At 38.0% G+C, this 115,343-nt stretch carries 117 protein-coding genes, 3 pseudogenes and 2 riboswitches; of the genes and pseudogenes, 89 read left to right on the top strand and 31 right to left on the bottom strand.

The window, feature by feature from the left end; all coding sequences use genetic code 11:
* Nucleotides 1–85 precede the first annotated feature (85 nt).
* Nucleotides 86–1,027, bottom strand: a complete 942-nt coding sequence (locus ACQKN4_RS06500) for a DMT family transporter (RefSeq protein WP_079559859.1) — start codon at nt 1,025–1,027, stop codon at nt 86–88.
* An 84-nt stretch (nt 1,028–1,111) separates the two neighbouring features.
* Here ACQKN4_RS06500 and ACQKN4_RS06495 point away from each other — a divergent pair, with 84 nt between their 5' ends.
* Nucleotides 1,112–1,684, top strand: a complete 573-nt coding sequence (locus tag ACQKN4_RS06495) for a helix-turn-helix domain-containing protein (protein ID WP_079559860.1) — start codon at nt 1,112–1,114, stop codon at nt 1,682–1,684.
* Nucleotides 1,685–1,831: 147 nt separating this feature from the next.
* On the opposite strand, the gene ACQKN4_RS06490 is transcribed toward ACQKN4_RS06495, so the two are convergent.
* From ACQKN4_RS06490 to ACQKN4_RS06470, 5 genes are all read right to left on the bottom strand, one after another.
* Nucleotides 1,832–3,493: a methyl-accepting chemotaxis protein gene (locus ACQKN4_RS06490; protein WP_427482913.1), complete on the bottom strand. Its 1,662-nt coding sequence runs from the start codon at nt 3,491–3,493 to the stop codon at nt 1,832–1,834.
* Nucleotides 3,490–4,479 (bottom strand): BMP family lipoprotein, encoded by a 990-nt coding sequence (locus ACQKN4_RS06485; RefSeq protein ID WP_079559862.1) that lies wholly within the window; start codon nt 4,477–4,479, stop codon nt 3,490–3,492. Before ACQKN4_RS06485 ends, ACQKN4_RS06490 begins: the two co-directional genes overlap by 4 nt.
* A 324-nt stretch (nt 4,480–4,803) precedes the next feature.
* Nucleotides 4,804–6,072, bottom strand: coding sequence for a PTS ascorbate transporter subunit IIC (locus tag ACQKN4_RS06480; RefSeq protein ID WP_079559863.1), 1,269 nt, complete (start codon nt 6,070–6,072; stop codon nt 4,804–4,806).
* A gap of 55 nt (nt 6,073–6,127) precedes the next feature.
* Entirely contained in the window at nt 6,128–6,391 is a 264-nt protein-coding gene (locus ACQKN4_RS06475) for a PTS sugar transporter subunit IIB (RefSeq protein ID WP_079559864.1), read from the bottom strand.
* Complete coding sequence (locus ACQKN4_RS06470; protein ID WP_079559865.1) at nt 6,391–6,846, bottom strand: PTS sugar transporter subunit IIA; 456 nt, start codon at nt 6,844–6,846, stop codon at nt 6,391–6,393. Before ACQKN4_RS06470 ends, ACQKN4_RS06475 begins: the two co-directional genes overlap by 1 nt.
* 402 nt (nt 6,847–7,248) lie before the next feature.
* Here ACQKN4_RS06470 and ACQKN4_RS06465 point away from each other — a divergent pair, with 402 nt between their 5' ends.
* From ACQKN4_RS06465 to ACQKN4_RS06455, 3 genes are all read left to right on the top strand, one after another.
* Complete coding sequence (locus ACQKN4_RS06465; RefSeq protein WP_079560349.1) at nt 7,249–8,574, top strand: M48 family metallopeptidase; 1,326 nt, start codon at nt 7,249–7,251, stop codon at nt 8,572–8,574.
* Between the two features lie 95 nt (nt 8,575–8,669).
* Complete coding sequence (locus ACQKN4_RS06460; RefSeq protein WP_427482909.1) at nt 8,670–9,485, top strand: YitT family protein; 816 nt, start codon at nt 8,670–8,672, stop codon at nt 9,483–9,485.
* Nucleotides 9,486–9,616: 131 nt separating this feature from the next.
* On the top strand, nt 9,617–9,985 hold the full coding sequence (locus ACQKN4_RS06455; RefSeq protein ID WP_427482907.1) for an MmcQ/YjbR family DNA-binding protein: 369 nt from the start codon (nt 9,617–9,619) through the stop codon (nt 9,983–9,985).
* 224 nt (nt 9,986–10,209) lie between these two features.
* On the opposite strand, the gene ACQKN4_RS06450 is transcribed toward ACQKN4_RS06455, so the two are convergent.
* The 6 genes from ACQKN4_RS06450 to ACQKN4_RS06425 all read right to left on the bottom strand — a co-directional run bounded on the left by ACQKN4_RS06450 (nt 10,210) and on the right by ACQKN4_RS06425 (nt 14,105).
* On the bottom strand, nt 10,210–10,551 hold the full coding sequence (locus ACQKN4_RS06450) for a GIY-YIG nuclease family protein (RefSeq protein ID WP_079560350.1): 342 nt from the start codon (nt 10,549–10,551) through the stop codon (nt 10,210–10,212).
* 16 nt (nt 10,552–10,567) lie between these two features.
* Nucleotides 10,568–11,323 carry a DUF2087 domain-containing protein gene (locus ACQKN4_RS06445; RefSeq protein WP_427482905.1) on the bottom strand — a complete coding sequence of 252 codons (756 nt, stop codon included), beginning with the start codon at nt 11,321–11,323 and terminating at the stop codon, nt 10,568–10,570.
* Between the two features lie 124 nt (nt 11,324–11,447).
* On the bottom strand, nt 11,448–12,323 hold the full coding sequence (locus ACQKN4_RS06440) for an ABC transporter permease (protein WP_427482903.1): 876 nt from the start codon (nt 12,321–12,323) through the stop codon (nt 11,448–11,450).
* Nucleotides 12,323–13,243: an ATP-binding cassette domain-containing protein gene (locus ACQKN4_RS06435; protein WP_427482901.1), complete on the bottom strand. Its 921-nt coding sequence runs from the start codon at nt 13,241–13,243 to the stop codon at nt 12,323–12,325. The genes ACQKN4_RS06440 and ACQKN4_RS06435 overlap by 1 nt, the downstream gene beginning before the upstream one ends.
* Before the next feature lie 6 nt (nt 13,244–13,249).
* On the bottom strand, nt 13,250–13,654 hold the full coding sequence (locus tag ACQKN4_RS06430) for a DUF3021 domain-containing protein (RefSeq protein WP_427482899.1): 405 nt from the start codon (nt 13,652–13,654) through the stop codon (nt 13,250–13,252).
* Between the two features lies 1 nt (nt 13,655).
* A complete protein-coding gene (locus tag ACQKN4_RS06425) occupies nt 13,656–14,105 on the bottom strand; it encodes a LytTR family DNA-binding domain-containing protein (protein WP_079559872.1) in 450 nt (149 codons plus the stop codon).
* A gap of 223 nt (nt 14,106–14,328) precedes the next feature.
* On the opposite strand from ACQKN4_RS06425, the gene ACQKN4_RS06420 reads away from it, so the two are divergent.
* On the top strand, nt 14,329–15,357 hold the full coding sequence (locus ACQKN4_RS06420) for an AbrB family transcriptional regulator (protein WP_427482897.1): 1,029 nt from the start codon (nt 14,329–14,331) through the stop codon (nt 15,355–15,357).
* Nucleotides 15,358–15,698: 341 nt separating this feature from the next.
* On the opposite strand, the gene ACQKN4_RS06415 is transcribed toward ACQKN4_RS06420, so the two are convergent.
* Nucleotides 15,699–15,971: a hypothetical protein gene (locus tag ACQKN4_RS06415; protein ID WP_079559875.1), complete on the bottom strand. Its 273-nt coding sequence runs from the start codon at nt 15,969–15,971 to the stop codon at nt 15,699–15,701.
* A gap of 264 nt (nt 15,972–16,235) precedes the next feature.
* The gene (locus ACQKN4_RS06410) at nt 16,236–16,529 is read right to left on the bottom strand and encodes a hypothetical protein (protein ID WP_427482894.1); all 294 of its coding nucleotides are present in this window, start codon (nt 16,527–16,529) and stop codon (nt 16,236–16,238) included.
* Between the two features lie 259 nt (nt 16,530–16,788).
* On the opposite strand from ACQKN4_RS06410, the gene ACQKN4_RS06405 reads away from it, so the two are divergent.
* The 4 genes from ACQKN4_RS06405 to ACQKN4_RS06390 all read left to right on the top strand — a co-directional run bounded on the left by ACQKN4_RS06405 (nt 16,789) and on the right by ACQKN4_RS06390 (nt 20,694).
* Nucleotides 16,789–16,929 carry an RAxF-45 family protein gene (locus ACQKN4_RS06405; RefSeq protein WP_166672191.1) on the top strand — a complete coding sequence of 47 codons (141 nt, stop codon included), beginning with the start codon at nt 16,789–16,791 and terminating at the stop codon, nt 16,927–16,929.
* A gap of 103 nt (nt 16,930–17,032) precedes the next feature.
* Nucleotides 17,033–18,835, top strand: a complete 1,803-nt coding sequence (gene abc-f, locus ACQKN4_RS06400) for a ribosomal protection-like ABC-F family protein (protein WP_427482892.1) — start codon at nt 17,033–17,035, stop codon at nt 18,833–18,835.
* Entirely contained in the window at nt 18,828–19,619 is a 792-nt protein-coding gene (locus tag ACQKN4_RS06395; protein WP_427482890.1) for a GNAT family N-acetyltransferase, read from the top strand. Before abc-f ends, ACQKN4_RS06395 begins: the two co-directional genes overlap by 8 nt.
* Before the next feature lie 340 nt (nt 19,620–19,959).
* Nucleotides 19,960–20,694: a hypothetical protein gene (locus ACQKN4_RS06390; protein ID WP_349661158.1), complete on the top strand. Its 735-nt coding sequence runs from the start codon at nt 19,960–19,962 to the stop codon at nt 20,692–20,694.
* Nucleotides 20,695–21,155: 461 nt separating this feature from the next.
* Here ACQKN4_RS06390 and ACQKN4_RS06385 read toward each other — a convergent pair whose 3' ends face one another.
* Nucleotides 21,156–22,073 (bottom strand): beta-propeller fold lactonase family protein, encoded by a 918-nt coding sequence (locus tag ACQKN4_RS06385; protein WP_427482887.1) that lies wholly within the window; start codon nt 22,071–22,073, stop codon nt 21,156–21,158.
* 494 nt (nt 22,074–22,567) lie between these two features.
* On the opposite strand from ACQKN4_RS06385, the gene ACQKN4_RS06380 reads away from it, so the two are divergent.
* Both ACQKN4_RS06380 and ACQKN4_RS06375 read left to right on the top strand, forming a co-directional pair.
* The gene (locus tag ACQKN4_RS06380; protein ID WP_079559881.1) at nt 22,568–23,098 is read left to right on the top strand and encodes a hypothetical protein; all 531 of its coding nucleotides are present in this window, start codon (nt 22,568–22,570) and stop codon (nt 23,096–23,098) included.
* A 15-nt stretch (nt 23,099–23,113) separates the two neighbouring features.
* Nucleotides 23,114–24,679, top strand: a complete 1,566-nt coding sequence (locus tag ACQKN4_RS06375) for a flotillin family protein (protein WP_079559882.1) — start codon at nt 23,114–23,116, stop codon at nt 24,677–24,679.
* 52 nt (nt 24,680–24,731) lie between these two features.
* On the opposite strand, the gene ACQKN4_RS06370 is transcribed toward ACQKN4_RS06375, so the two are convergent.
* Both ACQKN4_RS06370 and ACQKN4_RS06365 read right to left on the bottom strand, forming a co-directional pair.
* A complete protein-coding gene (locus ACQKN4_RS06370) occupies nt 24,732–25,283 on the bottom strand; it encodes a GNAT family N-acetyltransferase (RefSeq protein ID WP_427482885.1) in 552 nt (183 codons plus the stop codon).
* 17 nt (nt 25,284–25,300) lie between these two features.
* Nucleotides 25,301–26,125, bottom strand: coding sequence for a methyl-accepting chemotaxis protein (locus ACQKN4_RS06365; RefSeq protein WP_079559884.1), 825 nt, complete (start codon nt 26,123–26,125; stop codon nt 25,301–25,303).
* 286 nt (nt 26,126–26,411) lie between these two features.
* On the opposite strand from ACQKN4_RS06365, the gene ACQKN4_RS06360 reads away from it, so the two are divergent.
* On the top strand, nt 26,412–27,617 hold the full coding sequence (locus ACQKN4_RS06360; protein WP_079559885.1) for an MFS transporter: 1,206 nt from the start codon (nt 26,412–26,414) through the stop codon (nt 27,615–27,617).
* Between the two features lie 130 nt (nt 27,618–27,747).
* Nucleotides 27,748–28,389: a peptidylprolyl isomerase gene (locus ACQKN4_RS06355; RefSeq protein WP_427482882.1), complete on the top strand. Its 642-nt coding sequence runs from the start codon at nt 27,748–27,750 to the stop codon at nt 28,387–28,389.
* Between the two features lie 67 nt (nt 28,390–28,456).
* Here the strand turns inward: ACQKN4_RS06355 and ACQKN4_RS06350 are convergent, their stop codons facing one another.
* Nucleotides 28,457–29,239, bottom strand: coding sequence for an enoyl-ACP reductase FabI (locus ACQKN4_RS06350; protein ID WP_079559887.1), 783 nt, complete (start codon nt 29,237–29,239; stop codon nt 28,457–28,459).
* Between the two features lie 635 nt (nt 29,240–29,874).
* Nucleotides 29,875–30,123: a ferredoxin gene (locus ACQKN4_RS06345; RefSeq protein WP_053584054.1), complete on the bottom strand. Its 249-nt coding sequence runs from the start codon at nt 30,121–30,123 to the stop codon at nt 29,875–29,877.
* Between the two features lie 108 nt (nt 30,124–30,231).
* Between ACQKN4_RS06345 and ACQKN4_RS06340 the strand changes: the two genes are divergently transcribed.
* From ACQKN4_RS06340 to ACQKN4_RS06310, 7 genes are all read left to right on the top strand, one after another.
* A complete protein-coding gene (locus tag ACQKN4_RS06340) occupies nt 30,232–31,260 on the top strand; it encodes a helix-turn-helix domain-containing protein (RefSeq protein WP_079559888.1) in 1,029 nt (342 codons plus the stop codon).
* Nucleotides 31,261–32,703, top strand: coding sequence for a RecQ family ATP-dependent DNA helicase (locus tag ACQKN4_RS06335; protein ID WP_079559889.1), 1,443 nt, complete (start codon nt 31,261–31,263; stop codon nt 32,701–32,703).
* Nucleotides 32,704–32,993: 290 nt separating this feature from the next.
* Nucleotides 32,994–33,752, top strand: a complete 759-nt coding sequence (locus ACQKN4_RS06330; protein ID WP_079559890.1) for a LysM peptidoglycan-binding domain-containing protein — start codon at nt 32,994–32,996, stop codon at nt 33,750–33,752.
* 160 nt (nt 33,753–33,912) lie between these two features.
* Nucleotides 33,913–34,668 (top strand): metallophosphoesterase, encoded by a 756-nt coding sequence (locus ACQKN4_RS06325; RefSeq protein WP_079559891.1) that lies wholly within the window; start codon nt 33,913–33,915, stop codon nt 34,666–34,668.
* 510 nt (nt 34,669–35,178) lie between these two features.
* Nucleotides 35,179–36,144 (top strand): YpdA family putative bacillithiol disulfide reductase, encoded by a 966-nt coding sequence (locus ACQKN4_RS06320; RefSeq protein WP_427482878.1) that lies wholly within the window; start codon nt 35,179–35,181, stop codon nt 36,142–36,144.
* 200 nt (nt 36,145–36,344) lie between these two features.
* A complete protein-coding gene (locus tag ACQKN4_RS06315) occupies nt 36,345–36,569 on the top strand; it encodes a glycerol-3-phosphate acyltransferase (RefSeq protein ID WP_427482876.1) in 225 nt (74 codons plus the stop codon).
* Nucleotides 36,570–36,789: 220 nt separating this feature from the next.
* Entirely contained in the window at nt 36,790–37,002 is a 213-nt protein-coding gene (locus tag ACQKN4_RS06310; protein WP_427482874.1) for a hypothetical protein, read from the top strand.
* A gap of 65 nt (nt 37,003–37,067) precedes the next feature.
* Here ACQKN4_RS06310 and ACQKN4_RS06305 read toward each other — a convergent pair whose 3' ends face one another.
* Nucleotides 37,068–38,036, bottom strand: a complete 969-nt coding sequence (locus ACQKN4_RS06305) for an asparaginase (protein ID WP_427482872.1) — start codon at nt 38,034–38,036, stop codon at nt 37,068–37,070.
* Between the two features lie 338 nt (nt 38,037–38,374).
* Here ACQKN4_RS06305 and prsW point away from each other — a divergent pair, with 338 nt between their 5' ends.
* The 39 genes from prsW (at nt 38,375) to ACQKN4_RS06110 (ending at nt 75,275) form a co-directional block, all read left to right on the top strand.
* The gene (gene prsW / locus ACQKN4_RS06300; protein ID WP_079559895.1) at nt 38,375–39,049 is read left to right on the top strand and encodes a glutamic-type intramembrane protease PrsW; all 675 of its coding nucleotides are present in this window, start codon (nt 38,375–38,377) and stop codon (nt 39,047–39,049) included.
* Nucleotides 39,050–39,146: 97 nt separating this feature from the next.
* On the top strand, nt 39,147–39,968 hold the full coding sequence (gene sleB, locus ACQKN4_RS06295; protein ID WP_079559896.1) for a spore cortex-lytic enzyme: 822 nt from the start codon (nt 39,147–39,149) through the stop codon (nt 39,966–39,968).
* Nucleotides 39,969–39,983: 15 nt separating this feature from the next.
* A complete protein-coding gene (locus ACQKN4_RS06290) occupies nt 39,984–41,267 on the top strand; it encodes a PepSY1/2 domain-containing protein (protein ID WP_079559897.1) in 1,284 nt (427 codons plus the stop codon).
* A gap of 85 nt (nt 41,268–41,352) precedes the next feature.
* On the top strand, nt 41,353–42,012 hold the full coding sequence (locus ACQKN4_RS06285) for a flagellar brake protein (RefSeq protein WP_427482869.1): 660 nt from the start codon (nt 41,353–41,355) through the stop codon (nt 42,010–42,012).
* 306 nt (nt 42,013–42,318) lie between these two features.
* Nucleotides 42,319–42,993, top strand: coding sequence for a (d)CMP kinase (gene cmk / locus ACQKN4_RS06280; RefSeq protein ID WP_079559899.1), 675 nt, complete (start codon nt 42,319–42,321; stop codon nt 42,991–42,993).
* A gap of 102 nt (nt 42,994–43,095) precedes the next feature.
* Nucleotides 43,096–44,232, top strand: coding sequence for a 30S ribosomal protein S1 (rpsA, locus tag ACQKN4_RS06275; RefSeq protein ID WP_079559900.1), 1,137 nt, complete (start codon nt 43,096–43,098; stop codon nt 44,230–44,232).
* 288 nt (nt 44,233–44,520) lie between these two features.
* Nucleotides 44,521–45,831, top strand: coding sequence for a ribosome biogenesis GTPase Der (der, locus tag ACQKN4_RS06270; protein ID WP_079559901.1), 1,311 nt, complete (start codon nt 44,521–44,523; stop codon nt 45,829–45,831).
* Nucleotides 45,832–45,973: 142 nt separating this feature from the next.
* On the top strand, nt 45,974–46,990 hold the full coding sequence (locus tag ACQKN4_RS06265; protein ID WP_079559902.1) for an NAD(P)H-dependent glycerol-3-phosphate dehydrogenase: 1,017 nt from the start codon (nt 45,974–45,976) through the stop codon (nt 46,988–46,990).
* Nucleotides 46,991–47,522: 532 nt separating this feature from the next.
* Nucleotides 47,523–47,735 carry a DUF2768 domain-containing protein gene (locus tag ACQKN4_RS06260; protein ID WP_079559903.1) on the top strand — a complete coding sequence of 71 codons (213 nt, stop codon included), beginning with the start codon at nt 47,523–47,525 and terminating at the stop codon, nt 47,733–47,735.
* Between the two features lie 21 nt (nt 47,736–47,756).
* Nucleotides 47,757–48,536, top strand: a complete 780-nt coding sequence (locus tag ACQKN4_RS06255; protein ID WP_079559904.1) for a hypothetical protein — start codon at nt 47,757–47,759, stop codon at nt 48,534–48,536.
* Between the two features lie 91 nt (nt 48,537–48,627).
* Nucleotides 48,628–50,106, top strand: coding sequence for a stage IV sporulation protein A (gene spoIVA, locus ACQKN4_RS06250; RefSeq protein ID WP_079559905.1), 1,479 nt, complete (start codon nt 48,628–48,630; stop codon nt 50,104–50,106).
* Nucleotides 50,107–50,305: 199 nt separating this feature from the next.
* Nucleotides 50,306–50,578 carry an HU family DNA-binding protein gene (locus ACQKN4_RS06245; RefSeq protein WP_004232618.1) on the top strand — a complete coding sequence of 91 codons (273 nt, stop codon included), beginning with the start codon at nt 50,306–50,308 and terminating at the stop codon, nt 50,576–50,578.
* Nucleotides 50,579–51,138: 560 nt separating this feature from the next.
* Nucleotides 51,139–51,708 (top strand): GTP cyclohydrolase I FolE, encoded by a 570-nt coding sequence (gene folE / locus ACQKN4_RS06240; protein ID WP_079559906.1) that lies wholly within the window; start codon nt 51,139–51,141, stop codon nt 51,706–51,708.
* A 63-nt stretch (nt 51,709–51,771) separates the two neighbouring features.
* A complete protein-coding gene (mtrB, locus tag ACQKN4_RS06235; RefSeq protein WP_079559907.1) occupies nt 51,772–51,990 on the top strand; it encodes a trp RNA-binding attenuation protein MtrB in 219 nt (72 codons plus the stop codon).
* A gap of 82 nt (nt 51,991–52,072) precedes the next feature.
* Nucleotides 52,073–52,261 carry a hypothetical protein gene (locus ACQKN4_RS06230; RefSeq protein WP_427482864.1) on the top strand — a complete coding sequence of 63 codons (189 nt, stop codon included), beginning with the start codon at nt 52,073–52,075 and terminating at the stop codon, nt 52,259–52,261.
* 276 nt (nt 52,262–52,537) lie between these two features.
* Nucleotides 52,538–53,305 carry a heptaprenyl diphosphate synthase component 1 gene (locus ACQKN4_RS06225; protein ID WP_427482862.1) on the top strand — a complete coding sequence of 256 codons (768 nt, stop codon included), beginning with the start codon at nt 52,538–52,540 and terminating at the stop codon, nt 53,303–53,305.
* 15 nt (nt 53,306–53,320) lie between these two features.
* Nucleotides 53,321–54,025: a demethylmenaquinone methyltransferase gene (locus ACQKN4_RS06220; protein WP_079559910.1), complete on the top strand. Its 705-nt coding sequence runs from the start codon at nt 53,321–53,323 to the stop codon at nt 54,023–54,025.
* 19 nt (nt 54,026–54,044) lie between these two features.
* A complete protein-coding gene (hepT, locus tag ACQKN4_RS06215; RefSeq protein WP_427482860.1) occupies nt 54,045–55,019 on the top strand; it encodes a heptaprenyl diphosphate synthase component II in 975 nt (324 codons plus the stop codon).
* Nucleotides 55,020–55,105: 86 nt separating this feature from the next.
* Nucleotides 55,106–55,522 carry a nucleoside-diphosphate kinase gene (ndk, locus tag ACQKN4_RS06210; protein ID WP_079559912.1) on the top strand — a complete coding sequence of 139 codons (417 nt, stop codon included), beginning with the start codon at nt 55,106–55,108 and terminating at the stop codon, nt 55,520–55,522.
* Nucleotides 55,523–55,885: 363 nt separating this feature from the next.
* A complete protein-coding gene (locus ACQKN4_RS06205) occupies nt 55,886–57,034 on the top strand; it encodes a thiolase family protein (protein ID WP_079559913.1) in 1,149 nt (382 codons plus the stop codon).
* Nucleotides 57,035–57,049: 15 nt separating this feature from the next.
* The gene (locus ACQKN4_RS06200; protein ID WP_427482857.1) at nt 57,050–57,811 is read left to right on the top strand and encodes a 3-hydroxyacyl-CoA dehydrogenase; all 762 of its coding nucleotides are present in this window, start codon (nt 57,050–57,052) and stop codon (nt 57,809–57,811) included.
* 500 nt (nt 57,812–58,311) lie between these two features.
* Nucleotides 58,312–59,937: a long-chain fatty acid--CoA ligase gene (locus ACQKN4_RS06195; protein WP_427482855.1), complete on the top strand. Its 1,626-nt coding sequence runs from the start codon at nt 58,312–58,314 to the stop codon at nt 59,935–59,937.
* A 112-nt stretch (nt 59,938–60,049) separates the two neighbouring features.
* Nucleotides 60,050–60,292, top strand: coding sequence for a hypothetical protein (locus ACQKN4_RS06190; RefSeq protein WP_427482853.1), 243 nt, complete (start codon nt 60,050–60,052; stop codon nt 60,290–60,292).
* Nucleotides 60,293–60,738: 446 nt separating this feature from the next.
* Nucleotides 60,739–60,969: a hypothetical protein gene (locus ACQKN4_RS06185; RefSeq protein WP_079559916.1), complete on the top strand. Its 231-nt coding sequence runs from the start codon at nt 60,739–60,741 to the stop codon at nt 60,967–60,969.
* 84 nt (nt 60,970–61,053) lie between these two features.
* Entirely contained in the window at nt 61,054–61,824 is a 771-nt protein-coding gene (locus ACQKN4_RS06180; RefSeq protein ID WP_079559917.1) for a CheR family methyltransferase, read from the top strand.
* A gap of 357 nt (nt 61,825–62,181) precedes the next feature.
* Nucleotides 62,182–63,363, top strand: coding sequence for a chorismate synthase (gene aroC, locus ACQKN4_RS06175; protein WP_427482851.1), 1,182 nt, complete (start codon nt 62,182–62,184; stop codon nt 63,361–63,363).
* 3 nt (nt 63,364–63,366) lie between these two features.
* Nucleotides 63,367–64,458: a 3-dehydroquinate synthase gene (gene aroB, locus ACQKN4_RS06170; RefSeq protein WP_079559919.1), complete on the top strand. Its 1,092-nt coding sequence runs from the start codon at nt 63,367–63,369 to the stop codon at nt 64,456–64,458.
* Entirely contained in the window at nt 64,455–64,823 is a 369-nt protein-coding gene (gene aroH, locus ACQKN4_RS06165) for a chorismate mutase (RefSeq protein WP_079559920.1), read from the top strand. The genes aroB and aroH overlap by 4 nt, the downstream gene beginning before the upstream one ends.
* A gap of 18 nt (nt 64,824–64,841) precedes the next feature.
* Nucleotides 64,842–65,942: a histidinol-phosphate transaminase gene (gene hisC / locus ACQKN4_RS06160; protein ID WP_427482848.1), complete on the top strand. Its 1,101-nt coding sequence runs from the start codon at nt 64,842–64,844 to the stop codon at nt 65,940–65,942.
* On the top strand, nt 65,939–67,039 hold the full coding sequence (locus ACQKN4_RS06155) for a prephenate dehydrogenase (protein ID WP_079559922.1): 1,101 nt from the start codon (nt 65,939–65,941) through the stop codon (nt 67,037–67,039). Before hisC ends, ACQKN4_RS06155 begins: the two co-directional genes overlap by 4 nt.
* A 92-nt stretch (nt 67,040–67,131) precedes the next feature.
* Nucleotides 67,132–68,418, top strand: a complete 1,287-nt coding sequence (gene aroA / locus ACQKN4_RS06150; RefSeq protein WP_427482846.1) for a 3-phosphoshikimate 1-carboxyvinyltransferase — start codon at nt 67,132–67,134, stop codon at nt 68,416–68,418.
* 317 nt (nt 68,419–68,735) lie between these two features.
* The gene (locus tag ACQKN4_RS06145; RefSeq protein ID WP_427482844.1) at nt 68,736–70,004 is read left to right on the top strand and encodes a tetratricopeptide repeat protein; all 1,269 of its coding nucleotides are present in this window, start codon (nt 68,736–68,738) and stop codon (nt 70,002–70,004) included.
* A gap of 14 nt (nt 70,005–70,018) precedes the next feature.
* Nucleotides 70,019–70,576 (top strand): ReoY family proteolytic degradation factor, encoded by a 558-nt coding sequence (locus ACQKN4_RS06140; protein WP_079559925.1) that lies wholly within the window; start codon nt 70,019–70,021, stop codon nt 70,574–70,576.
* 164 nt (nt 70,577–70,740) lie between these two features.
* The gene (locus ACQKN4_RS06135; RefSeq protein ID WP_079559926.1) at nt 70,741–71,190 is read left to right on the top strand and encodes a DUF2487 family protein; all 450 of its coding nucleotides are present in this window, start codon (nt 70,741–70,743) and stop codon (nt 71,188–71,190) included.
* A 154-nt stretch (nt 71,191–71,344) separates the two neighbouring features.
* The gene (locus tag ACQKN4_RS06130; RefSeq protein WP_079559927.1) at nt 71,345–71,851 is read left to right on the top strand and encodes a ubiquinol-cytochrome c reductase iron-sulfur subunit; all 507 of its coding nucleotides are present in this window, start codon (nt 71,345–71,347) and stop codon (nt 71,849–71,851) included.
* 14 nt (nt 71,852–71,865) lie between these two features.
* A complete protein-coding gene (gene qcrB / locus ACQKN4_RS06125) occupies nt 71,866–72,540 on the top strand; it encodes a menaquinol-cytochrome c reductase cytochrome b subunit (protein WP_049666761.1) in 675 nt (224 codons plus the stop codon).
* Between the two features lie 42 nt (nt 72,541–72,582).
* Nucleotides 72,583–73,377 (top strand): menaquinol-cytochrome c reductase cytochrome b/c subunit, encoded by a 795-nt coding sequence (locus tag ACQKN4_RS06120; RefSeq protein ID WP_079559928.1) that lies wholly within the window; start codon nt 72,583–72,585, stop codon nt 73,375–73,377.
* A gap of 566 nt (nt 73,378–73,943) precedes the next feature.
* Nucleotides 73,944–74,540: a DUF1405 domain-containing protein gene (locus ACQKN4_RS06115; RefSeq protein WP_427482841.1), complete on the top strand. Its 597-nt coding sequence runs from the start codon at nt 73,944–73,946 to the stop codon at nt 74,538–74,540.
* Nucleotides 74,541–74,600: 60 nt separating this feature from the next.
* A complete protein-coding gene (locus ACQKN4_RS06110) occupies nt 74,601–75,275 on the top strand; it encodes a zinc metallopeptidase (RefSeq protein WP_079560351.1) in 675 nt (224 codons plus the stop codon).
* Between the two features lie 123 nt (nt 75,276–75,398).
* Here ACQKN4_RS06110 and ACQKN4_RS06105 read toward each other — a convergent pair whose 3' ends face one another.
* Nucleotides 75,399–76,268 (bottom strand): YitT family protein, encoded by an 870-nt coding sequence (locus ACQKN4_RS06105; protein ID WP_079559930.1) that lies wholly within the window; start codon nt 76,266–76,268, stop codon nt 75,399–75,401.
* Between the two features lie 115 nt (nt 76,269–76,383).
* Here ACQKN4_RS06105 and ACQKN4_RS06100 point away from each other — a divergent pair, with 115 nt between their 5' ends.
* The 6 genes from ACQKN4_RS06100 (at nt 76,384) to ACQKN4_RS06075 (ending at nt 81,609) form a co-directional block, all read left to right on the top strand.
* Entirely contained in the window at nt 76,384–76,719 is a 336-nt protein-coding gene (locus tag ACQKN4_RS06100; protein ID WP_079559931.1) for a nucleotide pyrophosphohydrolase, read from the top strand.
* Nucleotides 76,719–77,516 (top strand): 4-hydroxy-tetrahydrodipicolinate reductase, encoded by a 798-nt coding sequence (dapB, locus tag ACQKN4_RS06095; RefSeq protein WP_079559932.1) that lies wholly within the window; start codon nt 76,719–76,721, stop codon nt 77,514–77,516. The genes ACQKN4_RS06100 and dapB overlap by 1 nt, the downstream gene beginning before the upstream one ends.
* A gap of 19 nt (nt 77,517–77,535) precedes the next feature.
* Entirely contained in the window at nt 77,536–77,940 is a 405-nt protein-coding gene (gene mgsA, locus ACQKN4_RS06090) for a methylglyoxal synthase (protein ID WP_079559933.1), read from the top strand.
* A gap of 33 nt (nt 77,941–77,973) precedes the next feature.
* The gene (bshA, locus tag ACQKN4_RS06085; protein ID WP_079559934.1) at nt 77,974–79,119 is read left to right on the top strand and encodes an N-acetyl-alpha-D-glucosaminyl L-malate synthase BshA; all 1,146 of its coding nucleotides are present in this window, start codon (nt 77,974–77,976) and stop codon (nt 79,117–79,119) included.
* Nucleotides 79,091–80,284, top strand: coding sequence for a CCA tRNA nucleotidyltransferase (locus tag ACQKN4_RS06080; RefSeq protein WP_427482837.1), 1,194 nt, complete (start codon nt 79,091–79,093; stop codon nt 80,282–80,284). The genes bshA and ACQKN4_RS06080 overlap by 29 nt, the downstream gene beginning before the upstream one ends.
* Before the next feature lie 341 nt (nt 80,285–80,625).
* Complete coding sequence (locus ACQKN4_RS06075) at nt 80,626–81,609, top strand: biotin--[acetyl-CoA-carboxylase] ligase (protein ID WP_079559936.1); 984 nt, start codon at nt 80,626–80,628, stop codon at nt 81,607–81,609.
* 306 nt (nt 81,610–81,915) lie between these two features.
* Here the strand turns inward: ACQKN4_RS06075 and ACQKN4_RS06070 are convergent, their stop codons facing one another.
* Together ACQKN4_RS06070 and ACQKN4_RS06065 are read right to left on the bottom strand one after the other, a co-directional pair.
* Entirely contained in the window at nt 81,916–82,440 is a 525-nt protein-coding gene (locus tag ACQKN4_RS06070; protein ID WP_079559938.1) for a GNAT family N-acetyltransferase, read from the bottom strand.
* A 305-nt stretch (nt 82,441–82,745) separates the two neighbouring features.
* The gene (locus tag ACQKN4_RS06065) at nt 82,746–83,375 is read right to left on the bottom strand and encodes a hypothetical protein (protein WP_427482835.1); all 630 of its coding nucleotides are present in this window, start codon (nt 83,373–83,375) and stop codon (nt 82,746–82,748) included.
* 459 nt (nt 83,376–83,834) lie between these two features.
* Here ACQKN4_RS06065 and ACQKN4_RS06060 point away from each other — a divergent pair, with 459 nt between their 5' ends.
* A complete protein-coding gene (locus tag ACQKN4_RS06060) occupies nt 83,835–84,032 on the top strand; it encodes a hypothetical protein (RefSeq protein ID WP_427482833.1) in 198 nt (65 codons plus the stop codon).
* Nucleotides 84,033–84,141: 109 nt separating this feature from the next.
* On the opposite strand, the gene ACQKN4_RS06055 is transcribed toward ACQKN4_RS06060, so the two are convergent.
* From ACQKN4_RS06055 to ACQKN4_RS06045, 3 genes are read right to left on the bottom strand one after another with little or no spacing between them, the layout of a single operon-like run.
* Nucleotides 84,142–84,975: a DUF4097 family beta strand repeat-containing protein gene (locus tag ACQKN4_RS06055; protein ID WP_427482831.1), complete on the bottom strand. Its 834-nt coding sequence runs from the start codon at nt 84,973–84,975 to the stop codon at nt 84,142–84,144.
* The gene (locus ACQKN4_RS06050; protein WP_427482829.1) at nt 84,975–85,577 is read right to left on the bottom strand and encodes a DUF1700 domain-containing protein; all 603 of its coding nucleotides are present in this window, start codon (nt 85,575–85,577) and stop codon (nt 84,975–84,977) included. The genes ACQKN4_RS06055 and ACQKN4_RS06050 overlap by 1 nt, the downstream gene beginning before the upstream one ends.
* Nucleotides 85,567–85,887, bottom strand: coding sequence for a PadR family transcriptional regulator (locus tag ACQKN4_RS06045; RefSeq protein ID WP_427482827.1), 321 nt, complete (start codon nt 85,885–85,887; stop codon nt 85,567–85,569). The genes ACQKN4_RS06050 and ACQKN4_RS06045 overlap by 11 nt, the downstream gene beginning before the upstream one ends.
* Nucleotides 85,888–86,055: 168 nt before the next feature.
* On the opposite strand from ACQKN4_RS06045, the gene ACQKN4_RS06040 reads away from it, so the two are divergent.
* The 7 genes and pseudogenes from ACQKN4_RS06040 (at nt 86,056) to ACQKN4_RS06010 (ending at nt 93,523) form a co-directional block, all read left to right on the top strand.
* Complete coding sequence (locus ACQKN4_RS06040) at nt 86,056–86,727, top strand: TetR/AcrR family transcriptional regulator (protein WP_427482825.1); 672 nt, start codon at nt 86,056–86,058, stop codon at nt 86,725–86,727.
* A 2-nt stretch (nt 86,728–86,729) separates the two neighbouring features.
* Nucleotides 86,730–87,492: pseudogene (locus ACQKN4_RS06035) on the top strand (CPBP family intramembrane glutamic endopeptidase).
* A gap of 377 nt (nt 87,493–87,869) precedes the next feature.
* On the top strand, nt 87,870–88,706 hold the full coding sequence (gene panB / locus ACQKN4_RS06030; RefSeq protein WP_427483020.1) for a 3-methyl-2-oxobutanoate hydroxymethyltransferase: 837 nt from the start codon (nt 87,870–87,872) through the stop codon (nt 88,704–88,706).
* Nucleotides 88,706–89,560, top strand: coding sequence for a pantoate--beta-alanine ligase (gene panC / locus ACQKN4_RS06025; RefSeq protein ID WP_427482823.1), 855 nt, complete (start codon nt 88,706–88,708; stop codon nt 89,558–89,560). The genes panB and panC overlap by 1 nt, the downstream gene beginning before the upstream one ends.
* A 1-nt stretch (nt 89,561) precedes the next feature.
* The gene (gene panD, locus ACQKN4_RS06020; protein ID WP_079559947.1) at nt 89,562–89,945 is read left to right on the top strand and encodes an aspartate 1-decarboxylase; all 384 of its coding nucleotides are present in this window, start codon (nt 89,562–89,564) and stop codon (nt 89,943–89,945) included.
* Between the two features lie 681 nt (nt 89,946–90,626).
* Nucleotides 90,627–93,398, top strand: a complete 2,772-nt coding sequence (gene dinG / locus ACQKN4_RS06015; RefSeq protein WP_079559948.1) for an ATP-dependent DNA helicase DinG — start codon at nt 90,627–90,629, stop codon at nt 93,396–93,398.
* Nucleotides 93,386–93,523, top strand: coding sequence for a hypothetical protein (locus ACQKN4_RS06010; RefSeq protein WP_427482822.1), 138 nt, complete (start codon nt 93,386–93,388; stop codon nt 93,521–93,523). The genes dinG and ACQKN4_RS06010 overlap by 13 nt, the downstream gene beginning before the upstream one ends.
* 698 nt (nt 93,524–94,221) lie before the next feature.
* Here ACQKN4_RS06010 and ACQKN4_RS06005 read toward each other — a convergent pair.
* Nucleotides 94,222–95,391: a PucR family transcriptional regulator gene (locus ACQKN4_RS06005; RefSeq protein WP_427482821.1), complete on the bottom strand. Its 1,170-nt coding sequence runs from the start codon at nt 95,389–95,391 to the stop codon at nt 94,222–94,224.
* 138 nt (nt 95,392–95,529) lie between these two features.
* Here ACQKN4_RS06005 and ACQKN4_RS06000 point away from each other — a divergent pair, with 138 nt between their 5' ends.
* From ACQKN4_RS06000 to ACQKN4_RS05965, 8 genes are all read left to right on the top strand, one after another.
* The gene (locus ACQKN4_RS06000; protein WP_427482820.1) at nt 95,530–96,774 is read left to right on the top strand and encodes a Zn-dependent hydrolase; all 1,245 of its coding nucleotides are present in this window, start codon (nt 95,530–95,532) and stop codon (nt 96,772–96,774) included.
* 59 nt (nt 96,775–96,833) lie between these two features.
* Nucleotides 96,834–98,237 (top strand): dihydropyrimidinase, encoded by a 1,404-nt coding sequence (gene hydA, locus ACQKN4_RS05995; protein WP_427482819.1) that lies wholly within the window; start codon nt 96,834–96,836, stop codon nt 98,235–98,237.
* A gap of 152 nt (nt 98,238–98,389) precedes the next feature.
* A complete protein-coding gene (locus tag ACQKN4_RS05990; RefSeq protein WP_427482818.1) occupies nt 98,390–99,757 on the top strand; it encodes an NAD(P)-dependent oxidoreductase in 1,368 nt (455 codons plus the stop codon).
* Nucleotides 99,758–99,770: 13 nt separating this feature from the next.
* Nucleotides 99,771–101,033, top strand: a complete 1,263-nt coding sequence (gene preA / locus ACQKN4_RS05985; RefSeq protein WP_079559953.1) for an NAD-dependent dihydropyrimidine dehydrogenase subunit PreA — start codon at nt 99,771–99,773, stop codon at nt 101,031–101,033.
* A gap of 236 nt (nt 101,034–101,269) precedes the next feature.
* The gene (locus ACQKN4_RS05980; RefSeq protein WP_427482816.1) at nt 101,270–102,790 is read left to right on the top strand and encodes an NCS1 family transporter; all 1,521 of its coding nucleotides are present in this window, start codon (nt 101,270–101,272) and stop codon (nt 102,788–102,790) included.
* A 42-nt stretch (nt 102,791–102,832) separates the two neighbouring features.
* Complete coding sequence (locus ACQKN4_RS05975) at nt 102,833–103,042, top strand: hypothetical protein (protein ID WP_079559955.1); 210 nt, start codon at nt 102,833–102,835, stop codon at nt 103,040–103,042.
* 237 nt (nt 103,043–103,279) lie between these two features.
* Nucleotides 103,280–103,642, top strand: a complete 363-nt coding sequence (locus ACQKN4_RS05970) for a hypothetical protein (protein WP_427482814.1) — start codon at nt 103,280–103,282, stop codon at nt 103,640–103,642.
* A 143-nt stretch (nt 103,643–103,785) separates the two neighbouring features.
* Entirely contained in the window at nt 103,786–105,150 is a 1,365-nt protein-coding gene (locus ACQKN4_RS05965) for an amino acid permease (RefSeq protein WP_427482813.1), read from the top strand.
* A gap of 123 nt (nt 105,151–105,273) precedes the next feature.
* On the opposite strand, the gene pgeF is transcribed toward ACQKN4_RS05965, so the two are convergent.
* The gene (pgeF, locus tag ACQKN4_RS05960; RefSeq protein ID WP_427482811.1) at nt 105,274–106,038 is read right to left on the bottom strand and encodes a peptidoglycan editing factor PgeF; all 765 of its coding nucleotides are present in this window, start codon (nt 106,036–106,038) and stop codon (nt 105,274–105,276) included.
* Nucleotides 106,039–106,198: 160 nt separating this feature from the next.
* On the opposite strand from pgeF, the gene ACQKN4_RS05955 reads away from it, so the two are divergent.
* The 4 genes from ACQKN4_RS05955 (at nt 106,199) to ACQKN4_RS05940 (ending at nt 108,774) form a co-directional block, all read left to right on the top strand.
* Entirely contained in the window at nt 106,199–106,840 is a 642-nt protein-coding gene (locus ACQKN4_RS05955) for a hypothetical protein (protein WP_079559959.1), read from the top strand.
* Between the two features lie 98 nt (nt 106,841–106,938).
* Nucleotides 106,939–107,916, top strand: a complete 978-nt coding sequence (locus ACQKN4_RS05950) for a VanW family protein (protein WP_427482809.1) — start codon at nt 106,939–106,941, stop codon at nt 107,914–107,916.
* Nucleotides 107,917–107,997: 81 nt separating this feature from the next.
* A complete protein-coding gene (locus ACQKN4_RS05945; RefSeq protein WP_427482808.1) occupies nt 107,998–108,471 on the top strand; it encodes a hypothetical protein in 474 nt (157 codons plus the stop codon).
* Nucleotides 108,472–108,492: 21 nt separating this feature from the next.
* On the top strand, nt 108,493–108,774 hold the full coding sequence (locus ACQKN4_RS05940) for a hypothetical protein (protein WP_427482807.1): 282 nt from the start codon (nt 108,493–108,495) through the stop codon (nt 108,772–108,774).
* A gap of 72 nt (nt 108,775–108,846) precedes the next feature.
* Here ACQKN4_RS05940 and ACQKN4_RS05935 read toward each other — a convergent pair whose 3' ends face one another.
* From ACQKN4_RS05935 to ACQKN4_RS05925, 3 genes are all read right to left on the bottom strand, one after another.
* Complete coding sequence (locus ACQKN4_RS05935) at nt 108,847–109,464, bottom strand: HAD-IA family hydrolase (protein ID WP_079559961.1); 618 nt, start codon at nt 109,462–109,464, stop codon at nt 108,847–108,849.
* 418 nt (nt 109,465–109,882) lie between these two features.
* Complete coding sequence (locus tag ACQKN4_RS05930) at nt 109,883–110,662, bottom strand: YibE/F family protein (RefSeq protein ID WP_079559962.1); 780 nt, start codon at nt 110,660–110,662, stop codon at nt 109,883–109,885.
* Nucleotides 110,662–111,801 carry a YibE/F family protein gene (locus ACQKN4_RS05925; protein ID WP_427482805.1) on the bottom strand — a complete coding sequence of 380 codons (1,140 nt, stop codon included), beginning with the start codon at nt 111,799–111,801 and terminating at the stop codon, nt 110,662–110,664. Before ACQKN4_RS05925 ends, ACQKN4_RS05930 begins: the two co-directional genes overlap by 1 nt.
* 837 nt (nt 111,802–112,638) lie before the next feature.
* On the opposite strand from ACQKN4_RS05925, the pseudogene ACQKN4_RS05920 reads away from it, so the two are divergent.
* The 4 genes and pseudogenes from ACQKN4_RS05920 to ACQKN4_RS05905 form a co-directional block, all read left to right on the top strand.
* Nucleotides 112,639–112,749: pseudogene (locus tag ACQKN4_RS05920) on the top strand (SDR family oxidoreductase); the annotation flags it as partial.
* A 195-nt stretch (nt 112,750–112,944) separates the two neighbouring features.
* Nucleotides 112,945–113,070: riboswitch (FMN riboswitch) on the top strand.
* A gap of 243 nt (nt 113,071–113,313) precedes the next feature.
* Nucleotides 113,314–113,439, top strand: a riboswitch (FMN riboswitch).
* A gap of 194 nt (nt 113,440–113,633) precedes the next feature.
* Nucleotides 113,634–114,272, top strand: coding sequence for a riboflavin synthase (gene ribE / locus ACQKN4_RS05915; protein ID WP_079560353.1), 639 nt, complete (start codon nt 113,634–113,636; stop codon nt 114,270–114,272).
* A 20-nt stretch (nt 114,273–114,292) separates the two neighbouring features.
* A pseudogene (gene ribB / locus ACQKN4_RS05910) lies at nt 114,293–114,886 on the top strand (3,4-dihydroxy-2-butanone-4-phosphate synthase); the annotation flags it as partial.
* A 273-nt stretch (nt 114,887–115,159) separates the two neighbouring features.
* Nucleotides 115,160–115,343, top strand: a 184-nt coding sequence (locus tag ACQKN4_RS05905; RefSeq protein WP_427482803.1) for a hypothetical protein, incomplete at its 3' end; no start/stop codon positions are given.

The following is a 115,343-nucleotide window of genomic DNA, read 5'->3' as shown; positions in this document are numbered from 1 at the left end:
CTTCACATCCTGTGAAAACGCCTGAGTGACCGACATCGTGTCGGCCCTCACGCAGGCCTAAGCACAGAGCCGATTCTGGACGCAATTATGCCGAGGCATAATTGATAATACTGTTAGCTATCATTCCAATCATGATAATGATCATTCCGATTAAAGATAATCCAATAGGCCAAGAACCGTTTAAAAAAAGGATTTCACCTAGAACAGTAAATATCATTGTTCCAGCTTGTGTTGCCTCTACTGCCCCTAACAAAGAAAGGTTATTTTTCGCTAAGTCCGTAGCGAAGAAAAATGTCATTGTGGCGATAACACCCGAACATAAAGCTAATAAGAATCCTTGCATGATTTGCCCAGATGTTGGTATGCCAGTTGTAGTCCAACCATAAATCGCTAGTATAATACTAATAGGAAGGCTACCTATTGCCATGCCTAACACGCGTTGAAATGTATCTAAGCGACCCGCAACGACTTCCATCATTTTTCGATTACCGAAAGGGTATAAGAATGCAGCGATGACTACAGGGAGGAAGCCAGATAAAAATTGAGAAACAGTAATATCCCCAGCTTCTGTTAATTGCATACAAATGACACCTGACAAAATAAATAAAGAAACGAGTAAGCTTCGCATAGGGATTTTACCGCGAACTTGTTTAACCCCAGACTTCGTCTCCAATGTAATAAAAAATAACGGAGATAATAACAAACCAGCTAAAATAGTTATTTGCCATGTACCTGCTACGAGCCATGCAGGACTAAACACAGCAGCATAGCTTAATAATGAATAAAATCCAACCCCTGCTATTGTGCCATAGCCAATCCAGGCCAAAGGATGTTTACGCATTTCTACCCATAGTGGACGAAGGTTTTTGCGAAATAGGACGATAAAGAATAAAATGGGTAAAGCGAATAAAAATCGGAAGGAAGCAGTCCAAGCCCAGCTTGTTCCTGATACGTTCATAACTCGATTTATAATAAATGTAGCTGAAAAAAACGCAGAAGATAAAATACCTAATAAGATAGCACGCATTTCGTTCGCTCCTTTCTAAATATATATTATAATATAATTATTTAGATGAAAAGTAAATTATAATATACCGAAAGTGGGGTTTGTATGAAAGAACAAGAGGATATGCAAACAAAAGAAGTAATTTTGCAAGTTGGTCAACTGTTACGACAAATAAGGAATGAACAGAAATTAAGTTTAGAAGAGTTAGCGAAAAAAACGGGTGTTAGTAAATTAACATTAGGAAAAATTGAGAGAGGAGAAACGAATCCTACATTAGGCGTCATTTGGAAGATTACAAAAGGATTATCTATTCCGTTATCACGGCTTATGGTTATAGAAGATATAGTAAATGTCGCACGCTGCGGAGAAGGATTTATTATAGAAGAAAATCAAATGTGGCGATTAGAGACTATATTTCGTTACAAAAAAGAAACAGGATTGGAAATGCATCGTGCTTGTTTGCAACCGAATAGCAAATATGAGGCAGAACCTCATCATGAAGGAGCTATCGAATATGTAACAGTAATGAAAGGGGAAATTTCCATTCAAGTTGGACAAGAAATATATGTATTAAACGAGTTTGATTCGATTCAATTTGAAGCAAATAGAAAGCATAGCTATGAAAACACAGGAGATGAAGTTGCAGTTCTCCATTTAACCATGAAATATTTATCTTAAAAGCTGGAAGAGGTAGAATCCATAATCGTAGTTGATGGTAGTAAACTATATAATATTTCAATAAACAAAATCCCGAATATTGAACGTTATTCGGGATTTTGCTTTTCTTATTATATGTCTTTCATTTTCCAAAAGCTGCATTCATCATTATAAAGTGAATTTTTTAAGCTCTACAGACAATGTATTTGTCATGTCTTGAAGTTCTGAAACCTTTTCACTAATTTTCTGGAAGGAGTGTAGCTGCTCTTGGGTAGAAGCAGATATTTCCTCTGTTCCTGCAGCAGTTTCTTCCGTAATAGCTGAAATGTTTTCAATAGCACTGTTCATTTGCTGGCTCATTGCACTTGTTTGTTCCATATCCTCGGTAAGATGCTGTAACTGATCATTAATGTCTAGCACATGAGTTGCAATTGCTTCAAATGACTTCTCTGTATCCGTCATCGATTGTAATTGTTCTTTTGATAGCTGATGTCCCTGCTCTGCCGTAGAAAGAATGAGCGTAATGCCATCTTGTATATGTGTCACCATAGAAGAGATGAAAGCCGTTGCTTTTTCGGTTTCATGAGATAGTTTTTTGACTTCCTCTGCTACAATTGCGAATCCTTTTCCGGCTTCTCCAGCACGTGCAGCTTCGATGGCAGCATTTAATGCTAAGAGATTTGTTTGATCAGCAATAGCATGGACTGCATTAGCGGCACCTTCAATTTCTGTTGTAAATTGAGAGAATTGAGTAACAGCCTCTTTGATGTTAATCGAAGTGGATGAAATATCCTTCGCAATAGAGGATTGCTTTTCTAGTGAACTACGACCATGTTGGACAGCAGTAAGTGCCTGGTTGCCGTTTATGGCTGATTGTTCACTTGTCTGCTGAACAGTAGTAAATTGATCAGCCATCGTATTCATAAGGACAGCCGTTGATTGGATATCTTCTGATATCGTTAGGCTTCCTTTTGCCAATTCGTCTGTTGATACAGCAATTTGTTGATTGCCCTCGTTAACGGTTTCAATATAGCTTGTGACATCCTTTGTGAAGAGACCAACATTTTTTCCTACATGATCAATGGATTGTACGGTGTTTTTTAAGTTAACAATCATTGTGGAAAAGTTCTCAGTTAATTGATCAACTTCATTTCGACTGCCTTTTTTAAAGGATAGGGAAGAGGTGTCAATGGTCAAATTCCCTGCAGCCACCGATTGTGCATAATCTACAATTCGGTTAATCGGATTTGTAATTTTTTTCGTTGCGACATACGAAAAAATGATAGTAGCAATAATTAGAAGGATACTACCAATTATTGCTGTTGTAGTAATGAAAGATATTTTTTGCTTTGCCAAATCATTCGTTTCTTTATACCATTCATTTGTTTCTTTTTTTAGTAGATACATATCATTCAAAATACCAGATATTCTTATTGCTTGTTTTTTTATTTCAGGACGATTGTGAGCAAGGAACCCTTCTTCTGAAGCCTTCGCTAACTCGTCATATTTATTATCGATTTTTTTGATGATAGCCTTATGCTCAGCGACTTTTGAAATCGTTGAGAGTTTTTCTAAATTTACTTTCGTTTCTTTTAAAATGGAAAGAGCTTCATTTTTATTGGCCTCACTATCTAAATAGGTGTAATTATTTAGTGATTGGCTCGCTACAACTAAACTTTGCTCAAGTTCTTTCACTGCTAGTAATAGTTCTGTATCATCTTCTGCAGTTGTTTGTATATCAGATGTTTGAACGATAATAAAGCCAATCATAGCCATTGCGAGGACAATAGGTATAAGTATGTTCATAAATAACTTTTTTCGAAGTGTCACTGGCTGTTCCCCTTTTCTGCAGAAACTTTTATTTTACCCGAAACAATATCTTCTTTTGCTTTTTCAATAGCAGCCTGTTGCTCAGGTGTAAGTTTAATCACACGTATATCCGCTAGGCCCACTCCGTTATCAGATAAACCGAATGAAAACGATTTTTCAGAGATTTTCCCGTCCTCATCTAATGTTTTAGCCATTTTAAAAACAGCTTGGTCGACATTTTTTAGCATCGATGTTACGACCGTTTTTTCGGCTATGTAAAATTGGTCAGTATCAACTCCCGCTGCATATACGCCCATTTGTTCAGCTTTTTTTATGGCGCCAAAGCCTGTGAAGCCCGCTGCATGATAGATAAAATCTACGCCGTTCTTTATGTAACGTTCTGCGATTGCGGCACCTGCCTCGGTATCATCAAATGTGCCAGCATACTCACTAACAATTTCAATATTTGGATTAAAATATCGAGCTCCCTCAATAAAGCCGTTTTCAAAATGATGGATAACTGGAACACTTACACCACCAATAAATCCTATCTTTCCAGTTTTACTCGTCATTGCGGCAACCATTCCAAGTAAAAAGCTACCTTCCTGCTCTTTAAAAGTGATTGAAGTGATATTTGCAACATCTGATTGACCATCAATAAGGATAAATTGCTGATCAGGATATTTTTTCGCAGTCTTTTCTAAAGCTTCCTGTACAGAGAATCCAAGACCGATAATGACGTTATACTTTTCAGCGACCAGTTCTTCTAGCCTCTGTTCGTAATTGCCATCAGGCGCTTCTTTATAATCGAACAAAATACCAAGCTCATCTCGTGCTTTCTCAAGCCCTTTAAAAGCTGAATCATTAAATGATTCGTCTCCGAGCCCTGCATCTGAGAGTAAGATCCCAATTTTATAGTCATCTAGCGCTTTTTCTGACGGAGTTGTTGAACAGCCTGCTACTAGTAACAAAACTATTAAACAAAAGCCAATCATTAATTTTTTCAAAATGAGTACCTCCAATTGTATGTATGATTTATATCGGCAAAAAGTTATTCTAAGTCAGATGTCAGACAATGGTTTTTTTATTTTACCATTAAATACTATCAGATTTTTTGTAATTTACTACAGGGATTTGGGTTTAAATCATTCTCGACATTTTCAATGCACTGAGTATTTAGTTCGCTTTTTGATGAATTTTCTCTATGAGTATAGTGAAAAAGGTAGGGGATGTTGCGAAATATTTATATATTTTGCAAAAATAACCCTTTTCTTTGTCAATCAAAATAGCCTCGCAAACATTTAAAGTGTTTGCAAGGCCAATTGTTTATATTAAACTGCACCAAATAATTTTAATATATTTATAATTATGATTCCCACAATGCCAAAGTCTGAATCGCCAAATGTAGTGCCTTCGTAGCCGATATCACCCATAAAGATCAGTAGAATTGCAGGGATAAAGCTAATAATTAATCCATTGGCAAATGCTCCTGCCATAGACCCGACTCTACCACCAGTTGCATTACCGAATACTCCAGCAGCCGCACCTGTGAAGAAATGTGGTACAAGGCCAGGAACAATCACTTTTAGCCCTATGAGGGGGAGTATAAACATCGATACTAGGCCAGCTACAAAGCTAAACAGAAAGCCGATAATAACAGCATTTGGTGCGAACGGGAAAATCGTAGGGCAGTCTAATGCAGGCTTTGTGTTTGGCACAAGTTTATCTGCAATCCCTTTAAAAGCAGGAATTATTTCGGCAATTAGCATCCTTACGCCAGCCAAAATGATATAGACACCAGCGGCAAAGGTAATAGCTTGAATAATGGCAAAGACGATAAAGTTTGAACCGCCAGATAATTGCCCCTCAATATAGGTTTGACCTGCGAATAGGGCAACGATAATGAAAAATAGACTCATAGTTAAGGAAACAGCGACAGATGTATCTCTTAAAAAACCTAGAGATTTTGGGACTTTTATATCTTCGGTAGATTTTGCTTTGTTTCCAAAGATCTTTCCAATTTTAGCAGATATATAATAACCAATGCTTCCAAAATGACCGACAGCAAAATCATCACTACCTGTTATTTGACGAACAGTTGGTTGTAAAATGGCAGGGAATATGACCATGCAAATACCAAGTAAAATAGAACCAACGATAATAAGAGGTGTGCCGCTCATACCGCCAACAGAAAGTGATGCTGCAATTAAACACGCCATAAATAATGTATGATGACCAGTTAAAAAAATATATTTTAAAGGCGTAAATCGCGCAAATAAAATGTTCATAATCATACCGAAAACCATGATCATGGCGGTAGCTGTTCCGAAATTAGTTTGTGCGGCTGCTACAATCGCTTCATTATTGGGGATGACCCCTTGGACATTAAATGCATGATCAAACATATGACTAAAGTGATTTAAAGAACCAATTAAAACGGTAGCTCCCGCACCAAGAATTACAAAGCCCATAATCGTTTTTAACGTACCAGAAAGAACGGTTGAAGCTGACTTTTTTTGGATTAATAAACCGACAAAAGCGAATAGGCCGACTAATATAGCTGGTGTTCCCAAAATGTCATTCATCATAACATCTAACATATTAACACCTCATCCTATCCAATTTTTCATTCGTTTTTTCAAAAAATTTAATCCCTCATAACAACGGTTTCAGCTTTACTTTAATTTCTGAAATACTCATCATATTAACAATACTAACGATGTGACCTCTCTCTTCGGGCAATTGATTGACAATATCTTCTGCACCAATATAAATATCCGCTTTCTCGGCCTTGGCAGATGCTAAATCTGTATGAGTTACTTCTGCAACTTTTCCAAGCTCGGTTAATGCTTTTTTTACATTCAGCTCCATAATAAAGCTACTGCCTAAGCCATTCCCGCACACTACTAAAATTTTCATCAAGATGACTCCTTTGCCACAATTTGTTGAATTTCTTTAATAATCTCTTCTTTATACTGGCAGGCTATGATGCTTTCGATTTGTTTTGGTTCTCGCAAAATCTTTGTTAAGTCAACTAATGCTTGTAGATGTGAAGCATGACCGGTCGCAGCTAAGACAATAATTAAGAAAACAGGTTTTTTTGGTCCAAACAAGACAGGTTTTTGTAAGCTTAATAGGCTCATGGCTAGCGCGTTAACTCCTTCCGTGGGCCGTGCATGTGGAATCGCTACTTTTGGTGTAATGACTACATAAGGACCGTGTTTTTCAATGGAATGAATCATTGCCTCAATATAGCGTGCTTCGATTTTATTCTGCTTTAATAGTGGACTAGCAGCTAAATGAATAGCTTCCTGCCAAGTATTTACAAAATTTGCGAGTTGTATAGTATCTTTTGTCAGTAACTCAGTTAGCAAGTACAACCCTCCCTTCATAGGGATAAATAATCCCCATTCCATGTTATTATTGTTGATTACGGAATTATTCATAAGAGGATATATTTTTATTTGGCAAAATAATAAATTGTAATTTTTTAAGTGAATATAAATGAGCATCTACTAGGTATTTACATGATGATCATCGTGAGATTTGTAAAAAAAATATAGTCTTAAAAAATTTGCGACATTTTGTGATTAAGGAACAAGCTATGAAGTTATAGCATTTGCATGACTTATCAAAGAAGTGAAGCAAAATATTTCTTGTTGGTGTGAATTATAATAGAAGGTAAATAAAAACAAAGAAAATTTTGTTCTAACTTTTTCAATTTAGCTTACACTTACTATAGGACGAACTTAGTGTTGAACAAGGGAGGAAATGACATAGCGAAAAAAATGGGAATTGTCGCGCTACTTATATTCGGTGTTTATGTGCTGTGTATGTATTGGTATATATTCCATAGCGGTGGTGGTACTATACCACGAGCGATGCAGGGGACAGCCGCAGATCCGGTGATGTTTATGTCTGAAAAAGAATTATATTTAAGTGGTGAATATTCGAAAATACGGAACTTCCTATTCTTTGTTGCTACACCTTTGGAATGGTTAGTCTTTTTCATGATATTAATAATGGGCGTATCACGCTATTTTGAAAAGGTAGCGACGTCACAAACAAAATGGAAGCTGTTACAAAATGCAAGCTACCTATTCTTATTATCATTTTTACTATATGTTGTACTATTCCCACTAAATTATTATCGTTACAATTTAAGCAAAACTTATGGTATTAGTACACAAGCATTTCCCTCATGGATGAGAGATAGTATTCTTGATTTTTGGGTTAACTTTGGCATGAGTTTAATTATCGTGTCTGTCCTTTACTGGCTTATCAAAAAAAGTGCCAAAAGATGGTGGCTCTATGCATGGTTTCTAACGATTCCATTCACAATATTTGTAATGTTTATTCAACCTGTAGTTATTGATCCTTTATATAATGATTTTTATCCGCTCAAAAATAAAGAGCTAGAGGCGAAAATTTTGTCTATTGCTGAACAGGCAAATATACCAGCAGAGCATGTATATGAAGTCAATATGGCAGAAAAAACAAATGCCTTAAATGCTTATGTAACGGGTATTGGCAGTAATTCGAGAATTGTGCTTTGGGATACAACGTTAAATCGTTTAACAGATAACGAAATATTATATATTATGGCTCATGAAATGGGACACTACGTTGAAAAGCATATTTATTTTGGTATTGCGGGATATCTTTTGCTGACATTACTAGGGTTATGGCTATCAGCGAAATGTTTAAGGTGGTTGATTGGACGTTACGGACAGGTATTAAAAATTAAAAAAATCGGTGATATAAGCTCCTATCCATTGTTTTTACTCATAACATCCGTTTTATTATTTGCTTCAAGCCCTCTGTCGAATTATATTTCGAGGTATCAGGAAACGAGAGCTGATCAATATGCGATTGCATTAACGGGTGATCGAGAGTCCGCAGTTACTGCATTCCAAAAGCTAACGATATCTGGTTTAAGTGAAGTAAATCCACAGTTACTCGTAAAGTGGTTCCGTTATACACATCCACCAATGCTTGAACGTATTTCTAAGGTAGCAGAGAGTGTAGAAGAGAATAAAGAGGAGCCTTTAAAAGAAGTGCCGATAAAAGAGGAGCAGAAAAAAGAATATCAGAAGAAATAAATGTCGATTTTTTAATTGCAATACTCCAGGTTTTTTGAACGAATAAGTTGGGTATTCTAAGATTAAAACTGTTCGTTAATGATAGGGGAATTGTTATGCGTAATATTGTCGTTATTACACTTTCATCGATATTAGTCGCCTTTGCCTATAACTTTTTGTTAATCCCACATGAGATTTTAAGTGGGGGATTAAGCGGGATTGCTATCATGCTTGGTATTATTACGCCTTTAAATACAGGGGTAATAAATTTACTATTGAACTTGCCTTTACTTATTTTAGGGGTCTTAAAGCTGGGGAAACAATTCATAGGATATACCATTCTTTCAGTAGTTGTTTTGTCAGCAAGTTTGTATATTATTCCAATCCATAAAGCTACCCAAGACCCAATTCTCGCCTCATTATTCGGTGGTGTTATTGTGGGCTTAGGGATGGGCATGATTTTTCGTGCGGCAGGTTCCTCGGGAGGTTTTGATATTATAGCGATGCTGCTAAGTCGCAAACGGGATTTTCCACTAGGTACATTAATCTCTGCGATGAACGGTATCGTTGTAGCTATCTCCGGATTCGTTTTTAGCTGGGATGCGGCATTACTGACGCTCGTATCGATTTATGCCACAGGGAAGGTTGTCGACACGATTCATACGAGTCATATTAAATTGACACTGATGATTATTACGAGCAAGGGTGAGGATGTCAAGCAGCAACTACTGGAAAAGCTTCATAGAGGTGTAACTATTATGGATGCGAAAGGTGCTTATTCAGGCGAAGGGCGAAAAGTTTTAATTACCGTCATTACGCGCTATCAGCTTGCTGAAGTAAAAGGGTTGATAAAAGAAGCAGATGCCAAATCCTTCGTCAATATATTGCAAACTACCGAGGTCATCGGCATGTTTGATAGGGGTATAAAGTAAAGGGTATTCTGGAAAATACGTTTATCTTACTAGAAGCAAATAAATATGTATTCCATCTACACACGTTGTGAATTATAATTAATATAATCGAACGTGTGTTTTTATATTTTTAAAGGGAGTGGGGTTAAATCATGAACAAAGAAACAATTCACGCATATTGCTTAAAGCTTCACGGAACAACGTATGATTACAAAGAAGAATGGCAGGCGGATCGCTATCATATTGGGGGTAAAATGTATGGGATGATGGGCGGCGATGCTACTGGTAGACCGGTACTTACGTTGAAATGTGAACCGATTCGAGCTGAAGAGTTGAGAGAAGCCTATGAAGGTATTATTCCAGGCTACTATATGAATAAAACACATTGGAATTCAATTTATATGGATGTAGATGATGTACCTATGGATTTAGTTGAAAATTTAATCAAATATTCTTATGAGCTAGTTTTCGGAAAGTTAACAAAAAAAGCTCAACTGGAAATTCAGTTATTGAAGAATTGAAGTGATAAATACCGGTGCGTCAAAGTAATGCCCTAGGCAAAGGAATGGGTGTAGAATCAGCGAAGAAATACTCCGATCCAGCCGATATTTACTCCACCGCCTAAAAGGAATAGGTGAATACCCGTGCGAACCAACACTATATATGAAATAAAAAAAGAATCTGTAAGTTTCTCCAGCTTAACTGCGAAAGAAAGCAGATTCTTTTTTGTAGCTTCCATGCATACTTAGTTATACCCTAGTTCACCAAATGGCTGCAGCTTGTCGAGCCATTTTTGTTCTAGTTTTTCTAGCTCTTTTTTGGCATCGAAATAACCTTCTTCTTTTTTCTTCAAATATTCCACAACTTCAATATCAAAAGCATCGTTGCCGAAAGTGTTGTAATCGGCTTGTAGCTCTTTATTAGTATGTGTATTTGTTTTTAACATAAACTGAAAGCCGTTTAAGCGTTTTAAATTATTGAAGCTACCTACAAACACTTTACCATTTTGTTTATTGGTCATTGTGAAAACACCAGCTTCAATTTTTATTTCTTTATACAGTTCCTTTAATTCTTTTTTATGGTCCATTGGTAACCCTGCTTTCTTATTTTTTGATCCAGTAAGCACTGCCATCCTCTTTTCGATCCATGAAGCCGTATTCGATTAAATAGCGACGTATTTGCACATAGTCCTCATATATTGGTTGAATCATTTCGTTTAATTCTTTTTCTGAATAATGTGTTGTTTCATCGAAAATCTTTGTGATTGCACGGAGGATGACAATTTTGTGCTTTTCACGTTTTGGGAAGCGGACAAGCTCCTTGCCGATGCCGTTTGGAAAGTACTTTTCAAGTAATTGCTGTTCTTCAGAAATTGTAATGTTATAGCGATCGTCGACCATCGTTGCCGTTTTGTGGATAGGTACAAAGCTATCTTCCTTTTCATTTTGTTCTTTTAATAGCTCCATCATTGCAAGAAAGGTTTTCGCTTGACGTTCCTTTTCTTTAAGAGTAAAGCGATGGTGACGTATCGTTGTTGCACTACCAATTTCCAGCTCTTCTTTAATTTCTTGATCGGTTTTTCCTTCATAAAATAAGCGTAAAATATGACTTTGATGATCAGTTAGACCTGTCATTTTTTTATGAAGGCCGTTTAAATAATGAAATACTGATTGATGTGCAGCAGTAATATGATGTTGCATAAATTTTTCTGCTTCGAAGAGAACGCCTTCATGTGGATAAATAATACCCTTTTCAATTTTTTCTCCGCAAAGTAAACAAGTGAAATGTGTTGCTTCATCATGGTAGCCTTTTTTTATGTCATGGATTGAAGCTTGCCAAAATAATTCATTTACATCCATTGGATATTCTCCTAGAAAAACAAACGATTTATAATTTTGTTTGCTTATTTATTATTAAGATAACAAATTGTTTAGGAGAAATCAATAAAAAACACATCGTTTTGTAAACGATGTGCGAAAATGTTTATTTATTTTTCTTTTTAAAAATAATGATAGATAAGATGGCTAGTACAATAATTGTTACGACAATAATGATAATGCTTGTTGAGGTACTTAGTATATTTCCGTGAAGGTCATAGACGATCCCATACATTATTTTATAATCCTCTACCTGTGAAGCAGGCGCACCTTCGAAAACCTTGGAAATTGAGTTGTCCATAAAGGCATTACGTAGTAGTAGCGTTGTATGACTGATAGGGAAATACATAATAAGATTTTGAGCAAAGGATGGAAGTGCACCAACAGGTACATAAACACCACAAAAGAAACCGAGTGCTGTACCGACGATTGTACTAAGAGTTGAAAATGAATGTTGGGTATTAGCAAGTAATACAAGGAACAGGTTAAAAACACTGGCCAGTAACACGGATATAAATAGTAATCCTACTACTTTGATGAAAGCCTCAAAGCTTAATAGCTGACCGCCAGTTGTTGCGATAAAAATTTCACAGCCAATAAGGGCGATAAAGGAAAAGATACAGCCAATGATAAAGGCATTTAATACATAGCTAAATTGAATGGTTGCTCGAGAGATCGGTGCTGTTAAAAAATCAGCTTGCGCTTTTGATTCAAGGTCCTTAACAGCAATTCCATAAGCGGCAAGTGTAGTCGAAACAGCTGTCATCGAGAGTAAACCAGCGACAATCCATTCATTGACCATCGTTATCAATTCGGGAGTAGACTTTGTCACTTGTTCTATTGCATTTACTTGCATTTTTTGAAGAAATACTGCGTAAAGGATAATGACGATAATGACGGAAAGCAGCGAGTAAAAGACTTGTGTTTTATCACGTCTAAAAACCTTGTTATTTCGTTGTACTAAGCTAAATAATGCTGCCATTAAGCTGCGCCTCCCTCGGCCATAATATGAAGAAAGACATCGTCCATCGTACCTTTGATGACTTCAAACGAAGCAATAAGCGACTCGGCTTGTTTTAATAGCGATAAAGCATGGAGTGTCGAGTCGACTCGGATGGAGAAGATACCTAGCTTTTCTGTATAAGAGATTGCATTGTCTTCGAGCCATTGTATTCCTTCCGAACTAGTATGAAAAACAATTGCCATTGAATCATAGGCGTATTTTGTTTTAAGAGTATCTGGTGTTCCTTCTGCAACAATTTCTCCTTCTTTTAAGACGATGACTTGATGAGCGACAGCCGCTTCTTCCATATAATGCGTTGTTAAAAAAACAGTCATGTTTGTTTCGAGCTGAAGCTGCTTAATGGCTTGCCAAACGAATTGACGCGTTTGTGGATCAAGTCCAGTTGTTGGTTCATCTAAAAACAATATTTTTGGTCGATGGATAAGGGCTCGAGCAATATCAGCACGCCTTTTTTGACCACCCGATAAAGTCCCATACTTGCGCTTTTCTATATCAGCTAAATATAAATATGTTGAAACGAATTGATAGTTTTCGGTTAATTGTTTTTTCGATAAGCCATATGTTTTACCGCGGTGAAGTATATTTTCCTGCACTGTTAATCGTTCATCTAGTAAACTTTGTTGGAATACAACACCGATGGATTTTCGAATTTCCGCATTGTCATTGCTTGCATCAAGTGTATAACCATTAATGTTTATAGTACCGCTTGATTTTTTTAGCAATGTACAAAGTATTTCAATAGTCGTTGATTTCCCTGCACCATTTGCACCTAAAAAGGCGAAGAGGGAACCTTGCTCAACCGTAAATGAAATACCTTTTACGGCCTGATGATTGCCATATTGCTTACATAGATTTTCAACTTGTATAGCAAAGGTCATATTGTTTTATTCCTTTCTTTTTTGAATTACTTGATTGATTTTTGCAATATCATTTTTCTGGATTACATAAATAATGCACCAAGCGAAAAAGAAAATAATAGCTTCGCTTATAAAAATAGACGTAATGCTTGAATGTTCAAACCAGCGCCCGAAATAGCCTGCAATCAACACACACAGCGTAACTGCAAGTACATGTAAAATAAACTGAGCAATAAAAGGTAAACGCTCTATATCAAAGATGATGGACAGCAGACCTATTACAGCTCCAAGTATGGCGGCGATTATTATTTGTTCAAGTAATTCCGGCCCTGTGATCACAGCGTTATTAGATATGACACTTAATGTTACTAAGACGTAGGAAGAGCTAAGTGATATGAGTATTCCAATTATCATCATGCGAATAAATTTCATATTATGAGTCCCTCCCAATACCTAAGTGATGTTTTAGTTCTTTTAAATATTTGCGACTAACATGGACGGACACATCGTTTTCTAAAATCAGTTCTGTTGTACCGATTTTACCCATTTGAATAGAGGCAATTTTGTTAATGTTGACAAGTGTTGATTTGCTGACTCTGGCAAAGTCTTTCGCTAATTGCGCTTCTAGCTCATATAATTTACGCTTCGTTTCGAATTCCTGTTCCTCTGTCTGCAAAAAAACTTTTGCACCCTCTGCATAAATGGAGTAAATATCCGAAATTTTTAGCATATGAATTTCCTGTTGAAAGTAGCCATCTAGCATCGTTGTTTGTGAAGTTTGTAGCTGCTTCATCAGTCGTTCAATTTGCTCGGTGTATTCCTTTGCATGTATATGAACCTCAGTTTCTTCTAGCTCACTATTGATTGTTAAATGAATTTTCATTGGAGGCCTCCTTTACATATCTCCGCTTGGAGAAACACTGAATCAGGTAATAATAATGTAGCATAGAAAATTTTGGCTTGGAGAAAATCTTGGATAAGAGGTTAAATTTTGTAGATAACAGGTTCAATTTGAACGTTATATGACCTTGCAAAAAAGTGATGATGTAGAAAAATAGGCAGGTTCACGGCATAATAGAATGATACAATCATGAGGGGTTGCTTCTATGTTTATTTTTGACAAGCACATGTTCATTACATTATGTATAGGGTTAACAGGTGCAGTTTTATTTAATTTATTACATATTCCAATGCCTTGGTTACTTGGAGCTATAGCAGCGGTGCTAATAGTTCAGTTATCAACAAAAGTACAATTGAAATGGCATAAATATTTTCGTAATTTTGGTTTAATCGTTGCGGGCTATTCCATTGGTTTTGCGTTTACGCCAGAAGCGGTGCAGGATATTAAACAATTTATAGGAAGTATAATTGTTTTAAACGTATTATTTATTGTATTGTTTTTTGGTGTTAGTTATTTAGTGGCCAAACGTGCGGATTTAGATTTTTCGACTGCGTTGACTTGCTGTGTCCCTGGTGGCATGTCCCAAGTAGTTGCCTTTGCCGAGGAGCAAGGGGACATGGATATGGTCGTGATTACGTTTTTCCAAATATTAAGGGTTCTTTTAATCGTCGGCTTTGTGCCATTAATGGTGTCAGGGGCTGGGGGAACTGGTGTAGTTGTCAGCGGAGCGTATTCATGGAGCTTAATAGGATTACTTGCTGTCTGTGGAGGAGCAGGTTGGCTAGCGCAAATGGCAAGAATTCCGACAGGCTTTATGCTTGGCCCAGTGTTTTTATTGATGGGTATCAATATAGCAGGGATTGACGTACCGAAATTGCCGTTGTCACTACTTCATATTGCACAGCTGATGCTTGGCATTTACATCGGGCTTTTATTGAAAAAAGAGGATTTACATTTATCGAAGAAGCATGTGTTTTACGCATTTGTATCGGCAGGTATCTTTATTGGTGCAGCTTATGGTTTAACATTTGTTATGAAGAGCTTTTACAGCCTAGATTTTCGAACAGGCTTTTTAAGTATTGTACCAGGCGGACTTGATCAAATGGGGATTATCGCGGCTTCCGTGCATGCAAATGTCACGATCGTCACCGCATTTCAGCTGTTCCGAGTGCTTGTCGTATCCGTTTTCCTCGTACCGTTTGTGAAAACGTTTGTGAAAAAAGTGAAAACGTAGAGTACAGGTGGATATCACCAGTTTATTGTATGGGAAATTTATGAAATATAAACACTGTATGTATATAAGTTGATCTTCGTCCTTAAAAGAAATGGGATGACGAATAAAAAAGATTGCCCATTAGATATTATCCTAATGAACAATCTTTCGAGCCACAAAGCCCTTACCATCTCTCCAGCACGTGCTATGTTGATTGATCAATGAGTGCCAATAAATTGTTTGATCAGCTAGCATGAATACTATCCTGCATAGCTTCCGCGTTTCACTAGCACTATGTTTTTGTGCTTGCGCTACTCGCTAATTCTTGCATATTAGCTGTAATAATCGCTATTCATCCAAACTCATTTAGAAATTTTTTGTTTTACACATCGTTTTATTATAAAACTTACTAAAACACTTATAAAAAGTATTACTAATGGAATGGATTGAATATTTAAAAATCCTTGAATAAAAGCAAGGGACCCTTTACTGGGGTCATCTGTTGTGAAGATGCCAATAAAGAATGAAATTGGAGCAACAGCTACATTAATTACTAAAGCAATACCGATGAAGAAAAATGAGAAACTCTTCTTTCCAACCGATATGATAATTACTACTACAATTAAAAATGCCAATACTAATACGAAAAGTTCTGATATATCTAAACACCTCTTGCCGTTAAAATATGTATATCTGAATTAATAATTCAAAGTATTTTTCATTATATATCATTGATCTATTATTATGTTAAAAAAGTTACTATCATAAGGCAATGCTTATAATTATATTAATACTATCCTTGCATAGCATCTGTATTTTTTACTGGTAATAAGTTTCGTGTGCTTGCGCTACTCACTAATTCTTGCATTGTCGCTGTGAAAATCGCTTTTATTTCAAACTCATTTATAAATAGTTTGGTTGACACCTTTCATTATAAAAGTTACTACAATACATATAAAAAGTATTAGCAATGGAATGGATTGAATAAATAAAAAGCCTAGAATAAAATCAAGTAATCCTGAACTGGGGTTATCTGTTGCCATAATGCCAAAAACTAATGAAATTGGAGCAATAAATGCATTAATTGCTAAACCGATAAAGAGAACTAAATAACCCTTTTTTCTAACCGGTTTGATACATCCTAGTACAATGAAAAAAGATGCCAGTACTCCTGAGAGGATAAAAATTATCAACTAAACACCTCTTTCTTTTAATAATTTAATTCAAAGTATTTTTCATTATATATCATTTATCTATTATTATATAAAAAAGTTACTATCTTTTTTGGTTTCATTGTTATAAAAAAGATAATAATAGCATCCTTATTAAATGATGATTCTTTATCTGCTTTAAAAAAAACGCAATTATCTTAAACTTTGAAATTTTTTCTTTTCCAATTTATCGGAATTATGGTATTATAAAGTTAACTATTATGAACGGAGGTGAAAAGGAATGAATAAAAACGCTACGAAAACATGTGTAAAAGTGGATACAGCTATGTATTTTGCACGTGTGATTACTTTCGATTTTGCGAACAACGGGATAGGTCTGTCCATTTTTAAGCAAAATCAAATATCAAACGTAGCGAATTAACCATTCTTTTTCACAAACTAATGAGGAAAAGACTGCTTGTTAATCGAGCAGTCTTTTTTGTGTCTAAAAATGTTTTTCGCACGTTTCTTTGGAGGAGAAAACGATGCAAATTAAAGCTGAGCAAATACAAAAAATTATTGGTGGAAATGTTTTATTTGAAGGACTTCAATTAGAAGTTAATACTGCGGAGCATGTTGCCATTGTTGGCGTGAATGGCTGTGGAAAAACGACTTTATTACAGTTACTAGCTGGTTCGGATACACCGGATAAGGGTCGAATCATAAAAAGCAAGGAAGCAACAGTTGGGTATTTACATCAAATTCCACATTATCCTACGTACTCAGTAAGAGCAGTACTGGAGGAGGCATTTGCGGAAATATATGCATTGAAGGCACACATGACAAAACTGGAGCAAGAGATGCTGTCAGCGGTAACAGATAAGGTACTCCAGCAATATGGTCATGTGCAGGAACAGTTTATGCTGCAGGGTGGCTATGAGATGGATGCCCAATTAGCCATGATTGCAAATGGCCTAGGTATTACACCATTACTTGAGCAGCGTTTTAGTAGCTTAAGCGGTGGGGAGAAAACAAAGGTGATGCTTGGGCAAATCTTGTTAAGCAATCCTTCTATTTTGCTATTAGATGAACCGACTAACCATTTAGATATGCAGGCAATTGAATGGCTAGAAAATTATGTCCGTAACTTTGTTGAAATTGTTATTGTAGTATCACATGATCGTCAATTTATGAATCAGATGGCTCACAAAATAATTGAGATTGAGGATGGAGAGGCATTTTCGTATGTCGGTAATTACGATGCATTTGTAGCGCAAAAAGAAGCAAAGGTTGAACAGCAGTTTGCTGAATACGAAGAACAGCAAAAGAAAATTAAAAAAATGCAGGAAACAATAAAGCGTTTAAAGCAATGGGCAAATGAAGCGAATCCGCCAAATGCAGGGCTGCATCGACGCGCAAAAAGTATGGAAAAAGCACTAGCCCGTATAGAGCGTGTGAAGAAGCCTACAACGAAAAAGAAAATGAATTTAGCTTTAACAATGGCTGAGCGTAGTGGTAAAGAGGTTGTACAAATGAAGGGCATTAGCCATACATTTGAAAAACCATTATTTAAGGAAAGTGATTTATCGGTTTACTTTGAAGAACGACTGGCGATTGTGGGTGACAATGGCAGTGGAAAATCAACGTTATTAAAAATGATGCTAGGTGAAGTAGAACCAAATGAAGGTGTTTGCCATGTCGGCAGTAGTGTTAAAATTGGCTACTTATCGCAACAGTTTGAGCATAAAAATCCTGCCATTCGTTTAATAGATGCCTTCCGTGAGACCGTCTCTGTGTCAGAGGCTGAAGCACGTCATATTCTTGCTCAGTTTTTATTTTATGGTTATGACGTCTTTAAAAAAGTGAAGGATTTAAGTGGCGGAGAAAAAATGCGCTTACGTCTAGCGCAGTTAATGCATGAGGATATTAATTTATTGATACTGGATGAGCCGACTAACCATTTAGATATTGAAGCAAGAGAGGTATTGGAAGATACACTGGAATCCTTTGAAGGGACTATTATTGGTGTTTCGCATGACCGCTACTTTCTACAAAAGATTTTTACGAAAGTTGCATGGATTGAGCATGAAACGATTCAAGTGTTTGAAGGGGATTATGAATGGGCAAGACAGAAACGTCGCTTAGAAATAGTAAATGAACCAGTTATAAAAGAAGCTCCTGAAAAGATCTACGCGACTAAAAAAGAGATATCCATTGAAGAACAAATTGAAAAGCTTGAAATGAAATTAAAGGAGCCACTACTTGCTAAGGAGCAACGTCAAAAGCTTGAACAGCAGTTAGAGGGTTTATATGAAAGATGGATTGAGGGAGGAACAGAGCATGCATAAAATTGAACATATCATGCAGTTAGATATTGATTATATTAAAAGTTTTAGTGAGATAGAAACATGTAAGGAAGGAGTATTATTTTATAATAAGGAAATGCCAACCTATTACGACGCCAATCATGCACACATTTGGAAGAAGATAACCGAACCAGATATGTTTTTAAAGGAAATCAAGAATTTCTATCAGTCGAAATCTCTTATCCCTAGATTGTATTTATACAACGTGGAGGAAAATCAGTCATGTATAGAGGCATTGGAGCATCATGGCTTTCAATATGAAAGTTTTACAGATGATGTACAGTGTTGGAATGGTGAATACGCGCAATTATCTCATAATCCAGCCATACAAATTGAACGTGTAACAGATGCCAATATGGAGGAAGCATTAGCCGTTGAAATGAGTATTTCTACATTTGGGGAGCCTGCATTAATCAAACAAGCTTTTGAGAAAACCTATCATTCTCCGCATTTTACGTATTATTTATTAAGAGTGGATGGCAAAGCATGCTGTACTGCCAATATTTTCATCTCAGGGAATCAAGGGAGAATTGAGAGTGTAGCGACGGTTGAAAGTTACCGAGGACGAGGATTGATTGGATATATTCTGCAACACATTCAGCGAGAGTCGGTAAAACAGGGGTTAGAATATCTCTGGATCTTGCCAATCAATGAGCAGGTTGCAAAGGTCTATGACAAGGCAAATTTCAAGTCAATAGGTAAATTAAAATCGATTCATGCCTTTACTGAAGGAAAAAGCATTCATCAAATACGACAAGATGCTTAATTAGGATGAAAAATAAAAATGCTAGGTTCTAATTTGGGAGATCAATTAGGAATGTCTATTAGTCGTGCAAGGCGAGAGCCCCTTTTAGGGGGAGACAATTGTGCTTATTTTAGTCGTAGAATATGTTTCAAACCACGTGAGAACAGCTTGTAAAAGATAAAGTGGTAAAATCGCCCGTTTAATAAATATTGCAATCCTGAACAGTAACGACTACTCGGAATTTTCTGATAATTGTTCAAAAGAAGGATTTTTAATCTTTAAAAGTTTTTTACTTGAAAAAATAGCGTATTCGATTTATTGTCTTTAGAGATACTTGTTTAATGGACTTGGAGGATATGGAATGCACGGAATTTATATACGCTATAATGTCTCAGAAGAAACCTCAGCAGCACAATGGCCCAAAAAAATGGATGCATTTGCGTATGTTCAACGAGGAAAGCCACAACAAGATAATGACAACTTGCTGTCGATGGAAGAGCTAAAAAGCCACGCAATTCGCTATATTAAAAGCTTAAAAGACAATGCAAGTGATCATTTAGTAGAGCAACGCAACGGTGAAATTGAACACTTTGATCGACGCTATATAGAATCCTTAAAGTTAAAGGAAAGCATCGATTCACAGCTTATTAATCTAGAAGAAATTCGTCTACTTTTACAGTTAATGAATGTACTAAATTTATCACATGGTTTTGGAGAAAATGCTGGGAAGCTACTACGTCAAATTACCCCATATGCAAAAGAGGTAGAGCATCCAACATTCCAAACAACTCGTGTTGAGCGACATTTTTATTCAGAATTAATAGAACAAATTGAAGCTGTATATGCACGAATTATGCGTCAACACAACCCATCAACGACTGAAATGCAGCAATCAGAAAAGCTATGGACAACAGTTTGTGAGCAAGCTATAGAAAAGGTAGAATCACGAATTGAACGCTTGTCTTCTATCAAATTAAAGCATGAGAAAAATTTGCTAGAGTTTAATCAATTAAAACAGCAAAATATCGATGCAAAGGAACGCCTAGATATTGCTGTCAATGATCTCGATGCTATTTTAAATGTATTAGAATCTTAAAGGCATTGTGAATGTCTATATAATTTGTTTTGAGTGGGGGTAGCTATGAGCTAGCCCCACTTTCCATAGCGAGGTCAAATATGTCAGATTGACTCAGAAGAAATACCTATATATTTAGAAGGTAGTGAACAGCAAGGGACTGATAATCGCTAGGTGAAACACATAACAATATCAAAAAGACATACTTCAATTGCGCAAATGGCAATAGAAAGTATGTCTGCTTTTAAGCAGATGAACTAGGGATGCTTGTTTTAACTTCTTTCAGCAAATGTCTTTGGTAGCGTCAACTACAAATGTCTTTTGTGCCGATAGTGAAGCTCCAGGTAAAGAAGTCTACCGCCTCTATAAGTGGTGAGATGAATGTGGATTTAAGTTACTTTTCAGCGGGTGTTTAAACACCCGCTGAAAGAAGTTAAAGTCGATTCCGGATGCAATTATGCCGAGGTATATTTGATTTAACTCTAGAGCTCCGAAACTAGGCAGATTGTCCCTGTGTCTATGCCAGTTGGACCATTAAACCCTGGAATTGTATCGATTACTGTATTTGTTTCAATGTCTATGACAGAGACAGTATTGTCAAGTTGATTTGTGACATAAGCAAGTGTACCATCCGGCAAGATAGTTACTTGGTCAGGAGATAACCCTACTGGAATTATATCAACCACAATATTTGTTACTGTACTTATGACAGATACAGTATTATTACCTTTATTTACAATGTAAACGAATGTTCCATCAGGTGTAATGGCTGTTCCAACAGGTCCTGTTCCCACAGGGATTGTAGTAAATACCGTATTTGTAGCTGCTACAATTACAGATACGTTGTTACTACTTTCATTTGTAACGTAAGCAAATTGTCCGTTCGGTGTGAAAACGATTGATCTTGGGCGAGTTCCCACAGGGATTGGAGGACCAACCGTGGAATTTGTTGCTGTATTTATAACTGATATTGAATTTGAGTTTTCGTTCGCAACGTAAGCAAACGCACTATCCGGAGTAAAAGCTATGCCCTGAGGTTGGAGCCCTACTGGAATAGTGGCAATTACGGTATTTGTAGCTGTGCTAATGACAGATACAGAGTTAGCTCCAGCTCCATGATTTGATACATAAACAAGTGTTCCATCTGGTGAAACCGCTACACCAAGAGGTTGAAATCCTACTGGAATGGTAGTGACTACAGCGTTTGTTGCAGTATTAAAAACCGTTACATTATCAGAGAAGAGAGCTGGAACATAACCAAATGCTCCATCTGGTGTAATCGCTACTTCTAGTGGAGCCGTTCCTACTGGAATGTCAGCGACTATCGTATTTGTCGCCGTATCAATTACTGATACCCTTTTATCAGGAGTAGCTAACTGACCAGCGTCTGTAACATACACTAAAAAATGACAAGGTGGAGTTGGTGGTGGCTCAGGTATAAATGGTGGCTTACAACGACAAGGGCAACAAAAACCACAACAATGACAACGACAACTTGGGTTTGATCTAAACTTGAACCTGAACGTTTTATTATTTTTATGTTCGTTTTTCACGATACACACCCTTTCTATCATATATTGACACTATATGCAAATAGATTTATGTTGCTTGTGTGTTTTACCTAAACCAAATATTTCTGTGTCGAAAGGTTGGTCATATGAGTTGCCGAGCATTCTTCGAAGGGTTCTTTAACCACATTAATGTACTAGAATATTAGAAAAGTATGTCAGCCGATTGGAGCTTCTAAATAAAGCTAATCAGGGACATGCTTTTTATTTTGTAAAGAACATATTTCGCAACCTATCATTCAAAATTAAGAAAATATAAAAAATTACGAAACCTTTTGTAAGTTGCATCCGTATAGTAGGTAATACAATGAAAAGGGGTGAACAACTTGACGCTATTTGGCTATTCACTCGAGCAGATCTTTTTAGTGGTATTAATTTTCGGGGGTCTTGCAACTCTTTTAATTATGTTTTTTGGTGATGCTGTCGAGGGCATTGGAGAGGGGCTACCGATTTTTAATCCGAGTGTCATTCTATCTTTCATTACGTTGATGTCAGCAACAGGGTTTATTTTAGAAAAATTAGCCTTCTTCCCTAGCGTTTGGAACATTGTTGCTGCTTGTATCATCGGAGCTATTTTAAGTGCACTATTTTATTTATTCGTTCTTGTTCCGCTACGATCGGCCGATGTTTCTTTAGCTTATACGGAAGAATCGCTTGGTGGCCAGTTAGGAAAGGTCATTGTCCCAATCCCGACAGACGGTTTTGGAGAAGTAGTTATTGAAACGACTAGCGGTATGATTTCGAAGCGAGCAACAGGTTTTGACAATGAGGCTATCGATTACGATACGACAGTACTTGTTGTAGAAGTAAAGGAAGGAACACTTTTTGTGAGATCTTATGATAAGAAATTTTTATAAAGGAGCGATATTTATATGTCAATGGAGATTTTAATTGTATTAGGGATTGTAGCCTTTGTTTTAATCGCATTAGTTGCGCTTTATGTGACAAAGTATCGTACAGCGGGTCCTGATGAAGCACTGATTGTGACAGGTAGCTATCTTGGCTCAAAAAATGTACATAAAGATGAGTCAGGAAATCGTATAAAAATTATTCGTGGTGGCGGTACATTTGTATTCCCGATTTTCCAGCAAGCACGGCCATTAAGCCTATTATCTAGTAAACTTGATGTGACTACACCTGAAGTGTATACGGAACAAGGCGTACCGGTTATGGCAGATGGAACAGCAATCATTAAAATTGGTGGTTCTATTTCTGAAATTGCTACGGCAGCAGAACAATTTTTAGGGAAGCAAAAGGATGAGCGTGAAAATGAGGCACGTGAAGTGTTAGAAGGCCATTTACGTTCAATCTTAGGTTCAATGACGGTTGAGGAAATATATAAAAACCGTGATAAATTCTCTCAGGAAGTACAGCGTGTTGCGTCTCAGGACTTGGCGAAAATGGGTCTGACGATCGTTTCGTTTACGATTAAAGATGTTCGCGATAAAAATGGCTACTTAGACTCGCTTGGTAAGCCACGTATTGCACAGGTTAAACGTGATGCGGATATTGCAACTGCAGATGCAGAAAAGGAAACACGTATTAAGCGTGCTGAAGCATCGAAAGAAGCACAAAAGGCAGAGCTTGAACGTGCGACTGAAATTGCAGAAGCGGAAAAAGAAAATCAATTAAAGGTAGCAGAATTCCGTCGTGAGCAAGATATCGCTAAAGCACGTGCTGACCAAGCATATGAACTTGAGACGGCTCGTGCAAAACAGGAAGTAACAGAACAAGAAATGCAAATTCGCATTATTGAACGTCAAAAGCAAATTGAATTAGAGGAAAAAGAGATTTTACGTCGTGAGAAGCAATATGATTCAGAAGTTAAGAAAAAGGCTGACGCTGATCGTTACGCTGTCGAACAAAATGCAGTTGCGGCTAAAATGCGTGAACTAGCACAGGCAGATGCGGAGAAATACCGTATTGAATCATTAGCACAAGCCGAAGCAGAGAAAATTCGTTTGGATGGTCTTGCAAAGGCGGATGCTGAGCGTGCAAAAGGGGAAACAGATGCGGATATTATTCGTCTTCGCGGTCTAGCAGAAGCCGAGGCAAAACGTAAAATTGCGGAAGCCTTCGAATACTATGGTCAAGCAGCTGTTCTTGATATGATTGTACGTATGATGCCAGAATATGCGAAAGAGCTTGCGAGTCCACTTGGCAATATTGATAAGATTACTGTTGTTGATACTGGCGGTGGGGAAGGAAGCGGCGGTGCCAATAAAGTAACTGCCTACGCAACTAATTTAATGTCAACATTACAGGAATCGTTGAAGGAAACTTCAGGGATTGACGTTAAAGAACTAATTGAAAGCTACGCAGGGAAGCATACATTACGTCCTGAATTAGAGCAAATAGCAGTAGGCTTAGGAAAGCAAGCGCAAACTACAGATCATGAAATGCAAGAAGAAGTTAAAGAAACAGTTGAACAAAAATAAAATTTTAGCCGCCTGATATTTGTAATATCGGGCGGCTATTTTTGAGAAGCTTTTATTTTTCTTTCATTTGTTTCCATTCACTAGCGAGCATACCGTAAGCAACATGGTCGACATAATGATCATAAAGCCATTCTGCCGCTCGAATCGTTCCCTCTTTTGTAAAGCCTAGGCGCTCAGGGATGGAACGGCTTTTTTTGTTGCCCACAGCAGCACGGATTTCGACCTTATTGAGCTGTATATCCTCAAAAGCATATTTTAATAATGCCAGTACGGTTTGCGACATAATACCATGCCCTTGAGCTCCTTCACTGAGCCAATAGCCAATAGCAGCGATTTTATTGCTATGATTTATCGTGTTGAAGCCAGCGACGCCAACAATTTCATTTCGAAAAATGATAACAAGAGAGAGGCTACTTTTAGCTTCATGTCCTTTTATGCAGCCCTCTATATATGCTGTTGTATCGGCTATTTCTTTTGTGAAATCTAACCACGGCAACCATTCACGTAAATATGCTCGTGATGCATCTGTTAAGGCAAAAACAGCATTAGCATCTTCTAATTCGATAGTACGTAAAGATAATTCTGGATTAATAATAATTTGCAATGTTATTCCCCCCTTCATTATTTTAAAGCATCATGCATAAAGCCCTTCATTTCACGACTAAGAACTGTTAACTCCTCGATAATTTCACTGAAATCTTGAACGAGTTGAGCCTGTTCGTTTGTAGCGTCATTGATTTGCCCCATATTTTGCTTTAGGTTATCAAGGTTTCTATTTATATTTCTTAGGGATGCTTCAATGTTTTCAGTCGCGCTTGATGTTTCGGAAGATAGCTTTCTAACTTCCTGCGCTACGATGTTAAAGCCAGCGCCATGCTGACCAGCACGAGCCGCCTCAATAGATGCATTTAAGCCGAGTAAATTGGTTTGGCGAGAAATGCTTTTTATTAAATCTGTAACTTCATTTGTTTTCTCTGAATCTTCAAGGGCGTGCTGTGCTTGTTTGTTAATTTCCTCACTTGTTGCTGCCAATTCCTCTGAATGTGAGGCGATCGTATGTACTTTGTCCTGTAGGCTGTTAACGATGCTATCCATTGTTCCCATATAATCCTCGAGTTTAAGTTCATTGTCGATTGGCAGTCCAAACGCTAGAGCTCCTACAACTTTCCCATTTTCACGGATTGGAAAAGAAAACGCATTGATGGCAACTCCGTATACGTCCTCTGGTATAACGACATCAGCATTTTTTCCACTAAAGGCAATGAAAACATTTTGGTCATTAGCATTTACCTTTTGACCATCTAGATAGCCTGAATCTACACGTTTGCCAGCTAAGTATTTTACAACTGTTTCACTTTCCTTCTCAACGACAGCCACGATTGCTTCTTCCTTTAATGCAAGGTGGATATAGGGTACTGAAAGGGCTAAAGCTTCAATAATCTTCATGAAAATTCCTCCAAATCTGTGCAACGAAAATAGTTTAGTCATCGGAGCCTAATTACCAATGATTGCTAGATGATTACTTTCACTGTAACACAATATTTGCCAACTCAAAATAGATAAAAACTAAATTTATATGTAGAAAATGTGACTATAGTCATGGATGGAGTGTCAAATGAAATCGTGCATACAAGAGATGGTTTTGTCTATTTTATGACAAATAATCGTGAGTTTTGAAGATTATTGTATTAGAATAATAGTAGCATTGGAAGTACGTTAAGGAGAGAGAGAAATGGATTACATTCAAAAAGGGACAAAGGCGTTTCATAAAGCAAACTGGGCTTTATTTTTAGCGGGCTTTATTACCTTTGCCAACTTATATGTGACACAGCCATTATTGCCAACATTTGCGAAGGAGTTTCATGTATCACCAGCTATTGCGAGTTTAACACTTTCTGTGACAACCTTTGCGTTATCCATCAGTATGATTATTGTTGGCTCATTATCAGAGGCATGGGGCAGGAAGTCCTTGATGACGGTTTCTATTTTTGCGGCATCTATAATTACGCTTGCCCTTGCCTTTTCTCCAAATTTTGAAACGTTATTAGTGTTACGTGTTATACAGGGTGTTGTTTTTGCAGGGTTGCCAGCAATTGCGATGGCTTATTTAGGGGAGGAAGTGGATCCATCTAGTTTAGGTATAGCAATGGGCTTATACATAAGTGGTAATTCGGTAGGTGGGCTTAGTGGTCGAGTTATTATAGGGACATTAACGGATCTTTACAATTGGCAAGTGGGGATGATTGTACTAGGTGTTATCAGTCTAATGATTAGTGTGTTATTTATCTGGATGCTTCCTAACTCCAAGCATTTTACAGCTCGACCATTACAGATAAAATCATTGGCGACATCTCTTTTACAACATGTAAAGGACCCATCCATGCTTTGTCTTTTTGGTATTGGCTTTGTATTAATGGGGAGCTTTGTGACTCTTTATAACTACATTGGATTTAAATTGATGGCGCCCCCTTATAATTTAAGTGCCACAATAGTTGGTTGGATTTTTGTTATTTACTTAGTAGGTACTTTTAGCTCTGCTTGGTTCGGTAGTCTAGCTGATCGATATGGCCGTCAAAAGATGCTGTTATTGTCTATTTCGATCATGTTTACAGGGGCGATTTTAACATCAAATGGGCTACTTAGTTTAAAAATTTTAGGGATTACAATCTTTACATTTGGCTTCTTTGCAGCACATTCGATTGCTAGTGGCTGGGTAAGTAAACGAGCCACTCATGATAAAGCACAAGCTTCTTCTCTCTATTTATTTTTCTATTATTTCGGTTCAAGTGTTGGAGGAACGGTAGGGGGTGTGTTTTGGATGTACTTCGGCTGGGGAGGCGTTATTAGTATGATTGCGGTATTTTTAGTCATTGCATGCTTACTTTCATTTTTATTAAAGGGGATCATTACTAAACAACGCATTGTAGCAGGGCGCTAGGAACCTTATTTATTTGTGGAGGGTTATTGAGCTTATTTCCTTCATTTGCATGATCTTCATAAAAAATGATTTGTCGTAAACTATCTGATAGTATAATGAGTAGACTGGATATAAAGAGGAGTTGAAAGATATGTGTGCACGTAATAAAGGATTTTCTTTTGTCTTTGCTTTGCTGGCGGTAGTTTTAGTTTTGACAGGTTGTGGAGCCACTAAAGAAAAATCGGAAGACAATGTAGATTATTCATCAAAGGTGAAGGAAAATCCAATTGTGACGATTACGATGGACAATGATGAAAAAATCGTCATCGAATTAGAGCCTTCTACAGCGCCGAATACGGTAGCAAATTTTATTTCCTTAGCTAAAAAAGGCTTTTATGATGGTCTTATTTTCCATCGAGTTGTCCCTGATTTTATGATTCAAGGTGGAGATCCTTCAGGTAATGGTACAGGAGGACCGGATTATTCGATAGAAGGTGAGTTTACATCAAATGATTTTAAAAATGATTTAAAGCATGAACGCGGTGTTATTTCAATGGCTCGTTCAAATGATCCGAATTCTGCGGGATCTCAATTTTTCATTATGGTAAAGGATACTTCGCAACTAGATGGCCAATATGCTGCTTTTGGGAAAGTAATCGAGGGGATGGAAACAGTAGATGCTATCGCTGCTGTTGAACGAGAAGGTGAAAAACCAATCAAAGACCAACAAATGAAAAAGGTCGAAGTAGATACAAAGGGCTTTGATTACCCAGCTCCAAAGGTAATAAAATAACAGATTTATAAATCCGAAACAAAAAAGCATGAGAGATCAATTTTGATCTTCCATGCTTTTTTTGTATTTAACCCATAATATTGTAGCCTGCGTCAATGTAAATCGTTTCGCCTGTTACACCGCGAGATAAGTGAGAAAGCATCACGATTGTCATATCTGCTACTTCATCTTGTTGAACATTACGTTTTAAAGGAGCTGTTTCTTCGATTTTGTGTAAAATTGTATTGAAAGAAGGAACCCCTTTTGCAGCAAGTGTGCGAATCGCTCCAGCTGAGATTGCATTAACGCGAATATTATCTTTACCAATATCTGCAGCAAGATAGCGCATAGATGCCTCTAATGCAGCTTTTGCTACACCCATAACATTGTAACCATCAAGGACACGCTCTGCTCCTAAGTAACTCATTGTTACGATAGAACCACCTTCAGTCATATAAGGATGTGCGGCCTTTGCTGCTGAAATAAGAGAATAGGCGCTAGTGTCTTGCGCAAATGCATAGCCATCACGAGTTGTATTTAAGAAACGATTGTGTAAATCTTCTGCATTAGCAAACGCTACTGAGTGGACAATCCCGTGGATTACGCCTACTTTTGTACCGATTTCTTCGAAAGCGGCTTTTGTGCCCTCGTCGCTGTTAACATCACATTGTACGATCAGTGAATCAGATTGTCCGATTTTCTCTAATTGCATTTGTAATTTTTTTAATGAACGTTCTTGACGGTATGTGAAAATAACATTTGCGCCTACATCAAATAAACGTTTTGCGATACCCCAAGCAATACTTCGATCGTTTGCCACGCCCATTACGACAATATTCTTATCTTTTAATTGTAATAAATTATCCATCATCTAATAAGAACCCCTTTATGTTTATGAAATAATATCTGTTATTAGTACCAACTACTAAAATCTTATCATACATAAAAAATGGTTGCAATAATAAGATGAAAAGAGTGACCAACTTTACGTTGAAAAGTACAAAAAAATTCATCTCTACTATGTTAGAGATGAACCTGAAGGGGGTTATTTACATTTTTGCTGCAAGATTATTTAATTGATTAATCTGGTATAAGCAAGAATCTATACGAATCTATTAATTAAATTATGGATCATCACCAAACAAAACGTGTGGTTGATTTCCGTTCCGACTGGGCGCTTTGTAGCTGCCGCTTTGCTTTCGCTACAGAAAACAATTGTTGTTGCTGCCGCTTTGCTTTCGCACAGATAAAACATTTGCTGCCGCTTCGCTATGCTACAGGGTCTCACGCCAACAGATGTTTTTTTGCGAGAAAGTGTAGTGGCAATATGGCGGCAGCGTCGATGTTGGCCGCGAAGGCGTTATCACAGGATATGATGATTTTAGCCTTCGATCCTCGATTGCTGATCCCAAAGGAGTCGCCCATTCTCCGCTCCAATCAACTAATACATGAGGAGATAAAAATAAAGGCACCCAGTTAAGGGTGCCTTTAAAGATACAATTAAAACTATTCGAATTTTAATGAGTCGCCATCGAAAGTCTCATCTGCTACTTTGATTGAGTCAGTTGGGCAGCCTTCGAAAGCATCTTGCATGTCTTCTAGTAGATCTTCTGGAACTTCAGTTGTTCCCATGTTATCATCTAAAATAACGAAGGCGATACCTTCATCATCATAATCATAAATATCTGGTGCTGCGGCTCCGCAAGCGCCACAAGCGATACATGTATCTTTATCAACAATTGTGTATTTAGCCATATTTTTTTCTCTCCTTTTACATGTTCCTATCAAAGCTTCATACTCATTTTAAAGATGTTTATCTTACATTTCAACATAAATACTATTAAATTGGAGGAATTTGCGTCTATGTTTCATCAAATTTTATTGCAAATCTTTCAAAAACTAAATAACGAACGAACTATTTCTGCTGCTTATCATGTATTAAGAGGAAAGCGCTCAGGTCAGACTATTCAAGACATTGGCCTATTTAAGTTACATAATTATTTTGGGTTATTACCTAAGTTACCTCGGAAGACATTTGATGAAGCTGTATCATTATTTTTGCAGTATAGTTGGTTAACAATACAAGAATCTGGTCACTATTCCATGACAAAGCTAGGTTTACAGCGAGCGGAGCAGACGCCTGACTTTTTATTTGACGGATGGCACTATAGGGGAAATGAGCATATATTTTTTGCAAGGTTCTCGTTAATTGTACAAAGTTTATCTTATCAAAATGCTGGGGTTCGTTCGTTTTCTCCTATTAGTAGGGATACGAATATTCAATCCTGGGTGCGAACTTTTTTAGTCGAGCATCACTATCAAGATGGACATTTACAGCAACAATTATTACAGGAATGTGAACAGGTACTGTCTGTGTTACCCTTGTTAGATGCTAATAAGCAACTCGTTCTCTATCGGTTAAGTGGTCATAGATTACCAGGGTGGACGTGGCAGCAGCTTGCTAGTCAACGACAGGAAACAGTTTTAGATTGTCAACTAGCGTTTATAGAATTGCTACATACGTTATTAAATGAAGTTCATCAGACAAATGATTGTCCCTTGCTCGGTAAAATAACTGAGGGATTAAGAGTAAAAGCATTATTAACTGATTCAGCACAGCAAACAGCACATTTATATGAGCAGGGCTATTCAATTGAACAGATTGTGCGAATAAGGAAATTAAAACAAAGTACAATTGAGGATCATTTGGTAGAATTAGCTATGAATGAACCGAACTTTTCGATTGGTCCTTTCGTCTCTTATGAAGAAGCGGAAAAAGTTTGGCAGGCATCGAAACATTATCAAACTAAAAAATTAAAAACATTGCATGAGGTAGTTGAAGGTATGAGTTATTTTCAGTTAAGGCTTGTCCTTGCGAAAGGAGAAGTATAAATGGAACTTGAACAAACGTTAGCAAAGTATTTTGGCTATACAACATTTCGTCCAGGCCAAAAAGAGGTCATAGAAGCAATTTTAGAAAAAAAAGATGTAATTGCTTTATTACCAACAGGAATGGGGAAATCACTTTGTTACCAGTTGCCAGGATATATTTTGCAGAAGCCGGTTTTAATTGTTTCTCCTTTGCTTTCTCTCATGCAGGATCAAGTAGAGGAGCTAAAACGCTTTGGTGAAAAGAGGGTAGTTGCCTTAAATTCATTTTTAACCGTAAGTGAAAAACGATATGCGTTACATTTCTTAGAGCAGTTTCGTTTTATCTTTACTTCGCCAGAGATGCTTTTACAGCAACAGGTTCAAGATAAGCTTTCACAAATGCAGCTAGGTCTTATCGTAGTGGATGAGGCACACTGTATTTCACAGTGGGGCTTTGATTTTAGACCAGATTATTTACGAATTGGACAATGGTTTTCACAAGTGAATCGGCCACCTGTTTTAGCTTTATCAGCGACTGCGACGAATAAAGTAGTCAATGATATACGAGATACATTGTCGCTGGATACGCCATTTGAGTTTTTGTACAATGTGGATCGGCCTAATATTCATCTTGGGCGTGTTGTATTTGAGGATAGGGCAGATAAAGCACATTGGATTATGCAGCATGTTAAAGAGACTGCAGGACCGGGTATATTATATATGTCCTCGCGGAAGCGTGCTGAACAATATAGTGCGGCGCTTATACAGGCAGGTATAAGAGCGGCAGCGTATCATGCAGGATATATTGCTGAGGACCGTCAGTTTATTCAGCAACAGTTTATTGACGGAGAGCTCGACTGGATTGTGGCTACGAATGCTTTTGGAATGGGTATCAATAAGTCTGATATTCGTCAGGTCATCCATGAAACGATGCCTGCTAATGTAGAAAATTACATGCAGGAAATAGGCCGTGCAGGGCGTGATGGTCAACCAGCGCTCGCTATATTACTATATAGTGATGGCGACGAGGAACTTGCGAAATTTGTTGTAACAGGCGATTTGCCAACAGCTGGTCATGTTGATCGTTATCAGGAACTGCTAAATCAACAAGTACACCCTTCTCAAATGTTGAAAAATGGAGAACTAAGTGAGACCGCTTTTCGTGTGCTTGATTTCTGGCTGCAACAAGAAACGATGGAACAAGTGAAAGTGCGTTTAAATCATTTGGCACTAGAAAAATATCATGCTGTCGATAAAATGCATAAAATGACTCAGACAAAAGACTGTATACGCACTAAGTTAGTCGGGTATTTTGGGCAAAAATTGCTGAAAAAACCGGAAAACTGTTGTGAAAATTGTGGAATCCATTATGATGAAATCAATAAGGTACGCTTGACGGAAGAGAAGAAAATAGAAATGATTCCATGGAAAAGTCGGTTAAAACAACTTTTAATTGGTTTATAGAGGCTTATCACCAAAAGTTGTGGATGATATTTGTTAAACGTATGCATATAAGTTGATCTTTGTTTCTACTGGGCGGCCGCTTGGATAAGCGCCACAGATGTGACACAGGGCAAGTCTTGCGAGAGAAGTGGCTCAGCGGATGTCCTCCGGAAAGTGTCCAGTCGGAACGGATCGACCCCAAGCTATGGTGATAAACCCTTTTTAGACTATAATTTACGGTCATTTACTTTTTTCGCAAAATTCGTCATAATAGAATGATAGAAAGCGTAGTGAGGTTGGAGGAAAGACGAATGAGTAAAGAAGATTATCGCGATAAAATCGAAGAACATCGTCAATCTTTTGAAGAAGAACAAAAAGAACAGGAAGCTTTATCTAGAGTTGCAAGAATGAATAAAAATGGAAGTAATAATAAAAAGCCAAAAAATACAAAACGAAAAACGCCATTAATGACGATTCTTTTTGTGATTTTTATCTTAATTCCATTATCAATATTAGTCTATTTCTTAAAATTCTATGAACCTGGATCAACGATTGAAGAGGCTGAAAAAAATTCTTCAGAGGAAATTGTAGAAATTGACAATTCGGGGAATAAAACTGTACCTGTGTCAACTGACAAAAACAAAGATGGCGATAAAGCAGACAAAGAAAAGGGAACGTCTAAGAAAGACACTGAAAAATTAGCAGCAGAACAGAAGGCAGCAGAGGAAGCGAAAAAAGCCGAAGCAGCCAAGAATGCAGAAGAAGCTAGAAAAGCCGAAGTAGCTAAGAATGCAGAGGAAGCTAGAAAAGCCGATGAAGCTAGAAGAGCACAAGCCGAAGCGGATAGAAAAGCTGAACAAGCACGTAAGGCTGAGGAAGCACGAAAAGCAGAAGAAGCAAAACAATCTGCAAAAGCAAGTACACATACTGTAAAAACAAATGAAAACCTATATCGTATTGCATTGAATCACTACGGTGATGGCAGTGAAGCAACACTAGCGAAAATCCGTGCAGCCAACGGTATGTCTTCTAATAATATATCAGTTGGGCAAGTGATTAAGTTACCATAAAAAAACAGATGTCATTCTTTGGCAATGATGTTTTTCGAGTATAAAATAATGGACAAACGTTAACACCAAATATGGTTAAGGCGTACGTCTTATTTAGTGAAAAGGCGATTCTTTATTTTAAATGAATCGTCTTTTTGTTTTCGTAGGGAGAAGTGGAAGAATGATTTATTTTGGACTATTTGTTTTAGTAGTCATCGCGTTCGGACTTTATATGTTGAAGGTTGCACATGAAAATAATGTTTTACATCATCAATTGCAATTAAAGGGTGAACAGGAAAAGATCCGATTATTTTTTATCTCGGATACCCATTTACGCAAAATTAACCGACAGATGATTGAGCAGTTAGATGGTCCATTTGATGCTGTTATTATTGGTGGAGATTTTGCAGATGGACGTACACCTATTCAACGTATTCATGACAACCTAAATTTATTAACGCCTTTAGGACCAACTTATTTTATATGGGGTAATAATGACAGAGAAGTAGGCGAAGAGCAATTTCGAAGTATTTTACAGGACCATGGTGTTCAGATTATTGCCAATGATGCTGTATTACTCCCTAAAAAAAACCGCTTTTGGCTTAATGCAATTGAAGACACGTCTATAATGAAAAGTAGGTTTGATGAAGCATTTGCAAAGGTTGAAGAGAAAGACTTAGTTGTTTTCATCGCACATAACCCTGGTGTTTTTGCAGAAGTCCGTGCAAAATTTAAAGCAGATTTAATGATGGGCGGGCATTTACACGGTGGTCAAATTAGACTTGGCCCATATGGGGTGCATCCTAAAGGCTCATATCGAGAGCGTGAAGGTGTGATGACGTTAGTAAGCAACGGCTACGGTACTACATTATTACCTTTCCGACTTGGTGCGAGACCGCAGTGTCATATTATTGACATTGAAGTTTCGGATAAATAAACAACCAAAAGTCGTTAGAAGGCGTATAATGGAAGCGATAAGGATTTATTCAGTAAAAGCCCGATTAATCAATTATGCCTCGGCATAATTGCGTCCGGAATCGGCTTTGTGCATAGGACTGCAGATGTTTTTTGTGCAAAAGCGCAGTGCTAACGTAGCGTCAGCAACACGAGGGCCGACACGATGTCGGTCATTTCGGTAATGCCACAGGACGTGGCGTTTTTATCGATGCAGGTCAGTTAGCCGTTATCGCATGGATGCGATGGTTTTAGGCTAACATCCCCTCAGAACTCCTTTCCGATTTCCGTGACATCCGCCGGAGGCTTTAGGCCAACAAATGTTTTCTGTGCGAAAGCGCAGTGCTAACGTAGCGACAGCAACAACATGAAGTTGGTCACTGAGTCATGTGTTGCTGTCGCTTCGCTTTCGCTACAAAAGATATTTGCTGAAAGAAGTTAAAAGTAAAGTATTAGTATATTGCTAATACAAAGTTGATAGGAGTGTCAAGAAATGCAGCAAGTAGATGCAATTATTGTTGGAGGAGGCCCATGTGGTTTAGCAGCAGCAATAGCCTTGCAAAATATTGGTTTAAAGCCAATTGTCATTGAAAAAGGAAATATCGTAAATGCGATTTATAATTACCCTACACATCAAACTTTTTTTAGTACGAGTGAACGACTAGCTATCGGCGATGTCCCTTTTATTATTGAAGGACGTAAACCAAAGCGAAACCAAGCACTTGTTTATTATCGAGAAGTTGTGCGTTTGAAGGATATCCAAGTAAATCGCTTCGAGAAAGTAGATAGCGTTGTGAAAAATGGAGAGATGTTTACAGTAACGACAGATAAAGAAGTTTATACAACAGCTTATGTTGTGATTGCAACAGGCTACTATGACCATCCAAATTATTTAAACATTCCAGGTGAGAAATTACCGAAAGTCTACCATTACTTTAAAGAGGGACATGAATTTTTTGATACTGATGTTCTTGTAATAGGCGGAAAAAATTCGGCAGTAGATGCAGCGCTTGAGTTGAATAAGGCAGGAGCTCGCGTTACTGTTGCCTATCGTGGTAGTGAGTATTCACCTAGCATCAAGCCATGGGTTTTACCAGAATTTGAAGGACTAGTACGAAATGATGAAGTCCAAATGCATTTCAATACAAATATACTGGAAATCCGTGAGCAGGAGGTCGTAGTAGAAATTGATGGCAGCAAGAAAACTATAAAAAATGATTTTGTTTTTGCGATGACAGGCTATCATCCTGATCATTCATTTATTCGAGCAATGGGTGTCTCTATTGATGATGAAACGGGTCGTCCGTTCTTTAATCCAGAAACTATGGAAACAAATGTAGAAGGATTATTCATTGCAGGAGTTATTGCAGCTGGAAATAATGCCAATGAAATTTTTATTGAAAATGGTCGTTTCCATGGCGATTGTATTGCGAAGACAATTGTAGAAAAAGAAAAATAGCAATAGGAGCTGTATAGGCAAGTAAGCTGCTTATACAGCTTTTTTTCGGAAAGAGGAGCCGAAGTGACGGATATAGATAGAGGTGGCTCATCCAACGCTCCCTATGAAAGGCCCACCAGAAACGGAAATCACCCCCACGTTATGATGATGATAAGTAATTTCTCTAATCAAATCGAAGTTGATAAAAAAGGTGTGAAGGAATGATTGAATTATATTGGTTGATAAGTTATTTTGTAGGGAACTTTATGAGGGCCTGTTTTGTTGGAAAAGTATATGGTGTTAATTTACAGGAAGAAAGAAGTAAAAACCTAGGGACTAGAAATGCAGGTAGTGTGATTGGAAAAGGTGCTTTTTGTTGCAGCATTACAAGCCTTTCCAAAAAGATATGGACAGTTAAAGCTTCCGGCGGATGTCACGGAATCTGAAATGAGTTCTTAGGGGATGTTAGCCGTTATCGCATCCATGCGATAACGGCTAACTGACCTGCATCGGTAAAAACGCCACGTCCTGTGGCATTACCGCAATGACCGACATCGTGTCGGCCCTCGTGTTGCTGACGCTACGTTAGCACTGCGCTTTCGCACAAAAAGCATCTGCAGGCCTAAGCACAAAGTCGATTCCGGACGCAATTATGCCGAGGCATAATTGATAACATTGCAGCAGCTATCATTCATGCACTATCACGTTTCAACTATGCTCATCACTTTACAGCTTCCTAAGGATTTAGCAAATCTGCAGAGAGATTTAAATTTAAATGGTTTTTATGTTCATGCGGATAGCCAATACTTACGTCGAAGAAAAATCGTACAGCTGTCAGTTATTCAGCCGGATTTTTATAGCAATCGATCGGTTACATAATATTTTAGGTTATGATAAGCAAATTATAGATGCATAAGCCAACGTGAATATCGAATACATTAGCCTTACATGAAAAATTCTTTTAAATCAATAGGCGCTCCAACTTTATTGAGCCCAATTAATAATTTTAATCGAGCCTTTTGACCATTAATGCCGGTTGCAAATATAGCTCCTAGATCTTCGAGCATTTTGCCACCACCATCATAGCCGTAGACACCTTCTGCGATACCATTAAAACAGCGGGATACGAGTATAACTGGAATACCGCGCTCTATAAGACTTTCAATACCTTTCACTACTGATGGAGGGACGTTGCCTTGTCCAAGGCCTTCTAATACAACGCCATCATATTTACATGCTAATACTACATCAAGTAAATCAGCCTCCATGCCAGCGTACACTTTCAGCATGGCTACTCGTTTTGATAATCCATCAATATCTACATATTGACGGCCGATAGGAGCATGATGAAATAAAATTCTTGATTTTGTAATAAGTCCGATCGGGCCATACTGAGGTGACTGGAAGGTATTTACTGAACTAGTGCTTGTTTTTGTAGTATTAACAGCAAGGTGGACTTCGTCATTCATGGCAACGAGAACACCTTTCTCGCGAGCTTCTTCATCTACAGCTACACGAACGGCTTCTACTAAATTATAAACACCATCTGCACCAAGTTCGTTTGAGGAGCGCATGGCACCTGTTAAAACAATAGGAATTGATAAATCAGTCGTTAACTCTAAAAAGTATGCTGTTTCTTCTAATGTATCAGTACCATGGGTGATGACAACGCCATCAATTTTCTCCTCTGCAACTTTTTCGATAATAAGATTACGTAATTTAAGCATTTCTTTTTGAGTAATATGTGGTGATGGGAGGTTAAATGCCTCCATTTCAATAATTGTTGCGAGCGCATCAAGTTTACTACTTTCCTTCATAAGAGGATTTTCCTTGTTAGGCATAACGGCACCTTCATCGCTCATCGCCATAGATATTGTTCCACCTGTATGAATTAATAAAATTGTTTTTTTCATAAAAAATAATATCTCCTTTTAAAAAGTTTTGTGTCATAACATGGTATAATAATAGCAGTTTATCTTCATGTAACAGATGTTTTTTGTCGGAAAATGTCACAATAGTTTTCCGCCTATGACATACGATATACTTTTTGTCCAATAACCGACAGAATAAATAAACATAGGCTATGAAATTTTACATCCTGCAAAAATGCTAAAGTTAACCAACATTGTGAGGCGGACGCTTCACTTTCGTATAAAAAACATTGTTGGGAAAGTCAGAAGGATGTCACGAATTTTAAAATTTTAACATCATTATGTCAAGGTGAAATTGATTTTTGAAAGGGGCCGGCATCATGATCATCTTATTATCAGCTGCCATTGCTCCCGGTTTAGCGCTTTTTAGTTACTTTTATTTGCGCAATCAGATGGCAACGGAGCCAAGAAGAACCTTACTTCAAACGTTTTTGTATGGCGCATTTTTAACGTTCCCAATCTTGTTCTTACAATATGTACTAACAGAGGAAGGGGTCTTTCGATATCTTTATCTACAAGATGTAGTTTTTTCGAGTGTAGTTGAAGAGTTTTTTAAATGGTTTATTCTGTTAATCGCAATCTACAATCATGTAGAATTCGATGATCCTTATGATGGCATACTGTATGGTGCAAGCATATCTCTTGGTTTTGCCACGATTGAAAATGTGCTTTATTTATTTTCTTTCGGTTTAGATACTGCTTTTATGCGTGCATTATTACCTGTATCGAGTCATGCTTTGTTCGGTGTTGTAATGGGCTATTATTATGGACGTGCCAAGTTTTCAAAGTTTGCAAAGACGAAAGAAATGATTGCTATGGCGCTTTGTGCACCGGTAGTATTACACATTTTATATAATACAATTTTGTCATTTAAAGGCTATTGGGTATATTTAATGATACCTTTTATGCTATTTTTGTGGTGGTTTGGGCTACGAAAAGTCAAGCTTGCTCACTATCACCTAGTACAACATTTGCATATGCATAAAAAAATATAAAGCGTAGAAATCTAAAAAAGATTTCTGCGCTTTTCTATTTTTTAAATGTATAAAAAGTGTCGTTTGTTTCAAGCTATGAAAAAAAGGAGTGATGATAGTGCGTTTAGTAAGCATAATTTTTGCTTTGATGTTGGGGATTAGTATATTCGCTATTCCGCAAAATGACGCCATTGCATTTACCGAGCAACAGATTTCTCGTGGTGCTTATGGAGATGATGTAATTGAGCTACAGGCAAGGCTACAATACTTAGGGTTTTATAAAAGTAAAATTGATGGCAAATTTGGCTATAACACATATTGGGCTTTACGAATTTTCCAAGAGAAATATGGTTTACCAGTAGATGGAATAGCCGGTGCTAAAACTAAAAAAACTTTATCAGGTTATTCAGATTACGATGAAGGATGGGTCAAAGCGCAATTAAATGCAGGAAATCAATTCACCTATTATGGTGGTACGCCACTTGAACAGCAAGTGAAAACAAACACTGGCGGCGGTGGAGGTGGCGGTAAAAGTAGTGGTAGTAGTAATAATAATGGGACTAAAACTCAACTACCTCCAAAGTATACTGACAGAGATGTACAGTTAATGGCGAATGCGGTTTATGGTGAAGCTAGGGGAGAACCTTATGAAGGTCAAGTGGCTGTAGCAGCTGTTATTTTAAATCGTTTGGAAAGTCCTGAATTCCCAAATACTATTTCAGGTATTATTTTCCAACCGCTAGCGTTTACTGCGGTGGCAGATGGACAAATTTGGCTTGAACCAAATGAACGTGCAAAAGAAGCGGTTCTTGATGCTATGAATGGATGGGATCCTTCAGAAAATGCACTTTATTATTTTAATCCGAAAACAGCTACAAGTAAGTGGATTTGGTCACGAGCTCAAATTAAACGAATTGGAGAACACATTTTCTGTTCATAAGAAAGGAGGAAAAAAATGAGAACTATGCTCGTTATACTCACTGCGGCAGTTATTGGCTTAGGGGCATATAGCATTAATATGCACGGAAAAAATGCAAGTTTACAACGTACTGTGCTAGCTCAGTACACGGATAATTTAACGGATGCATCTGAGAAATTATCGCATCTACAAAGAGCTGTTTCACAATCTCTATTGTTTCGAGATGATCAAGCGATTCACAATGAGTTAGATTCTGTTTGGCGACTAAGCTCTGACGTTCGATCTTCTATGTCGAATATTCCTATCGGGCAAGAAATGTCGAACGACTGGCTAAGTTACCTAGGGCGCCTAGGAGATGAGGCTAAGAAAACATCTAAAACAGGTGATTACCAAGCTTGGCGAGAAAAAATGCCACAAGTCTCTACAAATTTACAATCACTTTCAGATGAGTGGTCAGCTGCAACAGTAGATTTTTATAAAAATAACGGTAAAATGGATGTCTGGTTACGACAAGTAGATACGAAGAACCCTAATACAACATTTGATAATGTACAAAAGACATTAAAGGATTACGGCGAAAAAGATTTCCCGCTTACATTAAGTGAATCGGATTGGCAGAAAAAAATAGAGCTTAAAGCATTACAAGACTCAGTCATTACTGAAAAAGAAGCATTGGAAAAAGTAAAACAATTATTCCCTATCATAAAAGATGCAACATTTACTGTTACAAAAAGTAGCGATACTGCACCATATCCGTTTTATCACATCCAATTCCACCAAGGCATTCGTTTAGGATATGTCGATCTAACAGAAAAGGGTGGGCATTTAATTTCCTACTTAGTGGAACGTCCGGTAGATGAAGCTAGGGTATCGCAGGATGAAATTATGAAAAAAGCTGAAGAATATGTAAAGCGACTTGGAATGAATGACGTTGCGTTTGTGGAAACTCGTGAAAATCATCAAGCATGGCATGTGACATTTGCGCGGGTTCACCCTGGTGATAATGCATTGGTTTATGCGGATGGGGTGCAATTAAAACTTGCTAAGGATACAGGCGAGTTACTTGGTGCAAATGCGATGGAATATATTCAGGAAGAGACGATTAAGCAACAAACAGCAAAACCAATTGATTGGAAAACTTTCTTTGATGCCGACGTGAAAGTAGAAGAAGTAAGAAAAATTTATACAGATAATGGTCAATTTGAACAGCGCCTTTGTTATGAGGTAATTGCGGTACGTGATAAAAATACGCAAGAAACGTTCAGAATTGTTATTGACGCAGAAAATCACAATGTTTTGAAAGTGGAATATTTAACGTAACATAAGAAAAAACTACCAGTTTTTATATAGCCAGAATGGGCATCTCATGCGATAATAAAGTATATTTGTGTTCGAGGAGATGCTCATGGAAATAAAAATTGGTACTCAATTAGAACTTGAACCAACTTATACAGAGAGTGTTGAAAAATTTCGCTGTAAAGTTGTAGAACAAACTGAAAATATTATTTACATCGATTATCCAATAAATGTTGCCACAAACAAAACAGCTTTTTTAATAGATGGATCTGAGTTTAGAGCAACTTTTCGCACGGATGATAAGCAATCATTTGCTTTTAGTACTGAAGTGGTTGGGCGTAAAGCTGGTAACATTCCTATGATTATGTTGCATTGTCCAATGGAAGATGACTTTATTAAAATTCAGCGTCGTGAATATGTACGTGTGGAAACGCCTGTAGATATAGCGATACAGTTTCAAGATGCCAAATATCAGCTAGTAACAACGGATATTAGCGCAGGTGGTCTGGCAGTTCTCTTGAAAGGGGCAATTAAATTTCAAGCTGGTGATGATGTTCAGTTAACAATCGTTTTACCATATGCCAACGGAGATGTTAAATACGTGATTACGGATGCGACGGTTGTTCGTATATTCGAAAAAGATGTCCAAAAAATGGCCACTATACAACTATCAGATACTGATGATGTAGACCAACAGCATATTGTTCGTTTCTGCTTTGAACGTCAGTTAGTGAATCGTCGTAAAGAAATAAATCCTTTTGATGATTGATTTTTTCGCTTATTAATTGATCAGTGAGATGAATGCAGATTTAAGTTGCTTTTCAGCGGATGTCCAAAAACCCGCTGAAATAGAGGAACTCGGTCTAAGAACGCCACGTCCTGTGGCATTTTTACCGAACTGACCGATATCAGTCGTCCCTCGTGCAGGACAAATCACAAAGTAATTATGCCGAGGAATAATTGATAGGAAGTTTACACACCTTCAACTCGAGTAGTAATTAGATTTTAGAAAGCCCTCTCCTTGAAGAGGGCTTTTTTATGATACAATATGGTGTGATAGAAAGTAGGGGGAAATATGAAGAAAAACATTCAAATTGCGATTGACGGACCTGCTGGCGCTGGGAAAAGCACAATCGCAAAAATCGTTGCAGAGGCACTTAAATTTACTTATATCGATACAGGTGCTATGTATCGTGCTGTCACGTATAAAGCAATGCAACAAAACATACATTTAGATGATGAAACAAAATTAGCAGAAATGCTTGCATCTAGCACAATTGACTTAAAGCCTTCTTCTCAAGGACAATTAGTCTTTTTAGATGGAAAGAATGTTTCTGCTGAAATTCGATCAAATGAGGTAACTTCATCTGTTTCACAAGTAGCAGCTCATGCTAAAATACGCGAACTATTAGTAAAGCAGCAACAAAAGCTTGCAGCTAATGGCGGTGTAGTGATGGATGGGCGCGATATTGCTACGCATGTATTAAAAAATGCAGAACTAAAAATATTTATGTCTGCAACTGTAGAAGAGAGAGCAAGACGTCGTTTTATTGACAATCAAAAGCGAGGAATTGAATCTACCGTTGAAAAGCTTCAAGAAGAAATTGCCCTGCGCGATAAAATGGATAGCGAGCGTGAAGCATCACCACTAATTCAAGCAGAAGATGCCATATTTTTAGACACGACAGCATTGTCAATTGATGATGCAGCACAGGCCATTTTAAAATTAGCGCAAGAAAAAATGCTGTAAATCCAAAAATTTCAGACATTTTTTGAATTTAAAGGATTTATTTTTGTCTTTGTCTTCAATATCGAATAAAATAGTAAGGGAAGATGCGAAGGAGGGTTACATATGTCTGAAGAAATGAACAATGTAGAACAAACGTTTAACGAAGGTGATATCGTCAAGGGTATTGCTGAGCAGGTTGATGAAAAAGCGGTAACTGTTTCAATCCCGGGTGCACCATTTGACGGTATTGTACCGATAAGTGAGTTATCAAGCTTACACATTGAAAAAGCGTCTGACGCCATCTCTGTCGGAGATGAGTTGGAATTGATGATTACAAAAGTTGAAGAAGAAAACTATGTATTATCAAAACGTAAAGTAGATGCTTTAAAAGCATGGGATACACTCGAGCAAAAATTCAACGCTGAGGAAATTTTCGAAGCGGAAGTAAAAGATATTGTTAAGGGTGGTCTTGTCGTAGATTTAGGAGTACGTGGCTTCGTTCCAGCATCCCTAGTAGAAGACTACTTTGTTGATGATTTTGAAGACTATAAAGGTAAGTCTCTTAACTTTAAAATTGTTGAGCTTGATAAAGAAAAAAATCGCTTGATTTTATCACATCGTGCTGTAGTGGAAGCTGAAAAAGCTTCTCAAAAGAAAGATGTTATTAACCAAATTAAAACTGGCGATGTTTTAGACGGTAAAGTACAGCGTATTGCATCATTTGGTGCCTTTATTGACCTTGGTGGTATTGATGGCCTTGTGCATATTTCACAAGTGTCTCATGAGCATGTGAGTGATGTGAGTGAGGTTTTATCAGAAGGACAAGAGGTGAAGGTGAAAGTCCTTTCTGTAGACCCAGCAAATGAGCGTATTTCGTTATCTATTAAAGAAACGATTCCTGGTCCTTGGTCGAACATTGAAGAGCGTGCAGCTAAAGGTACAGTGTTAGATGGAAAAGTAAAACGTCTTACTTCTTTCGGAGCATTTGTGGAAGTTTTCCCAGGTGTAGAAGGTTTAGTGCATATTTCGCAAATCGCGCATAAGCACATTAATACGCCTCATGAAGCTTTAAAAGAAGGACAAGAGGTACAGGTGAAAGTGCTTGACGTAAATGCTGAAGATGGCCGCTTAGCATTAAGCATTAAAGATTTACTTGAAAATCCTGAAGCAGAGGAAGTAATCGACTATGAATTACCAGAAGAAAACACAGGTTTCTCTTTCGGTGATGTCATTGGCGATAAGCTGAAAAACTTTAAATAAACATGACAAGCGAGGATACAGTTTGTGTCCTCGCTTTTTTATGGAGGAAATGGCTAGAAAAGCCAAAGCGACGGAAAGAACAATCAAAGTAAAACGGATACAATAAATCAGACTCGAAGATGATTACATCACATCGAACATTCAAATAGCTCAGCCGAAATGATATAAAAATTTCTAAATAGACGGAAAGAACGGTACATAGCGCGCACATTCATGGATATGATATGATATAATGGCATTTTTCGTGTATAATAGCGAAAGACAAGAAGTTGGAAGGATGAAGTACAGATGACGAAACCAGTAGTAGCCATCGTAGGTCGTCCGAACGTAGGTAAGTCGACGATTTTTAATCGTATCGTTGGAGAACGTGTTTCGATTGTGGAAGATATTCCAGGCGTTACACGCGACCGTATTTATAGTTCGGCAGAGTGGTTAACACATGACTTTAATATTATTGATACAGGTGGTATTGAGATTGGGGACGAGCCGTTTTTAGAACAAATTCGTCAACAAGCGGAAATCGCCATTGATGAAGCGGACGTTATTATCTTTATGACGAATGGTCGTGAAGGTGTAACAGCTGCTGATGAGCAAGTAGCTAAAATTTTATACAAAACAAAAAAACCGGTCGTTTTAGCAGTTAATAAAATTGATAACCCGGACATGCGCGAAATGATTTATGATTTCTATGCGCTTGGCTTTGGTGAGCCTTGGCCAATTTCTGGTTCTCACGGCTTAGGCTTAGGGGATTTATTGGACGAATGTGCTAATCATTTCCCTAATGAAGATGAAGAGCAATATGGAGACGAGGTTATTAAATTCTCGTTAATTGGTCGTCCAAATGTGGGGAAATCTTCATTAGTAAATGCATTTTTAGGCCAAGATCGCGTTATTGTGAGTAATATCGCGGGGACTACTCGAGATGCTATTGACACGCCGTATGAGTATGATGATCAGGAATATGTCATTATTGATACGGCAGGTATGCGAAAAAAAGGGAAAGTATACGAAACGACAGAGAAATACTCTGTATTGCGTGCGTTACGAGCAATTGAACGCTCTGATGTTGTTTTAGTCGTTCTAAATGTGGAAGAAGGTATTCAAGAACAAGATAAAAAAATTGCAGGCTACGCGCATGAAGCAGGAAAAGCTGTTGTCATCGTAGTTAATAAATGGGATGCTATTGAAAAAGACGAAAAAACAATGAACGTCTTTACACAACAAATTCGTGAGCATTTCTTATTCTTAGACTATGCACCGATTATTTTTGTATCGGCTAATACAAAGCAGCGTGTACATCAAATTTTACCGATTATACAACGTGTAAGTGAAAACCACGCAATGCGAATTCAATCATCTATCCTTAATGAGGTGATTGAGGATTCTGTAGCACGTAACCCTGCACCAACTGATAAAGGCCGCCGTCTTCGCATCTACTATGCTACCCAAGTTGCGATCCAGCCCCCGACGTTTGTGGTGTTTGTTAATGAACCAGAGCTAATGCATTTCTCTTATGAACGATTTTTAGAAAACCGTATCCGAGAAACATTTGATTTTGAAGGAACGCCAATTCGATTAATTACCCGTGCACGTGCTTAGGAAAAATATACACATACAATACGCCAGCCCGACAATATTGTTGGGTGGCGTCTTTTTACAAGAGAGGAAAGTATAATTTTCTCTAGCATTTTTCGTAACTAATAAGAGTGAATTGTCTTTTCTTAACAAGGGAGGATTTTGAATGGAAAAAGTTTGTGTGTTAGGGGCAGGCTCGTGGGGGACAGCACTTGCGATGGTACTTGCAGAAAATGGGCATGATACACTTCTTTGGACTCATCGAACAGATCAAGCTGAAGAAATTAACAACCTGCATACTAATAGAAAGTATTTGCCTGAAACTGTACTGCCGACAAATTTGTATGCGACAAGTGATATTGCTAAGGCAGTTGACCATTCGGAAACAATTATCGTAGCAGTGCCAACTAAGGCTATTCGAGAAGTATGTGAAAAAATGTGCGTAACACTCGATAAAAAAATACTGTTTGTGCATGTATCGAAGGGAATTGAACCCGATACATTAAAACGAATTTCGGAAATTTTAGAAGAAAGTCTACCTGCAAAATTTGTAGAAGAAGTTGTTGTACTTTCGGGTCCAAGTCATGCAGAGGAAGTTGTCTTACACCACCCGACAACGGTCACAGCAGCTTGTGCAAACATTGAAGCCGCAGAAAAAGTGCAAGATTTATTTATGAATCAATATTTCCGTGTCTACACAAGCAAAGATGTGATTGGCGTAGAAATAGGTGGCGCATTAAAAAACGTAATAGCATTAGCGGCAGGTATTTCAGACGGCTTAAATTATGGTGATAATGCCAAAGCGGCACTTATTACTCGAGGTTTAGCTGAAATTTCACGTCTTGGTGTTGAAATGGGAGGGAATCCATTCACATTTTCAGGACTTTCAGGCATGGGGGACTTAATTGTAACATGTACAAGTGTACACTCTCGTAATTGGCGCGCAGGTAATTTATTGGGGCAAGGAATGAAACTACCAGAGGTACTCGATCAAATGGGCATGGTTGTTGAGGGAGTACGCACAACAAAAGCGGCCTATCAGCTAGCAGAGAAATATAACGTTGCTATGCCGATCACAGCGGAGCTTTATAGTGTTCTATTTAATACTATCGAACCTAAAATAGCGGTTGATACATTAATGATGCGTATGAAAAAGCGAGAAATCGATGACATGATATACTAAATTAATGAAAATGGATAAATAAGGTTAATCGACATACCTAATCTATTTGATTAGTTATGTCATAAAATGGACATAAATAAGGTGTCTCAGAGAATATCTGAGACGCCTTATTGTGTGCTTTTAATTAATTATTTAATAAAGGTTGTCCATTTAACTTCTAGAAAAAGTCTCCTACCTCTATAGGCGGTGGTGTGATGCGGTCTTTAAGCTGCTTTTCAGCAGGTATCCAAACACCCGCTGACATAAAGGAACTCAGTCTAAGAAACGCCACGTCCTGTGGCAATGACTGAGTGTCCAACATCATGTTGTTGCTGACGCTTCGCTTTCGCACAGGCAAAAACCTTTGCTGACGCTTGTTAGCACTGCGCTTTCGCACAGAAAACATTTGTTGGCCCAAAAGCCGATTACGGACACAATTATGCCGAGGTATAATTGATTGATAGTTATTGGACAACTATTTCTTTTTAGTGAAAGCACATAGTATAATATATTTTGATTGTTTCGTGACGTTGTAGAAAGGTGGTTGTTTTAAATGGGTCCGTTAGCACATTTACCTGCGCTTGATGTAATGTGGGTATCGTTTTATTGTATTGGCTTTTTGATTATATCTATAGGTTTAATTTATCTCGGTCGTAATAAGATTTCGAACGTTTTTTTACGTACAATCGTAAATTTAATTGCATACATACTGTTTGGACTTGGCACATTTTTAATGGTTCTAATTGTAGCCACATGGCCAGCATAAAAATGATGAGGTGGAAGTGACATGAAAAAACTAAGTGCTTTTCTTTTGGTAATTGTAACCGCTGTACTTCTAGTAGGTTGTGCATATCCAGAAGACGAGAAAAGGGCAAAAGTAGTGCCGGATGCTGATAATTTAGCTGCGGTTCAGCGTGCGGTTGATGAATATCGTGAAGCAACTGGTGGACTAGTTCCAATTAAAAATAGCGAGTTAGATACAGATATATATATAAAATATTTAATTGATTTTGAAAAACTAATGCCTAAATATCTTGCGCAAATTCCTGGGAACGCCTATGAAAAGGGTGGGATTTTCCAGTATATTATTTGGGATCCTGAGAATGAAGCTAAAGTAAAATTGGTAGATTTAAATGCCGCAGAGCGAATTCGTGAAATTAATATTCGCAAACTTTCAACCGAATATTTACCAATAAAGGGTGTAGATTCTGATAATGTATTTAAAATTAACTTTGAAAAATTGGGCTATAAAACAGAAGTAACTGTGAAGAGCCCCTATTCTGGTACCGAATTACCAATATTTATGACAGGCGATGGCGAAATGCATGTCGACTATTCAGTTGATTTAGGGCAACTACTAAAAGAAGATAAGCCTGATGTAAAACCTGGAGATGATATTCGTCAGCTACTTATCGATAAATATCCAGTAGTGCCAGCTTATTCTTTACCATATACAGTAGATGAAAAAGGTGAGCCGATTTATTATATGGACGCCTATAATAGTGACGCAAAAAAAGCTAGAGAAAAATTAATTCAAGAGTATGAATCCAAAAATAAAAAAGATTAGTCAACAAGCTCCTTACATTTGTGAGGGGCTTTTCATATTTATCTAACCGCTCGCATATAGTGAAAAAGCGTAGATAAAGGAGGCAGAAACCTTGAGTGAAGCAGTATTTAGAGAAATTGCAGAGCGCACAAATGGCGATGTTTATATTGGTGTTGTCGGTCCAGTACGTGTAGGTAAATCAACATTTGTAAAAAAGGTTATGGAATCGGTCGTGTTACCAAATATTGTGGATGATACAGAAAGAATGCGAGCACAAGACGAGTTGCCACAAAGCTCGCCGGGGCCAGTCATTATGACTGCTGAGCCGAAGTTTGTGCCTGCCCAAGCAACACGTATTGCGGTCGGTGAAGATGAAATGACATTCCAAATTCGTTTAGCAGATTGCGTTGGTTATGTCATTGACGGTACAAAGGGCTATGAGGATGAAAATGGTCCGAAATTTGTGCATACACCTTGGCATACAGAGCCTATCCCTTTCCAAGAAGCGGCGAAAATAGGTACGGATAAAGTAATTCGTGACCATGCCAATATTGGAATTGTTGTAACAACAGATGGCACGGTCAATGGTATAAGTCGTCGTGCGGCAGAGAAGGCTGAAGAGGAAATCGTAGAGCAATTAATGGATATTGGAAAACCTTTTGTTATTGTATTAAATTGCCAAATGCCGGCGCGGGAGGAAACGGTGCAGCTCCGAAATGAGTTATTTGAGCGCTATAATGTTCCAGTAATTGCTATTTCGATTGATCAAATGCGCGCATCTGATATTCAGTATATTTTGCAAGAAGCATTATTTGAATTTCCAATTCGAACAATTGAGGTGGAAAAACCAGATTGGTTAGATGTTTTAGATGCAACACACCCATTAAATGTTGCACTAATCGATTCGATGGAAGAAGTGCTGTCATCTATTATGAAAATTAGAGACGTGCAGCAGGCGTCAGATGCTTTTAAAGCTATTGATTTTATTGATCAAAGTGAAGTGGTACATGTGGATGCTGGTATTGGAACTGCGGTCATTCGAGTATCATTACAAGGCGAGCTATATAAGTCGGTGTGTAATGAATGGCTAGATGAACCAATTGAGACGAAGCGTGATTGGCTACTCTTTATTAAAGAGGCGGCAGAAGCAAAAGAGGCACAAAAACGCTTTAAAACTGCTATTAGTCAAGCAGATTCGACTGGTTATGGTGTAACATTGCCGATGATGCAGGAGTTTGAGCCAACAGCTCCAGAACTCATTAAACAAAATAATTTTTATGGTGTGCGTATGAAGGCAAAAGCGCCATCATATCATATTATTCGTGTAGATATGGAATCAGAATTCGCGCCACTAATAGGCTCAGAATTCCATAGTCAACAATTGCTTAAGGATTTAAATCATGCTTATTTACATGATCGTGAAGCTTTATGGAACACGCAGCTTTTTGGAACTCCATTACATGAAGTGTTAAAAGAAGGAATACGCTATAAAATGGATGCAGTTCCAAATACAGCTAAAAAACGGATGCGACAAACAATTGAACGTATGGTGAACGAAGGCGATAGAGGATTAGTTACATTTATTTTGTAGTGATAAAAAGAAAAATAAAGCGCAAAAAAATACTACAGGTCTTTTCGTTTTTATGCGAAAAGTCCTGTTATTTTTGTTTTTTGGGTGAAAAACTAATTTTTTGGTTATAATCATGAATGAATACAGTTGCGTAGCGGTTTTCTATGTGTTAATCTTTTTACAGAATTGGTTCATGACCCTTTGAGAGGAGGTGAATGGTGTGAATAAAACAGAATTAGTAAACTCTGTTGCTGAAGCTGCAGGTCTTTCTAAAAAAGACGCTTCTAAAGCAGTTGAAGCTGTATTTGATACAATTCAAGATGCTCTTGCAAAGGGTGACAAAGTACAATTAATTGGTTTTGGTAACTTTGAAGTACGTGAACGTGCGGCTCGTAAAGGTCGTAACCCACAAACTGGTAAAGAAATCGAAATCGCTGCTAGCAAAGTACCTGCTTTCAAACCAGGTAAAGCGCTTAAAGATGCTGTAAAATAATACACGTCTAGTAGTTACATAGAGCAGTCTTCATGTATACGAACATGGAGGCTGCTCTTTTTAACTTATTTCAGCGAGTGTTGCATAGTTAACTGTACATAGAAAGATGACATAAACGTCAGTGTAAGCAATATAGATTTCCTATGCACAATTTAGATATATCGATGAAAGTCGAGATTTATTTTTGAAACTTGTAGATATATTTAGTTGGTTGGGGTGGAGATAGGGCATCTCCATTAGAGGGTCACCGTCACTGGAACGCTAGCGAGTAGGGGACGAATGCTAAAATCATCATATTTGTCATGACCTTTCGCAGAATAAAACTGTCACCACGACTCCTCAAGAAAGAAGCGCCCTGTTGGGATGGTCAGCCTGACGTCCTTGTGATGAGCTAAAATTTACAAAATATACTACTGATTAGTAAGTGTGAAGTAGCGATTTTGCTTATATAGTGTTGAATTTCTTTTGAATCAAGTAAGTCATTTTGCGCTTACCTTTTGGATATGCTACGATGCATAAGGAAATGTGTAATGTATTGATACGCAGGAGGGTTTTTACGGATGTCGAATGTTGATTTATTGAAAATAGAAGAAGCAGTAAAAATGATATTAGAGGCGGTAGGCGAAGATGTAAATCGTGAAGGTTTACTCGATACACCAAAACGTGTAGCAAAAATGTATGCAGAAATGTTTAGTGGCTTACATGAAGACGCAAAAGATTATTTTAAAACAGTGTTTCATGAAGACCATGAGGAATTAGTACTTGTAAAGGACATTCCGTTTTATTCGATGTGTGAGCATCATCTAGTACCTTTTTACGGAAAAGCGCATGTCGCATACATACCAAACGATGGCATTGTTGCTGGACTAAGTAAATTAGGACGCGCAGTAGAAACTATTGCTCGTCGTCCGCAATTACAAGAACGTATTACCTCTTCAGTAGCAGAGACAATTATGGAAATGCTCTCTCCGAAAGGTGTTTATGTAGTGATTGAGGCGGAGCATATGTGCATGACGATGCGAGGGCTTAAGAAGCCGGGATCTAAAACTGTGACATCGGTTGCACGTGGTATTTACGAAGAAGATGAAGTAAAACGTAGAGAAGTTTTATCATTTATTCAAATGTCTTAATATGCATGTCTAATTATGTTATGATGGACTAAGAATTTGTCGGATTTAAGGAGTGTAAAGACAATGTCACAAGATTATATTGTTATTCAAGCAGAGGAAGATGGCGTGCATGTAATCGGTTTAACGCGAGGTACAGATACAAAGTTCCATCATTCTGAAAAATTAGATGCAGGCGAAGTTATGATTGCTCAATTTACTGAACATACATCTGCCGTGAAAATTCGTGGAAAAGCACAGATTCATACAGCTCATGGTGTTATAAATAGCGAATCGAAAAAGTAATGAAGAACAATGATAGGCAAAAGTGCTTTAAAAATGGTTTTGTGTTGATGGCAAATTAGTGATGCACATATAAATCGACTAAATGTGTAAAACTGTTTTTAACTTCTTTCAGCAGATGTTTTTTGTAGCGAAAGCAAAGCGTCAGCTTCAAATGTCTTTTGGAGAAAGTGCAACGGCAGGTACAGAAACGTTAAAGCTTCCGGCGGATGTCATGGAATCGGAATGGAGTTCAATACAGGCTGTTAGCCCGAAGGTCATCGTATTCATGTGATAACGGCTAACTGACCTGCATCGGTAAAAAACCACGCCCTGTGGTATTACCGAAATGATCGACATCGTGTTGGACCTCGTGCAGGACTAAGTACAAAGCCGATTCTAGAATCAATTATGCCGAGGCATATTTGATTGAGAAGCTCTACTGCCTATCATGTTGAATAAAGCAAAAATTTTTTATTCCGAATCGTCGCGTGTGCTATAATGACTCAGTAAGCAAGCGTTAGATCCATGAATTGGCTAACGTATTTGAAAGTGAAATGGAGTAAGGTCTATGAATGCAACATACATTCAAAATTCAATTGCACAATTAAAAACAGAGATTTTCATGGATGTTCGTCATAGAACTTTGCAAAAATACACAGGAGTGCCTGTGCTCGATGAAAATCAATTATTTTACTTGTTAGTTCCCTTTTTGAATGGTGAAGAGTGGCAACAAGAGGAAAGAGAAGCTGCAATCACGGTTGGGATTGTATACGCAGCTTTAGCGGCGCACGATCATATTAAAGAATTAGATGCCACATCAAAAGAACAGCAGCTAACTGTTTTAGCTGGGGACTTTTATAGTGGTCGTTATTATGAGATTTTAGCGAAGTCGGGAAATGTCGCATTGATTAGAAATTTGTCGCAAGGGATTGTGCAACGTTGTGAACACCAAATTAAAGTATATGAGGCAGAAAAACGAACACTCGAACAATGGTATGCCTCAATTACTAACATTGAATCGGGATTAATCTCAAAATTTTTTGAGCTATATTCGTTTAGTAACTATATTCCAATTGTGGAGAAGAGCTTATTAATCTTGCGTTTAGAAAGAGAATGGGCGACTTATCAACGTGGACAAGTAACGATAATGAGTAGGGTTCTTGAAGAAAGTGCGAGATATGCTGGAGTGACCTATGGCAACGTTATACAGGACAAAATTGTGCAAATAAAAACAGAGCTGTTACAGGTGATAGAAGAGGCATCATTTTTACAAGGTGATGTGAAACAAGCTCTACAAGCGCATGTAGAGGCATCCATTGCTTCTACTAATGGATAAGAGAGGTTTTTCGAAATGGCTAAAACGAAAGAAGAGCACGTGCACGAAGTATTTGAAAGTATTTCGCAAAGCTATGACAAAATGAATGGTGTTATTAGCTTCCAGATGCATGTTGGCTGGCGCAATGATACGATGAAGCGTATGGCAGTAAAACCTGGAGCGAAAGCACTGGATGTTTGCTGTGGTACGGCAGATTGGACAATTGCCTTAGCTGAAGCAGTTGGTGAAAGCGGAGAAGTAAAAGGGGTAGACTTCAGTAAAAACATGCTGAAGGTTGGCGAACAAAAAGTAAAGCCATACCCACAAATTGAACTAATACATGGAAATGCTATGGAATTACCTTTCCCAGACAATACATTTGATTATGTAACAATTGGTTTTGGTCTTCGCAATGTACCAGATTATTTACAAGTTTTAAAAGAAATGAATCGTGTTGTAAAACCTGGGGGAATGGTTGTTTGTTTAGAAACATCTCAATCTGAAATTCCCGGCTATCGACAATTATTCCGTTTTTATTTTAAATATATAATGCCGGTATTTGGTAAAATATTTGCGAAAAGCTTTAAAGAATATTCTTGGTTACAGGAATCAGCAAATGATTTCCCAGGTATGAAGAAGTTAGCGGCAATGTTTGAACAGGCAGGTTTAGAAAAAGTAACGTACAAAGCATACAGTGGCGGTGCTGCGGCAATGCATATAGGCTTAAAAAAGGTACGTTAATGGGGGAAGGTTTTCACAAGTGGAAAAGATGAAGTTAAAACTACTCTATTCCGATTTGAAATCAGATATCGAAATCATTGAAAAAGAATTAGAAAGAGCAGTGAACTCTTCTTCAGGTTTAATCAATGATGCTTCTCTCCATTTATTGCAAGCTGGTGGTAAACGGATACGACCAATTTTTGTGTTGCTTGGCGCGAAATTTGGCGACTATAATATCGAAAAGATGAAGGATGTAGCCGTGCCAGTAGAGCTTATTCATATGGCATCACTTGTGCATGATGATGTAATTGATGATTCCAATATGCGAAGAGGACGCCCGACTGTCAAATCACAATGGAATAATAGAGTTGCAATGTACACGGGCGATTTTATTTTTGCGCGTGCACTTGAATATATTACAAAGCTTGAAGACCCATTAGTTCATCAAATTTTAGCACGTACGATGGTGGAAATTTGTAACGGTGAAGTCATTCAAATCGAAGATAAATTTAGACTAGATCAAGGCTTAAAGGATTATTTTAGACGAATCAAACGCAAGACGGCATTACTAATTTCTTCTAGTTGTGAACTTGGTGCAGTAGCAGCAGGTGTCGATCCCAAAACAGTGAGACATTTGAAACGCTTCGGCTATTTTGTAGGCATGAGCTTCCAAATTATCGATGATGTTTTAGACATAATGGCAACAGATAAAGAATTAGGGAAGCCAGCCGGTAGTGATTTATTGCAGGGGAATATTACATTACCGATTCTACTGTTAAAAGATGATCCTGGAATGCAACCTTATTTGGTAAAAGTGTTTGCAGGTACTTTGACAGAGGTAGAACGTCAAAATATGTTGCGCTATGTGCGTAAATCCGACGCGATTGAGCAAGCTAATAAAATGAGTGATAAATATTTGAAAAAGGCATTACAGGAAATAGATGCATTACCAAAACATCCCGTCAAGAAAAAATTACGTGATGTTGCTTTATTTATGGGTAAGCGTAAATTCTAGCTTTTTGTTGTACAAAGCCCGATTTTTTGTTAATATTTATCGGTAGGTGTAAAACCTGTTATACGAATTTAAGGAGTGTTTTAAACATGGCAATCGAACAAACTTTTTTAATGGTTAAGCCGGATGGCGTAGAACGTCAAGTAGTAGGAGATATCGTAGATCGTTTTGAGCGTCGCGGTTTTGTATTGAAAGGTGCTAAATTAATGGTAATTCCTACAGAATTAGCAGAAAAGCACTACGCTGAGCATGCTGAGCGTCCATTCTTTGGTGAATTAGTTGATTTCATCACTTCTGGTCCTGTTTTCGCTATGGTATGGGAAGGCGAAAACGTAATTAAGCTTGCTCGTACAATGATGGGAGCAACTAAACCTGAAGAATCTAACCCAGGTACAATCCGTGGTGACTACGCAACAACTGTTTCTCACAACATCATCCACGGTTCTGACTCACTTGCTTCTGCTGAGCGTGAAATCGCTTTATTCTTCGGTGAAGATTTAGTTTAATTTCTTTCAGCGTTTATCTCCGACTTAGTGAGATGACAATTATGCTAAGGCATAGTTGAATTTGCAAATAGATTAAGCAATCTCAATTCAATTTGAGATTGCTTTTTTTATTGCTCTGAAAATGGAGTGCGGTTACTTAATAAATAGAAGCCTATAACAAAAATAGACATATAAAATCAGTGGTGGAAATTTTCTAGATACATATAGAATTGTTAAATACTTCTTAGTCATGTAAAATAAAAGATGTAATATTCTGATAATTATAGTTTTTGAATAGCTTAATAATCAAGAATATATTTCATAGCATCTAAATACATTGGATGATAGGAAATGAGAGAATTGACAGCGCAAAGGGGTTTTTTTATGAGAGAAGTGGTAATTGTATCAGCTGTTCGTACAGCAGTTGGCAGAAGTAAAGGGGCATTAAGCAATGTTCGAGCAGATGACTTAGCGGCAGATGTACTGCAAGAAGTGGTACAACGAGCAGGTATCAATAAGGATCAGGTGGAGGATGTTATTTTTGGCTGTGTGACGCAAACTGCTGAACAGGGAGCAAATATAGCCCGTACGGCCCTATTAATGGCAGGTTTTCCGGAGAGTGTCCCAGGTGTGACAATTGATCGTCAATGTGGATCAAGTCAGCAGGCTGTTCATTTCGCAGCACAGGCTATTTTAGCAGGCGATATGGACATTGTTATTGCTGGTGGAGTTGAAAGCATGACGAGGGTGTCAATGGGTTCTAACATGAAGGGGGCTCACGCGGGTAAACGATTACAAGACAATTATACAATTATTCATCAAGGGTTATCAGCCGAAAAAATAGCGGAAAAATGGAACTTGTCGAAGGAACTGCTCAATAACTTTGCTTACAATAGTCATAGACGAGCATTAGGTGCAATTGAGGCAGGCCATTTTAAAAAGGAAATACTGCCTGTCCAAGTTACGCAAGAAGACAGCACAGTGACAACGTTTTCTGTTGATGAGGGACCACGGCCAGAAACGACAGTTGATAAATTAAATGGACTAAAAACCGTTTTCCAGGAAGATGGTGTGATAACAGCCGGTAATGCAAGTCAAATGAGTGATGGTGCCTCAGCTGTAGTTATTATGTCTTTAGAAAAGGCGCAAGAGCTTGGCATCCGACCGCTTGCTAAAATTGTTACAAGAGTTGTTGTTGGCTCAGATCCGACGTTAATGCTAACTGGTCCAATTGAGGCAACTAGACAAGCGCTAGAACGTTCAGGTCTTACGATCGAGGAAATTGACACGTATGAAGTAAATGAAGCTTTTGCGCCAGTACCACTTGTTTGGCTGCATGAAATTGGAGCAGATCCAAATAAATTAAATCCAGATGGTGGAGCAATTGCTTTAGGGCATCCACTAGGAGCGACGGGCACAAAACTGTTAACAACGATGCTATACAGAATGGAACGAGAAAATTTACATTATGGCTTACTCGCAATTTGTGAAGGCATGGGAATGGCGAACGCTACTATCATTGAAAAAATGTAAAAGGGGTTGTGTTTGATGAATGAAGTAAAAGCAGTTGTAACAGGGGGAGCATCTGGTTTAGGAGAGGCGACTGTTCGTAGAATTGTTGCTAACGGTGGCAAAGCAGTTATTTTTGATCTTAATGACGATCGAGGGCATGCACTAGTAGAGGAGTTAGGGGAGAATGTCCAATATGCACGCGTTGATGTGACAAAAGAAGCTGATGTAGCGGCAGGGCTTGAGCAGGCAGTAGCAACATTGGGCTCCATTAATGTCACAGTGAATTGTGCCGGAATTGCCGATGCAAGTAAAGTACTTTCAAAACGTGGTGTACATGCTCTTGGTTTATTTGAAAAGGTGATTTCTGTCAATTTAATTGGTACGTTCAATGTAATTCGTCTAGCAGCCGAGAAGATGCAACTGAATGAGCAAAACGAGGATGGTCAGCGTGGCGTTATTATTAATACCGCATCTGTTGCGGCTTTTGATGGGCAAATAGGACAAGCAGCATATAGTGCCTCAAAGGGTGGTGTGGCAGCGATGACGTTGCCGATTGCTCGAGAGCTTGCTGAAATCGGTGTACGTGTCATGACGATTGCTCCAGGATTAATAGAAACACCAATGTTTGCGTCGTTGCCAGAGCCAGCAAGAACAGCACTTGCTCAAATGACGCCTTTCCCTAAACGACTTGGAAAACCAACAGAATATGCGTTGCTGGTCGAAAGTATTATCCAAAATGGTTTGTTAAATGGTGAAGTCATCCGCTTGGACGGCGCGATTCGTTTGCAGCCAAGGTAATGGTATCTCGAAGGTGCTTGCCTCAAAATTCAATAAGCTAGACTGTTCATAGAGTGAAGGGTATGAGCAAAAGCTCCTGTAATTACGCATTTGTGAACCTCTTAAGTGAAAAGGAGCTTGTCTGCGATTAGTGAGGGGGAAATTAACTTATTTTATATGGTTCATCAACAAAAATTGTGATGACTTTTGTTAAAACGTCTACTATGTAAATAAGTTGATTGGAGTGGAGGCTGGGCGACTCCTTGGGGATTAGCGATAGGGGAACGAAGGCTAAGAGCATCACATCCTGTGATAACGCCTTCGTGACCGACGTCGTGTTGGCCCGAGACCCTGGAGCGAGCAGAGCGAGTGAAGCGGCTCATCGGACGCCCCCAGGAAAGCGCCCCGCCGGAACGGAAATCAACCACACGATATGGTAATGATCCTTTTATATGTAATTATTGGTAGCAGCAGAAGCCTTGGACGATTCAAAAATTATATAAACAAAGGGGAGCGTTGTTATGCATATGATGGATACACCTTTATTATTAACAAGTTTTTTGGATCGAGCAGAACGATTTTTCCATGCGAAAAAAATATATTCGCGGACAAGCACTACAACAATTCATGAGTTTACTTATAAAGAATATGTAAAACGAACTCGTAAACTAGCAGATGCCCTTACAAAGCTGGGAATGGAAAGAGGGATGAAGGTAGGTACCTTCGCTTGGAATCACCACCGCCATTTAGAAGCATATTTTGCAGTGCCATGCGCAGGAGCTGTATTGCATATGATTAATATTCGATTAGCGCCTGAGCATATTGCTTATGTTATTAATCACGCAGAAGATGAAATATTACTAATTGATGATAACTTAGTTCCACTTATTGCACCAATTGTCTCACAGCTTAAAACAGTCAAGCACTTTGTCGTAATGGGAGATGATATCGTGCTAGAAAATATCCCACTACCGAATGCTCTGTCTTATGAGGCATTAGTCGATGAGGCGAATGAAGACTTTAAATTCCTAGATGATTTAGATGAAAATACACCTGCTGGTATGTGTTATACAAGCGCAACTACAGGAATGCCAAAGGGTGTTGTGTATACTCATCGTAGTATTGTCCTCCATACTATGGCAGCAGGACTTTCTGATAGTATAGCTATCAGCGAGACAGACGTTGTATTACCTGTTGTACCAATGTTCCATGCGAATGCGTGGGGATTTCCGTTTGCTGGTGTATTATTTGGAGCCACACAGGTGCTCCCTGGGCCAATGTTTACACCACAGCTATTACTTGATTTATTTGAAACATATAAGGTAACGCTGACTGCAGGAGTACCTACGATTTGGCTTGGGCTATTACAGGAGCAACGTAAAAATCCTCGTGATTTGTCTTCAATACGGTTGATTGTTTGTGGTGGTTCAGCGTCGCCGAACGGTCTAGTTCGTGGTTTTGAGGAGGAGCTTAAAATTCCTTATATGACGGGCTACGGTATGACCGAGACATCGCCGCTTGTTAGTATATCGACGTATTTAACTCATATGCAAGATTATACGTTGGATGAAAAAATAGATGTTCGCACTACGCAGGGAATAACGGTGCCACTCATTGAAACACGTGTAGTCAATGAAAACGGTGAAGTACCCTGGGATGGCAAAACAATGGGTGAATTGACAATTAGGGGTCCATGGATTGCTGCTGAGTATTATAACGATGAACGAACATATGAAGCCTTTAAAGATGGTTGGCTTTACACGGGTGATATTGCGGTAGTGACAGTGGATGGTTATATTAAAATTACAGATCGTACGAAAGATTTAATAAAAAGTGGTGGCGAATGGATTTCTTCGGTAGACCTAGAAAATGCCTTGATGTCACATCCTAAAGTGTTGGAGGCAGCTGTTATAGCTATTCCTCACGAAAAATGGATAGAACGACCTCTAGCGTGTGTTGTACCGAAGCCTGAATGTAAAGATTCTATTACGAAATCAGAGCTACTAGAAGATTTACAATCGCAATTCCATAAAACATGGATTCCTGATGATGTTGTATTTTTAAATGAGATACCTAAAACTTCTGTAGGGAAGTTCATGAAGGTAAAATTGCGAGAAGATTTAAAGGATTATCGTGTAGAGGTTTAGGAGCCTAAAAAAATGAAGGTGGTGACTGACTACCTTCATTTTTTTATTTGAAATATAGGAACATCTCCATAGCGTGGGGTGTGGAAAAAGTATTGGGAATCATGCCCCTGACATGCTAGTGGAAATCATCAATCAAAAATTAGGTTACACAAAGCTAACTATATGGAAAGTAAATACGATAACCTTTAGAGCCAGTCAGTATAGTCATGTGACGGGTCGTTATGAAAAGAAAAAACTACATCAACGTTGGAGTCAAATTGGAAGTCATCTCGTACAACGAGATTTATATAGTGCGTTTTTACTGATGAATAGTGATACAAGTTTACAAAATACTAATCAAGACTTATGCAATTAAACGTTTACTACCTTTTTAGAGTTACACAATCAACATATAGAAGACTTGAAACAAGTAAAGAAAACATTCCCTCTTAGCATGGATATGGGTATCAAACAAATAAAGTGAAGAGTATTCCCCCGCAGGTAGAGACCTACTTTCGTTAAAACTCATTGCCAACACAACTTCGGTTGTGTAGATTAGAAAGTTTTATGGAACAGAAGATAAATCAAAGATGTTGTACACAGGACATGGCAACACCATCTGTGGAGAGCTTTGTAACGCTTCTCTTAAGTATATAAGAACCCCGCTGCTTTAGCTGTGGGAGTAGTCAGAAATGAGTTATTCAAGAACATGATACAAATAATGGAATATTTTTTCTGAAATAGTGAAAGAATGAAAAGAAAAGTGAAACTATTTTTTCCATTTTACCGTATAATCATTATTAATGAGAGGATGTGGACGTATTGTCAATTGCAATAGTTGCTATTATTGGTGGAGTAGTTATTAGTTTAGCAGGGATTTTTACTGATGCTCATACAAGAAAGGAAAAAATTAGATTAAAGGCTATTGAGAAAGAAACGGAGTTAGAAAAGCTTCGATTAGAAACGTATACGATGGAAACAGAAAAATTACGTCTAGAATTAGAGCAATCCAAAGTGTTATTATTAGAGGAAAAACAAAACTCAACTAAGTAACTTGGATTACATGTGAAAGAGTATTTCAGGAATGGCACTTTTCCGCTATAATGGAAATACGACGCTAGAGGGGAAGAAGACCGCATGTCTGATTATGAACAGTTTATAGAAGGTATAAAGCGCAAAACAGGAATAGATTTAGCGCTATATAAAGAAGCGCAAATGAAAAGACGATTAACATCTCTGTATGAGAAAAAAGGATATCGTAATTTTGTGGACTTTCTAAAGGCACTTGAACAAGATCGTGATTTAATGAATGAGTTTTTAGATCGCATGACGATCAATGTTTCCGAATTTTATCGTAATGGGAAGCGTTGGGAAGTGTTACAGAAAAAAATATTTCCGAAATTACTGCAATCTAATAAGCGTTTAAAAATTTGGAGTGCTGCTTGTTCAACAGGTGAAGAACCTTATTCTTTAGTTATGGTATTATCTCAGCTAGTGCCATTATCTCAAATTCAAATTGTTGCTACTGATTTAGATGAGAATGTCATTCAAAAGGCGAAATTAGGTGTGTATCCAGAGCGCTCATTAGCAGAAGTGCCGAGTGATATTAAAGCTAAGTATTTTGAGCAAGAAGGTTCCTTTTATAGGGTCAAGGATGAGATTAAACGTTGTGTGACGTTTAAGAAGCAGAATCTACTAAATGACAATTACGATTCTAATTATGATTTAATTGTTTGCCGCAATGTGATGATTTATTTTACTGAAGAAGCGAAGGATCAGATTTATACGAATTTTAGTAAAGCATTGCGCAAGGATGGGGTTTTATTTGTTGGATCTACTGAGCAAATTTTTAACCCATCTCGTTATGAGTTTGAAGTCGAGGATACATTCTTCTATAGAAGGACCTAGTAAATAATATGAGAAAAGCATTCGTACAAAAAGGCAGTATAAATGGCGTGTACATATTTTTAAAAAGCTTTAGACATAGATGAATCGTACGCTTTTCGCTTTGCCATAAGCAAAAAGCGTATTTTTTATTAGTTATCGTAAAAGCATGGTTGGTGAAGATTAATGATTAGTGGAGATTTTCTATGTACATCATTCAGAATATTCTAATTTAAAAACGGATAAAGTTGCTGGGTAATTCGGAATTTGCAAACAATTGAAACGAGTCTTGAAAGACATTTGCAAAAGGACTGTTTTTTTAGAGAATATATGTTATAGTGAAAAATACATACTTTAGCGAGTTGAAGGGAGAAAGTGTTTATGCGTTACTTAACAGCGGGAGAGTCACATGGCCCCCAATTAACAACAATTATTGAAGGTTTACCATCGCTCTTACCAATTACAGCAGAAAAAATTAACCACGATTTAAAGCGTCGTCAAGGAGGACATGGGCGAGGTCGCCGTATGCAAATCGAAACGGATACAGTAGATATTGTTGCTGGTGTTCGTCATGGACAAACACTTGGTTCTCCTGTAGCGCTAGTAGTCACGAATGATGACTGGAAGCACTGGACAAAAATTATGGGAGCAGAACCATTAGCAGAAGATGTGAATCCTGAAGATATTAAACGTCAAATTTCACGTCCTCGTCCGGGACATGCAGATCTAGTAGGGGGCATGAAATATGGACACCGTGATTTACGTAATGTGTTAGAGCGTTCTTCAGCGCGTGAGACAACAGTTCGTGTAGCTGTAGGTTCTGTTGCAAAAGCGCTTTTAAATGAATTAGGTATTTCCATAGTGGCACATGTAACAGAAATCATTGGTATTAAAGCAGACACTTCCTTAGTAGAAGGAAAATCAGTAGATGAAATTCGTGCCATTGTTGAAGCTGATCCTTGTTATTGTGTTGACCCAGAGGCTTCCGCAAAAATGGTGGCAGCAATCGATGAAGCGAAAAAAGCAGGAGACTCAATTGGTGGTGTTGTTGAAGTCATTGTAGAAGGAATGCCAGCCGGTGTTGGTTCTTATGTTCATTATGACCGAAAGCTAGATTCGAAATTAGCAGCTGCCATGTTATCTATCAATGCATTTAAAGGTGTTGAATTTGGAATCGGATTTGAAATGGCACGCCGTAAAGGCTCTGAAGTCCATGATGAAATTATTTGGTCAGAGGAAGAAGGCTATACACGTGCAACGAATCGACTTGGCGGCTTAGAAGGTGGAATGTCTACTGGAATGCCAATTGTTGTACGTGGTGTAATGAAGCCAATTCCTACATTATATAAACCGTTACAAAGTGTTGATATTGAAACGAAAGAGCCATTTAAAGCTAGTGTAGAACGCTCTGATAGCTGTGCAGTACCAGCAGCATCAGTTGTTGCTGAGCACGTTATTGCCTGGGAAATAGCGAATGCGATTGTAGAACAATTCCATAGCGATCAATTACCTCAACTAAAAGCTCAAATCGACGAACACCGTCGATCTACAAAGGGGTTCTAATTTATGCGAGTACCAGTAGCGACGAAGTCACATCAATATGAGGTTGTCATTGGTCATAATTTTTTGGCAGAAGCAGTAAAAGAATTCGATGATCAGCTTCAAAAAGCCGATAAACTCATCGTTTTTACGGATGCTAATGTGTGGGCAGCGCAAGGAGATTATTTCAAGGCTAATTTCCCTTATCATTTTGAGGTCTTTGTCTTACCAGGTGGTGAGGCATGTAAAACCTTCGAACAATACTTTGCGGCACAAACGTTTTTACTTGAACAAAAATGCTCACGTAAATCATTTGTTTTTGCATTTGGTGGGGGTGCTGTAGGTGATTTAACAGGCTTTGTTGCTGCCACATATATGCGAGGGGTGCCGTTTATTCAAATTCCAACAACGATTTTAGCACATGACTCAGCGGTAGGCGGTAAGACAGCTATTAACCATCCACTAGGTAAGAATATGATTGGGGCGTTTTATCAACCTGAGGGAGTCATTTACGATACTATATTTATCGACAGCTTACCTGAGCGTGAAGTACGTTCAGGAACAGCTGAAGTGATCAAGCATGCGATGATTTCGAATGCAGCGTGGTTAGAGGAATTAATGGCTGTAGAGACGGTTATTCATTTCAGCACAGAAGAATTAGCGAAGCAGCTTAGAAAAGGAATTGAAGTAAAAGCGCAAATAGTAGCAGAGGACGAAACCGAGCAATCCGTGCGGAAATTTTTAAACTTAGGTCATACTTATGGTCATGCCATTGAAGCGGCCGCTGGTTATGGAAAAGTAGCGCATGGCGAGGCTGTAATGATTGGACTCGTGTATTGTTTATTATTAAGTGAAAGATACGGAAAATTAGACCGTAACTTCACTACAGCATTTTTACATTTTGCAGTGAAGAATGGCTATCCATTTGAATCTGTGAAAATGTATACTTTTGATCAGTTAACAGAGTATTTAATGAAAGATAAAAAAGCGGAGTATGGTATTTTACAATTTGTATTATTGGATGAAATTGGTAAACCTTTCGTGCAACCAATTGATTTAACAGAATGCAGAGAAGTAGACACCGAATTCCGACAGCTATTAGCGGAGGTGCTTGTATGATTCGTGGACTTAGAGGAGCAATTACAATTGAATCTGACAGGCCAGAGCTTGTATGGGATGAGACAGCAAGATTAGTGCGTGAAGTAGTAACAGCAAATAACGTGGAAATCGATGATATTGCTTCCATACTTATTTCCACAACACCTGATATTACGTCAGCATTTCCTGCACGTGCTGTACGGTTAATGGACGGATGGCAATATGTACCTGTCATGTGTACGCATGAAATGGACGTGCCAAACGCACTGCCACTTTGTATTCGTGTATTAATACATGCGAATGTAGAAGTGGCACAAAAAGATGTAAAACACTTGTATCTCAATGATGCAGTGAAATTAAGACCAGATTTAGCCCAAGCTAAATAATTAGAGGAGATGTTTAAGATGAAATGGAAACAACAACTGGACGGTATGCAAGCATATAAGCCTGGTAAACCAATTGAAGAAGTACAACGAGAATATGGCTTACAAGAAGTCGTAAAATTAGCATCTAACGAAAACCCATTTGGGTGCTCACCTAAGGTAACTGCTTATTTACAAAATAATTCAGTAAATCATGCTATCTATCCAGACGGCTATGCGCAAAATTTACGTACAGCTGTTGCAAATAATCTAGGTGTCAAAGAAACACAGCTTCTTTTTGGTAACGGCTCCGACGATATCATTGCGATTATTACTCGTGCATTGTTGTATCCAGGTGTAAACACAGTGATGGCAGACCCATCTTTCTCTCAATACTGGCATAATGCTGCAATAGAAGGTGCGGAGGTACGTAAAATTCCTTGTATCGAAGGTACACATGACCTAGCAGCAATGATAGCAGCAATTGATGGAAACACATCGGTCGTTTGGGTTTGTAGTCCAAATAATCCAACAGGTGTTGTGATACCAGATGTTGAATTACGAGCATTTTTAGCTAAAGTACCAAGTGATGTGCTAGTAGTATTAGATGAAGCTTACATCGAATACGTAACACATCCTGGTCACAGAGATACTCTACCTATTATTGACGAGTTTCCAAATGTACTATTGTTGCGTACATTCTCAAAAGCATATGGTCTTGCTTCTTTCCGAGTTGGTTATGCAATTGGGCAACCAGACGTGATTGCTAAACTAGATCCCGTAAGATCGCCATTTAATAATACAATTCTAAGTCAAGCGGTTGCGACAATCGCTTTAAGTGATCAAGATTTTATAAAGGCTTGCCGAGAAGCAAATGAAAAAGGTAAAAAACAATATGTTGATTTTTGTGAAAAGCATAATTTGCAATACTTCCCGTCTGATACGAACTTTATTTTCTTTAATACGAATGCCGATAGTGATGTTGTTTTCAATGAGCTAATGAAACGAGGCTTTATCATCCGTAGTGGAAATGCATTAGGATTACCTGGGTTTATCCGCGTGACAATCGGAACAGAGGCTCAAAATGAAGCGTTGCTAGGTCACCTTGAAAACGTCTTAAAAGAGCAAGGAGTTTTTGCATGACGACACGTAAAGTGCTCGTTATTGGGCTAGGCCTCATTGGAGGCTCAATTGCCTTAGCGTTACAAAAGGCACCCGAAACAAAAATTATTGGCTATGATATGGATGAGAAAACACGTGAACATGCGAAAACGTTAAATATTGTGCATGATATTGTGACAGATCCAAAAGAAGTGGTGGACGACGTAGATGTTATCATTTTTGGAACTCCCGTTAACGCAACTCTTGAATGGATGGAACAATTAAAAACATGGCCGTTGAAAAATAAAGTAATCGTAACAGATACAGGTAGTACAAAAAAGAGGATTATGCAAAAGGCTGGGGAACTACGTGAGTTAGGCATTACCTTTATTGGAGGACATCCAATGGCAGGCTCACATAAAAGCGGTGTTTTAGCTGCAAAGGCTCACCTTTTTGAAAATGCGTATTATATGCTAACACCACTTGCTGGTGAAGAAATTGTCCATATGGCACAGCTTGAAAGTTTATTAAAGTTTACACATGCAAAGGTTGTAAGTGTATCTGCTCGTGAGCATGATCATATGACAGCTGTAGTTAGTCACTTCCCGCATGTAATTGCTGCTTCTCTTGTGCACCAGTTGGGCGGAGAAAATGGTGAGTATCCGATGACACGTTCACTTGCTGCAGGGGGCTTCCGTGATGTAACGCGTATTGCGTCATCCAATCCGATTTTATGGCGAGATATTACATTGCAAAATCGAGATGAGCTAATTGCACAGCTAGATGGCTGGGAAAAGGAAATGAGTCGTGTTAAGGAGCTCCTTTTAAATGGTAGCTCGGAGGACATTGAAAAATACTTTGCAGTTGCCAAAGAGCTAAGAGATGAATTACCGATTAGTGCTGGAGCAATGTTTACATCATTTGACTTATATGTTGATGTTCCTGACTATCCGGGTGTTATTTCTGAGGTGATAGGCATACTTGCAGATGAAGCGATTAGTATTACGAATTTACGTATCGTAGAGTCACGAGAGGACGTGTTCGGAATCCTTGTTATTAGCTTACAAAGCGAAAGTGACCGTGAACGAGCAGCAGCGTGTATACAAAAGCGTGCTAAATATGAAACATATATTTCATAGGCAGACTAGAAAAGCTTAATAAGAAATACATTTTTTAAAGAAAGCGTCGAAATTACGGCGCTTTCTATCTTCATATTGGGGGGAAGAAAACGATGAGTGAAAAAGTATTACAATATGATAAACCTTCCTTACAAGGGACTTTAACGATTCCAGGTGATAAATCTGTTTCTCACCGTTCCGTTATGTTTGGAGCGATTGCAACGGGTAAAACGACAGTTGATGGCTTTTTATTAGGGGAGGATTGTTTGAGTACAATTGATTGCTTCCGAAAGCTTGGTGTGAAGATTGACGTGGAAGGAACAAATGTATCTATCGACAGTCCAGGTATAGAGGGGTGGCAAGAGCCCACTGAGGTACTATACACAGGAAACTCTGGTACGACGACGCGTTTGATGCTAGGGATTCTAGCCGGATCTAATGTCCACTCAGTAATGACAGGAGATGCGTCCATTGGAAAACGACCGATGCGCCGTGTTATTGATCCGTTACGTCAAATGGGTGCACACATTACTGGAAGGGCAGATGGACAATATACACCATTAGCCATTCAAGGTACAACATTACAAGCTATTGATTACCACATGCCTGTTGCGAGTGCTCAGGTGAAGTCAGCTATTTTACTTGCGGGTTTACGTGCTGAAGGTACTACAATTGTGCGAGAAACGGAAGTATCTCGAGATCATACTGAGAGAATGCTACGTCAATTTGGTGCACGGGTTGACGAGGTGGATGGTGTTATTGCATTACAAGGAGGGCAAACTCTAACGGGGACGCATGTTTCTGTACCAGGTGATATTTCATCAGCAGCATTTTTCTTAGTAGCAGGAGCTATTTGTGAAGGTAGTAAAATAACGCTGGAAAATGTCGGAATTAATCCAACACGAGATGGTATCATCGAAGTACTTCATAATATGGGTGCATCGATAACGGTTATGCCGAATGAAGATAGCCAATCAGAGCCGACAGCAACAATTACAATAGAAACGTCAGCATTAAAAGGAACTACAATTGAAGGAGATATTATTCCTCGTCTTATCGATGAAATCCCGATTCTTGCTTTATTAGCAACGCAGGCAAATGGCAAAACGATTATTAAGGGTGCCGAGGAGTTAAAAGTGAAGGAAACAGATCGGATAACGGCTGTAGTGGATGAATTGAAAAAACTAGGTGCTTCTATTGAAGCGACTGAGGATGGAATGATTATTGAAGGACCAACTCCATTACGTGGTGCTCACTTAAAAACTTACGGTGATCATCGTATAGGCATGATGGGCGCTGTTGCTGCATTAATAACAGACGGTACTATAACTTTAGATGATGCAGAATGTATTGCGGTTTCTTATCCATCGTTTTTCGAGCACATAGAGGAAGTAAAGTAAAGTCTATCTTTATTCAGCAGAATACTCCTACCTCTGACTGTGGAGAGATGATTGCGGTTGAGGTTTCTTTTTAGTGGATGTACCAAACGCCTACTGAAATGTAGGAACTCACTCTTAAGCATGCCACGTTCTGTGCCAATACCGAAATGGCCGACATCGTGTCGGCCATCGTGTGCAGACCTGGGCACAATTCAAAATCCGGACTAAATTGCGCCAAGGCGAAATTAATCCTGACTCTCCAAGTCTTTTGGGGAGTTTTTTCTTGTTTCGAAAGAAAATGTTTTGTAGCATAAAGATATAAATGAAAGAATAGGTGAATGACTGTGAACAATGCGATGACTGAAATGATGCAAGCACTTGAACAAGGAGACTTAGCATTAATTGAACAGCTACTTGAATCATTTTTAACGAAGGAGCTACCTGAGGAAATTTATACGCTAGCAGAAATGTTTATGCAGTATGGGTATATGAAGGAAGCTGACCGTGTACTGGAGCATTTACAATTTTTATTCCCAGAAGAGGCACAGTTGAAAATTGATCGTGCAAACGTCTTAATGGAACTTGGCGCTGAAGATGAAGCGCTAGATTTTTTATTAGAAATAGAGGAGACATCTCCAGAATATCCCCAAGCATTATTAGTATTAGCGGATTATTATCAAATGCAAGGGTTATTCGAAGTAGCGGAAATGCGTATTAATGAGGCCCTATCTATATTACCAGACGAGCCATTATTACAATTTGCTAAAGCGGAGCTTTTATTTGAAACGGGTCGTTTTTTAGAGGCTGCGAGACTATATGAAGAATTATATGAACAACAAGTTGAATTTGCAGGGATAAGTCTTGTTGAAAGACTTGCTGAGGTGTATCGTGCTGGAGCTGCCTATGAAACAGCTTTAGATTACTATTTAAAAGCACTTGACGATGAAATAAAGCCAGATGTTTTATTTGGTGCTGCATATTCGGCCTTTCAATCACAAAAATATGAGATGGCCATTAAACAATTAGAAGAATTAAAAGAATTAGACCCTGATTATTTTTCTGCCTATTTATTGCTTGCTGAAAGCTATGCCATGACGGAGGACAATAAAAAAGCTTATGCTGCCATTCTAGAAGGATTAAAGCGTGATGAATATGATAAGTCCTTATATTTATTTGCAGGTAAAATGGCTTTAAAAACTGGTTTGCCAGATGAGGGTGAACAGCATCTACGTGAAGCTATTGCCTTAGATCCTGAATACATGGAGGCAGTATTGGCATTAATCTCTGTGTTGGCACAGCAAGAGCGTCATGAGGATGTAATAGAATTATTTGAAGAGTTGCAAAAAAATGATTTTGAATGGAGCACATTATACCCATTTGCTGCGGTTGCATATGAAAATTTAGAATTGTACGACCGTGCATACGAATTTTACCGTTTGGCATATAATGATTTTAAGGAAGACGCAGCATTTTTAGAAAAATATGTTTATTTCCTATTAGAAGAAGGAAAGCGTTCAGAAGCAAAAGAAGTACTTAGCCAATTAATAACTATTCAACCTGGTGAACTAGAGTGGCAAGAGAAGTTAGAAACCTTAGAATTTGAGTAAAGGAGGGAGTGGGTATGACTGCTTCTGTATCAGTTGTCGATAAAAAAGCATTTGTTAGATGGTTTTTAAAGAATTATCAATTGAAACGTCGTGAGTGTGTATGGATTTTGAATTACTTATTAAGCAACGATGAGTTATTAAAACGAATTCGATTTGTTGAAGAAGCTCATTATTGCCCTAGAGCAATGGTAATGTCAACAGTTGACTCAACAGGTGTGCCATTTCGTTTCTACAAAGGTAATGTAATGACAGCAGATGCTGAGAAATCTTTTCATGATTTACGCTTACATGAACATGAAGATATGTATATACAATTGAATTTTCCTAATGTACCTCCAAGTGCACAATACTTAGCAGTTCTTGAAGAAAACCCTTATATGCCGGAAGCACTGATTGTCAGTGAAAAAGATCGTTTACTGGCAGAAGAGCTGCTTTCCAACAGCTTACTCGTATTCCAAGAAGAAAAATTACTCGCACAAATTGATGAAGCTCTCGATCAAGGAGATGAAGAGCGGTTTTATGAATTGTCTAATTTGTTACAAGCTCTAAAGGAAACTGCTAATTTACATTAGTTATAGGCAAAAATTGAATGTCCTTTATCTACCTCAATATGATAACATAACAAGTGAATGATTGTTTTCACTTTTTATTGGTTATCCTATTGAAGAGTGGAGAAGGGCATTTTTTTATTTTCATTACGTAGTTACGTTATATGTAACATGAGGAGGTTTGTGAGATGTATTTTAATGCAAGCGATGTGACATCGTTTATGGCACAGAAGGAATTTATCGATACAGCAATTGTTCCACTCGTAACCGTCGATTTATCTCCTGAAAAAATGAAACAGAGTGGTACAGAGGCAGATTTTTTGTTATCGCTTACATCTTTTATTGAGCAACAGTTTAAAGGCCGTCTATTACTGATGCCACCATTTTCGTATAGTGCAACATTAAAAAGCGAAGATATGCCGAAGGAATTAGAGGCACAATTACATAATGCTGGTTTTAAGCATGTGTTCTTCATTACTTGTGACCATTTTTGGACAAATATTGGAGAGGAAGTAAATGTTGTTTGGCTACCAGCGATTCCGTTAGAAAGTATGGATAAAGGTGTGAAAAACTCTATTCTTGAAGATCAATTGCGACAAGTTATTCCGATGCTTTCGACCAAATGGGCACAGATTTAACAATTTGTTTCAATAAATGTTCACATTCTCCAGCTTTCCACAGAATGCTATATTGACCAAGCTATGGAGTTGATATATCATAGATATGTCCTAGTATTACTATTTGTAAAAAAATGTCCGTTGGACTGACCTTTAAGTTAGAGGGGGGAAAAAAATGAGTAATAATCGAGTTTCACGTCGTCAATTCCTAAGCTATACACTAACTGGTGTAGGTGGCTTTATGGCGGCAGGTATGCTGATGCCGATGCTTCGTTTTGCAATTGACCCAGTACTACAAAAACATACTGGTGGGGACTTTATAAAGACAGAGCATAAAATCGCTGATATTACTAAAGAACCTATTAAAGTTGACTTAAAATTTGAACAAGTTGATGCATGGTACAAATCAGAGGTAACAAACGTAGCGTGGGTTTTCAAAGAAGGCGATCAAATCGTTGCATTATCTCCTGTTTGTAAGCACTTAGGTTGTATGGTGAACTGGGGAGAAGATTCTGCACACCCAGATCAATTCTTCTGTCCTTGTCATGCTGGACGTTACGAGAAGAATGGTAAAAACATACCAGGAACACCACCAACAGGTCCGTTGGATGAATATGAAGTTAAAGAAGAAGATGGTTACTTATTGCTTGGTCCAACTAAAGCAAATACTCTAGTTAAGTAAGGGGGTACAAAACAGTGCTAAATAAAATTTATGATTGGGTCGATGAACGCTTAGATATTACACCTATTTGGCGTGATATTGCCGACCACGAAGTGCCAGAGCACGTGAACCCTGCACATCATTTTTCAGCATTCGTTTACTGTTTCGGTGGATTAACTTTCTTCATCACGGTAATTCAAATACTATCAGGTATGTTTTTAACAATGTACTATGTACCAGACGTAGTGAATGCTTGGAAATCAGTTTATTATTTACAAAACGAAGTAGCATTTGGTGAAATCGTACGCGGTATGCACCACTGGGGAGCTTCATTAGTAATCGTAATGATGTTCTTACACACGCTTCGTGTATTCTTCACAGGTTCTTATAAGAAACCACGTGAATTAAACTGGATGGTTGGTGTAGGTATTTTTGGTGTAATGATGGGTCTTGGTTTTACAGGATACTTATTACCATGGGATATGAAAGCATTATTCGCTACAAAAGTAGGTATCGAAATTGCTGCATCTGTACCGTTTATCGGTGAATGGATTAAAATCTTATTAGCGGGTGACTCAACTATTCTTGGTGCTCAAACGTTAACACGATTCTTTGCGATTCATGTATTCTTCTTACCTGCAGTATTGTTTGGGTTACTTGCAGCACACTTTATCATGATTCGTCGTCAAGGAATTTCAGGGCCGTTGTAATAGTTCTTGACGGTTCGATGATTTTTTAAAGGAGGGGACATAATGCATCGCGGAAAAGGAATGAAATTTGTTGGTGATTCTCGTATTAAAGCGAATCACAAAATGCCGAACGTTCCAAAGGATTATTCCGAATATCCAGGTAAGACGGAAGCTTTCTGGCCGAACTTCTTACTAAAAGAATGGATGGTTGGTGCTGTATTTTTAATAGCTTATTTATTATTAACAGTTGCACATCCATCACCTCTTGAAGGACCAGCTGATCCAACAAGAGCATACGTGCCATTACCGGACTGGTACTTCTTATTCATGTATCAATTATTAAAATACTCATATGCTTCAGGTCCATATAATGTTATTGGAGCAATTGTAATTCCAGGTCTTGCATTTGGAGCGCTATTATTAATGCCATTTTTAGATAAAAGTCCAGAACGTCGTCCATCTAAACGCCCATTACCAACAGCGTTTATGTTATTGACATTGGCTGCTATGTTCTACTTAACTTGGGAGTCAGTTGTTAACCATGACTGGGAAGCTCAAAAAGCTATGGGTGCAATTGTAGAAGAGGTTGAGGTTGATATTGATGAATCTCTACCAGGATTTGCAATTTGGAACGGTGACACTGGTGAACAAGCTAAAACTTGTATCGGCTGTCATGCTGCTGACTTAAAAGGTGGTCCAGCTGCTCCAGCATTAGTTGGTAATAAACTAACAGCTGAAGAAGTAGAAGATATTATCCACAATGGTCGTGGCAATATGCCAGCTGGTGCTTTCGCTGGTACAGATGAAGAAGCGAAGCAATTAGCTGAATTTATTGCGAGCTTAAAGGCTAAGGAATAAGCTTTGTTTTAAAAGAGTCAGGAAACTGGCTCTTTTTTTCTAGTCTAATAATGTGACTGTTACAGTTTCAAAAAAGTTCCCGTACAATATATTATTGCAACAATAATATTTATTAGGATTTACATACTATTTAAGATCGAGACAAATGCCCATTCACTCCTGTGGAAAACTAGCAATTCAAGGCTGTATGTGTGAACAAACCGAGGAGGCAAAGCGGTAAGTTGTTGAAAATGCGGGGAAGTCACTAGAATTTATGTAGTGCTACACAGTGGGCAATACCACAATGTTTGATGCAGTCTATGTTTAAGAGGAATATTAGAAAAAAGCTCATCTACAAAGCTAAGGATGACATTGGTTAAAACCTAAGCTATATAAGTTGATTTTCGTTACGACTGGGCAGGAAAGCGCCCAGTCGTAACGGAAATCAACCCTACATTATGGTTATAAGTAAAAAATACTGCTACTATTCAATATTGAAAGAACGTGGCAAATTAACGACTATTTAATACATAATAACAGACAAAAAAGGCATCTTAGTAAAGACAGAAGATAAAGGAGTTTTAATTATGCAAATTACACGTGCAAACGTCTGGTATCTCCTTACACATAAGTCATTTTTAATACTTTTACTTATTATCAATCTATTAGGAACTATTTACGGTTATTATTGGTACGGATGGCAGCTTGCTATAACGGAACCGATTTTTTATATTTTTGTTCCGGATAGTCCGACAGCCAGCTTATTCTTTTGCTTTGTATTGTTAGCTTGGATCATGGGGAAAAAATGGCCTCTAATGGAGGTGCTAGCCCTTATTACATTAGTTAAGTATGGAATTTGGGCTGATGTGATGAATATTTGGACGTTGATTGAAACTGGATCTATTGGCTGGCAAGGCTGGATGCTTGTAGGCTCGCATTTTATGATGGCCTTCCAAGCGATTCTATACCTTGGTAAATATGTTTTTTCATATTGGCATATTGCCGTGGCAGCCGTATGGACATTGCATAATGATGTGATTGACTATGTATTTGGCCAAATGCCGATGTACCGTGATTTAGCGGATTACACAAGCTATATCGGTTATTTTACTTTTTGGTTATCGATTGCATGCATTTTTCTAGCGATCTTCTCAATTAGGTGGCGCAAATATTTGCCGAATTAGGTAATTGATTATAGAATTATAGTATCGAGATAGAAAGGGGTTAGAAAATTGTCAACAACCATGTATATTGTTTATTTTGCAATAATAATGCTACTGCCGCTTTACGCACAGATGAAAGTAAAGGGCACGTATAATAAGTTTGCAAAAGAACGTACAATGAAGGGACAAACTGGTGCAGAGATAGCGCGTGCGATTTTAGATGCAAATGGCTTATATGATGTACGAGTTGTTCCAACACAAGGTGTATTATCTGATCATTATAATCCGGCGACAAAAACAGTTGCTTTATCGGAAAGTAACTTCTACGAGGCGAGTATTGCTGGAGCTGCAGTTGCTGCCCACGAAGTTGGCCATGCCATCCAGCATAAAGAAGCTTATTCAATGCTAACATTACGTAGTAAGCTAGTGCCGGTTGCAAATATTTCATCAAATATGTCTTGGATATTTGTTATGATTGGTATTTTTGCAAGTAGTACAAATATGTTACTTTTAGGTATCATATTATTGGCAGCAGGTGTGGTTTTCCAATTAGTAACGTTGCCAGTAGAGTTTGATGCATCCAAGCGCGCGTTAGTGCAAATGAATTCTTTAGGGATTATTACAAATGAAGAAGAGCGTCCAGCGCGTAAAGTGTTAAGCGCTGCAGCATTAACATATGTTGCCGCAGCAGCAGTAGCTGTATTAGAATTATTACGTTTAGTATTAATCTTTACAAATATGCGAAGTGACGACTAATTAAAGAACTTGTTGTAGTGGTATTTCACTATAGCAAGTTTTTTAATCCGTCAAATTGTAATATGTAAAAAAAAGCCTACCTCAACGAATGTTTTATTCGAGAGAGCAGGCAAATTGTTCATTTTAATGGAGTGGTTGTTTTTGGTCGTCGAGCGTGAAGCCTTCTCCTGCCACATCCCGTACTTCTATTATAGAGACGAAAGCGTGAGGATCGACATCATAAACAATAGATTTTAAACGTACAACTTCATTGCGACCAATGACACAATAAATAACTTCTTTTTGTTGCTTCGTAAAATGGCCATGGCCTTCAAGTATAGTAATACCGCGTTCCATTCGTAATGCAATCATTTCAGCAATGGCGCTAGATTTTTCAGATATAATAAGTGCTCCACGTGCTGCATAGGCTCCTTCTTGAACAAAATCAATGACGCGCGCGCCAACAAATACCGCGACAAGGGTATACATCATAGAGCGTGCATCTAAAAACGTTATCCATGACAGTGTAATGACAATTGCGTCAAAGATGAACATCGTTTTACCCATACTCCAGCCAAAATATTTATGCCCAAGGCGAGCTAAAATATCTACACCGCCAGTTGTACCACCGAAGCGAAAGACGATACCGAGTCCTAATCCAACAAAAACTCCTGCAAAAAGTGCAACTAGTAGTAAATCATCCTCTAAATGAATAGTAAATTGATATTTTTGGAAAATTTTTAGGAAAACTGAAACAGATAAAGTTCCAACGAGCGTATAAATAAATGATTTTTTTCCAAGTAAACGATAACCAATAATAAACATAGGAATGTTTAATAGTAAATTCATGAAGGCAGGGTCCCAGCCTAGTGTAAAATAAAGTATGAGTGTAATCCCACTTAGGCCACCTTCACCAAGTTGATTTTGCATGTTGAAGTGGACGAAGCCGAAGCTAAAAATTGCAGCTCCGAGCATTATTGCGATGATATTGATGACTTTGATCTGTTTTAGCATATGACCTCCTGTAGTCCGAAACAATTGAAGTTGTGCTATCTATTATCTGACATTTTATTGTTTTTGACAACAATGGTGTAAATTTTATACGATGGTAAGTAGGAGTGTGATTTAAATGACTGAACAAGTAACAATGCAAGCTTTACAGCAGCGTGTGGATGATTATATAGGACAATTTAAGGAAGGTTATTTCCCACCATTTGAGTTATTGGCTCGTCTAACTGAGGAGCTTGGTGAATTGTCTCGCGAGGTACAGGACGTTTACGGGCAAAAGAAGAAAAAGAGTACAGAGGATGCTAACAGCATTGAAGAAGAATTAGGTGACTTTTTCTTTGTTTTAGTTTGCTTTGCAAATGCACAAGGCATTAAATTAGATGAAGCACTTTTACGCGTTATACATAAATTTGAAACAAGGGATAAAGATCGCTGGACTAGAAAGGATGAAGAATAATGTCAATTCGTGTAGCTATTGCAGGACCTAGAGGAAAGATGGGGGCTGAGGCTGTACATACGGTCATGAAGCATGACAAAATGGAATTAGTAGCTGTACTAGATTATAAGGAAGTAGGAAAAACATTAGCTGATTTGGAGATGTTTCCAGCAAGTTATACTGCTCCAATCTTTACAGACATGTCAGAGCTTGTAGAGGCAACTGCACCAGATGTATTAGTTGATTTAACAAACCCGCATGCAGTATATAAACATACTAAAGAAGCCTTGCATTTAAATGTACGCCCTGTAATTGGTACAACGGGCTTTACAGATGCACAACTAGTGGAATTATCAGCAATGGCTAAAGAAAAAGAGCTTGGCTGCATTATTGCTCCGAACTTTGCGATAGGGGCAATCCTTATGATGAAGTTTGCTAAGGAAGCGGCAAAATATTTACCTGATGTTGAAATTATTGAAATGCACCACGATCAAAAGTTAGATGCACCATCTGGAACAGCTGTTAAAACAGCACAATTGATTCAAGAGGTGCGAGCACAAAAAATGCAAGGACATCCAGAGGAAAAAGAAACACTTGAGGGTGCAAGAGGGGCAGAATTGGACGGCATGCGCCTTCACTCTGTTCGTTTACCAGGTTTAGTGGCACACCAACAAGTGTTATTTGGTGGAGACGGACAGCTTTTAACAATTCGTCATGATTCATTAAACCGTAATTCTTTTATGTCTGGTGTAGCATTTTGTGTAGAAGAAGTCATGAAAATGGATCAACTTGTATATGGTTTAGAAAACATCATCTAAAGATTGGGATGGAAGCATTATGAAAATCGCATTAATTGCACATGATCGCAAAAAAGATAATTTAGTACAGTTTGCTATTGCTTACCGTAATATTTTAAATGAGCATACGTTGTTTGCTACAGGTACAACAGGACAGCGCGTTATTGAAGCTACAGGCTTAGAGGTAACACGTTTTCGTTCTGGACCACTCGGTGGCGATCAACAAATTGGCGCAATGATTGCCAATAATGATATGGACATGGTCATTTTTTTCCGTGATCCTTTAACAGCACAACCACATGAGCCAGATGTTTCTGCACTGATCCGACTTTGTGATGTTTACCAAGTGCCACTGGCCACAAATATGGGAACTGCAGAAATATTACTAAAAGGCCTACAGGAAGGCTTTGTGGATTGGAGACTGATTCAAGAAAGACGAAATTAAAAAAAGGCGTGATTTAGAAAGGATGATAATCGAATGAAAAAGCTAAAAATCGGCATTACCTGTTATCCAACTGTTGGAGGCTCTGGTGTTATTGCAACAGAATTAGGAAAAATGCTTGCAGAGAGAGGACACGAGATTCATTTCATCACCTCAAGCGTACCATTTCGATTGAATAAAATTTATCCAACCGTCTTTTTCCATGAAGTAGAAGTTAATAATTATTCAGTATTTCAATATTCGCCATATGATATAGCATTAGCGAGTAAAATGGCGGACGTGATTAAGGATGAAGAGCTAGATGTGCTTCATGTGCATTATGCAATACCACATGCGGTCTGTGCTGTCTTAGCTCGTGAAATGAGTGGTCGTGACATTGGGATTGTCACAACGCTACATGGTACAGATATTTCGGTACTTGGGCAGGATTCCACTCTTTCACAGGCAATTAAGTATGGCATTGACAAATCTGATATCGTAACGACAGTGTCAGAGGCATTAAAGCAACAAACCTATGAGCTTATCGATACAGTAAAGCCGATTAATACGATTTACAACTTTGTAGATGAACGTGAATACTTCCCGCGCAATTCAGGAAGCCTAAAGGAACAATTCGGAATTGAAGAAGACGAAAAAGTTATTATTCACGTATCTAACTTCCGTAAAATTAAGAATCTTCCTCATATAATAGACGCATTTATGAAGATTCGCGCAAACATGAAGGCAAAACTGTTGCTTGTAGGAGATGGACCTGAAAAGCATCGTGTAATGGATCAAGTAAAGGAAAGTCCTTACATGAAGGATGTTTTATTTTTAGGTAAACAAGAAAATTTAGCTGAATTGTATGCAATCAGTGACCTTAAATTATTACTATCACAGCAAGAATCATTCGGATTAGTCTTACTTGAAGCAATGGCTTGTGGTGTACCTTGTATTGGATCGGCTGTAGGTGGTATTCCAGAAGTCATTGAACACGGTGTAGACGGTTTTATAGTGGAATTAGGAGATACAGACGCAGTGGCAGAATATGCTGTGAACCTCTTGAGTGATGAAGAGAAATTACAACGTTTCCGTGAAGCAGCCATTTGTGCTGTTGATGAAAAATTCCATTCATCAAAAATTGTAGAACAATATGAAAAATTGTATGAAAAGGTTGCTGAAAGAAATCATGCAAAACAATAAAGAATGGCAAGCGGCCTATTCAGTTATTGAACAATTAGAAAACGCGGGCTTTGAAGCAGTAATCGTCGGTGGTGCGGTACGAGATGCTATACTCGGTCGCCCTGCCCATGATGTAGATGTTGCAACAAACGCCATGCCAGACGAAGTAAAATCTGTCTTTAATCACACGGTTGATATAGGAATTCAGCATGGGACGGTACTTGTTATCGTGCCAGCTGGATCGGTGGAGGTAACGACATATCGCACAGATGGGGAATATACAGATCACCGTAGACCAGAGGAAGTGCAATTTGTACGTTCGCTAAAAGATGATCTACAGCGCCGAGACTTTACGATGAATGCTATAGCGATGCGTCGTGATGGCTCATTTGTTGATTTTTACGGGGGGCGTCAAGATATTGAGGCTGGTGTCATTCGAGCAGTAGGTGACGCACAGAAACGCTTTTCGGAAGATGCATTACGAATGCTGCGAGCCGTACGTTTTTCAGCGCAACTAGGTTTTCTAATTGAATCAGAAACCTTGCAAGCAATGCAGGGCAAGGCTGATACTATTTCTTGGATTGCAAAGGAGCGTATAAAGGCAGAGCTCGATAAGCTATGGGTAGGGAAAGATGTTTTTAATGGTATAAGAAAGCTTGAGGAAAGTAGCTTAGTGAATCATTTAAGTGGTACTTTTCAAGCAGATGACTGGTGTAAATTTAACACGCAGGACAAGCTATTAGGCTGGGCATATTTTTCAATGTTACAGGGTGATCATTGGCGAGAAGTGCTAGGTAACTATCGTTTATCGAATAAAGAGATGGCATTTGTAAAAGGTGTGCTAGCAGCCATAAAGGCTTTAAAAAATGGCTGGACGAATATGGATTACTTTTCGCATACACAACAGGAACTCGAGGCAGCTTGTTATTTTGCCGAGCTGAGACAGCTTGACGTTCAAATACCACAGCAAAGTATACAAGAAATTCAGACAAAGCTTCCCATTAGACACAAGCAAGAGCTTGTTGTAAACGGGACGAATTTATTAAAATGGTCTGGAATAAAAGGTGGCCCATGGGTAAAAGAAGCATTGCAGGCAATGCTTGAAGCGGTTGTCAATGGCGAACTTCAAAATGACCGACAGCACATAAAGAATTGGATAGAACATGATTATTTCAAAAAAGAATGATAAACGTTGATTTTTATCATTTCTGTATGATGAGGAACCGTCTTAAAAAGAATAAGACGGTTCCTTATTAATTTAAGCTCTATTTTTTGATTTTATAATATATTTTCTTATCTTTAAAAGTTGGATGTGACGTTTGTTAATACGTATACCATGTACTACGTTATGACGGTGATCCAACGATACGAAGTAAAATAGTTAAAAATAACGAATAAACAGTGTCTAAAAGATATTTGATGATATTGTGGTCAATTGTCATAATTTACAGTATGATTAATACTAATTAAAGTTTATAAATAACAACAAAAATTTAAATAGCAGAGTTTATTAAAGGATTGATTAGCATGAGTATTTCTATGAAGGATGAAATTTTAAAAAGAATATTAGCTGCTAATGGTGAAGCAGTTTCGGGTCAGGAGCTAGCAGATTCCCTTGGAGTATCACGTACTGCTGTATGGAAACATATGCAGTCGCTACAGGAGGAAGGCTATACGTTTGAAACGGTAAAGAAAAAGGGCTATGTACTGACGGGTGTTCCAAATAGCTTAAGCCCAACACAAATTGAACTATTTTTAAATACGGAACACTTTGGACGTGAAATCCATTATTTTGATGTTGTAGATTCAACACAAACAATCGCCCACAAGCTTGCACAGGAAGGTGCTTCACATGGCACGATTATAATCGGTGAGGAGCAAACTGCCGGTCGTGGTCGTATGGCCCGTCCATGGGAATCTGCAAATGGCACAGGTATTTGGATGACTGTTATTGTGAGACCAGATGTCACTCCTCAACAAGCTTCATCGTATACACTTGTCGTAGCAGTTGCGATTACGATGGCTATTAAAACATTATATAAACAAATTGAGCCAGCCATTAAATGGCCAAATGATTTGCTTATTAAAGGTAAAAAATGTACAGGTATATTAACAGAAATGCAGGCAGAGGCAGACCGTGTACAAGCATTGCTAGTAGGTATAGGTATTAACGCGAACCAGGTTGACACAGATTTCTCACCAGAAATCGCGGATATTGCTACATCTTTACGTTTAGAAGCGGGTGAAGAAATTAATCGAGCTGCCCTTGTCGCATCAATTTTACAATACTTAGAACAATTTACGGAATTATACGTGAAGGAAGGCTTTTCCAGCATTAAAAAGCTATGGGAACAAATGTCATGTACGATTGGACAACGTATTGAAGTTACGACTTTACGTGGGCGCTTTGAAGGTATTGCCAGTGGGATTACGGATGAAGGTGTACTACAGCTAACAGAGGATAATGGCACAGTTCGGACAATTTATGCTGGAGATATAAAAATTTTATAGAAACATAAACTACAATGTGCATTCACTTATCCAACAAGAACGTATATTTTCGAATGTGAAAGTATACGTTCTTTCATATTTTTCGAAATACATTTAGCTCTATATATTTTTTTCTCGTTTGTAGTCTTGTCTAAAGAAGATCAGAGAAAGAATTAGTAAAATTATTGGAAGAAAAAACAATCCTGAGTCATATTTAACTGAATGCTCCATTTTTAGTCCGAACAAATAAATGAATAATGTAAAAGAAACCGATAAAGAGATCGTTCCCGCTATAGTTTTCATTACATGCCCCCCAAAGGAAAACGCTTATTTTATTTTTTCTATTAACGTATCAATATCATCCCATACATAAATAAGTTCTTCTACTATTTTTCCGCCAATTTTAATTTCGATGTTATTTACATATTGTGCACCATAATATTCATAGAAATAACGTGTTTTATTTTCTGCTAATACTTCTACAAATACTTTTTCGTATCCTTTTTGATTAAAATAGGTGAATATTTCTTTGAGTAGTTGTTTCCCAATACCCTTTCCATGATATTCTTCTAAAAGATATATAGAAGTCAAATCAGTTGAATTTACTACTGAATTTGTCTTTCGTGTACCACTAGTTGCAAAGCCGATTATTTCTCCTTGTTCATTTTCAGCCACCAATACATAATTCGTAGCATCTGAAATATTATTCTTCCATAGCTCTGTTCGCTGCTCGTAAGATAATTTATTCAAAAAATCATCTGGCAAAATGCCTTTATAAGTTGTTCGCCAACTGTCAACATGTACTTTTCCAATACTTTGAGCGTCTTGAATGTTTGCTTTTCTAATTTTCATATTAACCACCTCGAAATTCGAACTTTATTTCAAATGAATACGGACGTTTTTGACCCATTTCACCTTGGATTCCTCCTTAACTTTAAAAAAATTTAGCACTACATAGTAGTATGACTAATATAGAATTAATGGAAATCTGTTACTGATACAATGGGAAATCATATAAAATTTTTACTAAAAAGGCATTATCACATGGGTATAAATTCTACCTTCTAGATATTGAAAAACGAAATGATCAAGGAAGGAAATATTTATGGATGTTGTGCCGTTTTTAAGGAGAGAGGAATTCTGTCCTAGCCTTTGATTTAAGCTTCTTTGGATCCACTATTCCCAGCCCTGTTCAGTAATCTATGGCCGGTAATCCAAACTACTACACCGGTCCCCCATAATATCAGAGCTGAGCTAAAACCCACAGATGTCCACCATACCATAATTTGGTGATTCCCCCAGGTAACTCTTACAGGTAAAGTAAACAGTGTGATTGCCGATAGCAGGCAAAGAAGTGAACCCGAAATATAATAGAGATTGACCTGAAAAAGGTACGCTAGGGGAAAGAAATGAGCACCAACAATGAGAGCCATAATAGGAACAAACAAATCCAAGTGATTGGTAGATTGACAAATTACGGCGGCAGTGGCTATCAAAACGCCTTCTAAACCGAAAATAATACCGAACCACAAATTTTTTCGTTTCCAACGATGGGAATCCTCTCCCATCATCTCGTTTGATAATCTTTTAGATTTCATTATCAAAACGATTCCTCCAACAAGCAGTACAACACCAATCAACAAGGATAAAATCAACAGCCAGAGAAATCCCCAGCCGTGCAATCCTCTAATTCCAATTCCTGCCCACAGAGTACCGAAAAATGCCATGAAGATAACGCCAGAGGCTGTTCCGCGCACAGCAGCTCTAGGAATGATGGTTTGTGACATATCATGAACCCTCCTCTTTCAATTTCATTTTAACTTCTTTCAGCAAATGTTTTCGTAGCGAAAGTGAAACGTCAGCTACAAATGTTTTCGTAGCGAAAGTGAAACGTCAGTTACTTTTCAGCAGGTGTCCAAACGTCCGCTGAAATGAGGAATCAGTCTAAGACCTTCACATCCTGTGAAAACGCCTGAATGAGAGTGTAGCGAATCCACGTCAACGTACAAAATATTTTTGCTTTCACTGTAGTGACTACAGGTGGGCCTACTCAATAACCAATGGATACACTGGTGTTCGTAGGAATTTTTTGGCTAAGTGGTGGGGAGTTAAAGACGAATCTCTAATAGAATATGTATACTAACACCTCAGTAATAGTATGAAATGGAAGAGCAATTTTTGTACATCTTTATTCAAGCGGGAATGTACATAGTTAAATTAGCATTTATACTCAGGGAGTGGAAAGAATGAAAAACGAATATGTACAAATTGAAATTATCGAAGATGAAACCCGCAAATCATTTACTGGAATAGGATTTATTATAAGGGAGTATGAAAGTGGTGGAGTCGTATGTTTAACTTCTTTCAGCAAGTGTTTTCGTAGCGAAAGTGAAACGCCAGCTACAAGTGTTTTTGGCAGTTATAGAAGTCTTTCACCTCTATAGGTGATGAGATGAATGCGGATTTAAACTACTTTTCAGCGGGTGTTTGGACACCCGCTGAAAAAGAGGGACTCACTCTAAGACCTTAAATAGATGAAGCTTGTAGCCAATTTTATTTCAATGTTAACTGTAAGTCACCATGAGAAACAGTTGCTTTTAACTGGTTATCACCATTATAAGATTGTGATACTTTGCTGTTTTGTTCCTTCTTATCAACTGTAAGATCCCCGAAGTCAGTTTGTAATTCATAGCCAAGCTCACCTATTTTATTTTGTAAGCGAAGCGTAGTATCTCCAAAGTTAGACGTAATAGTAGATTGACCATTTAATGTTCCATCTATGTTAATATCACCATGTTCACTTTCAACAACGAAGCCATTACTTGAAAATTGTTGTAGCTTTATGTCACCAAAAGATTGTGTAATCTCTGTTTTATCACCGGTAGTGTCTTTAAATATAATGTCCCCGAAATCTTCAGTTAGAGTTAACTCCAGGTAGTTTAGACCGCGAATGGTTGTATCCCCGAAATTACTATTAAGGACGATGGTTTTCAATGTTACATCTGAAGGAACATAGATTTTGATGGAAGGATTTCTGAAGCTAAAAAATCCGATTTGTAAACCATTCTTTTTCTTACTCTTTGTTTCAACAGTTAATGTATGATCTTTTATACTGTACGTCACATCATTATCTTTAATAACATTTGTTTCTAATGCAAAACGATCACTAGCAACAATTTCAACATCGCCATAGTGATTGATAACATTGATGTTAGTGAAATCATCTAGTTTATAGGAATTGTTTAATAGTGTATCGTTCTCTGGCAATTGGATGCCTTCATCAGTTAACACAAGACTCCATTTTCCACCAGAGAAATAACCAACGAGAGCTAACAGTATGCCGAAAGCAATCATAGTAATGGCTATATGGGTATGTCGAGACGTCATTAGTATCCCTCCTTCCGCTTCTTTGTTATTTTGTGGAATATTTTACCTAATGCTTCGACACAAACAACAACGATTGTTTTGATCACACGAGCAACAATTGGGAATAGCAGGATACCGAGACCAGTTACAATAAAGCCAACCCCCATAAAGAGAATCGCTGTCGGCCAGTGCTGAGTTAAAATGAAGAAGCCTGAAATAAGTGCAACGATTCCACCAAAAAAGATACTTAATACAGTTGCAATAATCGCAATGATAACGCTGAATACAACTGCTCCAAATGAAAAAATAAGTGCTATAGCAACCGCAAGTAACGGTAATGAAAGTGGGGCTGATAATATTGCTAGAATGATAATCCAAATCGCAGACATATTTTTCTTAGTCGAAGTTGAAGTTGTTTCTAAATCTTTTAATGCATAGTCCGCCATTATTTGTGATGCAACATGAGAAGGAGAACCTAGCTGTTGAATGATCTTCTGTTCGTTCTCTTCTCCTGCTTCATCGAAATATTCCTCATAATAGGCAAGCGCAATATCAATTTCATGCGCTGGAAGACGTTGTAATTTCCCCCGTAGCTTTTTTAGAAAGCTAGCTCTATTCATCATTTTTCCCTCCTATAAGTACACAATCAACCATCTCTTTATACTTTTGCCATTCTTTTAATAGCTCCAGTAATCGTATCCGACCTTGTTCAGTAATTTGGTAATAGCGTCTATTCCTCCCTTGGTAGGGCTGATCGTAGGTTGTTAAGCAATCTGCTTTTTGTAAACGACGTAATACTGGGTACAGCGTAGATTCTGATATTTCCATCACAGATTGTATCTGCTGTGTTAACGAGTAGCCGTATGCATCCTCTTTATCGACGATGGCAAGTACACAAGCGTCAAGTAAAGCTGAGCCAAGCTGAAATGTCATCTTTTCTCACCTCACAATGTTATACCTATACAAGGTTTTATATTATACGTCGTATAGTATGGTGGAAGTATATTACATATCATATTGAAATGTCAAATTTTATTAAAAAGTTCAAGCGAAAAATAAAAATGATAGTAGTGTCATTTAAAATGTTTGGAGGTAGAGATAATGCCAAAAGTAAGCCATGAATATGTACAGGAAAAGAAAAACGGCATTTTAGAGTCAGCCACAGCAGTATGTAAAGTTAAGCCTCTCTATGACATTACGATGAGGGATATTATTAAAGCGTCAGGAGTAAGTGAGGGTGGGATTTATCGTTATTATTCAGACTTAGATGAAATACTTATAGATGTTATTAATCAAGTAAATGCAAATGCAGACTATAAACATACTATCAATGGAATTACAGTTACGAGTAATTCCCCCACAACAACAATCATTAAATTATTTAATTTTCTTGGAGAGTACATGAAGGAAAACGTATCAACAGTTGGTAAAATCCAATTTGAGCTTACGATTTTATTTGCTAACAATCCAGATAGGGAAAAGAAAATTTTATCAAACATTATTGAGAATGAAAGTGGACAATATTTGATGCAACAAATTTTTCATTCGATCCATGAGGGAATTTCTTCAGGGTGCTTTGAGCCTGAAATTTCGATAGAGGATCTACCTACTTTTATGATGACATCGATTGATGGCATTGTGAGAGACGTTGTCTTGCAAAAATGTTACGGAGTGTTCTCAAATAAGCACGTGCAGTTTGATGAGATTCGTTTGATGAATACACTTTGCAAATCCGTATTATTACTATTGGGTACGAAAGAAGGAGAGGATTAAAGTTGGGATTAGAGATAAGAAGATTTCTATTTTATACCTTTGCAACGTCTTGGATAATTTGGGGCAGTTTAGCCTTATTAACACAGCTAAATTTGCTGAAGTTTGGCAATGCAATATATATGCTATTGTTTGTTCTCGGCGGAATTACTCCTGCAATTTGTGAGATTTGGTTGAAAAAGAAATATTCGACTAAAGAAGAGTTCAAATCATTTATCCATAATGTAAAAAATCCTAAACATCCTGTATCTTGCTATATATTTGTAATTGGATTGGCATTTGCGCCTTTTTTTTTACCAACGCTATGGGGCGGAGCAACTTTGGAGAATCCAATGTATCTGGCGTTAATTGAATTGCCAATCATGATTATTGGAGGAGGGGTAGAAGAAATTGGCTGGCGTGGTTTTTTTACAGCCTACATTACAAAAAAGATGGTCTCCCTTCACGAGTACAGTTATTGTGGGCGTTATTTGGGCAGTTTGGCATCTGCCATTATGGTTTGTCATTGGATCAAATCAAATGAACATGAATTTCCTAGGGTTTTCTCTAATAACTTTAGCGTTATCCTTTTTATTAACGATTATTTACCTATCCACTAAAAGTATTTTTCTCTGTATTATTTTCCACGCTTTCACCAATTCATTTTGGGATGTTTTTGTACCAGTTACAAATGTAACGTCTGGTTTATTTACATTTTTATTTGCTCTGTTGCTATTTACAATGTTTGAAGTTTATCGAAAATCAACCTTTCAGAAAAGAATGGTTTGAAGTTAGATATATTTTTTAATCGTAATTATTAGAAAATAATATTTGAAGATTACTAGGGGAATCTGTTATAGTATGTGCGAAGGGCAGTATCCTTTTGTGAACGGCACCTTCAAAACGTTAGAACAATTTACAATAAATATCTGCCTTGATCTTTTAATGACAGGGACGGAAGAAAACAAACGTTCAAAAAGATAACTTAATTCAATGGAATGGGCAATTCTCATAATGAGATTTGATTACGATTCTTTTATTAAGTTATGGCCTCTATTCAAGAATTAGAGGTGATTTTTGCTAACGAACGAAACACTACCCTTCTGTCTATTTTAAGAACAGAAGGGTTTTTCTGTTTTCTTTCCTTAAAAAAGGAGGACTACATGATGAAAACAACTTCAGATTTTTTAAAGATGAAGGCAGCAGGTGAGAAAATCGTTATGCTTACTGCATATGATTATCCTGCTGCAAAATTTGCCGAAGAAGCAGACGTCGATATGATTCTAGTGGGAGATTCACTAGGTATGGTAGTACTAGGCTATGATTCTACAATGCCAGTAACAGTAGCAGACATGGTCCATCATGCAAAAGCAGTGCGCCGTGGGGCGAAGGATACGTTTGTTGTTGTTGATATGCCATTTGGTTCGTATCACGGTGATATACACGAGACGTTGAAAACGGCAGTAACTATGATGCAACAAACAGGAGCAGATGCACTAAAGTTAGAGGGAGCAGACGATGTACTACCAGCAATTCGTAAATTAACGTCAGCTGGCATTCCAGTGGTTGCTCATTTAGGTTTACTACCTCAATCAGCAGGCGTGCTTGGTGGATACAAGGTTCAAGGTAAAACAGCTGAACAGGCAACGAAGCTCATTGAAGATGCAAAAAAATGTCAAGAGGCAGGAGCGTGTGCTGTCGTTTTAGAATGTATCCCCCATCAGCTAACAGAGATGGTATCTGCTAATCTTATTATTCCAACGATTGGCATTGGAGCTGGAGTACAGGCTGATGGACAAGTTTTAGTTTATCATGACATGTTAAGCTATGGTTCACATCATGTACCAAAATTTGTGGAACAGTTTTCGAATATGGGCCAAGAAGCAAGCCGTGGAATTGCTAGTTACGTAGAAGCAGTAAAGGCGGGTACATTCCCTGCACCGAAGCATTTCTTTACGATGAAAGAAGAAACATTGGATCTGTTATACGGGGGCGTAAAGTAATGAAAGTCGTCACTACTATCCATGAGCTAACTATAGAAATCCAAGCAGCTAAGCAAGCTCAGAAAACAATTGGACTCGTTCCAACAATGGGCTATTTACATGAGGGTCATTTAACGCTAGCAAAAACAGCTCGCGACGAAAATGATTTAGTCGTGATGAGTATATTTGTCAACCCAACTCAATTTGGACCAAACGAAGACTTTGAAAGTTATCCGCGTGATTTGCCACGGGATACTGCTTTAGCAGCGTCTGTCGGTGTTGATATTGTTTTCGCACCGAGTGTGGAAGAAATGTATCCGCATGATGGCGGTATTCGTATTCAGGCGGGTGAACAGGCAACCATTCTTTGTGGGGCGAGCCGTCCAGGACATTTTGATGGCGTTTTACAGGTCGTAGCAAAATTATTTCACTTAGCACAGCCGACACGGGCTTATTTCGGACAAAAAGATGCCCAGCAGGTGGCAATTATTGCGACAATGGTACGCGATTTTAATTTCCCTTTGGAAATGCGAGTAGTACCCATTGTACGTGAGGAGGACGGTTTAGCGAAATCCTCTCGCAATGTGTATTTAAGTGAAGCGGAACGTCTTGAGGCACCCGCCATTAATGAAGTGCTACAGCTTGCTCGTAATAGCTTTATAGCAAATGGTGATGCAGCGAGTGCGCTTGCTAAAGCAAAGGCACACATTGCAGCACGTACACATGGCGAAATTGACTATATTGAACTGTTAGCGTATCCAGATTTAACACCCGTATTTCCTGAAACGGAGCAAGTGCTTTTAGCGGCAGCCGTCTATATTGGTAAAACTCGTTTAATTGATAATTGTATCTTTAATGTGAAAGAAGGATTGTAAAATGTTACGAATGATGATGAACAGTAAAATCCACCGAGCTACAGTGACACAAGCAGATTTAAACTATGTTGGTTCTATTACGATTGATGAGGATATTTTAGATGCAGTAGGAATGCTGCCAAACGAAAAGGTGCATATCGTTAATAACAATAATGGCGCACGCTTTGAAACTTATATTATTGCAGGGGAACGTGGATCAGGCGTTATTTGTGTGAACGGAGCAGCAGCACGCCTAGTACAACGTGGAGATATTGTAATTATTATTTCTTACGTGTATGTAGATAACGAAGAGGCAAAAGATCATAAGCCAACAGTAGCTATTATGGGCGAGGGTAATACAATTAAAGAAATGATATCGTATGAGCCAGAGGCAACAGTGATGTAGTGTGATAAAAGTTGCTACTACTTTGAAACTTTAAAGACAATTTTTTTATAAGGTGATTGAATTCATCATAATTTGAAAGTGTACATTACTAAGTTAAAGCCTTAGGACGCAGTTATGCCGAGGTATAATTAGTTGATGTACACTTTTTAATATGTCCAAAAATTGTTAAAGAAAGGGTTTATCATATGAGCATTAAAGTGAATTTGAAAATTTTACAAACTAGAATTGCGTTAAAGATATGTTTTTAACTCATCATCAAAAGTTGTGGATAACAATTTTTAAGACGAAATTCCTTGAAGTTGATCTTCGTTCCGGCTGGGCGACTCCTCGGGGATTAGCGATATAGAGGAACGAAGGCTAGAAGCATCACTTCCTGTGATAACGCCTTCGTGACCAACATTGTGCTGCTGTCGCTACGTTGCACTCACGCTTTCGCGCAAAAGACATTTGTTGGCCCGAGACCCTGCAGCGAAGCGGATGTTTTCTGTGCGAAAGCGAAGCGGCAGCTATAAAGCGCTCAGCCGGAATGGAAATCAACCACACATAATGGTGATAGGTCATATTTTTACAATTGTATTAATTTGGAGATTCTTGATGATAATCAACAATGGCAGAGGGATGCCGCTGAGCCAAATATGTGATAAAATTCATCTATCTAATGTGAACTGTGAGTTGAGATGTATGATGGAAAGTCAAAAGTATGCAATTGTTGATTTAGAGACGACTGGTCATTCACCGGCAAATGGGGACCGAATGATTCAAATAGCAATTGTTATTATGAAAGATTGGGAAATTGAACAAACGTATACGAAGTTTATATATCCAGGTAAAGCTATTCCAACGTTCATTCAGGATTTAACGCATATTACGGATGAGGATGTAAAGGATGCCTTGCCGTTTGAGGCACATGCCGACTACATATATGAACTGCTTGCCGATTGTGTATTCGTCGCGCATAATGCGGATTTTGACTTATCCTTTTTACAAGCAGAGTTCAAGCGTGCGGGTTTATCAAAATGGCAGGGTAAAAAGATGGACACGGTTGAGCTTGCCAAAATTTTGTTCCCAATGTCACTCAGCTTTAAGCTAGGTGATTTAGCGGCAGATTTAAATATAGAGCTTACAAATGCACACCGAGCAGATGACGATGCCCGTGCAACAGCGGAGCTCTTTAAACGATGCTGGAAGGAGTTACTCAGTCTCCCTCAGCTAACCCTAGAACAAATGCATAAACGCTCATTCAGATTGAAGTCAAATTTATCCCAGCTTTTCTTCGAGGCTCTTCAAATTAAACGACAGCATGTAACTGCTAATGAGAATGTCTCCTACTACCGCAATTTGGCTATTTGTGATGGGCGAAAAAAGTATACAAATCATGCGGAGGTTGTATCATATCCTCAAACAGCAGCTGACAAAACAGCATTAATGACAAAAGCCATGTCGAATTTTGAGCAACGACCAGCGCAATTCGAGATGATGGACACGATTTGGCAAGCGCTCAATGACAAAAGGGAATGCGTTATAGAGGCCTCAACAGGTATTGGTAAAACAGCAGGCTATCTACTTCCTGCGATTTTGTATGCTCGAGCAGTCGATAAAAAAATTGCGATTAGCACATATACGTCACACTTGCAGGAGCAACTTGTTGAGGAAGAGCTACCAAAGATTGAAAAAATCCTTGGCACAAAAGTCAATATCGCTGTGCTTAAGGGCATGCAGCATTATATTGACGTTGCACGCTTTGAGCAATGTATGGCATATGCTGATGAAACTTATGATGATACATTTACGATTTTGCAAATTCTTGTCTGGTTGACTAAAACAGAAACAGGTGTGCTAAGTGAGCTCAATGTATCTGGGGGCGGACAATTATTTTTAGAGAAAATCCGCAAAATGCCTGATGAAAAACCTTCAAAGGGCTTTGATTTTTATGAGCAAGCGTTAAAAAATAGTGAATTTGCTGATTGTATCGTAACGAATCATTCTATGGTACTCAGTGATTTAGTCCGTCAAACACCAATATTTACACAAATTGACGGATGGATCATTGACGAAGCACATCAATTTATACAATCTGCTATGCAGCAGGATGAAGTTGTCTTCTCCTATACGCAGTGGAAGTACATTTTTGGCCAAATTGGAACGATGGAGGAAACTGCTTTGTTCCAGCAATTTAGTCAGGCCGCTAAGAAGAAACACCGTGTTTCTATGCAAAGCTTGCAGCGACTAGATGCACAATTTATACGTCTACAACGGACATTCGATGAAACTATGCAACGGGCTGTACAAAAAATGCAGCAACAAATAAAAGGGAAGCAAGCTAGTAGTAAATGCACTTTGTTTTTAGAGGATGTAACGCTAGCAAAAGAGCCGCTTCTACAAGTGAGTAAGCTCACACAGCAATGGCTTGATCTTGCTACAGAAGTGGGGCAGGCCTTTGAAAATAATATTGAGCAATTAGATAAAAATGAGCTCTTTATTTTATCTGAGTGGCATTATTGGATCCGTGAATTAAAAGTAAAAATCGCGGAATGGGAAGAAATTTTCCTATCGTCACAGGATGATAATTCAGTATGGCTAGAATTTGATGTAAGGAGCGTTCCTGGGAGCTTACACGTCTATAAAAAGCCTGTTAATGTCACACCTATCATTGAAAAAGTACTTACGCCTCTTCGTAAGCAGGCAAGTATTGTGTGGACTTCAGGCACTTTAACGGTGCCAGGTAATGAGCGTTTTGTAACGAGTCAACTTGGTATTTCTAATAGTGTGCAAGTAATAAAGCTCCAAGCACCACCATCCTATTATGCAGGTGCTAAGGCATTTATTGTCACTGATATGCCTGAAATTCAACATGTGACTCAGGACGAATATATTGAAGCGGTCGCCCATGCAATTACACGTACCGTGCGAATGACTGAAGGACGTTGCTTTGTCCTATTTACCGCTCAGGACATGCTTCGAAAAACAGTGGAGCTTATTCAAGATAGTGAACTCCTTGATGACTATATGCTCTTTGCACAAGGAGTCACGGGTGGTAGCCGTATGCGAATTCTGAAATCATTTCAAAAGTTTAGCCATGCCGTTCTTTTTGGTACAAACAGCTTCTGGGAGGGAGTAGACGTTCCGGGTGACGCTCTTTCATCGGTGATCGTTGTACGCCTGCCGTTCTCCTCACCGGAAGAGCCTGTATTTAAAGCGCGAGCAAAACATATTACAGCACAAGGTCGCAATTCTTTCAATGAGCTTTCATTACCAGAAGCCATTATGCGGTTTAAACAGGGCTTTGGTCGTTTAATCCGTTCATCACAGGATAAAGGAGCCTTTATAGTTTTGGACCGCCGTATTTCAACAAAGTCGTACGGTAAGGAATTTGTTAAGGCGTTACCACCGATTGATGTGAAGAAATTGCAGCTACCGGAGTTGTTAAAGGAACTTAATAATTGGCAGAAATAGTTGAAATCCCTTTTAGTAGTTTTGCTAAAAGGGATTTTTTGGTAGATTTTATCCCGAAAGTAAGGTTATCTGAGCGAATTTTGAAGAAAATAAAAATCCAGGTGACTCGAGCCAATATAAAGTAGAAAACAGAGATCCCGAGCTATATAGTCTGCAAGCCGAGAATCAGATTTTCTCACTAAAAAAGCCCTCGACGATTGCGGGGGCTAGTTGCTATTATAAAACTTCTTTGGTCTGCCGAAAGGACTAGACATTTCGTAATCATCATACCTTCATCAGTAATGTTATTAATCTTGCCACTAATAATTGCTATAGAATCTTTTGCATCTTCTCTTGAGCTTTTACAAAGCCTAGTTCTATAACTTTGTTTTATATTGTTGTCTAATAAATCGGTAGTTCAAAAAAGGATTCCTACCATCTACGGAAACCAGGTCTAAAGCCGGGGAAAAACGGTCTTCCTGGGAAGAATGGGCTTATTGGAAAAAACGGGCTTATTGGAAAAAATGGGCTAACAGGGAAAAACGGTCTTCCTGGGAAGAATGGGCTCCCTGGGAAAAAGGGTCTTCCGAATTGGCCCATACCTGGAGAAAATCGGCGTCCGTCGTTAAAACGCATTGGATTTACCATTTTTATAACTCCCTTCAATTTATATAGTATAGGCTATGTTCAATCAATGAAGTGGCTTAGACTAAGACACAGGTTTGGGATTCTATTTCAGCGTAAAAAAGTCAAATATATTACCGAGAAAGAGTGGACATTTCATAAAAGTTCTGCCAAGGATTAAGCGATAGACCTCTCACATTGGAACTCTTATGGTGACGATTTATTGGTGTGCCAATATATCTTCAATCAAAAATGCGATATAGAGATTTGTTTTTGTAAATGGATTACTTAGGTCCATATCTAAAAGCGTCTCTATTTTTTTTAGTTTATAAAGTACTGTGTTGCGATGAATAAATAGTCGTTCACTTATCCTACGAGTACTACCATTCTCCTCGAGAAAAATGCGTGAAAATTGTACATAATCTGTATTATGCAATTCATCATAGTGATAAAGCTGACCTAAAATATCTTGGCTATATGATTTGATCAATGTTTGATTTTGTACAGCCATAATAATTTTGTAGGCACCAATTTCTTTATATTTATATAGGAAGCGGTTGTTATGAAGCTTTGCTAATTGGATTACTGTTAATGACTCATCATAGCTTTTGCGAACATTTTCAAGCTCTTTATGAAAATTTCCTTTACCAATGATAATATCTAAGTAACCATTTTTTTGTGTAATTTTGTCGTAAATTTCTTCAACAATTTTTGAGAAGGGAGTATTAGGTGTATTGATCTGTGCTTTGTCGATTAAAAAGATGAGGTTATTTTTATGCTTTAGTTTTAAGAAGCGTTTATATCTATTTTGAAATGCAAATTGGATCATGACCTCGTAACGGTCAATGTTAGCTTGTACATTATTTGTTGTACATGAAATGATGGCTAGTTCTCTACTTTGTGGAAATCCTAGTAGTGTTAATTGATCCTTAATATAGTTGGCGTTTTGTTTGTAGTGAAAAAGTAAGTTATAAAGAACCTTTTCTTCGATAGACAGCTCTTGATGGTGATTGGCAATAAATTGAAATGTTGTTTTTAATAGATCGGCTATTCGATAATTCCATGGCATGAGAAAAATAGGGAAATCATGTTCGTTAGCAAAAGAGATGACTGAATCTGGTGTATTTGGAATATAAGGACCAGTATTAATAATGAAACCTGCAACTTTTTTAGAGAAAGCTAGTTTTACAAGCTGCTCTAAGGAATCTCCATCAGAAGATAAATTAATACCTGTAGTCACGACTAATTCATTAGGTCTACAAAACATAATTAAATCGATGCTTTCTACTACGTTAATCCCTGTAACTCTTCGATACGTTCCGTTATGTCCAGCTACTAATGTTAGCATTGGGAATTGAACTCCCTCTACAATTTTGCGAATTGTCCCCATTTCTTCCCCCCTTATTATGAACATAACTTACCATATATTATGTGCAGATGCACATATTTTTTTAGTTTGCTAGCTATATCTCAACATTTTTATCTTTTATAGAATGTGAATAACTACTGTGAAAGAGAGGAATTGCATATGTATAAGTGTAATAGTAGACGATTGCAAGAGTTAATTGAACAATTTAGTCAATTTGGAGCTACCGAAAATGGTGGCGTAACTCGTTTGTCTCTTTCGAATGAGGATGTATTAGCAAGAAACTATTTTTGTGAGTGTTGTGATGAATTAGGAATGGACATTAAAGTCGATGATATGGGCAATATTTATGCTATTCTCCCTGGGAAAAAGGATGTCCCTCCAATTGTTATGGGGTCACATTTAGATTCCGTTGAAAAGGGTGGGAAATTTGATGGTGTATTAGGCGTTTTAACGGCTATAGAAGCCATTAGGACATTAAAGGAAAACGAGATTGAACTAGATATCCCTATAATGATTGTTAATTTTACGAATGAAGAAGGTGCTCGTTTTGATCCAGCAATGATGAGCTCTGGTGTCATTTCATCTAAATTTGAAAAAGAAAAAATGCTGCAATCTGTCGACAAGTATGGCACTAGTTTCAAAGAAGCACTGCAAGCAAGTGGGTATGAAGGAGATCAAGAAAATCGTTTAAAGGAAGCTCTTGCTTATATCGAATTGCATATTGAGCAAGGACCTGTTCTGGAGGCGAAGCAACTTGAAATAGGAGTTGTTGAAGGTGTATTAGGAATGGTTTGCTATGAAATTACGGTTACAGGGCAGTCCAATCATGCTGGAACGACACCGATGACAATGCGTCAAGATCCGATGATCGTAACTTCAAAAATCATTGCGCATTTACATGAAGAGCTCGGAAAAATTGATGAACAGTTAGTATTTACCTTTGGCCGAATGAATGTATCTCCCAATATCCATACCGTTATACCGAACAAAGTGACGTTTACGATTGATTCACGTCATCAAAAACCAGAGATTATGCAAAAAGTTGAAGATATACTGGATCATCTTCCTACAGAGGATATGGGCTGTAATATTAAGCCGCTTAAGCTTTGGGGGAGAGATACAGTTTATTTTGATACTCATATTTGTAATGAAGTGGCAAGGGCTTGTCAGAGCTTCGGCTATACTGCTCATCGAATGTTTAGCGGAGCGGGACATGATGCGCAATATATGGCAAGTATTGTTCCATCAGCAATGATTTTTGTTCCTAGTATTAATGGTAAGAGTCATTGTGAAGAAGAGGAAACAACATTTGAGGATTGTGCGAAAGGTGCAGATGTATTACTTGAAACAGTGTTGACGCTGCAAACAAAGTTCAGTATGGGGGAGACCTACACGTTACATTAAGGTAGGTTTTATGAATTAATTGAGCGTTCTCCATTATTTTACGAAGGGTGAGGGGCAGAATGAAAAAAATTATTAAAGGTGGACGAGTAGCAACAGCTGCAGATGTTTTTGAGGCAGATATTTTAATTGAAAACGGAAAAATTGTTCAAATAGGTAAAGATTTATCCGAAGTGGGCGCAGAAATTATTGATGCTACGGGTAAAATCGTGATGCCAGGTGGGATTGATCCGCATACTCATTTAGATATGCCATTTAACAATACTGTGACTGATGATGATTGGAAATCTGGTACCATTGCAGCGGCTTTTGGAGGAACGACTACTATTTTGGACTTCTGCTTAACGGCTGGCGAAGAAAAACTTTCAGCTGCAGTTGAAAAGTGGCATGACAAGGCGAAGGGGAAATCAGCTGTCGACTATGGATTCCACTTAATGATTGGTGATTTAACGCCTGAAACAGAAGCTGAATTGCCGCAAATTTTAGAGCAGGAGGGCATTACTTCTGTAAAGGTGTTTATGGCTTATGCGAAAGAATTTCAAGCAACCGATCGCACCCTTTTTAAAGCTTTTAAAATAGCAAAGGACCTCGGTGCTGTTGTTATGGTGCACTGTGAAAATGGTTCTGTTATTGATGAGCTTGTGGAAGAGGCGCGACGTGCAGGTCATAAGGAGCCGATTTATCATGCGCTCACTCGCCCAGCTGAATTAGAAGGTGAAGCGACAAAACGTGCGATCGAGTTAGCCCATATTGCTGACGCTACCCTTTATGTAGTACATGTAACTTGTAAGGAGGCAGTAGATGAGATCATTGCTGCGCGTGAAAAGGGTTATAACGTCTACGGTGAAACATGTCCACCATATTTAACTTTGGATCAATCTGCTTTGGCACAACCTGGTTTTGAAGGGGCAAAATATGTTTGGTCCCCACCACTTCGCCCGAAATACCATCAGGCTCATTTATGGAATGCTCTAAAAGCAAAACAACTACAAACAATTGGCTCTGATCAATGCTCGTTTAGTTTCAAAGGTAAAAAACAGTTAGGATTAAATGATTTTTCTAAAATTCCTAACGGTGGGCCTTTTATCGAAGACCGTTTCAGCATTTTATATTCAGAAGGTGTAGCAAAAGGAAAAATTTCTATCAATGAGTTTGTCGATATGATTTCCACAAGTGCAGCAAAAATATTTGGCTTATTCCCACAAAAAGGAACGATTGCAATCGGTTCTGATGCCGATATCGTTATTTTTGATCCAGAGGTAAAACGAGAAATTTCGGCTAAAACCCATCATATGAACGTTGATTATAACCCATATGAAGGATGGGAAGTAACAGGTGAACCAGTAAGTGTACTAGTTCGTGGGGAATATGTCATTAAAAATAAAGAATTTGTTGGTGTACTAGGTAGTGGGCAATATATAAAACGCCCATTAAAAACAACTGCTGCAGAAGCACTTAATATTTAGCTTATGACCGATTGCTTTGGTGGAGAACAGAGCAATCGGTCTCGTAATATCTTCATTTAGCTACAGAAGACTATCTTCTTTTAATGATGGTGGGTTGAATGTTGAATTTAGCTCTTTGAAGGAAAAAATGAACACATGAGGGGGATGTGGAAATGGTTCTGAATCAAGAAAAAACAATGTCCCAACAGTTAAAACGTAATTTTATGGAATTGACTAGCAGGATGACAAAGAATGAGGCAATTGAGGAATCAAATCGCTGCCTTTATTGCTACGATGCACCATGTATTAAAGCTTGTCCAACGAGTATTCAAATCCCAAATTTCATAAAAAAAATTGCTTCTGGTAATATGAAGGGCTCTGCTACGACTATATTAGAAGCAAATCCAATTGGTGCAAGCTGTGCAAGGGTTTGTCCAACGGAAGAATTATGTGAAGGGGCGTGTGTGTTAAATTCCTCAACAAAGCCAATTAAAATTGGAGAGCTACAGCGCTATGCAACAGATTGGGCAATGGAAACGAATGCACAGCTATTTAAGCAAGGGCAAAGTAATGGGCAAAAGGTAGCGATTATTGGTGCAGGTCCCGCTGGTTTATCGGCTGCTCGTGAACTAAGTCGTTTTGGCTATCATGTCACAATCTATGAGGCTGAAGCAAAAGCTGGTGGTTTAGGTAATTATGGTATTGTGTCGTTCCGTTTACCGAATGAAGTCGTTGATTGGGAAATTGAACAGATTGAAAAGCTTGGCGTAGAAATCAAAACAAACACAACTGTCGGCGTTGATATTTCTGCTGAAGAGATCTTGGAGCAATATGACAGTGTTATTTTAGCAGTCGGTATGGGAGCTGTTCCGAATCTAGGCATTGAAGGAGAAGGCTTAGAAGGTGTACATGATGCGATAGAGTTTGTCAGAAAGACAAAAATGGGACCGCTTACACAAGATATTGTTGGGAAGCGAGTAGCTGTCATTGGTGCTGGTAATACCGCGATTGATGGTGCTACATGTGCAATGCGTTTAGGTGCTGACAATGTTCAAATTCTTTACAGAAGAACACAAAAAGAAATGACTGCGTACAAATTTGAATATGAATTTGCCAAGCAGGATGGTGTGGAGTTTAAGTGGCTGACAGCACCGAAAAAAATTGTCGGTAATGAGTCAGGTGAGGTTGTAGGTATTGAATGTGTGAAAATGAAGCTCGGTGAAGCGGGTGCTGATGGTCGACAAAGGCCTGAAGAGGTGGAGGGCTCCAATTTTATTATTGAAGTGGATAATGTTATAAAGGCAATTGGGCAAACACGTTTTGTGTCACTGATTGAAGCTTTTGGGCTCCAGCATACAAATGGCGTTGTCGATATTGATGAAACGACAATGCAAACTTCGAATGACCAAGTATTTGCATGTGGAGATGTCGTCTTCGGAAATGGCCAGGGCGAGGCGATGGTTGTAACAGCTGTACAGCAAGGAAAAGACGCAGCATACAAGATCCATGAACGTTTAAGAAAACCAAGTGAGATTGCATAAGGGAGGAACTAATATGGCAGACTTACGCATTGACTTAGCGGGCATCAAATCGCCGAACCCATTTTGGCTAGCATCAGCACCACCAACGAATTCAGGCTATCAAGTACAACGCGCATTTGAAGCGGGGTGGGGCGGTGCCGTTTGGAAAACGTTAGGAGATCCGATTCTAAATGTTTCTTCACGCTTTGCAGCTGTTAGCTTTAACGGACAAAGAGTAGCGGGCTTCAATAATATTGAACTGATTACGGATCGTCCGCTAGAGGTAAATTTAAAAGAAATTTATGAAACGAAGAAAAGGTTTCCAGATCACGCGATAATCGCTTCCTTAATGGTGGAGCCAAAGCAAGAAAAATGGCATGAGATTGTTAAACGAGTCGAAGATGTGGGTGTTGATGGTCTTGAGCTTAACTTTGGGTGTCCACATGGGATGGCAGAACGAGGAATGGGCTCTGCCTCTGGTCAAGTACCTGAATTGGTGGAAAAGCAAACGTATTGGGTGAAAGAGGCAGCAAAAACACCGGTAATAGTGAAGCTAACGCCAAACATTACCGACATAACGGTAACAGCAGAAGCGGCCACAAGAGGTGGAGCAGATGCGATTAGTATGATTAATACGATTAACAGCTTAGCGGGTGTTGACTTAGATACATGGAATACAGTGCCTCATGTAGCAGGAAAGGGTGCGCATGGTGGCTATTGCGGTCCTGCCGTTAAACCAATTGCACTTAATATGGTTGCAGAATGTGCTCGTAATCCATTAATCAATGTTCCGATTTCGGGCATTGGTGGTATTTCCAACTGGCAAGATGCTGCCGAGTTTATATTAATGGGAGCAACGGGCGTACAAGTTTGTACAGCAGCGATGCATCACGGTTTTAGTATCGTTGAGGATATGATTGATGGACTGGGTAACTATTTAGATGATAAAGGGATTGCCTCAGTTATGGATTTAGTAGGTCGCTCAGTTTCCAGATATTCTAATTGGGGCGACTTAGATTTAAATTATAAAATCGTAGCTGAAATTAATAATGATGTTTGCATTAACTGTAACAAGTGCCATATTGCATGTGAGGACACATCGCATCAATGTATCGATTTATATACAGAAGATGGTCGCCCGATGCTGAAAGTTCGAGAAGAGGACTGTGTAGGTTGTAATTTATGCTCAATTGTATGTCCTGCAGAGGGTGCTATTACAATGGTTGAACGTCCATCTACAGTTCCACCTATGACTTGGAATGAACGTCAAACTCTGATTAGTAGTCTATCTAAATAAACCTCTAAAATCAATTTCGCCTTTGCGTAATTGTGTTCGGTGGCTAAATCTTCATTCGTATGTGCTGGGACACTAACTAAATGGAGCCATATCTTTATTCATCTCATTACCTTCTAAGGTGGGTGTACTTTGCCGAATGAAGATAACTGAAATTCCATCTTCCTTTAGCGTCGTTGAAGGAAGGAATAACCTCATGTAAGTTGTCACGGAAATTTGATAAAAGAAGGAGAGATTAGATGGAACGTGAAGGGAATTATTTAAAATCCCCAGATTTACTTCCAGTGACACATCAACAAAGAAATATTGGAACATTTGGTTTTGCAGTAATTTGGATAGGTATGGCAATTGTATTAGCTGCTTTTGCAATTGGTGGCTCGGCAATCATAAACTTGCCGTTGCCGATGGTGATTTTAGCAACGTTGATTGGCTCTTGTTTAATCGGTGTATTTATGACGTTAATTGGTGATATAGGCATTGAACATGGCTTATCATTCCCGGTATATATGCGTGCTCCATTCGGTACATTTGGCACACATATCCCGTCACTTGTCCGCGGTGTAACGGCTGCATGTTGGTTTGGTCTGAACACTTATTTCGGTGCATTAGCTATAAACGGTATTTTAAATTTACTTTTTAATTTTAATAATTGGTTTATTTGTTTCATTGTCTTTGCAGCACTTCAGTTATTTAATACATCACTAGGTATTAAGTCTATTGAACGCTTTGCAGATTTGGCAGCACCAGTAATTATTTTAATTTCATGCTGGATGTATTATACACTGGCAGATACTGCGGTAGCACAAGGGAAAAATATTTGGACGTGGGTGGAAGCGCCAACAACAGGTTTCACGGCCTTCACTGCATTTATGGTAGTGATTATGGCAAATATGGGCTTTTGGTCGACGCTAGCAGCCGACATGCCTTCACTTTCACGCTTCTTTAAAGCACCAAAAAATGAACGCAATTGGTTCAAACGCAATAAAACACAGCTGGTTGGCTCGTTAATAGTTATGCCGATTACAAATACTTTCATTGTGACAATTGGTGCGGTTTGCTATATGGCTGTTGCCTCAGCTGATCCAATCAATGCATTACAGCAAAGTGCAAGCGGCTTTATTTTAGGCATTTTATTGTTAATGATTGTGTTAGCACAATGGTCAACTAACACCTCTGCAAATGTTATTCCAGCGGCAACGATCTTCTCAAATATTGGTGGTCCAAAAGTGCCGTTTTGGGTTGGGGTTGTTATTGCAGGAATCATTGGTATCCTAGCACAGCCTTGGAGTTTATTTGATGTGTTAGTCAATGCACTTTTAATTATCGGAGGAATTCTAACAGCCATCGTTGGTATTTTATATGCTGATTATTATTTAATCCGTAAGCGCCGAGTGCATGTAAAAGCACTGTATGAATTAGATGGCCAATTTAAATATTGGAACGGCTTTAACTTAGCTGGTTTAATTGCTTGGATTATCGGTGGTGCAGTAGCAAATATATTCTCCACTTATTCTTCATTAGTAGGCTTTTTTGTAGGGGCACTTGTATATTATGTACTAGCGAAATATTGGTGGTTCAAAAAATACCCTCAAGCTGAACTTGAAGATCCAAGTGATGCAAAATATTTAGGAATTACAGCTGGTCACAATTTGGATGAACTATTTGGGCAGCAACAAATGCCAACTCCAACGGTTGTTCCAGATGAAGATGACATCGTTGAACAACCAGATCCGCTGTTAGAAATCAAAGGTGCTGAATAAAAAATAAACACCAAGATATTACAGAAAAGGTGAGGTGATTGCATGTCAGAACATCAACAAAGTACAGAGGAAATAAAAAAAGTAGATCAGTATTTAGATAGTGGCTTTAAAATCAAATATGTTTATGAAAATCTAAGTGGAATGTTTGTAGAATTTGCCCGTCAAGAAGAAGTTATTCTGATGCAAATTCTAACAGCAGATGCACGCAAATACTTCTCTGCAAAGCTCCAAGAACAGACGCTATTGCAATAACAAAAATAACTCTATTCCATTCATTGCCTTACATGATGGAATAGAGTTATTTTACGTAATAAAATAGGTTTTCACTCTAAGTTAGTTGGTTTATTGGTGGATAGAACAGCAAAAGTCGTGGATAGATCCGTCAAAAACGTGGATAGAACAGCCGAAGTCGTGGATAGAACCGTCAAAATCGTGGATAGAGTCGTCAAATTGATGGATAGAACAGCCAAAGCGGAAAGAACCGCCGAAGTGACGGATAGAACAGTCAAGGCGACGGAAAGAACAGCTGAAGTGACGGAAAGAACCATCAAAGCGATGGAAAGAACCGTCGAAGCGATGGATAGAATCCCAAAAATCGTGGATAGAACAGCCAAAGTCATGGATAGAACCGTCAAAATCGTGGATAGAGTCGTCAAAGTGATGGATAGAACAGCCAAAGCGGAAAGAACAGCTGAAGTGACGGATAGAACAGCTGAAGTGACGGAAAGAACCATCAAAGCGACGGATAGAACAGGCAAAGCGGAAAGAACAGCCGAAGTGACGGATGGAACCCTCAAAGCGACGGAAAGAATCCCGAAAATCGATGATAGAACAGCTAATAGCGACGAATAGTACCTCCAAAATGCCCCCGGAACCCTAGTCGTATTGCCTTAATTTATGTTTTTCCTAAAAATACAATTGTGTTTTTCTGCAGAATTTATTATTATTATAAAATAAATTCATCGTAGAAAGAACTTCGAAAAGAGGCGTAATTTGTGGCAAATAAAGAGTTAAATAGGGGATTAGATGCACGTCATATCCAAATGATTGCTCTTGGAGGTACTATTGGCGTAGGTTTGTTTATGGGGTCCGCTAGTGCCATTCAGTGGACAGGGCCTTCCGTGCTCCTTGCATATGGTATAGCAGGAATATTTATTTTCTTCATTATGCGAGCAATGGGAGAAATGCTTTATATGGAGCCAAGTACAGGTTCCTTTGCAACATTTGGCTATAAATATATACATCCATTAGCTGGTTATTTAACGGCGTGGAGTAACTGGTTTCAGTGGGTTATTGTTGGGATGTCAGAGATTATAGCGGTAGGGACTTATATGCAATACTGGTATCCTGATTTACCGGCATGGATTCCAGGATTAATTGCTATGATTATTTTAGGTGTTGCCAACTTTATTTCTGTTAAAACTTTTGGAGAATTTGAGTTTTGGTTTGCCATGATTAAAATTGTAACGATTGTTTTAATGATTGTTGCAGGCTTTGGGCTTATTTTCTTTGGGATTGGTAATGAAGGCGTGGCAATCGGATTATCGAACCTTTGGAATCATGGAGGTTTCTTTACAGGCGGCTGGACAGGTTTCTTCTTTGCGTTATCATTAGTAGTTGCAGCCTATCAAGGTGTTGAGCTTATTGGGATTACTGCAGGAGAAGCGAAAAATCCTCAAAAAACGATTACGAATGCGATTCAAAGTGTTATTTGGCGTATTTTAATATTTTATATCGGAGCAATCTTTGTCATTGTAACAGTTTATCCGTGGGATGAATTAGGTACGATTGGTAGCCCATTTGTTGCAACTTTTGCAAAGGTTGGAATTACCGCTGCGGCAGGAATTATTAATTTTGTTGTTATTACAGCGGCAATGTCAGGCTGTAATAGTGGAATTTATAGTGCGGGACGTATGCTGTATACGCTTGCCATGAATGGACAAGCACCTAAATTTTTTGCGAAGCTTTCTAGAAATGGTGTTCCAATATTCGGTACAGCAGGTGTGCTAGTTGGTTTGTTCATCGGCGTTATTCTAAGTTATGTTGCGCCAGGAAATTTATTTGTATATGTGTACAGTGCAAGTGTATTACCAGGGATGGTGCCATGGTTTATTATTTTAATCAGTCAAATACGATTTAGAAAAATAAAAGGTGAACAACTTTCCAAGCATCCATTCAAAATGCCTTTAACACCATTTACAAACTATTTAACGATTGCCTTTTTAATAATGGTGCTAATCGGTATGTGGATTAATGATGATACGAGAGTTTCTCTTATTGTGGGTATTGTTTTCTTAGTTCTTGTGATCATGAGCTATTATGTTTTTAGAATTGGAAAAGATCGTCCCGTTAATAAATAATGAAATGTTAAAAGGGTGTATTTCTCTACTATGAGATACATCCTTTTTACTTTTTTGATAGAGATATTGTTTTTCAATACAACAAAAGGGACACTCCATTAATAATTGGATTGTCCCTTTCAATTATTGTTCTTTTCGCATAATAAAGCTTAAATGTCTGCCAGCCTGTTTGTCTTGGCGGTAGGAAAAACCATCTGGGCTGAGAAATGTGCACGTTGAATCAATCAATATTTGCTTTGAAGGGATACCTACAAGCTCACATTGTTTTTTGACAGTTTGTTGATTATCGATATGATATTTATTTGTTTCTGCATTGTAATACATAAAGTCTTCAGCATAGCCTAGATTGTGGAATTTTTCATAAACATCTGCATCCACCTCAAACTTATGCTGACTGAGTGCCATACCGATTTGTACGTGAAAATCTTGAGGACTACAATGCTCCTGTTTCATCAAATGTTGGAAAAGCTTTAATGTAACTTCCTTGACAGTCCCTTGCCATCCTGAATGTACCACACCAATAAGACCGTTGACTTCATTATAAAAAATGACAGGTACACAATCTGCTGTAAAACTACATAAAAGTAAATTTGGTTCTACTGTATAAAGTGCATCGGTATTACTAATGGCATTGTCCATCTTTTCAGCGCCTAGTCCTTTATCAGAAATCGTGACTTTATGGAAATTAGCACTATGTGTTTGTTGCGTGCAAATAAAATCATGTATGTCACAATGCAAAGTAGTTGCCAGTTTTTTTCGATTTTCTAGCACATCAGCTTCATGTACACATGTATGCAATGCCATATTGTTTTGTTCTAATTCAATATCATCTTTTAAAGTAGTGCCTGCGATAAATTGGTCATTGTCAAAATAAATTTTAGTTTTCATATCATCACCTCGTTTTACTATATATGATTGGTTCCTGAATGTATAGGCGCTTACTCTTAAGATTTTTAAGAGCCTAGCTATACAAACCTTTGACATAAATAATAGATTTTTTCACATATAGTATCGAAGAATCATTATTAAGAGGAAGGAGTTTGTATACATGACGCAAGAAAAATTCCTACTGATTTGTCAATTAGGAATGGGGTTATTTTGGATTATTACATACATACTAATCATCAAACAAGGATTACAGGATAAGCGATATGGGATGCCCATGGTTGCAATTTGTGCAAATATTTCATGGGAATTTATCTTTTCATTTATGTATCCACAAAACGACTTGCAAAGGATTATTACGTTTGCATGGTTTCTTTTGGACATTTTTATTATGATGCAATTTTTACATTATGGTCATAAGGAATATAAAAAGATAGTTCCAAGGAAAATATTTTATTCATCTTTTTTGATCACACTAGTAGTAAGCTTTTTTACGATTTTAGCAGTAATGCATGAATTTAATGATCTAGCAGGCAAGTATGCAGCATTTATACAGAATTTGATGATGTCAGGATTGTTTATTGCTTTGTTTTTACAAAGAGGGAACTTAAGTGGCCAATCAATGGGCATCGCTGTTTGTAAAATGATTGGAACGATGTTTGCTGCAGTTGGTTTCTATATGTATTTTAGAACACCGTTGATTACTGTTATTTCGCTTGCGACCCTTATTTATGATTGGCTTTATATCGTATTAATTTATAGATTTTATGTGAAATATGCTAATTCACCTTCATTTCAAAAATAAATAAAAATGATGAAATGAAACACACTATCAACAATACACGAATAAGATGTCTCTGTAGTATGACGATAGGGTAGGTGTTTTATTTGAAAAAGAAGTGGATGACCACATTATGTATTATTTGTACGATTGGGCTAGTTGGCTGTCAGGTGAAATCTGCGGATGAGAAAAAGCAAGAACAACCAATTCAAGAGTCAGAGAGAAAAGCTGAGGATTTAAAAAAGCCCGTTGCCATTGAACAGCAACAAACAGAATCTGTCGTTGTTGAAATTGTAGACCCTTCTACAAAAGCTATTATCCAAATAATTTCGCCGAAAGAAATGGGCTATGAACGTGATAAACAATCGTATACAAAGCAAATTGAGCAATTAGCAAAAGAGTTGGCGAGAGGGAATGAAAAAACGGCAGGCTATGATAAGCGTATGATACTCGATAAGCTGGACGATCAAGGAAAACTAATGAAAGGTAGTCCTTTAATTGTTTTAAAAGAAAGTGAATTAGTAGATAGAATATTAGAAGCATCAGCTATTGGTGGTAAAGTGGAGATGCCTCTTTATATTACTGAAAGCGGATATTATTTAGAAGATATTCCTTTGTTAGAAAACGTAGTTGTTGCATCCTATACAACTTACTTCAATACCTATGATGTAGGCAGAAATAAAAATATTGAGCTTTCTGCGAAGGCAATCAATAATGTAATCGTTGGAAGTGGAGATTATTTCTCGTTCAATACAGTAGTTGGCCCTAGAGACGAAGCGAATGGTTATCAGCCCGCACCAGAAATCATCAACAAAAAGGTTGTGATGGGCATTGGGGGAGGTATTTGTCAAACGTCTTCTACCTTGTTTAACGCAGTTGATCAAATACCTGTAAAATTTGTAGAACGTCATCACCATTCTTTAGATGTAGGGTATGTTCCAAAAGGAAGAGACGCAACTGTTTCTTATGGTGGTTTAGATTTTAGATTCCACAATACTAGTGATGTACCATTTTTAATAAAAGCTAACTATAGTAAAAACTCTCTTACAGTTGAGGTAAGAACAGCAGAAAAATTTGTAGAAGTCTTGAAAAAGTCATAGTAATTTTAAAAGACACTTAAGCTAAAGGTGTCTTTTTTTTGGTGTCATGCTGTAGGTAAATTGAGGAATTTCAGTATAATCGTGTTATTGGAAAAGGGAAAAAATAATGCATCCAAAGCTACAAGCGATTCTATCGATTTTTACCAGGTAACATACCCAGAAGATGCTTGCATTATAGTTGTTGATCCTGTAGCCAAGTATCGTGGAACAACAACTGAAAAGTCTCTAAGCCTAGGAAAGTTTATGAGGGAAGAGCGAGGTTCCGAAGATTTTAGAATGGCGTATATTGTATCTGCACAGCCCATTTTTGATGGTGAGAAAGTAATCGGTGTGTTAAGTGCCATTATTTCGAATGAAAAAATGGACGGGATGCGATTATTAGCAACTGAGCTTTCGAGTTCTGTTGAAGAAATAACTGCAACGAATGAAGAGTTAGCAGTAGCAAGTGTAGATGTATCCAATCGCTTGGTGGAGCTTTCCAAGTTTTCAGAATCAATGACTGGCGATATTCAACAAATCAATACGATTGTTAATTTAGTAAAAGATTTGCTATGAAATCTAAAATTCTTGGATTAAATGCTTCTATCGAGGCTGCTCGTTCAGGGGAGCATGGAAGGCTTTGCTGTAGTAGCATCTGAAATACAGAAAATATCGCAAAGTAGTACGGATAGTGCCGAAAGCATTTCAAACCAATTAGAAAGCATTAAACAATCTATTGATCAAGTCAATGAATCTGCAAATCAAATCGCAACGTTTACCCAGCAATTTTCTGTGAGTATGCATGAATTAACCGATGCTTATAATGGAATTAATAGCGCAGCAGAAAAATTAATGCATATAAGCGAAGTAAAGGCTTAATAACTTCACGAAATTATGCCCAGGCATAATTGATAAGGATAATAGCAAATTAATCGCTATTATCCTCTTCGTCTAAATAATATTCAAAATTTCTTGTGGTGTAGCAACTTTATAATCGGGCTCCTCTTGTTGTACAATTTCAATAGAGTCATATCCCCAACCAACCCAAATAATAGGCACTCCCGCTTTTTTGCAGGCTGCGATATCTCTTTGTTCATCACCAATGTACAAAACTTCTGATGGTGTAATGCTTTTGTCCTTTAAAAATTTCTTAATCACTTTATCCTTTCCAAAAATTCGGTTTGAACAAAGAACATCTGACACACATTGAATGCCGTTCATTTTTAGAAATTCTAAAATGTTCTCCTGTGAATTGGAGGAAATGATAAGTATTTTATAGCCCCTTTTATCAATTTCCATTAGGACTTCCTTCATACCGTTATAAAGATGAACATCATTTAATGACTGACGATATAAGCGATAAAATTGAGGTAAAATCATCGGCAATTTATACATAGGAAAGTCAAATAATTTACTTCGTTCCGCTATAGATAATTTTTTTAATGATTCAATTTCCTTTAACTCTATTCCTTTAAATTTATATTTTTGCGCAATTGTATTCCAAGCTGATGCTAACACTGCCGTAGAATCTGCCAATGTTCCATCAAAATCAAAGATAATATATTTCATGTAAACTATCTCCTTTATAATCTAGTTGTAAAGACGTTTTTTATTTGAAAATGTTACTGCCTATACTTAAAAAAATGACATGATTATACAGGATATGAAACAGAGGAGTACAAATAACTCTAGATGAGCAATTTTTTCATTAAATTATCATAACGTGTGGTTGATTTCCGTTCCGACTGGGCGTTTTGACGCTGACGCTTCGCTTTCGCGCAGAGCAAAGCTTCCTGAAGGCGTCCGATGAGCCACTTGGGCCAACAGGGTTTTCGTCTGTGCGAAAGCATAGTGTCAACAACAAAAGGGTGTCATGAAGGCGTTATCGCAGGACGTGATAACGCCTTCGTTCCTCTATTGATTTTGAGTGGGGGTGGCATAAAAGTACCTGTCACCCGTTGGTATTAAAGCTGGGTGACAGGTACGACTATAATGAAGCATTTTCAGTTTTTTTTCGTTTTTTTATTAAATAATAGGCATTTACAGAGGAAGTAATAGGAATGATAAGTGCGATTCCAATACCTGCACAAAAAATCATAATAATTTCGGTGGCGAATATTTTAGAATTTATAATTTCGCTAATGGAATAAGATAAATCTTTAAACCATATGAGCAAGCTTAAATATCCACCAAAGAAAGCGAAAAATAATGTATTTGTATCTGTACCTAAAATGTCCTTTCCAATGCTTAAACCTGTTGTAAATAATTTTCTTCTGCTTATTAACGGGTTATGGTGAAGAATCTCATGCATGGAAGTGGCAATGGAAATGGCAACATCCAAAATCGCACCAATTGTACTCATAATAATAACGGAAGCTCCAATTTGTACAAAATTGACGCCAATATTAAGAGAGAATATGTTAATTTCTTCAACGGATTCTTCCCCAAATCCTCGAATCATTGATTTCTCCGTTACAAAAACAATGAAAAGTAATAAAACTACAATCGTAATCATCGTAGAAATAAAAGCGGTCATCGTTTTACTATTCATTTCATTAATAAAAAATAGGCTAATCCAACTTATGACGGTACAGGCAATAAGCGTTAATAAAACTGGACTATTCTTCGGATTGGTCATTAAAAAAATAGTAATAAAGAGTACCCCAAAGTTTAAAAATAAAGATAGAAAAGATTTCACTCCTTTTTTTCCACCAATAACGATCATCAATATGAATAAAATGGTCGTTAACCATACTAATACATTCATTATTTTGCCCTCTTTCGATTAATGAAAAAAATAGAAGTGTAAAGACTAATGGGAATCGTTAAGACAACACCAATCCCACCTGCTAGGGCACGAGCTAATTCTAACGAAAGGTTCATGGAAAGTGTTTGCCCTAATGGATAAGAATTTTTTAAATATAAAATTAACATAGGAATTGAGCCAGAAATATAAACGAAGAACAAAATACTTGTAATCGTTCCCATAACGTCTTTCCCGATATCCATTCCAGAAGTTCTTAAAGCTTGGTCAGAAATATCTTGGTTTTGCTCAAATAATGCGAACATAGAAGAAGCCATTGTTATGGAGACATCCATTACAGCCCCTAGTGCCCCAATAAATAACCCAGCCATAAATATCACTCGATAAGGTCGTGTTAAAAATTGCATTTCTTCATATCGAAGCCCATTCTCGGATGTAACCCACAGGACTAAAAAGCTAATTAATAACGAAATAAATGTTCCTAAAAGTGTTGCAACAATCGCTGCATATGTTTTTTCATTCAAGCCGTTAATGAGAATTAAAGAAATGATTGTAAATAAAAGAACACATACCCCACTTATAAATATCAAATTTATATTTGAATGCACATATAAATCCAAGGCGAAAGATAATACAAGGGAGTTTACAATTAAACTGATGATTGAAAATAATCCTTGTCTTTTACCAACAATCAGCAATGCAAAAATAAAAATCCACGCTACTATTAAGACGAACTGATCACGTTTCACGTCTAAAATAGTCCCAGTTAAATCTCCATTCTTGTCTGTACTTGCTTTAATGGAAACAAATAATTTATTGCCAACTTGATACTCTTGATCGAAGGCTCCGGATGCTGAATACTCATTTGTAAAATGAATAAGCTTACCCTTTTCTCCACCATTTTTTAATACAGCTGTAATAAGCTGAGTAGATAAATGATCATCATTTTCATACATATCCTTTACAGGATTCGATTCTGTTAATTCCGTTTTTATAACTTCTGCAATTGGACGATCATAAAATTCTTCGTTGTGATAAACGAAAAAAACAGAAACGATGAAGCAAATAGTAATAAAGGTATAAAATATAACTTTGTTATACGATTTTTTTTTCAAGATGTTTTGCAATAAAAAAACCTCCATTGAGGGAAGAGAATTTAATCCTATACGTTGTGTTCATTGTTAGAGTTGACACGAATAATGACTCACAATATTACTATAATTTTTTTGTCAAGCAGAGTAAAAAAAGTGCCATGTATAAAGAACGTGCTAATTGAAAAGAAGTTTCTTAATGAAATAATACGGCTAATGGCTTTTTAGCGACCTAAGTTAGTTATAGCATTATTAAATTAGTGTTATTCATTGATGTGAGTTTTAATTTTGCTTGGGAGCGGAAAAGCGGCTCGTCCTTGATTATAGCAGAAACCATCCTTTTCTATTTAAGTGGATAAAAATTTGATGAAGGAATTTGTGTTCTTTATAATATTGTGAGAGATTAGTAAGAACTATTGAATTCGCAAGGAGGTAAAAGTGATGAAAACTGTATTCGCAAAAGGCTTAACAGAAAAAGAGGTGAAATCTTACAGATTGCTTGGAGATTTGCTGTCAAAGGGGGAAGTCTGCCTTTTTTAAGCAAATTTCATATCGAAAACAGATTCCGGAAGCTTTTGCCTTCTTATTTTAACAATTGTAGTCAATAATTTTTGATGATCTTGTATAAATATATTTACGCATTGTAGCGCCGGTTCTGTCCGGCGCTTTTTTACGTTCCGTTGTGAAATATAAGAAATATTTCCCTATTTGTAGGGTTTTTTCGCACTTTTAAGGCGCCGTTCTTTCGGCGCCTTCTTTGTGTTTTAACTTTTTTCCGGCGGATGTCATGGAATCGGAAAGGAGTTCAATATAGGATGTTAGCTTAAAATCATCGCATCCATGCGATAAGTCCAAATTGTATTGTCTAGCTTCAATCCACTGTCTTGGCGCAAAGGTGAACCAGAAGAAGTAGCAGAAGCGGTCCTATTCTTAGCTTCAGATAAAGTAAGCTTCATGGCTGGAGCTACTGTCTCTGTTGACGGTAGTTTGACTGTATAAATTTCATTTTTCTTTGGCACAGCCACACCTTTGATCTTTATTAATGACCAAAGGTGGTGGCTGTTTTTATATCTTCATTTTAAGTAGTAACATTGAAAATGCAACGACAACGAAATTGATTTAGAGAAAAAAATTATTAAGAATTATCTGGATAATAAAATCAAATAGTGTTATCGTAAGAAATAGCTAAATAAAAATATCCTTCAGGGTAGGGTGAAATTCCCAATCGGCGGTGATGAAGCAATTCAAAGTCCGTGAGCGCAAGCTGATTTGGTGCAAATCCAAAACCGACAGTTATAGTCTGGATGGGAGAAGGGTAAAAGTAAGAGCTTTTTAAATTCGCTTGAGTTTATAAGGTTTATTTGATTATGCTTTTAACTACTTCCCATCGTTTAAGTTGGGAAGTTTTTTTATCTTCTTTCGGTAGGCGTTTAGACACCCACCGAAATAGAGGAACTCAGGCTAAGAACTTCACATCCTGTGAAAACGCCTGACCTAAAGCCTCCGGACACAATTACGCCAAGGCGAAGTTGATTTATTATTTAGCTAACAAATTGAATAGCAGTAGTTCTTCGGGGTAGGGTGAAATTCCCAATCGGCGGTGATGAAGTAATTCAAAGTCCGTGAGCGCAAGCTGATTTGGTGCAAATCCAAAACCGACAGTGATAGTCTGGATGGGAGAAGAACGATGAGATGGTAGCCTATGGAAAATTTTAATATCCTTAAGGTTTATTTGTCGACGTCTTATTTATATGAACTCCCAAACCCCTTTAATCTAAGGGGTTTTTTATTTGAACAGAAATTTTTGATTGAGGGAGGAGGTACATAGGGCTCCAAAAGTGGAAGAGTTAAGCTTAAACCAAAGAATAGAAGCGGGTGAAAAAATGTTTACAGGAATTATTGAGGATATTGGTACCGTAAAAACCTTGCAAAGCGATCGACAAAGTATGAAAATTACCGTTATTTCGAAGAAAATGGTAGAGGATGTAAAGCTCGGGGATAGTATAGCGGTCAATGGTGTATGTTTAACAGTCATATCTTTTAATGAACAGGAGCTTACGATGGATGTCATGCCTGAAACGGTAAAGGCAACAAATTTACAGCAGCTCGCAATTGGAGATCCGGTAAATTTAGAGCGCGCTATGTCAGCGAATGGGCGATTCGGTGGTCATTTTGTATCTGGGCATGTAGACGGAGTAGGGAAAATAGTACGCAAGCGGCCGTTAGCAAATGCAGTCTATATTGATATAGAACTATCAAAGGAGTTAACGAGTTTCTGTATTCCAAAGGGCTCCATCACAATTGACGGAACGAGCTTAACACTCTTTCATGTCGAGAAAAACGGTGTCACAGTATCGTTGATACCCCACACGTACAAGGAAACAATTTTAGGTATGAAGAAAATTGGTGATCTCGTCAATATAGAAACTGATTTAGTAGGAAAATACATTTTACATCAACTTAAGTATGGTCAGGAACCGCCGACCATTACAAAAGGCTTCTTAGCACAAAACGGTTTTTAATCAACAAGGAGGTGGCGAAATTGCTACATTCGATTGAAGAAGCAATTGAGGATTTAAAGCAAGGAAAGATAATTATTGTAGTAGATGACGAGGATCGGGAAAATGAAGGGGACTTACTAGCACTTGCGGAATTTATGACCCCTGAAACGATTAACTTTATGGCTACCTATGGAAGAGGTCTTATATGTACGCCCATTTCCCAGCAGCTCGCACAAAAATTAGCATTAAACCCTATGGTTAGTGTGAATACAGATAATCATCAAACAGCATTTACCGTTAGTATTGATCATGTTGACACAACAACTGGAATTAGCGCCTTTGAACGGGCAATGACTATACAGAAAATGCTCGAACCACAAGCAAAAGATGCGAATTTTCGTAAACCAGGCCATGTATTCCCACTAATAGCAAAGGAAAATGGAGTATTAGAGCGTAGGGGACATACGGAAGCTACAATAGATTTGGCAAAGCTTTGTAATAGCGTTCCTGCCGGAGTTATATGTGAGATTATGGGCGACGATGGCAAAATGCTACGCTTTAATGATCTCGTTAAATATGCAGCACAACATCATTTGAAAATGATTTCAATTGAAGCATTGGCAACATATCGTCAACAAATAATGGAAGAAAACACAGTGACTATATAAAAAGGCTTATCACCAAAAGTTGGGGGAAGTTCATTTTAAAACGTATACCATGTATATAGTTGATCTTCGCTACGACTGGGCGACTCCTTGGGGATTAGCAAATAGAGGAACGAAGGCTAAGACCATCACATCCTGTGATAACGCCTTCGTGACCAACATCGTGCCGCTGACGCTACGTTAGCACTACGCTTTCGCGCAAAAAATATCTGTTGGCCCGAGACCATGGAGCGAGCTTTGCGAGTGAAGCGGGTCATCGGACACCCCCAGGAAGCTCTGCTCTGCGCGAAAGCAAAGCGGCAGCAACAAATGTTTTATCTGTGCGAAAGCAAAGCGGCAGCAACAAATGTTTTATCTGTGCGAAAGCAAAGCGGCAGCAACAAATGTTTTATCTGTGCGAAAGCAAAGCGACAGCAACAAATGTTTT

It is taken from the genome of Lysinibacillus sp. NPDC093692 (assembly GCF_050280125.1).
Taxonomy (GTDB): domain Bacteria; phylum Bacillota; class Bacilli; order Bacillales_A; family Planococcaceae; genus Lysinibacillus.
This window is presented reverse-complemented; position numbering and strand designations above follow the sequence as displayed.

Coding starts and splice junctions, on each gene's coding strand:
- ACQKN4_RS06325 (WP_079559891.1), top strand. CDS start 33,913: ATGATTTATTTTGGACTATTTGTTTTAGTAGTCATCGCGTTCGGACTT.
- ACQKN4_RS05975 (WP_079559955.1), top strand. CDS start 102,833: ATGTCAGAACATCAACAAAGTACAGAGGAAATAAAAAAAGTAGATCAG.
- hydA (WP_427482819.1), top strand. CDS start 96,834: ATGAAAAAAATTATTAAAGGTGGACGAGTAGCAACAGCTGCAGATGTT.
- ACQKN4_RS06005 (WP_427482821.1), bottom strand. CDS start 95,391: ATGGGGACAATTCGCAAAATTGTAGAGGGAGTTCAATTCCCAATGCTA.
- ACQKN4_RS06055 (WP_427482831.1), bottom strand. CDS start 84,975: ATGACGTCTCGACATACCCATATAGCCATTACTATGATTGCTTTCGGC.
- ACQKN4_RS06395 (WP_427482890.1), top strand. CDS start 18,828: ATGCATAAAATTGAACATATCATGCAGTTAGATATTGATTATATTAAA.
- ACQKN4_RS06060 (WP_427482833.1), top strand. CDS start 83,835: ATGAAAAACGAATATGTACAAATTGAAATTATCGAAGATGAAACCCGC.
- cmk (WP_079559899.1), top strand. CDS start 42,319: ATGAAGAAAAACATTCAAATTGCGATTGACGGACCTGCTGGCGCTGGG.
- ACQKN4_RS06500 (WP_079559859.1), bottom strand. CDS start 1,027: ATGCGTGCTATCTTATTAGGTATTTTATCTTCTGCGTTTTTTTCAGCT.
- ACQKN4_RS06450 (WP_079560350.1), bottom strand. CDS start 10,551: ATGGACCATAAAAAAGAATTAAAGGAACTGTATAAAGAAATAAAAATT.
- ACQKN4_RS06345 (WP_053584054.1), bottom strand. CDS start 30,123: ATGGCTAAATACACAATTGTTGATAAAGATACATGTATCGCTTGTGGC.
- prsW (WP_079559895.1), top strand. CDS start 38,375: ATGATCATCTTATTATCAGCTGCCATTGCTCCCGGTTTAGCGCTTTTT.
- ACQKN4_RS06195 (WP_427482855.1), top strand. CDS start 58,312: ATGCATATGATGGATACACCTTTATTATTAACAAGTTTTTTGGATCGA.
- ACQKN4_RS05955 (WP_079559959.1), top strand. CDS start 106,199: ATGACGCAAGAAAAATTCCTACTGATTTGTCAATTAGGAATGGGGTTA.
- ACQKN4_RS06375 (WP_079559882.1), top strand. CDS start 23,114: ATGTCAATGGAGATTTTAATTGTATTAGGGATTGTAGCCTTTGTTTTA.
- ACQKN4_RS06120 (WP_079559928.1), top strand. CDS start 72,583: ATGCATCGCGGAAAAGGAATGAAATTTGTTGGTGATTCTCGTATTAAA.
- ACQKN4_RS06100 (WP_079559931.1), top strand. CDS start 76,384: ATGACTGAACAAGTAACAATGCAAGCTTTACAGCAGCGTGTGGATGAT.
- ACQKN4_RS06335 (WP_079559889.1), top strand. CDS start 31,261: ATGGAACTTGAACAAACGTTAGCAAAGTATTTTGGCTATACAACATTT.
- ACQKN4_RS06075 (WP_079559936.1), top strand. CDS start 80,626: ATGAGTATTTCTATGAAGGATGAAATTTTAAAAAGAATATTAGCTGCT.
- ACQKN4_RS06330 (WP_079559890.1), top strand. CDS start 32,994: ATGAGTAAAGAAGATTATCGCGATAAAATCGAAGAACATCGTCAATCT.
- ACQKN4_RS06440 (WP_427482903.1), bottom strand. CDS start 12,323: ATGGCAGCATTATTTAGCTTAGTACAACGAAATAACAAGGTTTTTAGA.
- ACQKN4_RS06480 (WP_079559863.1), bottom strand. CDS start 6,072: ATGTTAGATGTTATGATGAATGACATTTTGGGAACACCAGCTATATTA.
- ACQKN4_RS06180 (WP_079559917.1), top strand. CDS start 61,054: ATGTCTGATTATGAACAGTTTATAGAAGGTATAAAGCGCAAAACAGGA.
- ACQKN4_RS06050 (WP_427482829.1), bottom strand. CDS start 85,577: ATGATGAATAGAGCTAGCTTTCTAAAAAAGCTACGGGGGAAATTACAA.
- ACQKN4_RS05940 (WP_427482807.1), top strand. CDS start 108,493: ATGCTTCTATCGAGGCTGCTCGTTCAGGGGAGCATGGAAGGCTTTGCT.
- ACQKN4_RS06320 (WP_427482878.1), top strand. CDS start 35,179: ATGCAGCAAGTAGATGCAATTATTGTTGGAGGAGGCCCATGTGGTTTA.
- ACQKN4_RS06435 (WP_427482901.1), bottom strand. CDS start 13,243: ATGACCTTTGCTATACAAGTTGAAAATCTATGTAAGCAATATGGCAAT.
- ACQKN4_RS06220 (WP_079559910.1), top strand. CDS start 53,321: ATGGCTAAAACGAAAGAAGAGCACGTGCACGAAGTATTTGAAAGTATT.
- ribE (WP_079560353.1), top strand. CDS start 113,634: ATGTTTACAGGAATTATTGAGGATATTGGTACCGTAAAAACCTTGCAA.
- hisC (WP_427482848.1), top strand. CDS start 64,842: ATGAAATGGAAACAACAACTGGACGGTATGCAAGCATATAAGCCTGGT.
- preA (WP_079559953.1), top strand. CDS start 99,771: ATGGCAGACTTACGCATTGACTTAGCGGGCATCAAATCGCCGAACCCA.
- ACQKN4_RS06040 (WP_427482825.1), top strand. CDS start 86,056: ATGCCAAAAGTAAGCCATGAATATGTACAGGAAAAGAAAAACGGCATT.
- ACQKN4_RS05980 (WP_427482816.1), top strand. CDS start 101,270: ATGGAACGTGAAGGGAATTATTTAAAATCCCCAGATTTACTTCCAGTG.
- aroH (WP_079559920.1), top strand. CDS start 64,455: ATGATTCGTGGACTTAGAGGAGCAATTACAATTGAATCTGACAGGCCA.
- dinG (WP_079559948.1), top strand. CDS start 90,627: ATGATGGAAAGTCAAAAGTATGCAATTGTTGATTTAGAGACGACTGGT.
- bshA (WP_079559934.1), top strand. CDS start 77,974: ATGAAAAAGCTAAAAATCGGCATTACCTGTTATCCAACTGTTGGAGGC.
- ACQKN4_RS06495 (WP_079559860.1), top strand. CDS start 1,112: ATGAAAGAACAAGAGGATATGCAAACAAAAGAAGTAATTTTGCAAGTT.
- ACQKN4_RS06425 (WP_079559872.1), bottom strand. CDS start 14,105: ATGAAAATTCATTTAACAATCAATAGTGAGCTAGAAGAAACTGAGGTT.
- ACQKN4_RS06315 (WP_427482876.1), top strand. CDS start 36,345: ATGATTGAATTATATTGGTTGATAAGTTATTTTGTAGGGAACTTTATG.
- ACQKN4_RS06420 (WP_427482897.1), top strand. CDS start 14,329: ATGTTTATTTTTGACAAGCACATGTTCATTACATTATGTATAGGGTTA.
- ACQKN4_RS06130 (WP_079559927.1), top strand. CDS start 71,345: ATGAGTAATAATCGAGTTTCACGTCGTCAATTCCTAAGCTATACACTA.
- ACQKN4_RS06140 (WP_079559925.1), top strand. CDS start 70,019: ATGACTGCTTCTGTATCAGTTGTCGATAAAAAAGCATTTGTTAGATGG.
- aroB (WP_079559919.1), top strand. CDS start 63,367: ATGCGAGTACCAGTAGCGACGAAGTCACATCAATATGAGGTTGTCATT.
- ACQKN4_RS06290 (WP_079559897.1), top strand. CDS start 39,984: ATGAGAACTATGCTCGTTATACTCACTGCGGCAGTTATTGGCTTAGGG.
- aroA (WP_427482846.1), top strand. CDS start 67,132: ATGAGTGAAAAAGTATTACAATATGATAAACCTTCCTTACAAGGGACT.
- ACQKN4_RS06285 (WP_427482869.1), top strand. CDS start 41,353: ATGGAAATAAAAATTGGTACTCAATTAGAACTTGAACCAACTTATACA.
- ACQKN4_RS06355 (WP_427482882.1), top strand. CDS start 27,748: ATGTGTGCACGTAATAAAGGATTTTCTTTTGTCTTTGCTTTGCTGGCG.
- ACQKN4_RS06265 (WP_079559902.1), top strand. CDS start 45,974: ATGGAAAAAGTTTGTGTGTTAGGGGCAGGCTCGTGGGGGACAGCACTT.
- ACQKN4_RS06225 (WP_427482862.1), top strand. CDS start 52,538: ATGAATGCAACATACATTCAAAATTCAATTGCACAATTAAAAACAGAG.
- ACQKN4_RS06070 (WP_079559938.1), bottom strand. CDS start 82,440: ATGAAAATTAGAAAAGCAAACATTCAAGACGCTCAAAGTATTGGAAAA.
- abc-f (WP_427482892.1), top strand. CDS start 17,033: ATGCAAATTAAAGCTGAGCAAATACAAAAAATTATTGGTGGAAATGTT.
- ACQKN4_RS06135 (WP_079559926.1), top strand. CDS start 70,741: ATGTATTTTAATGCAAGCGATGTGACATCGTTTATGGCACAGAAGGAA.
- ACQKN4_RS05935 (WP_079559961.1), bottom strand. CDS start 109,464: ATGAAATATATTATCTTTGATTTTGATGGAACATTGGCAGATTCTACG.
- ACQKN4_RS06000 (WP_427482820.1), top strand. CDS start 95,530: ATGTATAAGTGTAATAGTAGACGATTGCAAGAGTTAATTGAACAATTT.
- ACQKN4_RS06350 (WP_079559887.1), bottom strand. CDS start 29,239: ATGATGGATAATTTATTACAATTAAAAGATAAGAATATTGTCGTAATG.
- ACQKN4_RS06255 (WP_079559904.1), top strand. CDS start 47,757: ATGAAAAAACTAAGTGCTTTTCTTTTGGTAATTGTAACCGCTGTACTT.
- aroC (WP_427482851.1), top strand. CDS start 62,182: ATGCGTTACTTAACAGCGGGAGAGTCACATGGCCCCCAATTAACAACA.
- mtrB (WP_079559907.1), top strand. CDS start 51,772: ATGTCACAAGATTATATTGTTATTCAAGCAGAGGAAGATGGCGTGCAT.
- panB (WP_427483020.1), top strand. CDS start 87,870: ATGAAAACAACTTCAGATTTTTTAAAGATGAAGGCAGCAGGTGAGAAA.
- ACQKN4_RS06045 (WP_427482827.1), bottom strand. CDS start 85,887: ATGACATTTCAGCTTGGCTCAGCTTTACTTGACGCTTGTGTACTTGCC.
- ACQKN4_RS06105 (WP_079559930.1), bottom strand. CDS start 76,268: ATGCTAAAACAGATCAAAGTCATCAATATCATCGCAATAATGCTCGGA.
- panC (WP_427482823.1), top strand. CDS start 88,706: ATGAAAGTCGTCACTACTATCCATGAGCTAACTATAGAAATCCAAGCA.
- folE (WP_079559906.1), top strand. CDS start 51,139: ATGTCGAATGTTGATTTATTGAAAATAGAAGAAGCAGTAAAAATGATA.
- ACQKN4_RS06390 (WP_349661158.1), top strand. CDS start 19,960: ATGCACGGAATTTATATACGCTATAATGTCTCAGAAGAAACCTCAGCA.
- pgeF (WP_427482811.1), bottom strand. CDS start 106,038: ATGAAAACTAAAATTTATTTTGACAATGACCAATTTATCGCAGGCACT.
- rpsA (WP_079559900.1), top strand. CDS start 43,096: ATGTCTGAAGAAATGAACAATGTAGAACAAACGTTTAACGAAGGTGAT.
- ACQKN4_RS06430 (WP_427482899.1), bottom strand. CDS start 13,654: ATGAAATTTATTCGCATGATGATAATTGGAATACTCATATCACTTAGC.
- panD (WP_079559947.1), top strand. CDS start 89,562: ATGTTACGAATGATGATGAACAGTAAAATCCACCGAGCTACAGTGACA.
- ACQKN4_RS06405 (WP_166672191.1), top strand. CDS start 16,789: ATGAATAAAAACGCTACGAAAACATGTGTAAAAGTGGATACAGCTATG.
- ACQKN4_RS05930 (WP_079559962.1), bottom strand. CDS start 110,662: ATGAATGTATTAGTATGGTTAACGACCATTTTATTCATATTGATGATC.
- ACQKN4_RS06205 (WP_079559913.1), top strand. CDS start 55,886: ATGAGAGAAGTGGTAATTGTATCAGCTGTTCGTACAGCAGTTGGCAGA.
- ACQKN4_RS06190 (WP_427482853.1), top strand. CDS start 60,050: ATGCTAGTGGAAATCATCAATCAAAAATTAGGTTACACAAAGCTAACT.
- ACQKN4_RS06365 (WP_079559884.1), bottom strand. CDS start 26,125: ATGAAGATTATTGAAGCTTTAGCCCTTTCAGTACCCTATATCCACCTT.
- dapB (WP_079559932.1), top strand. CDS start 76,719: ATGTCAATTCGTGTAGCTATTGCAGGACCTAGAGGAAAGATGGGGGCT.
- ACQKN4_RS06110 (WP_079560351.1), top strand. CDS start 74,601: ATGTATATTGTTTATTTTGCAATAATAATGCTACTGCCGCTTTACGCA.
- ACQKN4_RS06475 (WP_079559864.1), bottom strand. CDS start 6,391: ATGAAAATTTTAGTAGTGTGCGGGAATGGCTTAGGCAGTAGCTTTATT.
- ACQKN4_RS06145 (WP_427482844.1), top strand. CDS start 68,736: ATGACTGTGAACAATGCGATGACTGAAATGATGCAAGCACTTGAACAA.
- ACQKN4_RS06230 (WP_427482864.1), top strand. CDS start 52,073: ATGTGTAAAACTGTTTTTAACTTCTTTCAGCAGATGTTTTTTGTAGCG.
- ACQKN4_RS06155 (WP_079559922.1), top strand. CDS start 65,939: ATGACGACACGTAAAGTGCTCGTTATTGGGCTAGGCCTCATTGGAGGC.
- ACQKN4_RS06460 (WP_427482909.1), top strand. CDS start 8,670: ATGCGTAATATTGTCGTTATTACACTTTCATCGATATTAGTCGCCTTT.
- ACQKN4_RS06455 (WP_427482907.1), top strand. CDS start 9,617: ATGAACAAAGAAACAATTCACGCATATTGCTTAAAGCTTCACGGAACA.
- ACQKN4_RS06305 (WP_427482872.1), bottom strand. CDS start 38,036: ATGAAAAAAACAATTTTATTAATTCATACAGGTGGAACAATATCTATG.
- ACQKN4_RS06200 (WP_427482857.1), top strand. CDS start 57,050: ATGAATGAAGTAAAAGCAGTTGTAACAGGGGGAGCATCTGGTTTAGGA.
- ACQKN4_RS05925 (WP_427482805.1), bottom strand. CDS start 111,801: ATGGAGGTTTTTTTATTGCAAAACATCTTGAAAAAAAAATCGTATAAC.
- ACQKN4_RS06360 (WP_079559885.1), top strand. CDS start 26,412: ATGGATTACATTCAAAAAGGGACAAAGGCGTTTCATAAAGCAAACTGG.
- ACQKN4_RS06115 (WP_427482841.1), top strand. CDS start 73,944: ATGCAAATTACACGTGCAAACGTCTGGTATCTCCTTACACATAAGTCA.
- ACQKN4_RS05950 (WP_427482809.1), top strand. CDS start 106,939: ATGACCACATTATGTATTATTTGTACGATTGGGCTAGTTGGCTGTCAG.
- der (WP_079559901.1), top strand. CDS start 44,521: ATGACGAAACCAGTAGTAGCCATCGTAGGTCGTCCGAACGTAGGTAAG.
- ACQKN4_RS06445 (WP_427482905.1), bottom strand. CDS start 11,323: ATGGATGTAAATGAATTATTTTGGCAAGCTTCAATCCATGACATAAAA.
- ACQKN4_RS06260 (WP_079559903.1), top strand. CDS start 47,523: ATGGGTCCGTTAGCACATTTACCTGCGCTTGATGTAATGTGGGTATCG.
- ACQKN4_RS06065 (WP_427482835.1), bottom strand. CDS start 83,375: ATGTCACAAACCATCATTCCTAGAGCTGCTGTGCGCGGAACAGCCTCT.
- ACQKN4_RS05990 (WP_427482818.1), top strand. CDS start 98,390: ATGGTTCTGAATCAAGAAAAAACAATGTCCCAACAGTTAAAACGTAAT.
- ACQKN4_RS06340 (WP_079559888.1), top strand. CDS start 30,232: ATGTTTCATCAAATTTTATTGCAAATCTTTCAAAAACTAAATAACGAA.
- ndk (WP_079559912.1), top strand. CDS start 55,106: ATGGCAATCGAACAAACTTTTTTAATGGTTAAGCCGGATGGCGTAGAA.
- mgsA (WP_079559933.1), top strand. CDS start 77,536: ATGAAAATCGCATTAATTGCACATGATCGCAAAAAAGATAATTTAGTA.